Source organism: Paenibacillus sp. tmac-D7, from assembly GCF_006519665.1.
Taxonomy (GTDB): domain Bacteria; phylum Bacillota; class Bacilli; order Paenibacillales; family NBRC-103111; genus Paenibacillus_G; species Paenibacillus_G validus.
Genome location: NZ_VIDW01000020.1, coordinates 1 through 95,608, shown reverse-complemented (window position 1 = coordinate 95,608; position 95,608 = coordinate 1). Strand labels below are relative to the sequence as shown.

Annotated in this window: 92 protein-coding genes; 24 read left to right on the top strand and 68 right to left on the bottom strand. The window is 49.3% G+C overall.

Features of this window, described 5'->3' with window-relative positions; translation table 11 throughout:
- Nucleotides 1-90 precede the first annotated feature (90 nt).
- Entirely contained in the window at nucleotides 91-276 is a 186-nt protein-coding gene (locus FKP33_RS27210) for a hypothetical protein (RefSeq protein WP_181410161.1), read from the top strand.
- A gap of 164 nt (nucleotides 277-440) precedes the next feature.
- Here the strand turns inward: FKP33_RS27210 and FKP33_RS15295 are convergent, their stop codons facing one another.
- The 12 genes from FKP33_RS15295 to rpoD all read right to left on the bottom strand — a co-directional run bounded on the left by FKP33_RS15295 (nucleotide 441) and on the right by rpoD (nucleotide 13,063).
- Nucleotides 441-1,610 (bottom strand): ROK family protein, encoded by a 1,170-nt coding sequence (locus FKP33_RS15295; protein WP_164751714.1) that lies wholly within the window; start codon nucleotides 1,608-1,610, stop codon nucleotides 441-443.
- 255 nt (nucleotides 1,611-1,865) lie between these two features.
- Nucleotides 1,866-3,257 carry a methyl-accepting chemotaxis protein gene (locus FKP33_RS15290; RefSeq protein WP_141335635.1) on the bottom strand — a complete coding sequence of 464 codons (1,392 nt, stop codon included), beginning with the start codon at nucleotides 3,255-3,257 and terminating at the stop codon, nucleotides 1,866-1,868.
- Complete coding sequence (locus FKP33_RS15285) at nucleotides 3,254-4,048, bottom strand: Gfo/Idh/MocA family protein (RefSeq protein ID WP_141335634.1); 795 nt, start codon at nucleotides 4,046-4,048, stop codon at nucleotides 3,254-3,256. Before FKP33_RS15285 ends, FKP33_RS15290 begins: the two co-directional genes overlap by 4 nt.
- 16 nt (nucleotides 4,049-4,064) lie before the next feature.
- Nucleotides 4,065-5,033 (bottom strand): ABC transporter permease, encoded by a 969-nt coding sequence (locus tag FKP33_RS15280; RefSeq protein WP_054796372.1) that lies wholly within the window; start codon nucleotides 5,031-5,033, stop codon nucleotides 4,065-4,067.
- A complete protein-coding gene (locus FKP33_RS15275; protein WP_127604740.1) occupies nucleotides 5,014-6,507 on the bottom strand; it encodes a sugar ABC transporter ATP-binding protein in 1,494 nt (497 codons plus the stop codon). Before FKP33_RS15275 ends, FKP33_RS15280 begins: the two co-directional genes overlap by 20 nt.
- A gap of 85 nt (nucleotides 6,508-6,592) precedes the next feature.
- A complete protein-coding gene (locus tag FKP33_RS15270; RefSeq protein ID WP_054799207.1) occupies nucleotides 6,593-7,756 on the bottom strand; it encodes a levoglucosan dehydrogenase in 1,164 nt (387 codons plus the stop codon).
- Nucleotides 7,757-7,790: 34 nt separating this feature from the next.
- Nucleotides 7,791-8,975, bottom strand: coding sequence for a substrate-binding domain-containing protein (locus FKP33_RS15265; RefSeq protein WP_127604742.1), 1,185 nt, complete (start codon nucleotides 8,973-8,975; stop codon nucleotides 7,791-7,793).
- A gap of 28 nt (nucleotides 8,976-9,003) precedes the next feature.
- Nucleotides 9,004-9,819: a sugar phosphate isomerase/epimerase family protein gene (locus FKP33_RS15260; RefSeq protein ID WP_141335633.1), complete on the bottom strand. Its 816-nt coding sequence runs from the start codon at nucleotides 9,817-9,819 to the stop codon at nucleotides 9,004-9,006.
- Between the two features lie 130 nt (nucleotides 9,820-9,949).
- Nucleotides 9,950-10,981: a Gfo/Idh/MocA family protein gene (locus tag FKP33_RS15255; protein WP_127604746.1), complete on the bottom strand. Its 1,032-nt coding sequence runs from the start codon at nucleotides 10,979-10,981 to the stop codon at nucleotides 9,950-9,952.
- 339 nt (nucleotides 10,982-11,320) lie between these two features.
- Nucleotides 11,321-11,647: a YnfA family protein gene (locus FKP33_RS15250; RefSeq protein WP_054796374.1), complete on the bottom strand. Its 327-nt coding sequence runs from the start codon at nucleotides 11,645-11,647 to the stop codon at nucleotides 11,321-11,323.
- 24 nt (nucleotides 11,648-11,671) lie between these two features.
- Nucleotides 11,672-11,896, bottom strand: coding sequence for a hypothetical protein (locus FKP33_RS15245; protein ID WP_230876074.1), 225 nt, complete (start codon nucleotides 11,894-11,896; stop codon nucleotides 11,672-11,674).
- A 48-nt stretch (nucleotides 11,897-11,944) separates the two neighbouring features.
- A complete protein-coding gene (rpoD, locus tag FKP33_RS15240) occupies nucleotides 11,945-13,063 on the bottom strand; it encodes an RNA polymerase sigma factor RpoD (RefSeq protein ID WP_127604748.1) in 1,119 nt (372 codons plus the stop codon).
- 354 nt (nucleotides 13,064-13,417) lie between these two features.
- On the opposite strand from rpoD, the gene FKP33_RS15235 reads away from it, so the two are divergent.
- Nucleotides 13,418-14,626, top strand: coding sequence for an MFS transporter (locus FKP33_RS15235; RefSeq protein ID WP_127604750.1), 1,209 nt, complete (start codon nucleotides 13,418-13,420; stop codon nucleotides 14,624-14,626).
- 45 nt (nucleotides 14,627-14,671) lie between these two features.
- The gene (locus FKP33_RS15230) at nucleotides 14,672-14,890 is read left to right on the top strand and encodes a hypothetical protein (RefSeq protein WP_141335632.1); all 219 of its coding nucleotides are present in this window, start codon (nucleotides 14,672-14,674) and stop codon (nucleotides 14,888-14,890) included.
- Between the two features lie 45 nt (nucleotides 14,891-14,935).
- Here the strand turns inward: FKP33_RS15230 and FKP33_RS15225 are convergent, their stop codons facing one another.
- The 13 genes from FKP33_RS15225 to FKP33_RS15165 form a co-directional block, all read right to left on the bottom strand.
- Entirely contained in the window at nucleotides 14,936-16,630 is a 1,695-nt protein-coding gene (locus tag FKP33_RS15225; protein ID WP_127604754.1) for a GMC family oxidoreductase, read from the bottom strand.
- On the bottom strand, nucleotides 16,627-17,190 hold the full coding sequence (locus tag FKP33_RS15220) for a gluconate 2-dehydrogenase subunit 3 family protein (protein ID WP_127604756.1): 564 nt from the start codon (nucleotides 17,188-17,190) through the stop codon (nucleotides 16,627-16,629). The genes FKP33_RS15225 and FKP33_RS15220 overlap by 4 nt, the downstream gene beginning before the upstream one ends.
- Before the next feature lie 41 nt (nucleotides 17,191-17,231).
- Nucleotides 17,232-18,056 (bottom strand): phosphoenolpyruvate hydrolase family protein, encoded by an 825-nt coding sequence (locus FKP33_RS15215; protein ID WP_127604758.1) that lies wholly within the window; start codon nucleotides 18,054-18,056, stop codon nucleotides 17,232-17,234.
- The gene (locus tag FKP33_RS15210; RefSeq protein ID WP_127604760.1) at nucleotides 18,049-19,284 is read right to left on the bottom strand and encodes a Tm-1-like ATP-binding domain-containing protein; all 1,236 of its coding nucleotides are present in this window, start codon (nucleotides 19,282-19,284) and stop codon (nucleotides 18,049-18,051) included. Before FKP33_RS15210 ends, FKP33_RS15215 begins: the two co-directional genes overlap by 8 nt.
- A gap of 32 nt (nucleotides 19,285-19,316) precedes the next feature.
- A complete protein-coding gene (locus FKP33_RS15205) occupies nucleotides 19,317-19,742 on the bottom strand; it encodes a cupin domain-containing protein (RefSeq protein ID WP_141335631.1) in 426 nt (141 codons plus the stop codon).
- A gap of 27 nt (nucleotides 19,743-19,769) precedes the next feature.
- Nucleotides 19,770-20,621: a sugar phosphate isomerase/epimerase family protein gene (locus tag FKP33_RS15200; protein WP_127604762.1), complete on the bottom strand. Its 852-nt coding sequence runs from the start codon at nucleotides 20,619-20,621 to the stop codon at nucleotides 19,770-19,772.
- 24 nt (nucleotides 20,622-20,645) lie between these two features.
- On the bottom strand, nucleotides 20,646-21,737 hold the full coding sequence (locus FKP33_RS15195) for a substrate-binding domain-containing protein (protein WP_141335630.1): 1,092 nt from the start codon (nucleotides 21,735-21,737) through the stop codon (nucleotides 20,646-20,648).
- 91 nt (nucleotides 21,738-21,828) lie between these two features.
- Nucleotides 21,829-22,866, bottom strand: a complete 1,038-nt coding sequence (locus tag FKP33_RS15190; RefSeq protein WP_141335629.1) for an ABC transporter permease — start codon at nucleotides 22,864-22,866, stop codon at nucleotides 21,829-21,831.
- Nucleotides 22,863-24,371, bottom strand: coding sequence for a sugar ABC transporter ATP-binding protein (locus FKP33_RS15185; RefSeq protein WP_219996653.1), 1,509 nt, complete (start codon nucleotides 24,369-24,371; stop codon nucleotides 22,863-22,865). Before FKP33_RS15185 ends, FKP33_RS15190 begins: the two co-directional genes overlap by 4 nt.
- A gap of 86 nt (nucleotides 24,372-24,457) precedes the next feature.
- On the bottom strand, nucleotides 24,458-25,669 hold the full coding sequence (locus tag FKP33_RS15180; protein ID WP_230876088.1) for an ROK family protein: 1,212 nt from the start codon (nucleotides 25,667-25,669) through the stop codon (nucleotides 24,458-24,460).
- Between the two features lie 266 nt (nucleotides 25,670-25,935).
- The gene (locus FKP33_RS15175) at nucleotides 25,936-26,958 is read right to left on the bottom strand and encodes a nucleotide sugar dehydrogenase (protein WP_141335628.1); all 1,023 of its coding nucleotides are present in this window, start codon (nucleotides 26,956-26,958) and stop codon (nucleotides 25,936-25,938) included.
- Nucleotides 26,959-26,978: 20 nt separating this feature from the next.
- The gene (locus FKP33_RS15170; protein ID WP_141335627.1) at nucleotides 26,979-27,674 is read right to left on the bottom strand and encodes a DapH/DapD/GlmU-related protein; all 696 of its coding nucleotides are present in this window, start codon (nucleotides 27,672-27,674) and stop codon (nucleotides 26,979-26,981) included.
- A gap of 61 nt (nucleotides 27,675-27,735) precedes the next feature.
- Complete coding sequence (locus FKP33_RS15165) at nucleotides 27,736-28,722, bottom strand: glycosyltransferase (protein ID WP_141335626.1); 987 nt, start codon at nucleotides 28,720-28,722, stop codon at nucleotides 27,736-27,738.
- Between the two features lie 172 nt (nucleotides 28,723-28,894).
- Here FKP33_RS15165 and FKP33_RS15160 point away from each other — a divergent pair, with 172 nt between their 5' ends.
- Nucleotides 28,895-29,908, top strand: coding sequence for a DUF4855 domain-containing protein (locus FKP33_RS15160; RefSeq protein ID WP_141335625.1), 1,014 nt, complete (start codon nucleotides 28,895-28,897; stop codon nucleotides 29,906-29,908).
- 57 nt (nucleotides 29,909-29,965) lie between these two features.
- Here FKP33_RS15160 and FKP33_RS15155 read toward each other — a convergent pair whose 3' ends face one another.
- The 18 genes from FKP33_RS15155 to FKP33_RS15070 form a co-directional block, all read right to left on the bottom strand.
- Entirely contained in the window at nucleotides 29,966-30,265 is a 300-nt protein-coding gene (locus FKP33_RS15155; protein ID WP_155614585.1) for a hypothetical protein, read from the bottom strand.
- A gap of 140 nt (nucleotides 30,266-30,405) precedes the next feature.
- Nucleotides 30,406-31,395, bottom strand: a complete 990-nt coding sequence (locus FKP33_RS15150) for a glycosyltransferase (protein ID WP_127604776.1) — start codon at nucleotides 31,393-31,395, stop codon at nucleotides 30,406-30,408.
- Entirely contained in the window at nucleotides 31,392-32,351 is a 960-nt protein-coding gene (locus FKP33_RS15145; protein ID WP_141335623.1) for an NAD-dependent epimerase/dehydratase family protein, read from the bottom strand. Before FKP33_RS15145 ends, FKP33_RS15150 begins: the two co-directional genes overlap by 4 nt.
- Nucleotides 32,348-33,415 carry a Gfo/Idh/MocA family protein gene (locus tag FKP33_RS15140; RefSeq protein ID WP_141335622.1) on the bottom strand — a complete coding sequence of 356 codons (1,068 nt, stop codon included), beginning with the start codon at nucleotides 33,413-33,415 and terminating at the stop codon, nucleotides 32,348-32,350. The genes FKP33_RS15145 and FKP33_RS15140 overlap by 4 nt, the downstream gene beginning before the upstream one ends.
- A complete protein-coding gene (locus FKP33_RS15135; RefSeq protein ID WP_127604782.1) occupies nucleotides 33,412-34,524 on the bottom strand; it encodes a DegT/DnrJ/EryC1/StrS family aminotransferase in 1,113 nt (370 codons plus the stop codon). Before FKP33_RS15135 ends, FKP33_RS15140 begins: the two co-directional genes overlap by 4 nt.
- The gene (locus FKP33_RS15130) at nucleotides 34,521-35,525 is read right to left on the bottom strand and encodes a CgeB family protein (RefSeq protein WP_127604784.1); all 1,005 of its coding nucleotides are present in this window, start codon (nucleotides 35,523-35,525) and stop codon (nucleotides 34,521-34,523) included. Before FKP33_RS15130 ends, FKP33_RS15135 begins: the two co-directional genes overlap by 4 nt.
- A gap of 93 nt (nucleotides 35,526-35,618) precedes the next feature.
- The gene (locus tag FKP33_RS15125; RefSeq protein ID WP_127604786.1) at nucleotides 35,619-36,209 is read right to left on the bottom strand and encodes a glycosyltransferase family 2 protein; all 591 of its coding nucleotides are present in this window, start codon (nucleotides 36,207-36,209) and stop codon (nucleotides 35,619-35,621) included.
- Entirely contained in the window at nucleotides 36,202-37,308 is a 1,107-nt protein-coding gene (locus FKP33_RS15120; RefSeq protein ID WP_141335621.1) for a glycosyltransferase family 2 protein, read from the bottom strand. The genes FKP33_RS15125 and FKP33_RS15120 overlap by 8 nt, the downstream gene beginning before the upstream one ends.
- Nucleotide 37,309: 1 nt before the next feature.
- Entirely contained in the window at nucleotides 37,310-38,071 is a 762-nt protein-coding gene (locus FKP33_RS15115; RefSeq protein WP_127604790.1) for a glycosyltransferase family 2 protein, read from the bottom strand.
- Between the two features lie 206 nt (nucleotides 38,072-38,277).
- Complete coding sequence (locus FKP33_RS15110) at nucleotides 38,278-39,297, bottom strand: zinc-dependent alcohol dehydrogenase (protein WP_230876075.1); 1,020 nt, start codon at nucleotides 39,295-39,297, stop codon at nucleotides 38,278-38,280.
- Nucleotides 39,298-39,351: 54 nt separating this feature from the next.
- Nucleotides 39,352-41,076, bottom strand: a complete 1,725-nt coding sequence (locus tag FKP33_RS15105; protein ID WP_181410160.1) for a methyl-accepting chemotaxis protein — start codon at nucleotides 41,074-41,076, stop codon at nucleotides 39,352-39,354.
- An 83-nt stretch (nucleotides 41,077-41,159) separates the two neighbouring features.
- Nucleotides 41,160-41,924: an IclR family transcriptional regulator gene (locus FKP33_RS15100; protein ID WP_127604794.1), complete on the bottom strand. Its 765-nt coding sequence runs from the start codon at nucleotides 41,922-41,924 to the stop codon at nucleotides 41,160-41,162.
- Between the two features lie 136 nt (nucleotides 41,925-42,060).
- Nucleotides 42,061-43,305 carry a nickel pincer cofactor-dependent isomerase, group 22 gene (locus FKP33_RS15095; protein WP_141335619.1) on the bottom strand — a complete coding sequence of 415 codons (1,245 nt, stop codon included), beginning with the start codon at nucleotides 43,303-43,305 and terminating at the stop codon, nucleotides 42,061-42,063.
- A complete protein-coding gene (locus FKP33_RS15090) occupies nucleotides 43,302-44,351 on the bottom strand; it encodes a TRAP transporter substrate-binding protein (RefSeq protein ID WP_127604798.1) in 1,050 nt (349 codons plus the stop codon). The genes FKP33_RS15095 and FKP33_RS15090 overlap by 4 nt, the downstream gene beginning before the upstream one ends.
- 37 nt (nucleotides 44,352-44,388) lie before the next feature.
- The gene (locus tag FKP33_RS15085) at nucleotides 44,389-45,417 is read right to left on the bottom strand and encodes a C-terminal binding protein (RefSeq protein WP_141335618.1); all 1,029 of its coding nucleotides are present in this window, start codon (nucleotides 45,415-45,417) and stop codon (nucleotides 44,389-44,391) included.
- A gap of 52 nt (nucleotides 45,418-45,469) precedes the next feature.
- Nucleotides 45,470-46,747 carry a TRAP transporter large permease gene (locus FKP33_RS15080; protein WP_141335617.1) on the bottom strand — a complete coding sequence of 426 codons (1,278 nt, stop codon included), beginning with the start codon at nucleotides 46,745-46,747 and terminating at the stop codon, nucleotides 45,470-45,472.
- Nucleotides 46,744-47,280, bottom strand: a complete 537-nt coding sequence (locus FKP33_RS15075) for a TRAP transporter small permease (RefSeq protein ID WP_141335616.1) — start codon at nucleotides 47,278-47,280, stop codon at nucleotides 46,744-46,746. The genes FKP33_RS15080 and FKP33_RS15075 overlap by 4 nt, the downstream gene beginning before the upstream one ends.
- A gap of 53 nt (nucleotides 47,281-47,333) precedes the next feature.
- Nucleotides 47,334-48,398 (bottom strand): TRAP transporter substrate-binding protein, encoded by a 1,065-nt coding sequence (locus FKP33_RS15070; protein WP_236595806.1) that lies wholly within the window; start codon nucleotides 48,396-48,398, stop codon nucleotides 47,334-47,336.
- A 491-nt stretch (nucleotides 48,399-48,889) separates the two neighbouring features.
- Between FKP33_RS15070 and FKP33_RS15065 the strand changes: the two genes are divergently transcribed.
- The gene (locus FKP33_RS15065) at nucleotides 48,890-49,522 is read left to right on the top strand and encodes a bifunctional 4-hydroxy-2-oxoglutarate aldolase/2-dehydro-3-deoxy-phosphogluconate aldolase (RefSeq protein ID WP_127604804.1); all 633 of its coding nucleotides are present in this window, start codon (nucleotides 48,890-48,892) and stop codon (nucleotides 49,520-49,522) included.
- 104 nt (nucleotides 49,523-49,626) lie between these two features.
- On the opposite strand, the gene FKP33_RS15060 is transcribed toward FKP33_RS15065, so the two are convergent.
- Entirely contained in the window at nucleotides 49,627-53,628 is a 4,002-nt protein-coding gene (locus tag FKP33_RS15060; RefSeq protein WP_181410159.1) for an NEAT domain-containing protein, read from the bottom strand.
- A gap of 447 nt (nucleotides 53,629-54,075) precedes the next feature.
- On the opposite strand from FKP33_RS15060, the gene FKP33_RS15055 reads away from it, so the two are divergent.
- The 4 genes from FKP33_RS15055 to isdG are packed head-to-tail and all read left to right on the top strand — an operon-like array spanning nucleotide 54,076 to nucleotide 57,163.
- Nucleotides 54,076-55,053, top strand: a complete 978-nt coding sequence (locus FKP33_RS15055; RefSeq protein ID WP_141335614.1) for an ABC transporter substrate-binding protein — start codon at nucleotides 54,076-54,078, stop codon at nucleotides 55,051-55,053.
- A gap of 5 nt (nucleotides 55,054-55,058) precedes the next feature.
- Complete coding sequence (locus FKP33_RS15050; RefSeq protein WP_141335613.1) at nucleotides 55,059-56,054, top strand: FecCD family ABC transporter permease; 996 nt, start codon at nucleotides 55,059-55,061, stop codon at nucleotides 56,052-56,054.
- Nucleotides 56,054-56,827, top strand: a complete 774-nt coding sequence (locus tag FKP33_RS15045) for an ABC transporter ATP-binding protein (RefSeq protein ID WP_258313453.1) — start codon at nucleotides 56,054-56,056, stop codon at nucleotides 56,825-56,827. The genes FKP33_RS15050 and FKP33_RS15045 overlap by 1 nt, the downstream gene beginning before the upstream one ends.
- 15 nt (nucleotides 56,828-56,842) lie before the next feature.
- On the top strand, nucleotides 56,843-57,163 hold the full coding sequence (gene isdG, locus FKP33_RS27720) for a heme oxygenase (RefSeq protein ID WP_054796403.1): 321 nt from the start codon (nucleotides 56,843-56,845) through the stop codon (nucleotides 57,161-57,163).
- Nucleotides 57,164-57,237: 74 nt separating this feature from the next.
- Here isdG and FKP33_RS15040 read toward each other — a convergent pair whose 3' ends face one another.
- The 22 genes from FKP33_RS15040 to FKP33_RS14935 form a co-directional block, all read right to left on the bottom strand.
- Nucleotides 57,238-58,209: an ABC transporter ATP-binding protein gene (locus tag FKP33_RS15040; RefSeq protein ID WP_141335612.1), complete on the bottom strand. Its 972-nt coding sequence runs from the start codon at nucleotides 58,207-58,209 to the stop codon at nucleotides 57,238-57,240.
- Entirely contained in the window at nucleotides 58,160-59,191 is a 1,032-nt protein-coding gene (locus tag FKP33_RS15035; RefSeq protein ID WP_127604814.1) for an ABC transporter ATP-binding protein, read from the bottom strand. The genes FKP33_RS15040 and FKP33_RS15035 overlap by 50 nt, the downstream gene beginning before the upstream one ends.
- Nucleotides 59,192-59,204: 13 nt before the next feature.
- Nucleotides 59,205-60,107, bottom strand: a complete 903-nt coding sequence (locus FKP33_RS15030; protein ID WP_141335611.1) for an ABC transporter permease subunit — start codon at nucleotides 60,105-60,107, stop codon at nucleotides 59,205-59,207.
- 12 nt (nucleotides 60,108-60,119) lie between these two features.
- Nucleotides 60,120-61,043 carry a nickel ABC transporter permease gene (nikB, locus tag FKP33_RS15025; protein ID WP_141335610.1) on the bottom strand — a complete coding sequence of 308 codons (924 nt, stop codon included), beginning with the start codon at nucleotides 61,041-61,043 and terminating at the stop codon, nucleotides 60,120-60,122.
- 28 nt (nucleotides 61,044-61,071) lie between these two features.
- Nucleotides 61,072-62,664 carry a glutathione ABC transporter substrate-binding protein gene (locus FKP33_RS15020; protein WP_141335609.1) on the bottom strand — a complete coding sequence of 531 codons (1,593 nt, stop codon included), beginning with the start codon at nucleotides 62,662-62,664 and terminating at the stop codon, nucleotides 61,072-61,074.
- Nucleotides 62,665-62,865: 201 nt separating this feature from the next.
- Nucleotides 62,866-64,104 (bottom strand): diaminopropionate ammonia-lyase, encoded by a 1,239-nt coding sequence (gene dpaL / locus FKP33_RS15015; RefSeq protein ID WP_219996652.1) that lies wholly within the window; start codon nucleotides 64,102-64,104, stop codon nucleotides 62,866-62,868.
- A 45-nt stretch (nucleotides 64,105-64,149) separates the two neighbouring features.
- Complete coding sequence (locus FKP33_RS15010; protein WP_054796405.1) at nucleotides 64,150-64,980, bottom strand: carbon-nitrogen hydrolase family protein; 831 nt, start codon at nucleotides 64,978-64,980, stop codon at nucleotides 64,150-64,152.
- A 41-nt stretch (nucleotides 64,981-65,021) separates the two neighbouring features.
- The gene (locus tag FKP33_RS15005; RefSeq protein WP_141335608.1) at nucleotides 65,022-66,128 is read right to left on the bottom strand and encodes a C45 family autoproteolytic acyltransferase/hydrolase; all 1,107 of its coding nucleotides are present in this window, start codon (nucleotides 66,126-66,128) and stop codon (nucleotides 65,022-65,024) included.
- 25 nt (nucleotides 66,129-66,153) lie between these two features.
- Entirely contained in the window at nucleotides 66,154-66,987 is an 834-nt protein-coding gene (locus FKP33_RS15000) for an alpha/beta hydrolase family protein (RefSeq protein ID WP_155614600.1), read from the bottom strand.
- Between the two features lie 44 nt (nucleotides 66,988-67,031).
- Nucleotides 67,032-67,790 carry a creatininase family protein gene (locus FKP33_RS14995; protein WP_196426893.1) on the bottom strand — a complete coding sequence of 253 codons (759 nt, stop codon included), beginning with the start codon at nucleotides 67,788-67,790 and terminating at the stop codon, nucleotides 67,032-67,034.
- Between the two features lie 11 nt (nucleotides 67,791-67,801).
- Complete coding sequence (locus FKP33_RS14990; RefSeq protein WP_127604824.1) at nucleotides 67,802-68,437, bottom strand: GntR family transcriptional regulator; 636 nt, start codon at nucleotides 68,435-68,437, stop codon at nucleotides 67,802-67,804.
- A gap of 201 nt (nucleotides 68,438-68,638) precedes the next feature.
- On the bottom strand, nucleotides 68,639-70,012 hold the full coding sequence (gene eat, locus FKP33_RS14985) for an ethanolamine permease (protein ID WP_127604826.1): 1,374 nt from the start codon (nucleotides 70,010-70,012) through the stop codon (nucleotides 68,639-68,641).
- A gap of 217 nt (nucleotides 70,013-70,229) precedes the next feature.
- Nucleotides 70,230-71,525, bottom strand: a complete 1,296-nt coding sequence (locus FKP33_RS14980; RefSeq protein ID WP_127604828.1) for an MFS transporter — start codon at nucleotides 71,523-71,525, stop codon at nucleotides 70,230-70,232.
- Between the two features lie 21 nt (nucleotides 71,526-71,546).
- Nucleotides 71,547-72,956 carry a response regulator transcription factor gene (locus FKP33_RS14975; RefSeq protein WP_181410158.1) on the bottom strand — a complete coding sequence of 470 codons (1,410 nt, stop codon included), beginning with the start codon at nucleotides 72,954-72,956 and terminating at the stop codon, nucleotides 71,547-71,549.
- 25 nt (nucleotides 72,957-72,981) lie between these two features.
- A complete protein-coding gene (locus tag FKP33_RS14970; protein ID WP_127604832.1) occupies nucleotides 72,982-74,397 on the bottom strand; it encodes a sensor histidine kinase in 1,416 nt (471 codons plus the stop codon).
- 228 nt (nucleotides 74,398-74,625) lie between these two features.
- Nucleotides 74,626-75,510, bottom strand: a complete 885-nt coding sequence (locus FKP33_RS14965) for a nitrilase-related carbon-nitrogen hydrolase (RefSeq protein ID WP_141335605.1) — start codon at nucleotides 75,508-75,510, stop codon at nucleotides 74,626-74,628.
- A 75-nt stretch (nucleotides 75,511-75,585) separates the two neighbouring features.
- Nucleotides 75,586-76,434, bottom strand: a complete 849-nt coding sequence (locus FKP33_RS14960) for a polysaccharide deacetylase family protein (RefSeq protein WP_127604834.1) — start codon at nucleotides 76,432-76,434, stop codon at nucleotides 75,586-75,588.
- 249 nt (nucleotides 76,435-76,683) lie between these two features.
- Complete coding sequence (locus FKP33_RS14955; RefSeq protein ID WP_155614603.1) at nucleotides 76,684-77,325, bottom strand: GntR family transcriptional regulator; 642 nt, start codon at nucleotides 77,323-77,325, stop codon at nucleotides 76,684-76,686.
- 58 nt (nucleotides 77,326-77,383) lie between these two features.
- Nucleotides 77,384-78,796: an SLC13 family permease gene (locus FKP33_RS14950; protein ID WP_127604838.1), complete on the bottom strand. Its 1,413-nt coding sequence runs from the start codon at nucleotides 78,794-78,796 to the stop codon at nucleotides 77,384-77,386.
- Between the two features lie 74 nt (nucleotides 78,797-78,870).
- Nucleotides 78,871-80,214, bottom strand: a complete 1,344-nt coding sequence (locus FKP33_RS14945; protein ID WP_141335604.1) for an MmgE/PrpD family protein — start codon at nucleotides 80,212-80,214, stop codon at nucleotides 78,871-78,873.
- Between the two features lie 21 nt (nucleotides 80,215-80,235).
- Entirely contained in the window at nucleotides 80,236-80,919 is a 684-nt protein-coding gene (locus FKP33_RS14940) for a GntR family transcriptional regulator (RefSeq protein WP_127604842.1), read from the bottom strand.
- Nucleotides 80,920-80,938: 19 nt separating this feature from the next.
- The gene (locus tag FKP33_RS14935; RefSeq protein WP_127604844.1) at nucleotides 80,939-81,949 is read right to left on the bottom strand and encodes a tripartite tricarboxylate transporter substrate binding protein; all 1,011 of its coding nucleotides are present in this window, start codon (nucleotides 81,947-81,949) and stop codon (nucleotides 80,939-80,941) included.
- A gap of 581 nt (nucleotides 81,950-82,530) precedes the next feature.
- Here FKP33_RS14935 and FKP33_RS14930 point away from each other — a divergent pair.
- On the top strand, nucleotides 82,531-82,992 hold the full coding sequence (locus FKP33_RS14930; protein WP_127604846.1) for a tripartite tricarboxylate transporter TctB family protein: 462 nt from the start codon (nucleotides 82,531-82,533) through the stop codon (nucleotides 82,990-82,992).
- A 21-nt stretch (nucleotides 82,993-83,013) separates the two neighbouring features.
- The gene (locus FKP33_RS14925) at nucleotides 83,014-84,540 is read left to right on the top strand and encodes a tripartite tricarboxylate transporter permease (protein ID WP_127604848.1); all 1,527 of its coding nucleotides are present in this window, start codon (nucleotides 83,014-83,016) and stop codon (nucleotides 84,538-84,540) included.
- Nucleotides 84,541-84,672: 132 nt separating this feature from the next.
- On the opposite strand, the gene FKP33_RS29030 is transcribed toward FKP33_RS14925, so the two are convergent.
- The gene (locus FKP33_RS29030; protein ID WP_483874539.1) at nucleotides 84,673-84,876 is read right to left on the bottom strand and encodes a glycine zipper domain-containing protein; all 204 of its coding nucleotides are present in this window, start codon (nucleotides 84,874-84,876) and stop codon (nucleotides 84,673-84,675) included.
- A gap of 35 nt (nucleotides 84,877-84,911) precedes the next feature.
- Between FKP33_RS29030 and FKP33_RS14915 the strand changes: the two genes are divergently transcribed.
- The 12 genes from FKP33_RS14915 to FKP33_RS14860 all read left to right on the top strand — a co-directional run bounded on the left by FKP33_RS14915 (nucleotide 84,912) and on the right by FKP33_RS14860 (nucleotide 91,696).
- The gene (locus FKP33_RS14915) at nucleotides 84,912-85,238 is read left to right on the top strand and encodes a transposase (protein ID WP_141335602.1); all 327 of its coding nucleotides are present in this window, start codon (nucleotides 84,912-84,914) and stop codon (nucleotides 85,236-85,238) included.
- A gap of 41 nt (nucleotides 85,239-85,279) precedes the next feature.
- Nucleotides 85,280-85,666, top strand: a complete 387-nt coding sequence (locus FKP33_RS14910) for an IS3 family transposase (RefSeq protein ID WP_141335601.1) — start codon at nucleotides 85,280-85,282, stop codon at nucleotides 85,664-85,666.
- Nucleotides 85,667-86,249: 583 nt separating this feature from the next.
- The gene (locus FKP33_RS14905; RefSeq protein ID WP_141335600.1) at nucleotides 86,250-87,395 is read left to right on the top strand and encodes an MBL fold metallo-hydrolase; all 1,146 of its coding nucleotides are present in this window, start codon (nucleotides 86,250-86,252) and stop codon (nucleotides 87,393-87,395) included.
- 236 nt (nucleotides 87,396-87,631) lie between these two features.
- A complete protein-coding gene (locus FKP33_RS14900; RefSeq protein ID WP_141335599.1) occupies nucleotides 87,632-88,411 on the top strand; it encodes a sulfite exporter TauE/SafE family protein in 780 nt (259 codons plus the stop codon).
- A gap of 16 nt (nucleotides 88,412-88,427) precedes the next feature.
- Nucleotides 88,428-88,748, top strand: a complete 321-nt coding sequence (locus FKP33_RS14895) for a rhodanese-like domain-containing protein (RefSeq protein ID WP_141335598.1) — start codon at nucleotides 88,428-88,430, stop codon at nucleotides 88,746-88,748.
- Nucleotides 88,749-88,769: 21 nt separating this feature from the next.
- Nucleotides 88,770-89,345, top strand: a complete 576-nt coding sequence (locus FKP33_RS14890; protein WP_141335597.1) for a sulfurtransferase TusA family protein — start codon at nucleotides 88,770-88,772, stop codon at nucleotides 89,343-89,345.
- 37 nt (nucleotides 89,346-89,382) lie between these two features.
- Nucleotides 89,383-89,781, top strand: a complete 399-nt coding sequence (locus FKP33_RS14885) for a DsrE/DsrF/DrsH-like family protein (protein WP_127609570.1) — start codon at nucleotides 89,383-89,385, stop codon at nucleotides 89,779-89,781.
- Between the two features lie 32 nt (nucleotides 89,782-89,813).
- On the top strand, nucleotides 89,814-90,038 hold the full coding sequence (locus FKP33_RS14880; RefSeq protein ID WP_127609612.1) for a sulfurtransferase TusA family protein: 225 nt from the start codon (nucleotides 89,814-89,816) through the stop codon (nucleotides 90,036-90,038).
- Between the two features lie 72 nt (nucleotides 90,039-90,110).
- Nucleotides 90,111-90,500, top strand: coding sequence for a rhodanese-like domain-containing protein (locus FKP33_RS14875; RefSeq protein ID WP_127609568.1), 390 nt, complete (start codon nucleotides 90,111-90,113; stop codon nucleotides 90,498-90,500).
- 18 nt (nucleotides 90,501-90,518) lie between these two features.
- On the top strand, nucleotides 90,519-90,998 hold the full coding sequence (locus FKP33_RS14870) for a DsrE/DsrF/DrsH-like family protein (protein ID WP_141335596.1): 480 nt from the start codon (nucleotides 90,519-90,521) through the stop codon (nucleotides 90,996-90,998).
- Between the two features lie 55 nt (nucleotides 90,999-91,053).
- Nucleotides 91,054-91,314, top strand: coding sequence for a metal-sensitive transcriptional regulator (locus tag FKP33_RS14865; RefSeq protein ID WP_155615840.1), 261 nt, complete (start codon nucleotides 91,054-91,056; stop codon nucleotides 91,312-91,314).
- A 10-nt stretch (nucleotides 91,315-91,324) separates the two neighbouring features.
- Complete coding sequence (locus tag FKP33_RS14860) at nucleotides 91,325-91,696, top strand: rhodanese-like domain-containing protein (protein WP_127609564.1); 372 nt, start codon at nucleotides 91,325-91,327, stop codon at nucleotides 91,694-91,696.
- A gap of 381 nt (nucleotides 91,697-92,077) precedes the next feature.
- Here FKP33_RS14860 and FKP33_RS14855 read toward each other — a convergent pair whose 3' ends face one another.
- On the bottom strand, nucleotides 92,078-93,829 hold the full coding sequence (locus FKP33_RS14855) for a copper amine oxidase N-terminal domain-containing protein (protein WP_141335595.1): 1,752 nt from the start codon (nucleotides 93,827-93,829) through the stop codon (nucleotides 92,078-92,080).
- A 437-nt stretch (nucleotides 93,830-94,266) separates the two neighbouring features.
- Between FKP33_RS14855 and FKP33_RS14850 the strand changes: the two genes are divergently transcribed.
- The gene (locus tag FKP33_RS14850) at nucleotides 94,267-95,421 is read left to right on the top strand and encodes a sulfite reductase subunit alpha (RefSeq protein ID WP_141335594.1); all 1,155 of its coding nucleotides are present in this window, start codon (nucleotides 94,267-94,269) and stop codon (nucleotides 95,419-95,421) included.
- The last annotated feature ends 187 nt before the right edge of the window (nucleotides 95,422-95,608 follow it).

The window sequence follows — 95,608 nt, the reverse complement described above, 5'->3', positions numbered from 1 at the left end:
TGTTTGTTTCAACGGCCGAATCGTAATGTACCACATCCGATTCGATTTGGCAACTGCGTTTTGTTCTTCCATTCAAGGGGTATATCCGCCATGCTTAGAAGCTTTCAACTCGGGCTGCATCCGCTGCTCTATCAAACAGCCGGAATCGTAATGTACCACATCCGATTCGATTTGGCAACTGCGTTTTTGTTCTTCCATTCAAGGGGGATATCCGCCATGCTCAGAAGCTTTCAACTCAGGTTGCATCCGCTGCTCTATCAACAGCCGGAATCGTAATGTACCACATTTTGATATGGGTTTGCAAGTCCAAAATCATTCCTTGCCTTACGGCAGCCACAACGAAAAAGCCCCGAGGACTCCCCACTCAGGCCCGCTCACAGGACAAGTGGAGTCTCCAAGGCTATTCATTGCAAATAACGAAGGATCCCGTGGTTTAACGGTTATTGAAGCTTGGCTTTCGGTTCAAAAAACGTATGCGCATTGTCATCCGTAGAATTGATGATCAATTGATCTATGGTCATAAAAGCTCCGCCAATCAATCCGGCCTTTCGTCCAAGAATCGATTTATTAATGATTAAATTACGGGTTGCGAGCGGCAGGGATCTCTGATAAATCCCTTGTCTTATAGCTGCCAATACAATATCGCCAAATTCGGATACGCCGCCGCCAATCGAGATTAATGAAGGATTGGAATAATTAACGAGAGATGCGAGGACTCGCCCTATTAAAGCACCGCTATCGCGAATTAACTCCACCGATAAGGAATCCAGTCTTTGAATGCCCAGGCCTATGTCTTTAAGCGTTAGCCCTCCTTTTTCCTCTACGATATCAAGCAAGAAATCGCTTCTCCCGGCCAATGCCAGCTCCTTCGCCTTCGAGGCAATCGCCTTCCCGCCTGCAACCGCCTCTAGACAGCCTGTATTGCCACACCAACAGTTGACATCCGCACCGACATCAAAATGGCCGATATCCCCGGCGCTGCCGCTGGAGCCGCGATACAGTTTGCCGTCGTAGATGATCCCTGCGCCGATACCCGTCCCGATTTTAATATAAATTAAATTGTCTATTTCGAAGTTTAATCCCTTGGCATGTTCCCCTAAGGCCATAATGTTTACATCGTTATCGACATAACAGGGGCAATCAAAATATTGAGACCAGAACTCCCGGATCGGATAGCGGTCCCATCCCGGCATAATCGGCGGTGAAATCGGCAGGCCGGAAGCAAATTCGACGGGGCCGGGAATTCCGATGCCGATCCCTAATACCGTGCTCTTACTGATATGATGTTCGAGCATCAATTGTTCTACCATTTTATAAATATACGTTAATACGGTCTCCGGACCTTCGCTCAGGTTAACCGGCGAACGATCATAACATAAAATATTACAGTCAAAATCCGTTAGTGCCACTTGGACACTGGACGTTCCTAATTCGACCGAAATGATATAACCGACGTCTTTATTTAACGTATACAGCCTCGGCTTTCTGCCGCCGCTTGAATTTCCTATATTGGAAACTTGTATTAAATTTTCTTTGAGCAAACGTTCGATATGGTCTGATACAGCGGATAAGGATAGCCCGGATACGGCTGCTACATCCGTTTTGGCCATCGGATCCTTAGCTCTTCTTATGATCTGGAGAACATTTGCAGTCATGGAAAGCAACGTTATTTCACCACTTTCATATTTCTAAATACAAAACAACACTTGCAGGTTGTAACAAGCGTTGGTTTGGACGGTTGTATCCTAATCTAATATAAAGGCCCTCCATCTAATAGTAAATCATTTTCTATTTCCATACTTAAACACGAGGGGCTATCCCGGAAGTCTGTTTAAACTTTTAGGATAGCCCCGTCAGCATGCATCCTATTCACTTATTTTGAACTTGGATAAGGTTTCCTTCAGCGCATCCGACAACTGCTTGAGCTGCGTCGACAGCCCAACAAGCTCACGGCTGATTTTCAACTGCTCGCTGCTCTGAGAGGCAACCTCTTCGGACACGGCGGACGCTTGCTGGGATACCGCGCTAACGTTGCCGATCGATTCGCCAAGGGCGGTTTGCGATTCCTTCAATTGCTGAATCAATAACGTGCTGTCGCCTAATTTGCTGATGACATGCTCCATCGAATCGTGCACGCTCTGAAATATCGCATTCGCTTCCTTGACGGCATTCACTTGAGCGGAATAAATCTGCCGCGATTCCAAGAACGAGGAGACCGTTCCTGTAATCTCCTCCTGAATCGCATGGATGATCCCGGAGACGACCTGGATCGATTCCCTCGATTGGCTGGCAAGGCTTCGCATTTCTTGGGCAACCACCATAAATCCTTTACCTGCTGCGCCGACCCTGCTGGCTTCAATGGCTGCGTTCAATGACAAAATATTGGTTTGGTTATTGATTTGCTCCATCACCTGGATGATTTTTTCGATGGATCCGGTACTTTCTTGCAGCCGTCCCATTTTGTCGGCCATTGTACGCAAAGTATCTTCGGCTGTGTAAGTATCCGTCATGAGGTTGCTCATATGATGAATGCCTTCATTACTTATCAGCATGACTTCAGATGCGGATGCCGAAATTTCCGAATTGCTCTCCGCCACCGACAACAGCTGCAGCTGGGTGTTTTGCGTGATTTCATTGCTGCGCATCGCTTCCTCGGCCAGTGTTCCGGCTCCTGAGGCGATACTTTCCGTAGCCATCGCAATCTCTTTGGCGGAAGTCGAAGTTTTGTCCGATCCGGAGACGATCTCATTGGCCGTATGAAGAACTTTGCCTGCAAGAACGCTTGTATCGCTAATAAGCGATGTGATTTTCTCAATCATTTCGTTGAAGCTGTTTCCCAACTGGCCGATCTCGTCTTTACTTCTGTGATCCGACTTTACGGTTAAATTCCCTTTTGCTCCTGTTTGCATTAAATCGCGAATTTGGATTAACGGTCTGCCGACTCTTCTTACAATTAAATAACCGATGACAACAGCCAGCAGAGCGGCCGAGATTGCGCACAGGACGGTGATACGGAAAATATAATTAGCTTCGGCGTACAAAAACTGCTTCGGAATAAAGCCGATTAAGGACCAGTTCGTCACATCGGACACCTTGTAAACGACTAAAGCTTCCATCCCGTTTGCCTTAATGCTGAATTGCCCCTCCGCTTCGTCCAGCTTAAGCGAAGCAACCTGATCGGTAAACGACGGGTCTGTGCTTGCTACGACTTGACCGGAAGACTCCCGAATCAACACATTGCCCGATTCCAGCTTCAATTTCCTGCCGATACTTGGGAAACGGTAAATACGCCCCTCGATCCGTTGTCGAATTTGACCAATACCGAGCAGTAATCTTCGGTTTTGATTTCAACGGGCTCTGTCTCTTTCTGTTCGCTTGCTTGAAACGTCTGCTGCCCCTTTAACGGTTTATAGCGTATAGGGTAAACGATCGATGTATCAGCCAGAACCTCCGTAATTCTCGCCCCTGTCACGTATTGTGCAAGGTCGAACAAATGGGAGCCGATATCGCCGATGACACGCGTGCGTCCGCCATACTCGGGTTCTATGCGCCAGTTATAATCGGTTTGGTACAACAACCAGTCTTGTAAATAATGGCCTCGGACAATTCGGATATTGCCCAAATCATGTTCCCTTACCATACCGCGCAGATGCTGAACCATAGGGAATTGCCGGTAGTTAAAGTTGATTCCGGTTACGAGATCTTTCCCTTTGGCCAAATGGTACAATTCTTTCGCTTCTTCGCTCGTCAACGTTAATGGCTTCTCGGAGAGCAGGTGTTTCCCGTGCAATAAGATCTGCTTACTGGTCTCATAATGCAGGTAATTAGGCGTACAATTATGAATCACATCGATATCCTTATCCTGCAGCAGGTCCATATAGTTCCCGTAAGCTTTAGGAACGTTCAGCGATCTGGCAGCTTCTTCAGCCTTCTCTTGGCCATTCTGTGCGACTGCAACCACATCGACAAAGCCAAGCCGCCTTATCGCTTCAATATGGGCTTGCCCGATAAACCCCGCTCCCAATATCGCCGCTCGTAGGTTTCCCATAGCAAATCCCTTCCCATCACTTGGCGACAGCTTTTCGCCCGAACGCCACCGCGAGTATGATGATGAGTCCTTTCACGATCATTTGCTGGCTGACATCCAATCCCATAATAATCAATCCGTTATTAATCGTTCCGATCATCAGCGATCCGATGACGGTCCCGATGACCGTACCGACACCTCCGAACAAACTGGTGCCTCCCAAAATAACGGCAGCGATAACGGACAATTCATCTCCCTCGCCGAAGGTGTACCGTCCGGAGTGCATCCGTCCCGCATACAGCATCCCGGCAAGCCCAGCCATCACGCCGGAGCCGATCAATACATACAATTTCGTTTTCGTTACGTTAACACCGGAAAATCTCGCGGCGCTTTGATTGCCCCCGGTTGCCAGCGTCCTTCGCCCAAATGCGGTTTTCCGCAGAACAACGTGCCCGAGCACTACCGCTATGACCGTCCAGAATAATAAGACCGGAATACCGCCGACATCGCCGGAGCCGAAAATATAAACAAACGTTTTGTCAATAATCGGAACCGGCGCCGTATTGGTCACCCACATCGCCAATCCCTTCGTCACGCCCATCATGCCTAGAGTCACGAGGAAGGAAGGGATGATGACCTTCGTCACCAGCAATCCGTTAATGAGCCCGATCAGGAAGCCTGTGCCCAAACCGGCAACGATCGCTCCGATCATGCCGAAGCCCGCTTCCAGCGCCATGGCCGACGTTAGAGAGGAAAGCGCCGCGATGGAACCGACGGACAAATCGATTTCAGCTGTACTGATGACGAAGGTCATCGCCACGCCCATAATCGAAATGATCGCGGTTTGGCGCACAATGTTTAAAATATTGTTCGTTGTCAAAAATCCTTCATCGCTCAAAGTCACAGAGAAATAAATTAATACGCCGATGAAGGCCAAATAAACGATATATTGTCTCCAATTAAACTGCCTAAGCAATGAAACTCCACTAGAAGCCTTGGATTGCATGCTGCAAATCCTCCTCTGATTTGATGTCCTCACGCATAAATTCCTTAACTACTTTCCCGTCATGAAAGACGAGTATTCGGTCGCTGACAGCCAGAAGCTCTGTCATTTCCGAGGAAATAAGCAAGATGCTCTTTCCTTCATCGGCCAAATCGCGTACCATATCGATAATCTCGACTTTAGCCCGGATATCGATCCCGATGGTCGGTTCATCTAACATAATGATATCGGGCGAATTGGCCAGCCATTTGGCAAACACGATTTTTTGCTGGTTACCGCCGGATAATAACCGCGATGTTTTGTTAATGGAGTCTGTTTTAATGTTCAGTTTTTTGACCCATTCCTCGGAAATTTCATTTCCTTTTTTGTCATTGACAAGGACGTTGGTAATCTTCGAGAGGGACGGCAGCAGAATGTTATCTTTCACTTGAAGATCCAGGATCAATCCCTGAACTCTTCGGTCCTCAGGCACCAATGCAAGTCCGCTGCGGATAGCGTCTTGCGGCGACCGGATTACGGTTTTCTGGCCTTTTATATAGATGTCTCCGCCGGTCACCGGATCGATCCCAAACAACGCCCGCATCGTTTCGGTTCGTCCGCTTCCCATTAAACCCGCGATCCCCAAAACTTCCCCGTGCTTCAATTTGAAATTGACACCGTTCACCCGGTTGTTTGTTTGCAAATTATCCACTTGAAGAATAACGGTTTCGTTAGACTTGCCTTTTCGTTCTTTCCATTCGAATTTTTCCAAGTTTTTACCGGCGATGTGCTGAATCACGCTGTCCATATCCAATTGGCTTGTTTCCGCCGTGATGATGTGACGTCCGTCACCCATGATCGTAATTCGGTCGCAAATTTGAAAAATTTCATCCATGCGGTGCGAAATATAAATAATCGAAATTCCTTTTTGCTTCAATCGTCCGATAAATTCAAACAGCACTTCCGTTTCCCGCTTCGTTAATGAGGATGTGGGCTCATCCATAATCAATATTTTCGTTTCTTTCGACAGCGCTTTCGCAATTTCGGTCATTTGCCAATACCCGACTCCCAAGTCGGCTACGACGTCATTCGGTTTAATATCGACATCCAGCTCTTCGAGCAGCTGCTTGGTCAGTTTCACGCATTTTTTATCGTCGATGAACCCCATCGCTGTTTTCGGTTCCCGGCTCAAAAATATATTTTGGGCTACCGTTAATGTAGGAATCAGACTGAACTCTTGAAAAATCATCGATACGCCATTCTTTTCCGCATCGGTCGGCGTCTTGATCTGCACTTCAGAACCGTTTATATAAATTTGTCCGGCATCCAGTTCATAAACGCCCGTCAAAATTTTCATCAAAGTCGATTTACCCGCACCGTTGCCGCCCATCAGGGCATGAACTTCTCCCTTTTTTAATTCGAAATGGACGTTATCGAGAACTTTGATTCCGTTAAATGATTTGGAGATATCTCGCATTTCCAAAAATGGCGTTTCCATAAGAAGTCCCCTTTGCAAGGATTCTAACGGGACGGCACTCCGCCCCGTTAGAAAATCACTTTATTCGCATTCGCAGTTCTTGATCTTAGATCGTTTTAACCCATTTTTCGCTGTTGGCAGACTCAATAATCGCATCGGAAATGACAGCAATTCGATAGCCGTCGTAGAAATTCGGTGAAACGTCCGTATCGTTCACAATAGCCGAAATAAAATCATGCGCTTCGATAATTTTGGTTTCGGTGTAGCCAATGCCTAGTGCGGGAATCGGCCACAACGCTTCGCCGTACGGATGATTAGGCCCGGTATAAATCGTTCTAAAGCCGCGTCTGTCGCTCGGATCGTTAGAGAAGCAAACCTGCAGCTCGTCACGACGCTCATAGTTGAAATAAATGGAACCCGTTTCGCCGTGAATCTCGAAGGTCAAGAAGTTGTTGCGTCCCCATGCGTTGCGCGTAGCTTCTATGCTGCCCACGGCGCCGTTCTCAAAACGAAGCAAGGTGCTCACTTCATCGTCAACGTCTACCGCTTCTTTCTTCACGTCGCCGCTTGCCTTCACCGTTCCCAATTTATCTACAGAACCGGATTGAATCGGACGCTCTTTAATGAAGGTACTCGCCACACCCATAACCTCAGTAATTTCGCCAACCAAGTAACGGGCAAAGTCAATAACGTGCGTGCCGATATCGCCCAGCGCTCCGGAGCCGGCAATATCCTTCCGGAATCTCCAGGAGAGCGGCGAGGCCGGATCCGCCGACCAATCCTGCAGATAGGTTCCGCGGAAATTGAGGACTTTCCCGATAGCGCCTTCTTCGATATACTTCTTGGCCAATGCCACGGCAGGAGTACGACGATAGTTGAAAGCGACCATATGCTTAACGCCGGCTTCAGTGACCGCATCCAGCATCCGTTTCGATTCTTCTCCAGTTCTGGCAAGCGGTTTTTCGCAGATGATATGTTTGCCGGCTTTGGCAGCCGCAATCGCAATCTCCGCATGAGAGTTGTTCGGGGTAACGATATCGATAATGTCAATCTCCGGATCCTCGACAACACGTCTCCAATCCGAAGAGTAGGATTCAAATCCGTAACGATCTGCTGCTGCTTTCGCTAATTCGTCGTTGATATCCACGACCGTCTTACGTTGAGGAAGAGCCGGAGCCGGCCAGAAAAACATAGGCATTCCCGCATAAGCCAACGAGTGCGCCTTCCCCATGAAACCTCCGCCGATCATAGCTACATTTAATTTACGCATTGTTTTCTCTCCTCTTTATATAAGAATGATTTCATTATTTCTTAGCAGCGTTTTGAATGGTGTTCGGAGCGTCAACTTGATATACCGTTTTCCAGGAATCCAGGATATTTTCTTTCGTTACTTGAAGCGCAGGCACCGCTACATATGGAGGCGTTTCTTTGCCAAGCAGCGCATAAGCGGCCAGAATAGCTTCCGCGACACCTTGGTCGTAAGGCAGCTGCGCGCCGAGACCTTTAATCATCCCGCCTTGGGCAATATCGAGCGCGACATTCGTGCCCAGGTCAATCGTCGTAATAGCCAGATCGTTTCTACCGGCTGAACGGGCAGCGGCAAGCGCTCCTTCTGCAGGCACATCCCATACTACGAAGATCCCTTTAAGATTCGGATGCTTCGTCAACATAGCGGAAGCAACTTTCTCGCCGTCGTTCGGTCCTGCAATACCGCCGCGCTCCACGATCTTGATGTTCGGATAATTCTCTTTGATTGTTTTTTCAAATGCATCCGTTCTTTGTTTCGTTACAAAGAAGTCCGCATCGTGGAAAATAACGCCGATATCCCCTTGCTCCCCAATCGCCTTCGCCATCACATGAGCCGCTTCTACGCCATTGCCGTAGTTATCGGCGGATACGACGCTGACATAATCTTTACCGTGCTCCAAGCCGTTCGGTTTATTATCCATGAATACCAATTTCACGCCCTCAGCAGCGGCTTTTTTATAAGCAGCGGCCGTAGATACAGGATCTACCGGGATACTGACAATGATATTCGGCTTTTTGGACAAGATCGTTTCAATGTCGGATACTTGTTTCTCCGATTTGAAGTTAGCATCTGTCGTTGCGATCACTTCGATACCCATTTTGGCAAAGGTTTCTTTCAGTCCTTTAATTTGTGCAGTCGACCAGTCGTTACCGGCATAGTGCATAGCAAGTGCAGCTTTATAATTTCCTTGCTTGATTTTGGCCAATTCTTCAGGAGTCAACTGCAGCGTTTTGGCGGATACAGCGTTCTCACCGTTAGGACCTTTACTTAAAATTTCTTTGTTCGGAAGGCTTTGGTTAATTGTCAGCGGACCCGTTTGCTCATTGGCCGGCGCAGCGGCAGGCGTCTCTGCTTTTCCCGAGGCTTCGCCGGCGTTTCCATTGCCGCCAGTTCCACAACCCGCTAATACTAAGCTGAATGCCAAGGTCAGTACCGATAATGTGGAAAGCGCTTTCTTCATGATGAAATGACCCCCTTCAACTTTTTGCTTAATTTATATTTAATTGATCCTGAATAAACTTCTTGCTGATTTGGGCACCCTTTAAAGGATCCTCATAGCTATCCAGCTCGACCGTGATCCAACCGCTGTAGTTGTTCTTGCGTAAAGCGGTTACCATTTCAGCAAAGTTCTGATGACCTTCTCCTAACGGCAAGAAAGCGCCGTTCGCATAATCTTTGAAATGGATATAGAGGATCCGATCCATATATTTCTTCACCGTAGCCACAGGGTCGCCGCCGCCCGCTTCGATATGCGCCGTGTCCGGACACAGATTAATGGAAGTAAGCTCCATAATTCGATCCAGTTGATCCGGTCCTTGCACAATCGTACCGAGATGCGGATGATAGCTTGGAATCAAATTGTATTTGACCGCAATAGCCGCGGCACGATCCAGCGATTGCGCCAGTTCCGTATAATCGGAATCCAAAATTCCCGCAGCGCGAATAGCTCCGCCTCCGATAACAAGATGCTGCGCGCCGCATTGGGATGCGAATTCGGCAACCTTCTCGATTTTGTGAAACTCATCGTCCTGGATATCCTTATAAATAAAATTGGCTCCGGTGTAAACGCCGATTAAGGTTAAGTCATAGCGCTTAAGCAAGTCCGTAAACGCCTCGGGCCGGTCTGCATACTGCATCAAATTCCCGTCAAAAAGTTCAATCCCTTTGTATCCTGCCGCAGCGATATCTTGAATCGCTTGCTCGGTAGACCCATTCGCTAAATAATAAAGATCCTTCACTGAGGTTACGCCGGCCGGATGCCCAACGACTCCGCCCCATGTATTCGTCTGGTAACCCAACTTCATATCGAGGCCTCCTTATATTCAGATGTAAATTAATCGCTTACATATCGTTCAAATTAACTATATTCCAATACCTTTTAACTGTCAATGTTAAAAGTAAGTCTAAAAACATTTTATTTCTAGTTGAAAAAACTTAGATTGTTGCAATCAACGAAATATTTTTCTTTTCATTCGCAGCATGTATGCCTGCCAGTACGATTTCAAGCGCCTTGTAGCCATCGATTCCTGTAACCGAATGTCCCTGTCCGCTCAAAATCCCTTCCACGAAGTGATCGATGATGCCTGAATCGGTTTGTCCGCCGGCTTCGTTCGTCTGCATTTTATCCATTTCATACAACTCACGATGCTTGTTCAGATGCTCGACAATCAAGCCGAACTTGTCATCCGTACCTATTTTCAAAGTTCCCTTCTCACAATAAATGATCGTGGAGTTATTTTCATTAGGATAATAGGTCCAGCTCGCTGTCAATGTCCCGATTGCACCTTTGTGCGTTTTGATCGTAATCACCGCATGATCGTCGACATTCGTATTTTTATGCAAGGTTCCATACATGGCGCTGACTTCACTGACTTCATCGTTCAACAGCCAACGAATCAGATCCGCTTTATGAACTCCTAAGTCTCCCAGCACACCGGCGAAGGCTTCATCCTGGTTAAAAAACCAGCTTTTGCTGCCATCCACGCTCCAGTTTTCCGGACCCGAATGACCGAAGGTCGTCTGAAAGCTTAATACCTTCCCCAATTTTCCTTCATCCAGTATTTCTTTCGCTTTGAGATGTACCGGCATAAAACGCTGGCTGTGGCCAATCATTAATTTAACGCCCTTCTCAGAAGCAGCGTCCACCATACTCTTCGCCTCTTCCAAGCTGGTAGCCATCGGCTTTTCACAAAGTACATGCTTCCCTGCATGAATCGCATCCAGCGTAATGGACGCATGAAGAAAGTTGGGAGCACATACCGATACAGCCTCAATCTCTTCGCATGCCAATAACTCCTGATGCGTTTGGAACGCAAATTTCGCTCCGAAGGTTTGAGCTACTTCTTTAGCTCGTTCCAGGTTAAAATCACAAACGGCTACGATTTCTACATCGCTTCTTTTGCTGTACTCCGGCAAATGACGTCTTTGCGCAATTGCCCCGCAGCCGATCACACCAACTTTTAGCATATATTCACCCTTTTCTTTTTATTTTGTAAACTATACTTAAAACTATATTTGATATACTTTTAACTGTCAATATTAAAAGTATGTTTTTATAAAGGAAATCCAGGTTCTACAAGCGGGAAAATTCACCGTTTATTCATAATTTGCAAACGAAAAACCTCCAGAACCAAGTGACCCTGGTTCTGGAGGTTACCCTTTCCTCCGATATTGCAGCTTACAAGCCCGGCTCCAACGGCGGCAGCCGGGGAGCGGTCCACGCTAATCAGGCGCAAAGCTCCGATTTCGGTGCGGCGGGCCCTGCCGGGATTTCTCCCTCCTGCCGCCATGGTTCTGCCTCGACATTCAGTTTCTGGGTGCCCACAACATGATGCACACACCCGCAACGCAAACGGCCGCTCCAATCCAGTCGTAATGATCCGGCGCCTTCTTATCTACGACCCAGCCCCACAAGACGGCGAGAACAACAAACACCCCGCCGTAGGCTGCATACACCCGGCCAAAGCTCGGAAACATCTGCAGAGTGGGGATAACGCCGTAGGCAATTAACACAAGGCTTCCCACTACTCCGTACCAAACAGGCTTGGACTCTCTTAGCCACAGCCAAACCAGATAGCCCCCGCCGATCTCCGCAACCCCGGCTATGACGAACAACAGAATGGCAACAAACATCCGGGCCATCTCCTTCTGGATATTTTATTTTGAGATGTCGCGCCACTCCACGATAAACTCGCCTTCGTAATCGCCCCCCTCAAACTTGCTGACTTCCTCGAGAGCATTCCCGCATTCGCAGGATATTTGGTCTGCACCGTAATTGTCTGTACCAAAAACAATTTGTTCGTTGCGGTAGTAACGCCGCCCGGGCGTTACCTTATACTCTTCGCCGCATTGCAGGCAACGAATGATGAATCCCGATTCCATACCGCCACCATCCTTCATGTATATTTTATTCCCGTACCTGTTCCAGTCTTATTCCAGAAAATCTTTCAGAAGCTTGCTGCGGCTCGGGTGTCTCAACTTGCGCAGCGCTTTCGCTTCGATCTGGCGAATACGCTCTCGGGTAACGCCGAACACTTGGCCCACTTCCTCAAGCGTACGCGTGCGTCCGTCAGCGAGTCCGAAACGAAGGCGCAGTACGTTCTCCTCGCGCTCCGTGAGTGTATCCAATACGTCCGACAACTGCTCTTTCAGCAGCTCGTAAGCTGCGGCGTCAGCCGGCAGCAGCGCTTCCTGATCCTCGATAAAATCGCTCAAGCTGGAATCGTTCTCTTCTCCGATCGGTGTTTCGAGCGAAACCGGCTCCTGCGCGATTTTAATAATTTCCCGTACTTTTTCCGTCGTCAGGTCCATCTCCTTCGCAACTTCTTCCGGCGAAGGCTCCCGCCCGAGGTCTTGCAGCAGCTGCCTGGAGATGCGGATAAACTTGTTGATGGTCTCAACCATATGCACCGGGATGCGGATGGTCCGGGCCTGATCGGCGATAGCGCGGGTAATCGCCTGACGAATCCACCAGGTCGCATACGTGCTGAATTTGTACCCCTTCGAATAATCGAACTTCTCGACCGCCTTCATGAGTCCCATATTGCCTTCCTGAATTAAATCGAGAAACATCATGCCTCGTCCGACATAGCGTCTGGCAATGCTGACGACAAGACGCAGGTTCGCCTCGGCCAATCTCCGTTTCGCTTCTTCATCGCCCTGTTCGATCCTTTTCGCTAAGCCGACCTCATCCTCTGCCGAAAGGAGCCCCACGCGTCCGATTTCTTTCAAATACATGCGTACAGGGTCATTGGTTTTAAGGCCCGGCGGCAGCGACAGGTCATCGTCAGCCTGCATCTCGTCATGCTCCTGAACGTTAGACCTTACAGAGAGCCCGTCATCCGTATCGTTGCCGATCTGAATACCAAGCTCAAAAAGCTGCTCGAAAAACTCGTCAATTTGTTCCGGTTCCTGATCAAATGGGGCGAGCTTTTCCATAATGGCTTTATAAGTTAATGAAGAATGTTGTTGGCCCTGAAGGATTAACTGCTCCTTCACCTGTTCAAGCGTAAGTTCTGTCTCTGATCCAGCACGGTGATCGTTCTCCATCGTCCAACGGCCCCCTCCCAAGTAAGTCATCTTTATATGTATCACACTCTTGATTAAATTGTCAACGAGCAACTTATTAATATATCACAAATTATTTATTTTGTCAATATCTTTTTTCCTTGGCGGCGTGCGGGCCCTGCCATGCTTCACTGATAAATAGTTGTCATGCATATAATTGTTATGATAATATTATACATGCGATATAAAAGGAGTGAACGTATGCGAAACGACGAATCGCCAGGTTTCATCATTAGCGCATAGGCAGAAAACTAATCCAAGGCCTGACCCTGCGGTTTCAAGCTTATTACGCCGGCGCCGGCGTTTGAACAAAACAAGGAAAGAAGCGAACAAGACATGCAGAAACAAGCGTTATGGAACCTCAATTTTTTAGCAATCTGCTTCAGCAGTTTTTTTATTTTTATGACCTTCTACGTGTATGCAGTTACGCTCCCGACGTTCGTCCTTGAGAGCTTGGGCGGGGGACAACAAGAAATAGGTCTTGTCACTACGGTTTTTGTTATAGCTGCGGTTATTTTCCGGCCTTTAACGGGGAAATGGCTGGATGAATGGGATCGGAAGAAGCTGCTCTTTCTTTCACTCGTCCTCTATACCGTTTGCTGCATCCTTTATTTGTCGGTAAGCAGTATGAGCATGCTGCTGCTGCTGCGCATCGTGCATGGCGTCGGGTTCGGCATAGCCGCAACGGCCTTTTCCGCCATTGCGGTGGATACGGTACCCGCAGAGCGCAAAGGAGAAGGCATCGGATATTTCGGGCTATTTATGAGCCTGGCTATGGTCGTCGGGCCGTTCCTCGGCATAACCGTAATGTCAAGCTATGACTTTACCGTACTCTTCGGACTATGCATAGCGGCCTCCGTGCTCTCGTTCGTATGCGGCATGATGACCCGTATTCCCGAGCGCGTCACGGTCAAACTTGCGGGGATCCCCTGGAGCTGGAACCGGTTCATCGAACGCCGGGCCATTCCCATTTCAATCGCCGCAAGCGTATTGGCTTTTTCCTACGGGGCAATTTCCACCTTTATTTCCGTCTACGCCAAGGAACTCGGATTACCGCAGTACGCCAGCTATTTCTTTATGGTATTTGCGGCCATCATCTTAATTTCCCGACCGTTTACCGGCAAGCTGTTCGATCGATTGGGCGCGCATGTATTGGTTTATCCGGGGCTTGTTTTGTTCGTCGGCGGCATGATCGGGTTAAGTCAAGCGCATTCCGCTTTCATCTTTTTGCTCACCGCCGGCATCATCGGCCTAGGCTTCGGCGCGCTGCTCCCAAGTTTTCAGACCATTGCCATCCAATCTTCGCCGGCTCACCGCAGCGGACTCGCCACGGGTACATACTTTGTCTTCTTCGATACGGGATATGCCTCCGGCTCTTATATTTTGGGGGTTATCGCCGCCCATACGAACTATCGCACCATGTATCTTATAGGCGGTTTGATCGTCGCGCTAACGATCGTCATCTATTACGGGCTGCATCATAAACCGCAGATGCGTTCACGCGAAAGAAACGACATCGCGTTCTTCCAAAGCGAAAAACCTTGATCGCTCAAGGTTTTTCGCTGTTTTATATGGGTTACTTGGCCGCCGATGCCTTTCCTTGCAGAGCTTTGGTGCAAACCAAACGGGGAATGGGATGAGAACGCGCTGTTCAAGGAATCGATCCGGAACGGGGTTATTTTCGCCCCCGGTACGACGCTCGGTTCCAGCCGAAACTTTATGAGGTTTACTTACAGCCGTACGGAAGCCGGCAGCATACGCGAGGGCATACGCCGATTTGCCGAAGCCTTGAGGCGATTCAAGCGCTAAAAGGTCCCGTGTTTGATAAACACGAAACCTCCGCTTTGCCTGCTATTATATACGGTTTAGCAATCGATCCGCCGTCATATAAGCCAAGGCCATGATCGTTTCCGTCGGATTATAGGAAGGAAAGGTCGGGAACTGTCCCCCTCCTATGGCATACAGTCCTTCGCATTCATGCACTTCTCCGAACGGACTGACAACCGATGAATTCGGGTCCCAACCCATCCGGTGGGTGCCGACGTCATGAACGGACACATGGTAAGCGGGAGCAGGCGAATCCTCCCACCATTCGCTCATCCCCATTTCCTGCGCGATTTGCCGCTTGATTTTCATGAAATATTCGACGGTCTTCTTATCGTACTCCGTCCAATCATGCGTGATTCTTAACGCCGGTTGGCCAAATTGATCCTTCACGACCGGATCAAGATCACAATAAAATCGGCGGGAAGGCAGCGTGGAATGCTGCGAATACATCCTGAAGAGCTTTCTGTAATTTTCACTCATCCAATCCTTGAAGCCCTTTCCCCATCTCGGAACGTGCGGAGGAAGGCCGTGGGCGGTTTCAAGCGGCTGCATATCGCCGGTCCAAGTATTGATCGGAGACCCCCAAAGAACCCCTTCCTCATTATCGGGAATCAATTCCGACGTAAAATCGTCAATTACGGAGCCCCCCTGCAGCGATCCCATGAACGGATTCGTCCAGTACGGCAAAATGCCGGTGAACCAACCGAAATTGTGCAGCATCAAATGCTTGCCGACCTGCCCGTTCTTATTGATCCCGGATGCCAGAAGCAGTCTTGCGTTCTCGAGAGCGTAACAGCCGAGAATCACAATGTCGGCCTCGAGCTCCATCGCTTTTCCTTCCGAGTCGAAGTAAGAGACGCCTTTGACCCGGCCGGTTGAATCGCGATTCACGCGGAAAACCCGGACAAAGGGGTGTATCTCCAGATTTCCGGTTTCCTCGGCGGCGGATTTAATGATTTCATGGGTCGATATTTTGGCTCCAACGTGACAAGGGTAACCATGGCAAAACCCGCAATTGGTACAGGCCGATCTGCCTTTATAATCAACCGTAGCTATGGCCGTCGGCGTCGGGAACGGATGATAGCCCAGACGTTGGGCCGCATCGGCAAATAAATGATCGGTTGATCCGCGCTGCATCGGAGGCATAGGATACCCCCGGGTGCGAGACGCTTCAAACGGGTTCCCGCCCGGCAGGCGCTCCCCATTCATATGCCCTGCGCATCCGGATACCCCGATCTCCCACTCCACACGGTCATAATAAGGCTCCAGCTCTTGATAGCTTAAGGGCCAATCGACCAAGGTCGTATCTTCCGGGAGCGCCGCTTCCGAGAAGCGTTCAATAACCGTGCTTCGCATACTGAAATCTTTCTCGCGGAACCGGAACGCAGCCCCGCCCCAACTGATCGTTCCTCCTCCCGTTCCGATAGACGGCGGAATCTGAAAGGGATCGCCCAGGCCAAGCTTATTCGATGCCCAGGGCAAAATAACAGCCGCTTTGCCTTCATTCGGCCTCCAGGTTAGCGGATCCTTTCCCATATGCGGCACAATGGCGCTCCGCCGGTAATACCGGATTTCATCAAACTTGGATTGAAAATCGGATTCCTTGTAAAAGGCCCCTTTTTCAAGTCCGACCACCTTAAGTCCCGCGCGGGCAAGCTCTGTCGCTACAATGCCTCCCGATGCGCCCAAGCCGACTACGATAGCGTCAATTCGTCCAGTCATGGCTTCACCCCGCTTACAGCCGATCGGTTCGCTTCCTGACGAAGGTCGGCAAGAGTCAGCACTTTCATTTGTTTGGCGTCATAGCCTAACTGCATCTGCTCGGCCGTATACCCCCACTGGGCGCCGGGAAATCCGACCAGCTTCCAGCCGACCGCATCCCGGTTCCCGCCGTAGAGAGGATCGCCGAACGTTCCCTCCAGCGTATGCTCATACACAACCGCGAAAAATTGCGCCAGACTGTCCGGCTCCTCATCGGTAAGCGAGCCCTCGATTTCATGAAGCATCCCGTCCTGCTGTTCTTCGGTAAGCTCGACAAACGGAGCTCCATACCGCTCTTGGCACAAACGGTCGAAAGCTGTAATTCCTTGTCGATAAAAGGTTTGGAGGTGGCTAAAATAGCCACCCAGCGCCCGATCGATGTAAATAACGGCTCCGGCTTCCCGTGCGCCCGGACTTAACGGATCGCTTGGAATGATACGGGCGGTAATAGCCTCGATTGTGCCGGCTTCCTCGTCATTAAAAAACATATACGTCTGAACGTTTTCCCCGCTCGCCGTCATTGCCGATTCTCCTCCCTGTATGTCGACTGGTATGTAACGCACTAGCCAAGAGGCAAAGCTTTAAACCGCCGTGTGTTCTCCGTTATCGCGATCTCAACCGGCAGCCGTTCCATGCTTGAGGCTCCGAAAAAACCGTCGATCCCTCTGGTCCGCTCCAGCACGTAGCGAACGTCGTCCGGCTCTGCCAGGGGGCCGCCGTGGCAGATGACCAGCACGTCCGGATTCGCCTCTTTGGCAGCGTCGTGCATAGCTTGAATGGCACGGATGGAATCGTCCAGGGTCATCGTGCTTTTCGCTCCAATTGATCCTTTGAGCGTCGTACCTACATGGGCCACGATGACATCGGCGCCGGCTTCTGCCATGGCACGGGCTTCATTCGGATTGAACACATAGGGGGTGGTCAGAAGGTCCAGCTCATGGGCAATTCTAATCATATCGACTTCACGGTCATACCCCATTCCCGTTTCCTCCATATTTTGCCGCAGCTGTCCTTCATAGAGCCCTACGGTAGGGAAATTTTGCACGCCTTTAAATCCGATTCTTTTCAATTCCTCAAGAAAAATAGGCATCTGTCTGAAAGGGTCGGTGCCGCATACGCCTGCAAGCACAGGGATGTTCTTCACAACCGGTATAACTTCGCCCGCCATCTCCACAACAATCTGGTTGGCATCGCCATAAGGCATCAAGCCGGCAATGGACCCGCGTCCCGCCATTCTGAATCGGCCGGAATTGTAAATAATGATCAGGTCGGCTCCGCCCGCTTCCGCACATTTGGCGGAAATTCCTGTTCCCGCGCCAGCGCCGATAATCGGCAGCCCTTGGGCCACCTGATTGCGTAATCGTTGTACAATTTCTTTTCTACTCATGACGAAGCACCTCGCTATATTTGATATATGCATCTAGCTTTTCGGCCATGGCCTGGGCAAAAACCGGATCGTTGATGTCCGTGTCCATGATCACCACCTCAATATGGGGAGCGAGCACTTGCCGCAGGTTATCAACCAATGCCCGGTCCGCTTGAGGGTCGTAAAATACTTCCCCTTGTTTGGCAATCGAAGAGATGCCCTTGAGCGGAATAAAGACACTCACCGGACCGGTTGCCATGTTTAACTTGCGGCCTATGATTTTCCCTAATTCCGCACACTCGTCAGCGGTAGTTCGCATCAGCGTAACGTTCGGGTTGTGTCTATAAAGCGTCCTTCCCTGGAAGCGGGCCGGAACGGTATCGGGCGTCCCGAAATTAACCATATCGAGCGCGCCGAGCGACACGACCTGAGGAATGCCGAGGCGGCCTGCCGTTTCAAGCCTGTCCGCTCCTGCCGACAGCATACCGCCGACCCATTCGTCCGCAAGCTCTGTAGTCGTCAAATCAAGTGACGCACGGATGAAGCCGTCCTTCATGAGTCCCTCCATGGCGCGCCCTCCCGAGCCGTTGGCATGAAACACCAGCACTTCATAACCGCGTGCTTCCAGCCAATCGCGCGCTTGCAGCACGCAGGGCGATGTAACCCCGAACATGGAAACGGACACCAGAGGCCTTGCTTGTTGGTGCGGCTTATAGGCGGCGCTCGCCCGGGCCATTCCGGAGATGGCGGCAGCCGCATTGGCAAGTATTTTCTCCGAGATGGAATTAATCCCGGCGATGTCCACAACGGAATACATCATCGTAATATCCGACTGGCCCACATACGAACGAATATCGCCGGACGCGATCGTGGATACCATCAGCTTGGGAACGCCGACCGGCAGTGCGCGCATCGCATGAGTAGCTATTGAAGATCCCCCCGAGCCCCCCAACGCCAGCACGCCGTGCAGCCGTCCTTCTTGATACAGTTTGCGAACCAACTCCGCCGCCCCGGCCGCCATCCGCTCCATAGCGAATCCCCGGTCGTTTCGCTCAATAAGAACGCCGATATCGGTTCCGGCTGCCCGGGCCACGTCTTCCCTGGTCAGGTGCGGCGAAATCCGGGGACTGCCCAGGACGCCGACATCGATAACGATCACTTCGCAGCCTGCAGACCGAATACGATCCCTCACAAATTCATATTCATTGCCCTTCGTATCCAAAGTTCCTATAAGAACTACCGTTTCCATCGCCAGAACCTCCGTCGGCATTTTGTCTCCCTTTAACGCTTGGGCTGCTGAACGGGGGGAACCGATCTGAAGTCGGGAAGCTGCCGCAATTCCTTCTCCGAGCCCGGGGGCGAATACACCACGAATACTTTCATCGGCTCTTTACCCGTATTAACGGTATAATGGTACCTGCTTTCGGGAACATAGATGGTGCTCCCTGGAGCGACCGTATAAACGATGGGATTGCCGCTTGCATCTTCCACCATCTGTTCCCCTTCGCCGGAGATGACATAGATAAGCTCCTCCGCGCCCGGATGGTTGTGACGGTCGTGCCCCTGTCCCGGCTGCATCTCGACGATACCGGCGCTAAATCCGGCCGATCCGGTCACTTCGGGCGTGCATGTCATCACGATGCGGCCCCAGTCAAACAGCATCGTCTCAACTTCATGCGTCTCGATAACGAAATGTTTACCGCTCATCCAGAAAGCCTCCTCTCGAATTTGCTCTTATTTTTTCCCTTCCGCTTGATCGATTAACGGCTTGAGGTATTCGTAGGCTTGGCGGGCTACAAGATCCGGCTCCACATCCCGGCGGTCAAATCCGATTTCCATCGCCAGATAACCGTCGTAGCCGATATCCTTAAGCGCGTTAATGACGGAGACGAAATCCCCTTTGCCTTGTCCCGGCGCAAGCCGGTCATTATCCGAAATATGGATGTGGTGAAGATGTTCGCCCATTCGGTAAATGTAATCTGAGGACACCTCTTTACGGTAAAGAGCGTGGAACGTATCGAACATCACCTTGACGTTCGGTTCGTTAACCTCTTCCATCAAATTCAGGGCATCGTCGCACCGGTCCACAATGTTGCTGTCATGCGAGGTAGGCTCGATGACAAGCGTTACCCCGTAATCCGCAGCCGTCTTGGAAATTTCCTTCAATGCCTCGGCGCTCCAAGCCCACGCTTGTTTAAGGCTTGTGCCGAAAACTTGCCAGCCGGGAATGTACAGCACCGTTTTGCCTCCCCAATAGGCGCACAATTCGATGACGTCTTTATAATGCTCGATTGTGTGGCGTCTCTCTTCCGGGATCGGCGAAGCGACATTATGGCCGGGACCGCCGCTAAGGCCGGGCAGCATGCTGGATACTTCCATTCCGTAATGCTCCAGCACCTTCTTGATATGCTCGCGCCTCTCCTTGGTCGTCGTGGGCGGGTAAGCATGGGGACTGGCTGCGCCGATCTCAATCCCTTCGTAACCGATTTTGGAAAGGCGCTTGATCACCTCTTCCAGCGGATAAGCGGGCAGCCAAACCGGGAAACTCGCATAGGGCCAAGTGTTAAAGGACAATTTCATCGTCATGATCGAAGACCTCCCAAAGTTATTTTAATAAGTGGTGCCGTTATACTTCGCTACGTTCTCTTTGGTCACAACCGGGGATTCCAGTTTAATGAATTCAGGCATCGGTTCGCCGACCAAAGCCTTGGCAGCCGCAATCACGTTCATCGGCGCAATGACCGGATAAACGGCCGTACCCGCGATTTCTCCATCCGAGATGGCATCGAATGTCGTTTGCATACCATCGATGCTGATCAATTTAATTTCGTTCTGTCTGCCGGCCGCCTTAATCGCCTGTAAGGCGCCCATGGTCATCATGTCGGCGTGGGTATATACGGCGTCGATTTGCCCCTTGGGAAACCGCTGCAGCAGATCTTCCATCACTTTCAGTCCCTGTGCCTGGTCATAGTTGGCATGCTGACTGGCGATGACTTTAATGTCCGGAGAGCCGGCGATGGCATCGGTGAACCCTTTGTGCCGATCGATGGTAGGCGATGCCGAAGGGCTTCCCTGCAGTTCAACAATGTTGCCCTTTCCATTCAACAGGGTAACAAGAGATTGGCCCGCATTCATCCCCAAATCCAAATCATTGGCTTTGATCGTCGTCAGCACTTTGGTGTTAACGGTACGATCGACGGAGATCACCTTGATGCCCGCTTTCACAGCCCGTTCAACGGCAGGAACAAGCGCATCTTTCTCGACCGCGTTAATGATTAAAACCTGCACGCCCTTGGAAATAAAATCATCCACGATACTCGTTTGAACGCTCGGATCGTTTTGTCCGTCGCCTACCAGCAGCTCCATGTTCGGAAAATATTTCTTGGCCGCTTCTTCCGTTCTGCTCTTCAAAGCCGCGCCGTAAGGAAAAGTCAAAGAAGCGACTGCAAAACCAACTTTACCTTTAATGGAATCGGGGGAAGCCTTCAGCGTTAATGCCTCCTGACACTCCTTGCCGCAATAGAGCCCATAGTCGATTGGAACGGGCGCAGCGGAAGTCCCGGCTTTGGCCGCTCCTTCCGTTGACGAAGCCGATTCTTTGCTGCCGGTGCCATTGTTGTTGCTGCTGCCGCTGCCGCATGCCGTCATGAACAGCAATAACGCGGAAAGTGCTGCCGAAGTCATGATTCTCATGAGATTCATTGTTTTTCAATCCTCCTTTTTTTTGCTTTCAACAACCTTCCTGCTCCACGAACGACGATACGATCCCCCCTTTATGTAATCAAAGCCCTTATTAAAGACCCGACCACTGCTGTTTGATCCGCTGCTTCAAGCCCTGGGTTGTAAACAATACGGCGACTACAATAATGACCCCTTTCGCTATTTGCTGATTGAAAGGAGAGACGCCCAGCAGATTCAGAAGATTCGCAACCATGGCTAATAAAAGAACCCCGGCAACCGTGCCTGCGACACTCCCGCGCCCGCCCATTAAACTGGTGCCGCCGATGACAACGGCAGCTATGCTGTCCAGCATAATGAAGCTGCCCGCTGTCGGATGGCCGACATACAGCCTGGCGGTCGTCATTAATCCGGCGAGCGCTGCCGACAAACCGCTAACCGCATAAACTGCAAGCAGGATCCGGGTCGTTCTCACGCCGGAAAGACGCGCCGCCTCCAAGCTTCCGCCAATCCCGTAGACAAATCTGCCGAATGGCAAATAACGCAGAACGATTCCGGCGAGTACCGCGCTTAGTATAAAAAGCAGAACCGGCCCGGGTATGCCCGCTATTTTGCCGTTGCCAAGCAGCTCGATCATGGCGCTGTTAGCCTTGAAGTCGATAGGCGTTCCTTTGGTCAGAAGCAGCGCAACGCCATTGCCTGCCGCCATCGTCGCAAGCGTCATAATGAACGGTTGAATGCCTAGAAACGTGGCCCCGATTCCGTTAATCAGGCCACCGCATACGCCGATGATCAGCGCGATCAGGATGGCTCCCGTTACGGGAATCCCTTGCTTGATCATCGTGGCGAATGTAACCCCGACGACAGCGAGAATGGCGCCTACGGAAAGATCGATACCGCCCGTCAGGATGACAAAGGTCATGCCGACAGCCACTACGCCGGTTATGGAAGCCTGACGCGCCACATTGATCATGTTCTGCAAGTTATAAAATTCCGGCGCCAGGATGGCGGTGAGAATAAACATGACGATAAAAAGAAGGAGAGTCACCTGATAATTTTGCATCACTTGGAAGACCATCTTACCGCTGCCTGCATGGCTCTTGGGTACAACTGCGCTTTCATGATTCACCTGATGATTCGTTTCGCTTTTCACTGTGTCATCCCTCCTACGGCATATTTCATAATCGTTTCCTCGGAAGCGGACTGTCGATCCAATTCTCCGGCGATCTGTCCTTTATGCATGACAAGAACGCGATGGCTATTTTCTAAAATTTCAGGCAGCTCGGACGATATTAAAATCACACCCATGCCCTGCTCGCAAAGCTCCCGGACGACTTTATATATTTGTGCCTTGCTCCCGATATCTATCCCTCTGGTCGGCTCATCCAGGAGGAGAATGCCGATGCCTGTTTCCAGCCACTTGGCCAGAACGATCTTCTGCTGGTTGCCGCCGGATAAACTCCCGACGAGAATCCCCAATCCCGGCAATTTGATCTGCAGCGATTCCACATAGCGGTTGGCAACGATTCGTTCTTTGCGGCGGTGTATCCATTTCGGCTTTGAACAGGCCATGAACATATTTTGCAGCGCGGAAAGATTTTTGAACAATCCCTGGCTCCCGCGGTCTTCGGGAACCAGGCCAATCCCGTTATCGACCGCTATTCTCGGGGAGGCGATTTTGATCTCGCGCCCGCGAACGAATATTTTGCCGGCGTCTATCGGATCTGCTCCGAATATCGCTCTGGCCAGCTCGGTTCGGCCTGCCCCTCTTAGACCTGCAATTCCTAGAACCTCCCCTTCGTAAAGGGAGAAATGGATATCCTTAAGGACCCCTCTTCGGGACAGCCCTTCGACCCGCAGCAGCTCCCGACTTTTCTCATGGCCCGACCTGCCCGCGGGGGCACTGCTGATATGACGTCCCACCATCTTCCCGACCAAATCGTCGGGATTCGTCTCTTCCATGCTGCCTGCGTCGATCTGCTGCCCGTCTTTCAAGACTAAATACCGGTCCGCCAAGCCGAATATTTCATTCAATCTGTGGGAGATGAAGATGACGCAGACGCCGCGCTCCTTCAGCATCCGCACAATGTGAAGCAGCCTATCCACATCTTCTCCGCCCAGGACGGCAGTCGGTTCGTCCAAGATCATAACACGCGCATTCCGGTAAAGCGCTTTGGCGATTTCAAGCATTTGCTTCTCGGCTATACTAAGCGCGGAGACCGGCTTCTCAACCGGCAAATGCACGCCGAACTCGCTAAGGAACCGCTGCGCTTCCTCTTGCAGCGCTCTCCAATTGATGAAGCCTTTCGTCTGGTGATAACTGGTAAAGAATAGGTTTTCGGTAACGGAAAGATGAGGAAATAAATTAAGCTCTTGATACACGGTTACAATCTCGTTTTTCTCGGCATCGAGAGGGGTATGAAATTCCACTTGCCGGCCGCTCATGAATATTTCGCCGGTATCGGCTTTAATGGCGCCGGAGAGAATTTTGATTAACGTCGATTTACCGGCCCCATTCTCTCCGACGAGAGCCAGGATTTCGCCGGAATTCATCTTCAAATTGACGTTATGTAACACTTTAACGCCGGAGTAACTCTTTGAAATATTTCGCATTTCCAAGAACGGGGTTCCTTGAACATCATCGACCTGTTTATTCACCACAAGACACCACCCTTTATTTTCCACAATGTCTGTATCATGGGATGTAATCGGTTACAATTGATTGAATGTGTGTAATCCAATGTTCACTTGTAAGTAAAGGTCAGTTCTCTGTTAACAAACGGCATATGCATAATTTCATTGAACGTTAATACTGCTGCTCCTACAATGCCTGCTTGCTCCCCTAATAAAGAATGCTGAATGGACAGGTTGCGAGTCGTTAACGGCAAGGACCGCTGATAAACCGCCTGCCTGATCGAGGCTAACAGCACATCGCCTACCTGCGATACCCCGCCGCCGATCAACACCAGGGCCGGATTAAAAAAATTAACCAAACTCGCCAGCACATTCCCGATAGCCGTGCCGCCTTCCCGCATAAGCTCTACGGCAACCGGGTCCGATTCTTCCACCGCCTTCCTGACATCCGCCAAGGTTAGCTTTTTCTTCTCGGCAAGGATCGCAGCTAATAATTCACTTTGACCGTCCCGCGCCATCTGCTCGGCTCTTGCGGCGATGGCCCTCCCCCCGGCAAGCGCTTCCAAACATCCCCGGTTTCCGCAATAGCAAAGAAAGTCATGGCCGATATTGATATGTCCGACATTCCCTGCACACTCCGTGGAGCCTCGATAAATGTGCCCGTTACAGATGATGCCGGCTCCAATGCCGTTGCCAATCTTCAAGAAGATTAAATTATCGACCTTGCTGTCCTGCTCAAGCATTTGCTCCCCGAGAGCCATCGTATGTACATTGTTGTCTACGTATAAGGGACATTCAAAGTGCTGCGCCCAAAATTCGCGGATCGGATACCGATCCCATCCGGGCATAATGGATAGCGATGCCGGCAGGCCCCGACTGTACTCAACCGGACCCGGCAAACCCATTCCAATTCCTTTGACCTGGGATCGTTCAATCCCTTTGTTCCGGAGCAAGGCAAGAACCAAATCTTTGATTTGCTCAAGCACCGCCGCCGGTCCTGCGGCAACATCGATATCGTTAGACGATTCGGATATCAGAATATTGCAGTTCAGGTCTGTTATGCCGACTCCCGCATGCGTGGATTCCAGATCGATAGCCGCGATATAGCCCGCTTCAGCGTTAAAGGATAGAAGCTGCGGCTTGCGTCCGCCTGTGGAGGGGCCTCTGTCTGATTCCAGCGCCAAATGATTTCGAAGCAAGATTTCGGTATGTTCCGTGATGGTTGCCAGGCTATAGTTGGTTAGCCGGACAAGTTCCGCTTTGGATACCGGCTTCCGGCTGCGTCGAATCGCCTGAAGCACTTCAAGAGTTACCCGAGGCATATTCACGTTGCGACCACTCCTTAAAGTCGACTTTGGTTGAAGATTTGTTTATTTTATTGGTTATTTCTAAAATATATCGATAACTTTTTACAGTCAATATAAAAAAGTCCCTCATTTTCACATAAAAGATGCTCAAAAAAAAGACCCGCCAACAGGGCGGGTGGGTTTGCGCCATTAGCGGCTTCATCCGGGAGCATCGTTATTTCCCCGCACCCATGCGGTACACATGATGCTTATCCTGCACACCGGCCGTAGCGTTTCGGGTATCAAACACAAGCGTCGTTAATATCTTTTTTATAAGCGACGCCATAAAGAAGAATGCTGGCATGCTCCGGTGCGGACTGCTTGGCAAGTATAGCCTTCACACGGTTCATGATGTAGGACGGGATGGAGCGGTTGATTTCATCGGATAGCTGGATGAACTTGCTTTCGGTACCGAACTTCTGGGCCTTCCACTGTAAATACAACGGATCTACCGGAATACAATGTCCGCCGATTCCCGGACCGGGATAATAAGCGGTAAATCCGAACGGCTTCGTTTGGGCCGCCTCGATTACTTCCCATACATCGATGTTCATCTTATCGCAAATTGCCGCTATTTCGTTCATGAAGCTGATGTTGATTAGACGGTGGGAATTTTCCAAGAGCTTCGTAAGCTCCGCTACATCCGGAGAAGAGACTCTCACAACCTTATCAAAGACGCTGCTATACAGGGCTTGGGCACTTTCTACACAGGTAGCGGTTAGTCCACTTACTATTTTTGGTATTTGCTCCACTTTATAGTCTTTGTTTCCGGGATCGATTCGTTCCGGCGAGTAACCGATGTGGAAGTCGATGCCGGCTGTCAAGCCGCTTTCCTTCTCCAGCAAGGGCTGCAGAACTTCCCGCGTCGTTCCCGGATACGTGGAGCTCTCCAGAATGACCATCTGGCCTTTGTGCAAAAACTTGCCGATTTCTACAACGGCCTTCTCTAATATCGTAAGATCGGGGGAATGGGAAGCGTTAAGAGGTGTGGGGACACAAATAATAATCGCATCGGCCTCTGCGACTTTCTCATAACGATCGGTAGGATGATACCGCTCTGTCGCCAGGCTCCATCGCAATTCTTCGTCTTGGACATCAGGCAAGTAGCTGACACCCTGGCGCAGCCCTTCAATTTTTTTCGGGTCCACATCAACGCCATAAACGGTATGACCTTTATTTACAAACAGAAGGGCCAACGGAAGCCCTACATATCCTTGACCGATTACTGCTATTTTTTGAAACGGACGATCTATGCTGCTGGGCACGAAACTACCTCCTTGTTAAATTATTTTATAGGTCTGCCGGGATTACCGACGTAGGTTTGCCCGGATGGAACATCCTTGGTAATGACCGCTCCCGCACCTACTATGGCCTCTTCGCCGATTGTGATACCCGGTAGTAACGTGGCGTTATTTCCGATTCTCGCCCGTTGTTTAATAATGGGGCCCTGGTGATGATAGTTGCCCCGTCCCATATATTTATCATTGGCGGTCGAGCAGCAGGGACCGATAAACACATCATCCTCAATAATCATGTCGCTTGTAATGTAAGATGAGGTTTGGACGGTGACACGTTTCCCTATCGTCGTCTTCGGTTCGACAATGACATTTCGACCAATAATGCTGCTCTCCCCAACCGTAACGCGTTCTCGAATACTGGCCATATCCCCGACAAGAACATCGTTCTCCAAGGCTACCCCGGCATAGATAACGACTCCGCAGCCGATTTTCACATCATCGCCAATGAGAAGCGGAGGCAGGTCTGCAGCCGGCTTCAGCGCCATTTTTTTGTTGGACGCTGGGCCCTTTCCGAGTACGGACAAATCGCCGATTTGAACGCCGCTGCCGATTTGCGTACCGCTTTTAATGACCACATGGTTTCCGATCGTTACATCGTCCCCTATCGTGACATCCGGTTCGATGACAACATGAAGGCCGGTCGTTACGTTTTTCCCATAACTAATTTGCTGTCCTTGATCCATGGATATTGTCTCCTTTTCAATCCTCATCTGGATGCGCATGCCGGACAATTTCCAACGGCGCTTACTGGATTTTCGAATAAATCTCAAGCAGCTTGGGGATTACATGTTCTACGCTGTGATACTTCTCGACATAAGCCCGGCTTGCTTTTCCGATACTATGGCGAAGTTCAGGGTTATGAAGAAGATGAAGGAGCACATCGCGAATCGTGTCGGGATTGGCTACCACGATCGGCAGATCCGGAGGAAATTTGCTTTTGACATCTTCCCTTACGTAAGCTACAACCACTTTTCCCATGGCCATCGCTTCGACGCTAAGCATGCCGTAGGTGCCGCATAAAATTTGATCCACGATAATATCGGCGTTCAAATACGACTTCATCGCTTGCTGGTGGCTCATGTTTTCTACGGCAAAGTAGGTGAAGTTATGGGTTAGCTTCAGTTCCCCTACCGCCTTCTCAATATAGTACGATCCTTTAAATTCCCTATTCGTAGGAGCGTGAATAATAACCGGATTGAGATTACCCGGCGATGGATAAATATAAGGAAATTTCTGGTAGTCGCAAACGAGAGGAAGCACATGAACATGTTCGTAATAATCCGTGACATACGGATATATCTCGTAGTCCTGCACAATCGCGTGTTTCATATATTTACTTAAAAATGTCAGGTTCTCGTGTATCGTTTCATCCGTCGCATAGCTGGGGGGAATGGGATAAGGATTCATCATTAAGGCGCCCTTGACCGTCCGGACGTCATTCCCCCAATGATGCATCACCATTTTCTTCCCTCTCTCGTGAATAAGCGGCACATCATAGTTATTGGCGACAAAGGTGTTGCCGTTATGAAAATGAAACAAATCTACATAGTTCACCAGCGGGTCTATCAGTTTAATTAATTCATAGGCATCCGTATTGATCACGCTGCCGATATAATTCAAGTAGGATTGGAACCAATTGTATCCGTTTGCCTTATACCCAGCTTGCCTTAAGCCGCTTACCAACGCCCTCATCTGCCCCGCTATCTCTGTCGGCGCATGAACAATGATCATATGTTGCCTCCTTCACGAAGTTATGGATAATTAATCAATACTAGAATTTATTCAAGTCTAACAATAATCGCCTGTACTCTCGTAAAAAATGGTTTGTTGTGTAGGTCATCAACATTTTTAGAAACATACTATTTAATATCAATACAAACCTTATAAAATTAGGAGTGAAAAGATGGTTCCAACATCCTCAAGCGGATACTTATCGCCGAGCGCTTACGACTTACGCAATCAGGTATGCATGATTCCATGCGGAGATTTCTTAAACGGCACCCCGCTCAAATGGAGTGACGAGCAGCTGAAGTACTACACAGGTTATATACTAAACGGACAACCGATCGACAGCATGTTCAAAGGGTTTATTTTCAATGGATACCAGGCCCGGGAAAGTCATTCCATCCATCCGTTGTTTATCGGCTTTGCCGAGCCTTCGGACATGACGGATTGGCTGAGCTGGATTGATGCTTTGTTTGCCCCTGAAGCAAATTTGCATGCCCTGCATCGTTTATCCGGAAACGACAAAATGGATGTTTGGATTTCTTTTCCTTATCCCCATCCCTTCCAGAGAAGCTTCGGCGTCGTTCAAGGGCGTAATCTTGATTTCGAGTCGGACATCAACCGTCTAACCGCTATCCAATGGTGGCTGGATCAGCTGCTGAACCGTTGGCGGGAACATTCTCATCTTCATGATAAGCTGGAATTAAGAGGATTTTTATGGCAAAGGGAAGTGATTGACGGCGATGATGAAATGCTTGTGAAATGGATTAACGCTGCCATCCATGCGAAGAAGCTTCTTAGTATGTGGCTGCCCAATTATGGCTCCGGCGGCGTTATCGATTGGCAGGTATTGGGGTTCCACGTGACAGCCCTGCACTCCAACTATAGTGGAAATTCCAGCTTTGATGCCGGTTGGATAAACAATGCTTGCTTATTTGCCCAATATTTCAAAACAGGCATCCAGGTGACCTGGGGCAAAGGCTTGATGTATAACGATACGCATCATCTCGATTACTTTAATCGGGGCTTGGAAGATCAAAACAGCTATATGAACGAATCGTTCCTTGTGTATCAATTTCAGAATCAGACGCTGGAATCGATCTATAGGAATGATCTCGCAGGTTATATCCAGCTCTATTTGTTTGTTAAAGGTCTATATCAGAAAATCAATTACCCCGGCATTAGCTACTGATTTTCTCGCATCGCAAAGAGCCGCCATCCGGCGGCTCTTTTGCATGCTGATCTCGTATTAAACTGTTTTTACGATGAGGTAGGGCGGGTGTTCTTCGGACAACAATACCGGATCAAGGCTGTGTACACGCACATATATCCCATGGTTTTCCAAGCTGTGACTGCGCCAAGGATGAGCAAGATGTTCCAGCGCAAAGCTGCCTTCCTTCGTTTCGGAACAAAAATAACCTTTGCTTCTTGCTTGCGTATAGACAGGACGGACATGCGTAACCGATTGCTCATCCCACGCTGCGACGATTTCGTGCAAATCGAGACGCACCTCCGAGCTCACCTCAGGTAAAGGGACGTACAAAATCATCGAGGTGACTTCCATATCCGAGGGGATTCCCGCTATATTAAAGGAAACGTACATCTCGTTGTCCTGGACAAATAAGCGATTAGGAATAAAAAACATGGATTTCTCTAGGGAGTCCACTGTTAATCCTCCATTTCCCTCCATTAAGAAGGCAGGTTATCATAAATCTGCTCCAGCCTATCGACCACAACTTCCTTGGCATGATATTTTTCTGCATACTCCCGCCCTTGCAAGCCCCTCTCCACTCGAAGCGCGGGGTTCTCGAGAAATGACTGAATAGCTGTGAGCACATTATCCGGGTTCGCATTCATAATCGGCAGCTGAGAAGGAAACTGAGCGACGATATCGTTCCGAATATAGGCAATAACCGGTTTCCCCAGCGCCATCGCTTCAACGCTAAGCAAGCCGTAGGAGCCGCAGCGAATCTGGTCGACGATCAGGTCGGCCTCCCGGTAAAGCCGAATCGCCTCTTCATGATTCAAGTGCTGAATACGCCGATATTCAAAGCTGTACGATTTCTGCAGTTCCTGAATCGCCGCTTCGATGGCCATCGTCCCCTTGAATTCGGGGTTTGTCGGCGCATGAAGAATGAGCGGCCTCTTGACATCGTTCTTAGGGTAAAACGGAACGATTGGCGTAAGATCGATGGAGATCGGCACGACATGAACTTTCTTATAATAAGGCTGGGCATAGGCGTAAACCTCATAATCTTGTACGATCGCTTCGTCCACATACCGGCTGATTTGGGTCAATCGGTGGTGTATCACTTCATTTGCCGGAGAATCGCCCGTATACACATACGGATTATGAACTCGTGCCCTATCATGAAATCGGATGTCGTTTCCCCAATGATGCATGATCATTTTTTTGCCTTTATGCTTAATGATTTCGAGATCCTGATAATCGGGAAGAAGACTGGTCGCGTAATGGAAATGAAACTGATCAAAGAAATTTACGATGTGCTTATGCGTCTTTTGAATTTCATCCGGGTTCGTATTCACGAGATGATCCTTGTAGCCCAAATAGGAATGAAAGATGTTGTAGCCTGCAGCCAAATGTCCTCTTTTTTTTTGCTCTCCGCTCAGAATCCCCATTTGCCCGGCAATCTCAATCGTTCCGTGAAAGATTTTCATTCGGAACGGTTCCCCCTTTTTATCCACTCTTTTGTCTTTCGCAGACCCTCGGCCAATCCGGTCTTAGGCACCCAGCCTAAGGTACGGCGCAGATAATCGGCATCCAGACAGCGACGGTAAACGACATCCACGGCCCGCTTCGGATGATAGACCAGCTGCGGGGAGGACAAGCCGCTTATGTCCGATATGATTTCGGCCAACCGGTTCACGCTCGTCTCCTCTCCCGTTCCGACATTAAACACCCTTCCTATAGCGCCTGTATGAAGCCCTGCAGTCAGAAGCGCATCAATGGCATCATCGGCGTACGTGTAATCCCGCGTTTGCGTACCGTCGCCATAGATCATGAAGGGCTGACCCTGAGCGGCCGCCTCGAAAAATTTGGCCACCACCCCGCAGTAAGGGTTCGTCGTTAATTGACCGGGCCCGTAGACGTTAGACAACCGGAGAACCAATATGGGCATTTGATACATATGGTGAAAAACTTGACAATAATGCTCCATGGAAAATTTGCTGGCTGCATAAGGAACCGACGTCTGGTAACAGCTCTCGGGTGTTGGAAGAACGTCGGCATTCCCGTAAACCGATGCTGTCGACGTATACACGAAACGCTGCAAGTGCGGGCAGGCTTCCTTCGCTTTTTTCAACAGCAAGTATCCTCCATATAAATTGACGTGCAAATCGTCGTCCATATTTTGCGCGGACTTGACCAAATTCCTGCAAGCCAAGTGATAAATATGAGTGGTTCGGGGCAATACCCGCTCCAACAGCTGTTCATCCACATAGGAAGCTTCAATGAACGTCAGCCGTTCCGAGACGGGAAGGTTCTCCCGCCTGCTCGTTGAACAGTCGTCAATCACCGTCACGCTTTGCGAAATCGGAAGCAGCTTGCGCAGAAGCTGAGATCCGATAAAGCCTGCTCCTCCTGTCACGAGCACATGACCAAAGGTATTTTTCATTGCCATCCCTCCTCATTCGCCATCATCCCTGTAGAAAATGAGGTTAAGGGTACCTGTACGGCTTGTTGCGTTCGAACGGAATCGTACAACGCAAATATGAGCTCGAGCGCCTTCTTCCCTTCGGAGGCATGAATGACCATGGCGTTTGCGTTTCCTTCCTCGGCTTGAATAAACTGTTCGTACATGAGAAGGTGCTCATCCGAATCGTTGCTCCCGGCTGGAGCTTCGAGCGTTGGATCGTCAAACGACCATTTGCGTATCTCGTTGAGCCCGATTCCTCCGATACATACCGTTCCTTTATTTCCGAAGAGCGTGATGCTGTTGTCATAATTGCTCGGGTAAGTCAAGGTGTTCGCTTCAATGATGCCGATTGCGCCATTGTTAAATTTAACGATTCCGGCAGCAACGTCCTCCGTTTGCTTGGGCAATGGACCGCGGAGCATACTGCCAAACACCTGGTTGTAATCCCCCATGAACCACTGCATCAGATCGACGAGGTGGATGCCCTGGTTGAGCAGCATGCCGCCGTCTTGATCCCATGTTCCTCTCCACGGGGCCGCTTCGTAATAGGCCTGCGATCTTTGCAGCCTCATGGAGATAACGCCCAGATAAAGAGTGCCCATAGCCCCGGCATCTATGAGCTGCTTCAACCGCTTCATGATCGGCTTATACCTCAATTGGTGGCACATGTGCACACAAACCTGATGCAGCTCCGCATGCTTCACGATCTCATCCGCATCGCGAAGGGAAAGGGCCATCGGCTTCTCAAGAATGACGTGCTTTCCCTTCGCAATCGCCGCTTTGGCCAATTCGGCGTGCAGCGCGGAAGGAGTGGCGATGATGACCGTTTGAACGCTTGCATCCTGCAGCAGTTCGGCAAGGTCCTGATATTTGGCTACCTCCGATTTCGAACCCGAAAGCTTCCTATACTCCTGTTCAATTTCATCCATGCGTTCCACCCGAACGTCGCAAAGGGCTGCCAGTCGGGCGCGATCGCATTTGGCAAGCGAAGCGATATGCCTGTCGGATATTCGTCCACAGCCGATTATACCAAACCCCATCATGGCTTTAATTCTCCTTTTAAGCCGATTAATACGTCGATTACCTGGTCTTGCTCGCTCTCTAAAAGGAAGGGGCTCATCGGCAAAGCGAGCAGCTGCTCCGACAATCGTTCCGATACGGGATATGCACCGGGTCCGTAATGGAGAGACGCATAGGCTTCTTGAAGGTGAAGCGGACGCGGGTAATAAACGCCGCTCTGTATATCCTTGCGAGTCAGCGCTTCCTGCAGTTGATCCCGGTGTTCGGACTGTATGCAAAATAAATGGTAGATGTGCGACCGGTCCTGCGGTTCCGGGCCTACGCGCAAATACGGAAGATCCTTGAACGCTTCCCGGTAACGGACTGCCAGACGCATCCGTTCCTTATTCCACGAATCGATCTTCGATAAAGCAAGCTGGACGATGGCGGCATGAAGCTCATCCAACCGGCTGTTATAGCCGATCTCGCTATGATAATATTTTTTATTGCTGCCATGCTGACGGAGCCGGCGGATTCGCTGCGCTACCTCTTTATCAGAAGTCGTAATCAGGCCCCCGTCGCCGATCGTACCCAAGTTTTTGGTTGGAAAGAAGGAAAAACATGCCGCGTGACCGATGCTGCCCACGCGTCTTCCCTTATATTCGGCTCCGAACGCTTGACATGCGTCTTCGATCACCACTAATCCGCGCTTGTTCGCGATGCTCATCATTTCGTCCATATCTGCAGGCTGTCCGAATAAGTGAACGGGAATAATGGCCTTAGTTGCCGGCGTTATTTTTTCTTCGATACGGGCCGGATCAATGTTATAAGTTTGCGGATCAATATCGGCGAACACGGGGGTAGCGCCGACACGGGAAACGGCCTCTGCCGAAGCGAAGAACGTAAAGGGAGTCGTGATGACCTCGTCACCGGGCCCGATCCCGTAAGCATCCAGCGTAAGTACCAGAGCGTCCGTCCCGTTAGCAACGCCGATCGCGTCAGACACTTCCAAATAAGCGGAGATATCGCTCTCCAGACGTTGAACGTTCGGGCCGAGAATAAATTTACCCGAATCGATGGTATCGGCCATCGCTTGCAAGATGTCCTGCTTCATGGACTGAAATTGACGCACCAGCGGAACTAATTCAATCATCGACGAACTCTCCTTTTTTCCATTAAAGATTCATGAATCGCGGGCCAAACGTTCTCCATCCGATGAGCAAACGTATGGTTAGCCATGACTTTCTCACGCGCCTGCTTGCCAATGAGCATCCGTTCTTCCGGACGACTCAAATAATAGCGCACAAGCTCTACGGTTTCTTCCTCGCCGGAACTGAGAACGAGTTCTTTCTTATCCTCAAACAGACTCTCCAATTCTTCCGTTCGGCTGGCTATCATAAAGGCGCCGGTGCCTAAAATTTCAAATGTGCGCTGCGTGACTTGATCTTGGGCGTTCTGAACACCGAGCATAATTTTGCTTTTGTGATAAATGTCCGCCGTGTCCTTGTACGGCAAAAAACCATGATAACGATGAAGCGGTACGGAAGCGCCGAATTCCTTTTCTTGAAATTCCCTGCTCTCCAACCAGTTGTTTCCCCAAACGTTGATCTCCACTTCGGTCGGAATAAGCGGAAATAATAATTGCTTCAGACTATCGTATCGGAAGGTTCGGGTTTCCAAATGTGTCGTGCCGACAAAAGAGACATCGTATACTTCTTCGGCGCTTTCCGGTTTAGGAGGAAACAAGCGCGGATTAAGAGCAAAATTGAAATATTCCGAGCCCATTCCCAGCTCGCGGTATTTGGGTACGCATTCCGGATGAATGGTCCAGACGATGTCCGGCTTGATGCGTTGAACAAACGGCAGCGATATGGCGTCGAAATGGATTTTGTCTTCCGTCGCCCAATAAATGTGCAGCAGTCCGTATTTTTCACACAAAGCCGGTATGACGTTCAGGGCAGGATTGAATACCGGTTTGTCGATGCCTACGGTAATTAACAGATCCGGCTTATAATAATCAATTCCCGCTTCAATCTCTCTCATATCCCACGAAGATTGGTAATATACTTGATGGCCCATTTGGCATAACGTATCTGCCAAGCTGTTGATATAGCAGGAGAGATGATTCAAAAAAAATATTTTGTATATCCTCAAATATGCTTCCCTCCTTACGCACGACTGCTTTCTTTGCAAGGTATGGGATTTCGTATGAAAAGGAAACGGCACACGCCGTTTCCTTTTTTTTTCTCATGGCGTATGTGCAGCAACCCGTTCGATGGTGGAATCCGGATTTAATTTCACCTTTCCGGCAATCATCAATTGATACCCGGCTTGGCTTGCGCGGGAACAATAATCATGAAACACACGATCGGCAAACAACTGCGGGGTCTGAAGGAAGCCAATTTTGTTGAGCAAGTCCCGCTTGAACAAGATGCAACGCTCCAACACATCCTCATCCGCGACATGCTTGTTTTGATGGATTTGGATTGGGGTCAACGAAGGGCGGACGATACCGATATCGTCCTGACTGTTCAAACCTTGAAGCATACCGGACAACCACTTGCGTGAAGCCAGGACATCGTGTTTCAACAGAAGCAGATTCTCTCCGGTTGACAATCTTAAACCAAGGTTGCAGGCATCGGAAACGGCATGCTTCCACGGCAATGAAACAAAAGTTATACGCTCCTTGCGGCAATATTCGTCCGTACCATCATTCGATCCATTGTCAATGACGATGATTTCATACGGAATGTCCGTATGGTTGCGAATGGAGGCGATGCATTTTCCGAGAAGCTCCTTCGCCATATGGACGGGAATGATTATACTTGTTTTAGACACTTTCGTCGACTCCTTCCTCGATGAGGTGACGTTGTCGCATGGAGTCGGGAAAGTGCAGCCGCGGACCGAAATTACCCATTAGCTCATGAAGGGCTTCCAGATGGTCCCCGAGTATGAGATGCTCAACGCGGTTTCCTAACCCGACATTTTGTTTACGGAGCCGGTTGCGGGTAATCACATCGACCGTAACCGGCGAACGGACAACGGACAGTCCTAAACGAACGGCCCTCTCCTGCGCAACAGGAGGGACAGCCAGTACGCTGGTTCCCAGCTTTTCGATCGCACGTCGTGAAAGCGCATGGGGGACGGCGGTTAGCGAATCCGCATGCAAATCCCGCCTTCCCAAACATATATTTAAAAACTGTTTGATATTAGAGACGGAATCCCTTCGTTCGAATGTCGGCAGCAGGGACGAAATCGGGTTCAGAACGACGTCCGCCCCCTTTTCAATCTCATAAATAAACGGCAGCAGCAGATCCACCCGAATCGTCATGTCCCCGTCCAAAAACAATATCATCTCGGAATGTGACATTCTGGCTCCGACCGCTCTCCCTACATCGTAACCAAGCGCCGAATCGAAATGAACGACCGTTGCCTGGACGGGATGATTGCGGGCAACCTCGTAGCTATTGTCCGTAGACCCGTTAACAACTACAATTATTTCTTCAAACGGAAGACGCCTAAGCTCATTTAATTGAGCTTGCAACGTAGCAGCCTCATTCTTTACCGTAAGTACGCAACAGACCGACTTGGTTGTCGGAAGCAACAGATCCGAACTTATATCGATATTTGCCGTTTCGCAAAAACCGCGAATGAACCGTCTGCACGCGAGAGGGTAGCTTAACTGGGGCACGCGTCTGAATGCATACTTCCCAAACCATTTGGCCCAGCGCACATTGATTCTGCGCTCCCATTGAATGTTCTCCGGCGGTTCCCCGTCGGTCGATTTAGGCCAGAACCATCCGACCGAACGGCATCCTGCCGCATAAGCCCCTTTGTCCCAAGCTTTTTTTTTCCGGGAGTTTACGCTCTTTTCCGCAACGGGTTTGCGTAAGGGCCGCTTTTTTTTTACAGCTGCTTTTTTCGGTATGATCTTCATGCTAATCTCTCACCCTTTCCCGCTGCCTTCCGAGATCCGAACGGTTAGCACGAGAATCGCTTTGACTAAACAGCCAATGAATGGCTTCAAGATGATCCCCCACAATGAGCTGCGAGAGTGGATCAGGGGATTTCCTTCGTTTAGGATTGACCTTCCCGACATCTACAAAGCATGCCTGCGCGACATGAAGTCCGCTTGTCAGGGCTATCGCTTGAGCTTTGGGAGGGATGGCTAAATTGTCGCAGCCAATGACACGCAGCGCTTTTCGGCTAATGGCGTGCGGGATCGTTGTCATGGACGAAGCGCCCAGTTCGGATGACGAAAGCAAAGCGTTTAACACCCGCTTCGATAAAACGACATTATGCACATTTTTCGTATTCACACGGCCTTGGTATTTGTTTAAAGCGACGTCAGCCCCATTCTCTACCGCTTGGACAAACGGAGTGAGCAGATCGGTAGAAATCACGATATCGCCATCCAGGAATAGGATAATATCGCCCCTGGCCTCCTTGGCTCCCAAGCTTCGCCCGACATCGTGTCCAAGCGCCGCCGAATAGCGGATCACCTTAGCCCCCATCTGTGCGGCAATTTCCGCCGTTCTGTCCGTTGCTCCGTTGACAACAACGATGACCTCCGATTCAGGATGAACACTCCTGGCCTCCTCTATGACATAGGCAATCGTTGTCGACTCGTTCCTGGCTGGAATGACGACGGACAATTTCGGCTTCGCAACAGGGTCCCGCGGATTGAATTCATTTGTCATTCGGACACCTCAACTGGTCATAGTCTAATATGCTTTATATTATGGCAGTAACGAGGAGTTGAGACGGCTAGTGTACGTATTGTTTGGACAATTGTGGAAAAAGCGCATTTTTTTGCTTCCACTCCGGTAATTAATGGGCTTGTATAAAAAAAAAGAGCCCCGCGAATAGGGCCCGGCCATACCTGTTTAGATCTCTTTCATCCTACTTAAGGTTGAATTAATACTTTCAACGATTGATCCGGATTTTCCATGTACTCGAATCCCTGTGCAACTTGATCCAGCTTAAGCTCATGTGAAATCATCGGCGAGATATCAAGCATTCCTTTCGCCATGAATTGAATCGCCGTTTCAAAATCCCCCGTGCTGTAGCATCGAGTTGTCGTCAAGGAAATTTCTTTAAAGTGCATGCTGGCCAAATCTACAGCCGGAGGCTGCTTGAACAAGCTGACCACGACGACCTGACCTTGAATTCTGACGGCTTCCACCATCAGGCTCACGGTAGCGGGTGTTCCGGCAACTTCAAATACGATGTCCGCCCCTACTCCTTGGGTAATCGTCCGGATTTCTTCCCCAACATTCGCGGTCTTGGCATCCAACGCTACAAATCCAAGCTCCTTCGCCTTGGACAGCCGATAAGGACTAATGTCCGACACGATAATTTCGCGGGCGCCCGCCAGCTTCGCCACCATGCCGATCATCAGACCAATGGGGCCGCCTCCCAAAATAACAACCCGGTCGCCAACTTTCATGTTGGAACGGCGCACCGAATGAACAGCTACAGCCAGTGGCTCCGTCAACGCGGCATGCGCATCCGACAAGCTTTCCGGAATGCGGTGCAGTCTGTTTAATGGAACGACAACATATTCGGCAAACCCGCCGTGGCCGTCAATGCCGATAAGCCGCAGCGTTTTGCATACATGGGTTTGGCCTGCCAAGCAAGCTTCGCAAGTCCCGCAGCTAAGCGTCGGCTCGATCACGACCCGCTCACCCGGAACAAAAGCGCTGTCGCCCGCAATTTCGACGATTTCACCGCAAAATTCATGTCCCATCGCTAACGGGGCCTTTGCTCTTGGATGTCTGCCGGCATAAATCATCATATCGGTTCCGCATATTCCGGCATAAGCTACTTTGATCAACGCTTCCCCTTGCTTGGGTGACGGTTTTTCCAATTCGCCTACCTGAACGTTTTTTGCGCCGAGAAAGAGTCCTGCTTTCATTGTCGCCATCACTAAACCTCCAAATTAAAATGTCGTCCTAGACTCCGCTCCGGCGAATTTCCTTCATCCTTGGGGAGAGACGGTAAAGCGGCTTGTTGCCTTATTCAATTCCTCGGATATGGCCAATATCGACTCGATGGAAACAATCACTTCGTTCATCGATTTCACCTGTTCCCCCGATGTGTTCGCATAGCTTTCCGTCGAATCGGATACCTCCACCGAGAAATTTTCGATTCTTCGCATCGATTGATCGATTTGATAGCTCCCGGCAGCCAATTCTTCGATGTTGGCCGACACCTCTTGAATGGAGCTGTTCATTTTATACACCCAATCGCGAATGTTTTGGAAAGCCAGACTAACGTTCTCCACCTTCTCCTGGCCGTCCAAAATCTCAGCCGCCCAAATTTGGATGGAATTCACGACAGTCAACGTGCCTGCCTGCATTTTGCCGATGTCCATTCGCACACGATCGGCCGCGCTCCTGCTGTTCTCGGCAAGCTTCCTCACTTCACTGGCAACCACAGCAAAGCCGAGACCCGCTTCACCCGCCCGAGCCGCTTCAATCGACGCGTTGAGAGCGAGCAGATTGGTTTCTTCCGCAATCTCCATGATCGTCGTGATCACCTGGTTGATATCCTTCGACAGCTGAGCCAAATTCCGAACGGACTCGGTCGATTGCATTACTTGCTGTTGAAGTCCGTTCATCTTATCGATCGCGTCGCGAACGGCGACATCCCCTTGGGCGGACACCGTTTCCATATCGAGTGCACGGCGGTTCATTTGGTCGACGTCGCCGGCCATTTGCTGCAAGCCCATGGACATTTCTTTCACAATGGCTGCGTCGCCCGAAACCATCTCGGATTGGTGCTTGAACCGTTCGGTAGAATGCTGCAGCCCTTGAAGAATAAACTGGGAAGAATTCCCGGTCAGAATCGCCGATTGTTTGATCTTGTCCGACACGTCGGATAAGGTTGAGACCGAGTTTTGGGCCTGATTAATAATAGAAGCTATGCTCTGTCTCATCTGTTCGGAGGCTAGTGCCAATTGGCCGAGCTCATCCTTGCGCTGAATGGAAATAGGCGCTGACAGATCGCCGGATCCCATCAGCTGGAACTTGCGAAGAAGTTCCTTGATCGGATTCACCATAGAAGACGTAATGATATAGCCCAGCGCGATGGAAATAAGAAAGGAGCCTGCGATAAATCCGATGGAAATAGCCGTAACTTTCTTATACATGGCAGAGGAGCTTAAATAAGACTGCTCCGCTTCCTCTTTATTCAGCTCGATAAAGTTGTGAAACGTTTGATCGATGCCTTCGACCTTATTCAGCATTTCCTTCTCGTAAATAAGCTGAGCACTGGCCTTCTGGTTTTGATCCGCCAATTCGGTCACTTTGTTGCCCTTCTCGGAGTAATTGACCCATAAGCCTTTGAACAGTTCAAGCTCCTTGACGTATTCCTCGGGCAAAGGCCGCAAAGCCATATTTTCCAGTAAAAGATCGATATGCTTCTGGTTTTCCATCATCTTTTCTTTTGACTTTATGCGTTCGTCCAAATTGGCAGTTAGCAAATAGTTGCCAAGATGCGTATTGATTCTATGAAAAGAACTGGAAATTTCTCCCAAATCCTTAATCGTGATCAGCTTGTTTTCATAAATATCCACAAGATTATTGTTGATTTTATGGCTATTCGTCAGTCCCAATACACCCGTAGCCAGTAAAATGATCAACACAAGCGCAAAACAAACCATAAATTTCAAAGAAATTTTAAGATGATGAAACCAGCTCAATAGGATTCTCCTTTCCATACATGGGGTTAAGCTGTTATTGGATAAACAAAGGGGAGCTCTTTAGGAGTCCCCCCGCATGTCCATTAGTTTAAGATGCCATACCCCATTCGTTCCGATATTTCCTGGCCTACCTGAACCAGCAGGGGAATCAGTTGTTCGAAAGCCTTGTCATCCACACGAGCGATCGTAGTCGTGATGCTAATCGCGGCAGCGACCTCGCCCGCATAATTATAGATGGGGACTCCTGCGCTGCGCACACCCGGCTCATATTCCTGATTATCCACCGCATAGCCTTGACGGCGAATTTCATCCAACTCCGCCATTAACCGTTCCTTCGTTGTGATCGTATTCACCGTTTTCTCGTAGAAGTCATAGCCGTCCAACAGCTTGGCCAGCTCTTCCTTAGACTTGAAAGCCAGGAACACTTTGCCTACGGAAGTGGCGTGCAGCGGGATGCGGCGGCCGATCCGGGAGGAGAGAATCATCGCCTGTTCTCCCTCTACCTTGTCAATGTATACCCCTTCTTTGCCATCCAGGATAACCAAATGCGTCGTTTGGCCTGTCCGTTCGGATAAATGAACCAAAAAACGTTTGGCCACCGTCCGAATGTCTAAACGACTGATGACAAAATTACCTCGTTCAAACAGCTTCATCCCGAGCCTGTATTTGCCATTCTCAGGATTTTGCTCGATATAACGATACAGCTGAAGCGTCTTTAACAGGGAATGCACCGTGCTTTTGCTAAGCCCCATTCGTTCGCTGATTTCTGTAATTTTCAATTCCGTTTCGTTCTCATCAAATAAATCCAGGATGCGCAGAGCGCGTTCTATCGACTGAATAATAGGCATGAATTTTTTCCCTCATTAGGATTTTCGTGTCAATTAAATATTAGCATAGTTGAAATAAAAAATCCTAGCGTACACGATAACAAATTGCCAATGATAAATGCCATATAGGGACTCTCAAAGAACAAGAACGATGCGGTTAGAAAAGACCTTCCGGTTCTCCTGCGATCTCAATCGCTTCTTGCCCTCTGGCCTCTTCCAGCAAACTTTCGGAAATCCAAATTTCCTTCAGCTCAAGCGTGTTGTGAATCCGGACCACACGGGCTTTCGTCATGTCAAAAGTATTGCAGGTTTTAATCGCGGCCTTGACGGCAAGACTCTCCGTATCGAAGATCATCGGCACTTTAACGGGGGCTACCACCGTGCTTGTCAGCGCATTGGCATAGCCTTTTTCCCACACGATAGAATCAAACGCCTTGCGGGTGGTCATGTCCGCCATCCCCAATCCGTTCGCGTTGCCATGCGTTCTCTCCGTCAGGCCGAGAACTACGATTCTTGTCGCTTCCAGACCGCCGCTGGCATAGGGAGTAGCGTAACGCCCCGTAATATTCGGATCCATGCCGTCACCGGAAATGTCCTTCCCGATTTCGTCGACAATGAGAACATCCAGGGGGTTAAACATGATTCTGGGCATGAGCGATTTGGCTTCAAGCAGCAATTTCGGCTCTTCCTCCCACAGCGCTTCAGCCGGTACAGCGACAATCCGCGCGGGACGATCATAAGCATTCTCTATCGATCCCAGTCCGAAAATAAGCGGCGTCTTCTCGATGACCATCTGGGCCATTTCCTGCACATGCTTGGCCATATATTTAAAACTGTAGGCATGAGCCGCTTCGGCACCCTTTTGTTTGCCCAGCCCGATCGTGATCATCTTCATCAGGCCGCTTTCTACAGGTCCCCGAAAAGCGGTATGCGGTTTGATCCGGTTGATGACAATAATTTTGTCGGCCTCGTACGCATGCTTGTCAATATAAACGGGAAGTCCGTTGTCCAGCTTCCCCAATTCGACAACCTCCATGCTGGAAACGATCGGGGCCCCAACATAAGACTCCGTTACGCCAAGCTCTTCCAGCACTTCGGTCTGTCCCTCGGCCGTAGCGCCGCCATGACTCCCCATCGCCGGTACGATAAACGGGTTTCCTCCAACCGATTTAACGGCTGACACCACTTCCCGCGTAAGAATCGGAAGATCTGCGACGCCCCGACTGCCGACGGCGATGGCTACCCGGTCCCCGGAGCTGATTCTTGACAACACGTCCCTCGATGCCAATGCTTCCCGAACTGCTGCCGGAACGTCCGGCAGCTCGGGTGCGTGAAAATGCTGTTTAACTTTCACCATTTTGGGAAGCGGGATGTCGCTTAGAAGCTCTTCAATGATGCTCATTTGTTGCGGGCCTTTTGAACGCCATCGTACATTTCCTTCACAACGTCCTCGCCGAATTCCTTGGCAAATTTATCAACGACCGGCTTCACGATTTGTTGAATTTTCTCTTTTTCCGCAGGAGAAATGTCATTCACTTGCATACCTTTCGCTTTAAGCGATTCTAACGACTTTTTGTTTTGTTCAATGTTGAGCGCTCTTTGGTATTTACCCGCTTCAGCTGCGGCATCCTTCAACATTTTTTGGTCTTCAGGCGTCAGCTGATCCCAAATCTTCTTACTCATTAAGAAAACAAACGGCGTATACACGTGATTCGTCAAGCTTAAGTATTTTTGTACTTCGTAAAATTTGCTGGATTCAATGGCTGCAATCGGATTTTCCTGCCCGTCAACCGTCCTGCTCTCCAGACCGGTAAACACCTCGGAGAACGGCATCGGCACCGGATTCGCGCCTAATGCGCCAAACACTTCCAAATGCACTTTATTTTGCAGCGTGCGGATCTTTAACCCCTTGAAGTCTTCTACCGTTGCAACAGGCCGCTTGCTGTTCGTCAAGTTCCGGTAGCCGTTCTCCCAGTAACCGAGTCCGATGAGTCCGTGCTGAGGCAGCTTATCCAACAGCTTTTGTCCGAATGGAGAATCCAGTACGGCATAGGCTTCCTGCTCGTTGTTGAAAACGAATGGGAAATCGAAAATCCCGAACTCTTTCACCATGTTGCTGATCGGCGACGTGGAAGGCATTGTAAGCTCTTGCGTTCCCGCTTTTAAGGCTTCCATCATTTTCATATCGTCACCAAGCTGGGACGAGAAGTAGTTTTGTACTTTGATTCTGCCGCCGCTGTTTTTCTCGACGATTTCCGCAAATTTAATAAGACCTTGCGCCTGAGAATGATCTTCGTTGAATCCGATACCCGACTTGAGTATGCGCACTTTTCCTTCCGGCTGCTTGCCGGCGGCCTGGCCGTCTTGTCCTGATGCGCCGCAAGCGGTAGCCAGCAGCAAGCTTGGAATTGTTAGAGCGATCATACTGCGTTTAATCCATTGTTTCATTGATAACCCCGCCTTTATTTATTAGTTATATGAATACCTAGACTAGCTTTGCATATCTCGCTTCAGGTTGGCTGGCCTCCAGCTTACCTTGTTCCTTCACCTTATGATTCACCAAATATTTCGGATATTCGCCGAACACCAGGACGTCCGCTACGCCCATCGCCGCTTTCGCCCGTAATTCGGCCGCCGATTCTTCGGAATACCAGGCCACGTGCGGTGTCAGAATCACTTGCTCCATCCGGAGAAGCGGGTTATCGGAAGCGATCGGCTCCTCTTCGACGACATCCAAAGCGGCTCCTGCAATTTGCCCTTTCTCCAGCGCGGCAATTAATGCCTGCTCGTCAATAACCGGACCGCGGGAGGTATTGATCACGACCGCGTCTTTCTTCATAAGCGCAAACTGCTTTTCCCCGAGAAGTCCTTTCGTATCCGCAGTTAATGGAGCGTGAACCGAGATAAAGTCCGATTGCTCGCAAAGAGCATCCAGCGATACCAGCTCCACCCCTTTCTGTTTGGCGACATCGGCCGGGAAGAACGGGTCATAGGCGATAACCCGAAGATGGAGAGGCTTGACCTTCTCGGCCAGCGCTTGCGGAATTCGGCCGAATCCGACCAACCCGATCGTTCTTTCACGCAGGCGGTAAATCGGCTGCGTTAATTTGAAATCCCATACGCCGTTTTTCACATGATGATCCGCCGCTGTTATTTTTCTCGCCCAGCTTAACAGCAAAGCGAGCGCATGATCCGATACTTCATCCATACAATAATCCGGAACATTGGCTACACAAATGCCCTTTTCCGTCGCAGCGTCCAAATCAACGGTATTCACACCGACGCCATAGCGTGTAATGACCTTGCAATTTTGAAGGGATTCAATGACTCTGCGCGTAATCGGAGCATATTGATTGATCAACGCATCGGCATCCTGGCAAACCCGAATCAGATCCTCTTCCGTTCTGCACTGAGCCGGAACGAGTTCAATCTCTTCATAGGCTTGAAATACTTTTTCTTCAAACCGCAAATCTGCATACTCCCAATCCGTTACGACTACTTTAAACTTACGCATTCTGTCTGTTTCCTCCTGAAAAAATATTGTTTATGTCGCACCCTGAAGCTTTTTAGGTGAACCAGCCAAGCGGGATGAGCACAAGATCCGGGAACAACGACAAGATCAGCAAGAGCAGCGTTTCCACTACCAGGAAAGGCCAGACGCCCTTCATGATTTGCTCCATGCTCAGCTTGCCGACACCGGCTACAACGTTCAACACCGTTCCTACAGGCGGCGTCAATAGACCGACACAGTTATTCAGAATAAAGATCAATCCGAAGAAGATCGGGTCGATACCCGCCATCTCAATAATCGGCATGAGCACCGGCGTTAAAATCAGGATCGTCGGCGTCAAGTCCATCGCCGTTCCGACAAGCAGCACAAGCAAGTTAATAGCCAGGATCAACAGCACTTTGTTTTCAATCAACGGCCCAAGCACGTCGGCGAGCTCGGCCGGGATGTTCGCTACCGTAATTAACCATGCAGAGACCATCGCTGCGGCGGCAAGGAACATGACGACACTTGTCGTTTTGGAAGCGGCCACCAGCAAGTGGTATACTTTTTTCAAGTTTATTTCTCTGTATATAAAGAGTCCTACGATCAAAGAATAGACAGCAGACACAACCGCAGCTTCCGTCGGTGTGAATATTCCGCCGCGAAGACCGCCGATAATGAGCACCGGCAGGAAGAGCGCCCAAGAGGCCGCCAGGAAAGCTTGCATAATTTCTTTAAACGATTTCTTCGGCTGAACTTTGAAATTCCCTTTACGGGTAATGGACCACCAGGAAATGGTCAATACAACGGCAATCAATAAACCGGGAATAATTCCCGCCATAAACAGCTTCGTAATCGATACTCCTGCAGTTACGCCGAAGATAATCATCGGAATACTCGGCGGAAGGATCGGCGCGATGATACTGCTGGCAGCAATCAAGCCGCCGGATTGAGCGCGGTCGTACCCTGCGGCCACCATCATCGGGATCAAAATCGCGCCAAGCGCTGCAGCATCGGCGACAGCGGAACCGGACAACCCGGCAAATATGACGCTCGCCAAGATCGCGACATACCCGAGTCCACCTTTAACGTGTCCAAACAAAGCCATAGCGAAATTAATAATCCGCTTGGATATGCCGCCGGCATTCATCAATTCGCCGGCCAGGATAAAGAACGGAACGGCCATTAACGGAAAGTTATCTGCGCCGTTAACCAAGTTTTGCGCCACAATTTGGTTGTTAAACATATCCAGATGGAGCATTAGCGCCACGCCGCTGGCGAGAAGCGCGAACGCGATAGGCATACCCAATGCCATAGCGCCTAAAAGAACTCCCAAGAAAATAACAATAGTCACTTCACGGCACCTCCTTGATCCGAATGGCCATCAGCTTCACCAATCAGCTCTTCGGAATCCAGTACCTGAGTCAACTCATCGATATCCGCCTTGCCAAAAAAGAGCTGGTACAACTTGCCTAAAATAATTAAAGCCATACAAAAACTCATCACGAGCCCTGTTCCATAGATGAGCGATTGCGGAACCCCCGTTGCCGGAGATTTGTTATCCATATTCAACATCGTCATGTCCCAGCTTCCAAAGAAAATGATCCATAAGATGTACAAGATGATTCCGTTGCTCACAACGTAAACGATCTTTTTCCCCGTTTTGGATAACCGCTTAACCAACATATCGACACCCAGATGCTGATTGTCTTTCAATGTGCTGATCGCACCGATCAATATGAGCCAAATGAACAAGAAGCGGGCCATTTCCTCGGACCATGTAATCCCCGAGTTAAAGGCATAACGTAAAACGACGTTCCCAAAGACCAAAATTGACATAATAGCGAGAAAAGCGGCGGTCAATCCATTAATCAAACGAATAAACATGCTGACTTCAAACCCTCCTTAACCTGGTAAAAGGGGCATAAAAGCCCCAGGTTTTATAAACCTTTAGCTTCGGCTTGAATTTTCTCGATGATTTCCTTGCCCCATGGATACTTTTTATAGAACTGCTCATACATCGGTTGAACCGATTTTTTCATTTCATCGCGGAATTTGTCATCCGGAGTCGTGAATTTGATTTTATGCTCCTGGAGGAATTTTTTATCCGTTTCATAGCTTTCCTCCATCAGCTTCCACTCATGCTCCGCAGAGGCCGTAGCCGCTTCCTGAACCACCTTCTGCTGTTCAGGTGTCAGCTTTTGGAAAAACTTGTTGCTGATGATGTACATGTTCGGGCTGAAAATATGCTGGGATTCCAGCACATCGGTTTGAACCTCGTAATACCCTGAAGCGCGTAAGCTGGCAAGCGGATTGTCCTGTCCATCCACAACCTTCTGCTCCAAGGCCGTGAACACTTCGGAAAGCGGCAGCGGCGTTACGTTCATCCCGAGTGATTTGCCAAGATCGAGGAAGACTTGAGCGTTCGGCATTCTCATGCGCAGACCTTTGAAATCGCTCATCTGGTTAATAGGACGATTGCTGGAGAACATTCTGAAGCCATTTGCACTCCAGGCCAAAGCCTTAACGCCGTGCTTTTGTTCAAGGTCGACCGTCAGTTCTTTGCCGATCGGTCCTTGGAATACCTTTTGAGCGTGCGCGAAGCTTTCGATTAAGAATGGCAGCTCGCCTACTTGAAGCTTCTCAATCTCTGTTTGCATGATCAAGCCGGGAATCCCCATCTCGATGGAGCCGTTGCGGATGCCGTCATAAAACTCTTTCTCTGCCCCCAGCTTGTTATTCTCGTAAATTTCTACCTTGAGCGATCCGCCTGAATTTTTCTCAACCAGCGGCTTGAATTTCTCCCGAAGCGCAACGTTCTGCGGATGGTCAGGAGCGAAATAATTGGCCACTTTGATTGTAATCGCTTTCGCGGCGGCCGGCTTGGCTGACTCCCCGTTTCCTTCGTTCTGGCCTGAAGCGTTTCCATTTCCGCACCCTGAAACGAATAAAGAAGCGACAAGCGTCATTCCAACTGCAACTTTCAAACGGTTACTGATTTTCATTCCAACGCCCCCTTAAATATTTAAATGATGTTCATCGTGGATGTTTCATTTTGATATTTTCCAAAATGAACAATAATATTGAAAGCGATTTCATTGAAGACACATGTCAAGAGATTTGATATCAAGCCGTAGTTCTACATTATAGAACTCTGTTCCGACAATACCGCGGCAGTTCAGTTTTGCCCCGCCCCCTGCTTCGTCATTCCATTTGTTCTATATTATAGAACATAGTTCTGAATATTAGAAAGTCGAATGGGAGTGTGCCAAATTTTAATCATGTAAACGTTCTACATTATAGAACCACGTTCACGAATTTTGTCGATTACTTTTTTGATAGTACTATATGTTTAAAATGCTGTCAATTAAATATTTAATAGATTTTGATTTCCGGCTTCCGGCGCGGTACGCACGGTCTCACTCATGCAATCCTGGTTTGCAATACAAAAAAAACATGGCATAATACAGCTATATCCTAAGACGAGGTGTATGAGATGAATCGAGAACAAGGGCTTGCCTTGATTGAGCAAACACGTATTATCGCCATTATCCGGGGTGTTGAGGAAACGCATATGGACCGTTTGGCTGACGCCCTGTACGACGGCGGCATTAAGGCCATGGAAGTGACTTTGAATACGCCTGGCGCACTGGACATCATCCCCCGACTGCAGGATCGTGTAGGAGAGCGCATGTATATCGGTGCAGGAACGGTCATCGATCTGGACGACGCCAAGAAGGCGATTGCCGCCGGAGCTGCGTATCTGGTTACGCCGAATACGGACGAGGACGTCATCAGGTATGGCGTGGAGCAAGGCGTGCCGGTATTTCCGGGGGCCATGACACCGTCGGAGATCGTGAAAGCATGGAAAGCGGGAGCGACGGCCGTTAAAATATTCCCCGGCGCGAGCCTTGGGATCGGCTATTTGAAAGAGCTCCAGGGACCGCTGAGCCACATCCCGATGGTAGCTGTCGGGGGAGTCAACGAGGAAAATATCAGGCAGTTCCTCGATGCCGGATGTTACGGCTTTGGGATTGGCGGCTCGCTCGTCAACCTGAAGGAAATTCACAGCGGCAATTACAGCTGGGTCACCGACAAAGCGAAGCGGTTAATCGAACGAATGGGATAATAAAGGCTCCCTCAGCTAACAGGCGGAGGGAGTTTTTCAATCACGGAGATACCGGTCATCCGGCATCTCCGTCATCATGCGATTATCGGTTGTACAGTGGGATATTACTTGACATGGTTCAGCATGGCCAGAATGAGGGTGACCGCTTCCGCGCGGGTTGCGCTCTCATTCGGTGCAAAGAGGTTAGGGGTTCTTCCGCTGATCATCCCAAGCTGGAACGCCGCAGCCACGTGCGATTGCGCCCATTGCGGAATTTGATCGGCATCCTCAAAGGTCAGCTGCGTATTCGGATCTAACGGAAGTCCCAACGCCCGGACGATCATGACCGCCAGCTCGGCACGGCTGATCGAGCGGTCCGCCCGGAAGGTTCCGTCTTCATAGCCGCTGATCACATTCGCGCCCGCCACTTGCGCCAAGCTCGGTCTGACCCATTCCGGGATGCTGTCGAGATCGGCAAAGGGCAGTTCCGGATCTTTCGCAGCTTCTTCCCATTTGAGCGCCCGATTGATCATGACCGTAAACTCGGCGCGGCTCACTTGACCGTCCGGACGGAAGGAGCCGTCCTCATAGCCGTTCACGATGCCGAGACCGACGGCCCGTTCAATCAAAGCTTTCGCCCAATGGTTCTCCAGATCGTTCAGGCTTGCCTGCCCGGGCTTCGAGGCCGAAGCATCGCCGTCTTTCGGGGCATTGCCATTCTGTGCCCGGACGTACGGCTTAATGCTGTTCGCATCAAACAAGATTTCTACATGGTAATCGCCGTTATATTGATTCGGGATGGCCATTTGGATTTGCGCGTTGACCTTCGTTTTTGCGTCCTTGATTTCCAATTGGACCGTTCTTGTATTTTCTTGCTCATTCGTCCCGATAACCTCCGCGTCCACCAGAGCATCGTCCTTCTCGATCTTGAACCCGGGCATTTCTTTGCTGCGTTTCAAGGTGAAGGCAGCATAGCTTTTCCCGTCTTTCACCGTCAACTTGGCCGGATGCAGCACATACTCGTCAACTACCGATTTCTGGTCCTTCCCGTGCACGTTCATGACGAAATCCAACGCGTATTCGCCGTTTGTCAGCGCCTCTGCCAGCGGTTTAGCCTCCAGTTGAGTTGCACCTGCGCCGGCGGCAGCAGCCTTCAGGCTCGATTTGTCGAAGGTGATGTAAACCTCATAATGATGATCATAATTAAATTCAGGCCAATCAATGCTAACCCATGCTTTGGTCTTGGCCGTCAGGTCGGCTACCTTGAATTGAACGACCCTCGTGTTTGCTTTTTCATCCGTGCTCACTACGGTCGAGTCAGACAGGCTGCCGTCTTGCTCGACTTTGAAATCGGTAATCTGCTTGCTTTGCTTTAACGTAAAGGCGGCGTACATCACACCGTTCGTCACGGTTAACGTTCCGGGCGTGACAACGTAATCCTGCATGACCGACGTTTGCTCGGGTTTTTCGAACTTCACTATTCTATAATTGATGCTGTAAGTACCGTCTGCGAGCCCGTGAATGTTCGACGTAGCCGGCGGATTTGAGACTCCGCCGCCACCCGGACCTGTCCCCGGGTTTGTTCCAGTTCCCGGATTCGTGGCGACAGGCGTCACTTGGCTGAAGGCGATTTGGAACGAGCGCGTTTCCGTTCCTTCTCCCTGCTGGACTTCAAGGTTGACGATATAGGCGGCAGTCAAATCCTCGAGCTCGAATTGAACCTCCTGGGAGCCATTTACGGCTGCCAACACCTTCACCGCGCCCGGTTGTTTAGCCACCGTTTTCGGCAAAATATCTTCGGTTCCGCCACTCGCGAGCACCTTCTGTAATTTCCTGATCTGTACGCCGGATTTCGTCTTGAACGACACCACTTTCTTGCCGTTCTGCACCTTCAACTTGCCGGAATCCTCAAGGTACGTATTCGCCGGCGTTCCCGATTGATCGCCGGAGGTTACGACAATGTTAAACGTATAGTCTGCGCCTTCAACAGGCTGAGTCAGCACGCTGCCCGCATCGAATTTCAAGCGAATGCTGTGCATCATGTTATAAGGCGCGCCGTTATACGTTGTGCTGATTTGAACTGCCGCTTTCAATTGGGCCGTTAAATCGGCTATTTCGAACTGTACGACCCTTGTGTCATTCGCCGCATTGGTGCTTACAATGGTCGTATCGGTCAATACACCGTTTTGCTCCACTTGAAATTGCGGGATGACAGAGCTTTCTTTTACGGTGAAAGACACTTTCTTTTTCCCCTGCTGCACCGTTAATTTGCCCGGCTTGAGGAAGTAATTTTCCATGCTGGATAACTGTTCCTTGGTGGCATGCAGCGCCGAGAATGGAATCATGTATTCGCCGTCGGCCAAATCGTTCGGATTTGCCGGTAAAGGATTGCTTGCATGAACGGCTGCCTGGAACTTCGCCAATGCCTGCTGCAGAGCCGCCGCCGTGTTATCCACCTGCTCTTGGCTCAACGCCGGATTTTCCGCCGACTTCTTAGCCGCTTGGATGGCGGTCAGCAGTTCGCTCTTGGAGCCGGCCGGATACTGGCCTTTGTAGCTTCCCTCCACGGCTGCATGATATTTCGCTTGAGCGTCGGCAATTAAAGCATTCAGCGCCGTTTTGCTGCCGATATTAAACTTCAGGCGGATGGTATGGTCCATCTCGTACGGAGTGCCGTTCGGCATCGTAGTCGAGATGTGCACCTGAGCGTTAAGCAACGCGGTCAAGTCGGTGACTTCGAATTCAACCGTTCTAGTATTTGCCGCCGGGTCCGTGCTTACAACCTGCGTTTCAACGAAAGTTCCGTTCTTCTCTACTTTCAGGCTCGTAACGGTCGTGCTGTCTTTCACGGTAAAAGACACTTTCTTCTTATCTTGCTGTACAATCAATTTGCCCGGTTTAAGCAAATAGTTATCCATGGAAGAAGGCTGATCTTTCGTCGCGTGCAGCGCCGTAAACTGAAGAGGGTATTCGGAGGAAACGGCGCCGAATCCCAGTTCAATTTCATACTCGTGGTCGTAAATGCCTATTGGCGCAGGAAGCACCCAATACACCTTAACCCAGCCGTTCAGTCTTGCCGACAAATCGTCCACTTCGAATTGGACGACTCTTGTGTTGGTTGCCGCATCGCTGCTTAACGTGGTCGTTTCAACCAAAGCCCCGTTCTTCTCCGTCTTGAACGAGAGCGTCTCGGCACTTTGCTTCAGGGTGAACGAAACATACTTTTTCCCGTTCTGCACCTGCAGCTTCCCGCTGTTTCGATCGACATAATCATACATGACCGAAGGTTCATTCGTGCCCTTCTTGTAAATCGTAAACCCGAGCGTATACTCCCCGTCCTGCAGCGAGCCGGATCCCGGATTGCTTACAATGACCGATGCTTCAAACGCCGCCAGCGCTGCTTGCAGGGAGGCGGCCTCCTGATCCAGCTTATCCTGAGATTGCTCCTCGGTGCTGTTGGCTAAGCTCTTGGCTTTATTAATCGCCGTCTTCAGCGTATTTTTCGAACCATACGGATACTGCCCGTCCAAAGTCCCTTCAACAGCCGAATCATGCACATTCTGAGCGACGGTTACTAATGCCTTTAGCGGTTCTTTATCGCCGGCGGGCAATACGCTTACCGTAGTCGAGGCATCGTTCAGCTCCAGCTTGTTTCCTTGTCCGTTTGTAATGGAGATATCGCTCACTGAAACAGAGGCGGCCTGCGTAAGTGTTTTAGGCTTAAACAGAAACACAGCGAAATTTCTCGCGCCCTGATTAAAAGCGAGACCGGCCTTGCCTTCTTTAAGGCTGGTGTAAACTTTAATCTTGCCCGGTGACAGCTCCGTCAGCACAGGCTCATTGAAGGTATTGTACGGAGCCAAGACCTGTGTTAATTCCAATTGACCGGGATCAAAAGTTACCGTTGCTTCATGCTCGTATACTTGCTGATAGACGGTGTCTGTCACACCGCTGATGTTAATCGTCGCTCTAAAGGAATTCCCCAAGTAGACGGTTTGAGCAACGGTGTTGGTGTTTAATTTCGCTTCAGGACCTGCTTCTGCTCCGGCTACCGGAATTTGCAGGGCAGCCAGCAGCACGAACAGCATGAGCAGAATTGAAATATTTTTCTTGAGTAGCCTGTTCAAAGTCATTACTCTCCTTGTTCACAATGAAGTATGGGAATGTCTCACGTCATGCTTTGCAATTCCAGATAAAATTCAGATAATGATTATCATTCTCAATAAAAAACTAAAAAAAAGCAAACCCTTGTTTATCTTCCAGCTAAAACGCCGCTAAATAAGCCATATCGTTCCGGCTTCCCTCCGATAAACAAAAATTTACCAACTGTGTCCCGCCTACGAGATGATCTTATATTAGCCGCTTTCATTTTGTCAATCACTTTATGGCCATCTATTTCCTGTATAAACTTTAAAAATTACAGGCAAATTCAGCACGGTCGGGTCTGATAATTGCCAGAATAAGTTTTTAATTGGATAAAAATTTCTAAATAATAGTTGACAATGATAATCATTTTCAACTATCTTTTTATTATACTGTGTATTCCCCCTACATCGTCAGACAGGAGGCCTTTCATGAAATATAAATGGGTTGCCTTTATGGCACTTTCTCTCTCGGTAATTATAGGCTGCGGGCAAACCGCAACCCCCGATTCCGCCCGGCCTGTAACGGGGGCAAACGCGGCCTCCGAAACCGCTCCCAAATCTGCTGCCGTATCCGTCCAGGATTTTGCAGGCCGTACGGTAAGCTTTCAGGCTGTCCCCCAACAAATTGTCGCGCTAAGCAGCGGAGAGATGGATATTGTATACGCGCTTGGCGGCCAGCTGGTCGGCAGACCGACCACTTCGGCGCCTCTTGCAGTAAAGGAAGCCGAGAAGGTCCAACAAATCGGGACGACGCACGGCATCGATTTGGAAAAAATCGCATTAGTCAGCCCTGATCTTGTCCTTGGCAATCATCCGATGAACACGAAGGATATTCCGAGTATTGAAAGTATCGGAGCGAAGATGGTGCTCACTTCGGCCAATTCGGTCGAGGACATCAAAAAACAAATAGCGCTGATCGGCCAATTGCTGCAAAAGGACGATAAAGCCCGGGAGCTGATTGGGAGCATCGATAAGAAGCTGACAGAGCTCCAGCATAATCGCGCTGCCGAAAAACCGAGAGTTCTCCTCGTGTATGGAGCTCCGGGGACGTATATGGCCGCCTTGAACAATTCGTTGAGCGGCGACATGCTCGTCATGGCGGGAGGAGAAAACATTGCCGCCGACTACCCGAAGCTGGAGAACTATCCGCAATACGCCCAATTAAACACGGAAAAAATCATACAGTCCGATCCGCAGCTCATCCTGCTGATGAGCCACGGAAACCCGGAGACCGTGAAGGAAGGATTCGTGAAAGAAATGCAGCAGAACGCGGCTTGGACCAGCTTGGACGCCGTGAAGCAAAACCGCATCGAAGTGCTGCCGTCCGATCTGTTCGGCACAAATCCCGGCACGAGAGTCATTGAAGCGCTCGATTTGCTGCAAAAGCTGCTTCAATCCGCGAAGTGACGGTCATGAAGGCAGATCGGCGCAACATGCGAAGAAAAGGGCTCGTCATACTGGCCCCTCTTCTGCTGCTTCTGGCTACTTTTTATGGCCTGTCCTACGGATCAGTCCCGATATCGCTCCAGGAAATTTGGGCGGTCTTCACAACCGACAGCCAACCTTTGCACGAAAAAATCATCTATAACCTAAGATTCCCCAGGGTTCTGATCGGATTGTTGGTCGGCGCCTGTCTAGCCGCTTCCGGCGCTCTGCTTCAAGGCGTGATGAAAAACCCGTTGGCCGATCCGGGCGTTATCGGAGTGTCAGCCGGCGGGGGTCTCGCGGCCATTATTTCGATGATCGTTTTTCCGCAATACAGCTATCTGCTACCGGCGGTGGCATTTCTCGGTTCTCTGGCAACATCCATCGTCATCTACCTGCTGGCTTGGGATAAGGGGGCGTCCCCGCTTAAAATCGTTTTGGCGGGAGTCGCCATCAATGCTCTGCTAGGCGCCGGAACCAACGGATTCATGGTCGTCTTCAGCGATCGCGTGCAGGCCGTCTTGCCTTGGCTTGCCGGCGGGCTCAGCGGAAAAAGCTGGCACCATCTTTCCTTCATGGCCCCTTACGCTATTGCTGGCCTTGCCGCATGCATATTTGCGATAAAACCGTCCAATCTCATGCTATTAGGAGATGATTCGGCTCAATTGCTGGGCCAACGGGTTGAGGCGCAGCGGCTTTTTATTATTTTATTGTCGTCCTTATTGGCCGGTACGGCCGTCAGCGTCGGGGGGTTAATCGGCTTTGTCGGATTAGTCGTTCCGCACGCGATCCGTATTCTTGTCGGGGACGACTACCGTTACTTGCTTCCGCTTTCCGTCATCGGGGGAGCGAGTCTTGTCGTGCTTGCCGATACGATCGCCCGCTCGTGGTTTGATCCGATCGAGCTTCCCGTCGGCATTCTGCTGGCCGCCTTAGGCGCACCGTTCTTTCTATACTTGCTGAAGAAACGGAGAATCGCATGATGACAGCTATCCAAACCGAGCATCTTCACTATCAATCCGGCGCTTTTCAACTGCGTGACATTACGGTTTCGTTTCCGCGAGAGCAAATGACGGCGATCGTCGGTCCGAACGGATCGGGCAAATCCACGCTGCTGAAAGTGATTACCCGGCTGCTTCATGCCGATCAAGGAGAACTGTATGTAGACAACAGGAAGGCTGCGGAATTCACAACGATCCAATATGCCAGAACGTTGTCCATGCTGACTCAATCCAGGCATTCGCTGCCCGATTTGACCGTCCGGGAGCTGGTCTCCTACGGCCGCTCCCCGTACAAGCGGATCTTCGACCGGATGACATCCAACGATGAACATATTGTAGATTGGGCGATGGAGGTTACCGGCACCCGGAGATACGAGCAGCGGATGTTCCATACTTTATCGGGAGGTGAACAGCAAAAAGCGCGCATTGCCATGGCTTTAGCGCAAAAAACGAACATCGTTCTGCTAGATGAACCCACCACGTTTCTCGATATTGCGCATCAGTTGGATGTCATGGAAATGCTGCGGAAGATTCATCAGGAGCATAAGCTCACCATCGTCATGGTGCTGCACGATCTTCAGCAGGCGGTCCATTACTGCCATTATTTGATCGCCATGAAGAATGGCCGGATCCAGACAACAGGTAAGCCTAAGGACGTACTCAGTCCGGAATTTTTGAAGGATGTTTATCAAATCGAAGCAAAGGTCAAATTCGAAGATGAATATCCGATTATTATCCCCATTCGAAAACAATAAAAAGGAGCGGTACACATGGTCATCGTGACGAACAAATCGCAAATCACCAAAGGAAACGCGCATAAGTTAATCGAACGGTTCGATAAGGTAGGCAAAGTGGAATACATGGATGGCTTTCTGGGTCTGGAGGTGCTGCTGACCGAGAATACGCCCGAATACGATGAGGTCACTGTAAGCACACGTTGGAATCAGAAGGAGGATTTTCAGGCCTGGACGCGAAGCGAAGCGTTCCGGGAAGCCCATTCCCATCGTGGAGGCATGCCGGAATATATTATTTCCAATCAGATCTCGTTCTACGACGTAAAGATCGTCAGAGAGCCTATCAAGGCAAGTTAATGATCCGTGAACCGGCCTCATGTCTCAAGTCACGAGACGAGAGGCCGGTTTAGTCCGTTGAATGAAGCATGGGCTTACGGGTACAAGTGGCAGGCGGCCTGATGCTCGTGCCCTAGCGGGAGCATGCCCGGCCTTTCGGTTCTGCACACGTCCATGACCTTCGGGCAGCGGGGGGCAAACACGCATCCTTTCGGCGGATTCGCCGGGGAAGGCACGTCTCCCTGCAAAATGATCCTTTCCCGCTTCCTTTGCGGATTCGCTGACGGAACCGCGGACAGCAAAGCCTGCGTGTACGGGTGGCGCGGATTTTTAAACAAATCGTCCGTTTTGCCGAGCTCGACCATGCGTCCCAAGTACATCACCCCTACCCGATCGCTGAGATGGCGAACGACCGAGAGATCGTGGGAAATAAATATATAGGTCAGATGAAGGGCTTTCTGCAAATCCTGCATCAGGTTCAAAACCTGGGACTGCACGGAAACGTCGAGCGCGGATACCGGCTCGTCGGCTACGATCAGCTCGGGCTTTAAACTGAGGGCGCGGGCAATGCAGATGCGCTGCCTTTGCCCACCGCTGAACTCATGGGGATAGCGGCTTGCATGGGAGGCGTTCAGCCCGACCAATTCCAGAATCTCCGCTACTTTCTGCTCCTTTTCCCTGGCATGGATCAAATGATGAACGAGAAGCGGCTCGCTGATCAGATCGCCTACCGTCATCCGCGGATTCAGCGAAGCGTACGGGTCCTGAAAGACCATTTGGATATCTCTTCGCAGCTTTCTCATACGTTCTCCGCTCAATCCCGTAATCTCGGTGTTGTTATAATAAATTTGGCCCTCCGTCGCCTCCAGCAGCTTGAGAATCAAACGCCCCGTTGTCGATTTTCCGCAGCCGGACTCCCCGACAATACCCAGCGTTTCCCCTTTGCGCACGGAGAAAGACACATCATCCACCGCTTTAACATACCCCGTCACTCTATTCAGCAGCCCGCCCCGAATTTCAAAGTACTTTTTCAGGTTCTTGACTTCCAACAACACAGTTTGACTCATTACAGGCACCTCCTCCGTCATACAGCCAGCAGCGGCAGCTGTGTCCATCCTTCATCTGTATCAATTCCGGATTATGCGTGAAGCATTGCTCCATCGCATGCTTGCACCTTGGCGCAAACCGGCACCCTTGAGGCATATTCGCAAGCGCAGGCACTTGACCTGGAATTGAATTCAGCCGTTCGAGCTTGCGATCCAGCTGCGGAATCGATTCGAGGAGGCCTATCGTATACGGATGCTTCGGCTCCTGGAATAAGCTGCCTACATCGGCTTCCTCCACCACCTGGCCGGCATACATCACGAGCACACGGTCGCACATTTCCGCGACAACCCCAAGATCATGCGTGATAAGCAAAATCGATGTCCCGGTTTGTTCCCTCATCTGTCGCATCAAATCAAGTATTTGCGCTTGTATCGTGACATCCAGCGCCGTCGTAGGCTCATCCGCAATTAACAGCTTGGGCTGGCAGGCAAGCGCCATCGCGATCATCACCCGCTGTCGCATCCCGCCCGATAATTGGTACGGATAGGACTTCGCAATCGCTTCAGGTCGAGGAATGCCCACCTTCCCTAATATTTCCACCGTTAACGCCCGCGCCTCCCGTTTGCTTACGTCACGATGCAGCAGAATCACTTCGTCGATCTGCTTGCCGATCGTAAAGATCGGGTTTAACGATGTCATCGGCTCTTGAAAGATGATGGAGATCTCGTTCCCTCGCAGATCCCTCATCTGACGATCGGTCAGCTCTAAAATTTCGGAATCTTCGAAACGGATATTCCCTTCAATCCTGCAAGCCGGTTGACCGGGCAGCAAACGCATAATCGACATGGAGGTCACCGATTTCCCGCACCCGGACTCGCCCACCAGTCCGACGGTTTCGCCTTCCTTCACGGAAAACGAAACACCCGAGACCGCCGTAACCTGTGCATCCCGGGAACGAAACCGGATTTGTAAATTGTCCACTTCCAGCAGCTTTTTAGCCATCCTGACCGCCTCCTTATTCCGTAATCTTTCGGTCCAGCGCATCCCGCACCGAATCGCCGAGCACATTGAACGCCAGACAGGTGACGAGAATAGCCAGCCCCGGGAAGATCGCGACGTGAGGTGCCGATGTCATACTCCCGCGTCCGGAGCTGAGCATCGCGCCCCATTCGGGGGTCGGCGGCTGCGCCCCCATACCGAGAAAGGACAACGAGGCCGCAATCAGAATCGCCGAGCCGATACGCATGGTCAAGTAAACCAGGACGACGGACAGCGTACCCGGAAAAATATGCTTCCATATAATCGCGCTGTCTTTAACACCAATCGCCCGCGCCGCTTCGATATACGTCATGCTTTTGAGAGACAGCGTATTGCCCCGAACAATGCGGATAAAGATCGGAACGGTGAAAATAGCTACGGCCACGACGACATTGGCAAGTCCCGGTCCCAAAATCGCAATAATGGCGATGGCCAGCAGAATCCCCGGAAAAGCAAACAGCACGTCGCAAACGCGCATAACCATGGAGTCGTATCTGCCTCCGTAATACCCGGCGGTAAGACCAAAAAATGTTCCTATTGAAGCACCGATGAGAACCGACAGCAATCCCACCGATAAGGAAATGCGCGTTCCGGATACGATCCGGCTGAATATATCCCGGCCGAATTCGTCGGTACCGGCCCAATGCTTCAAGGATGGCGCTTCCAAAACTGCGTTGTAGTCGGGAGCTGCGGGATCGTAGCTGACGAGCTGAGGCCCGATCAGCGAGATGACGAACAACAGGAGTACAATCAGAAGAGCGGCCACCCCGATCTTCTGTCTTTGGAAATTGCGGACAAACCGGCGAAAGGGGGACTCCGCAGGGGCTGCCTTTTGCGTTAACGTGTCGGTTATACCGGTAGATGCAGCAGTCTTCGACATAGTCTCTCCCTCCTATCGAACGAGTCGAATTTGCGGGTTCAAAGTGGCATAAAGAATATCGACGAACAAATTAATGAGCATAAACTCCAAGGCAAAAAGCAGCAGCTCCGCCTGGATGACGGGGTAATCGCGGAAATTGACGGCATCGATCAACAGCCGCCCCATCCCCGGCCAGGAGAACACCGCTTCGACGACCACGGAACCGCCAAGCAAAAAACCGAACTGAAGTCCGGTCATCGTGACAACCGGTATCAGTCCATTGCGCAGCGCGTGCGACCAGACGACCACAGCTTCTCTCGCCCCTTTGGCCCTCGCCGTCCTGACGTAATCCTCCCTCAAGCTTTCAAGCAGACTTGTGCGGGTGAATCGTGCAATGACGGCTGCGACCCCGGAGCCCAGCGTGATGGCCGGCAAAATCACATGCTGAAACGATCCGCTTCCTCCTGAAGGCAGCCAGCCGAGCTGAACGGCGAAAAGCTCGACAAGCAAAATCCCCAGCCAAAACGAAGGCATCGAGATTCCCGTGATCGCCGCTATCATCGCTAACCGATCCTGCCATTTGCCCCTGTGTGTGGCCGCGATGACCCCAAACAACAATCCTGCGCATATCGCCCACACCATGCTGTACATGGTCAGCGCGAGCGTTGCCGAGAAACGTTCGACAATCATGGTGTGGACGGGCTCTTGCGTCCGGAAGGAAACGCCGAAGTTTCCTTGTAAAGCGTTGATAAAGAAGTTAGCGAATTGTACGTAAAGCGGCTGATCCAGACCGAGCTTCGCGCGGGTGTTCTCCACATCCTGCACCGATGCGTCCGGACCCGCAACAATGCGGGCCGGATCACCGGGAATGAGATGAATGAAGAAAAAGATGACGATCGAGACGATCAGCAGGATCGGAAGCATCGCAGCCAAACGTCTGCATATATAGATAAGCATGACCACTCCTCCTCATTCGGCATCTGCACTATTTGAATTCAACACGCTTCAAATCAAGCGAGCCGTCAGGAAGGACAAAGGCATTATTCAAGTTGCTTCTTTTACCTGAAATAATGTCGGTCACGTAGAGGAAACCCCATGGAGCTTCTTCTACAACTAACTTTTGCACATTCGCGTACGCTTCAAGACGTTCTTTGTCGGTCGTTAAGCGCAGCCCGTTTTCGATTAATTTTTCCGCCTCTTCGTTCACATAAAATCCCGTATTGTAGCCGGCCGGCGGGAACTGGGCCTTGGTCAGCAGCGGACGGATACCCCAATCGGCTTCGCCTGTGGACGGAGACCAGCTGCCCATGTACGTCTGCATTTTGCTCTCTTCCGGCTTCACGTACAACTGGTTGAGCAAGGTGCCCTTCTCCATCTGCTGAATGTTGACTTTTACCCCGACTTCTTTCCATTGCTGTTGAATAAATTCCGCGGCTTTCACCGTTTCGCTGGCATTCACAACCCATAAGGTTGTCTCAAATCCGTTAGGAAAACCGGCTTCGCTCAGAAGACTCTTTGCTTTCTCGCGATTGTAATCGTACATTTGCTGTTTCTGGAAGCCCCATACATTCGGCGCGATGATGGATTCCGCCGGTGTCCCAAACCCTTTGTACACCACTTTGATCAGCGTATTTTTATCAATCGCATAGTTCAAGGCTTGACGCACCTTTTTATTGTCGAACGGTTTCTTCGTCATATTAAACACGACATAGAACTCAAGTATGGAAGGCGCTTTGTTCACGACAATATTGTTGTCGTTCTTCACGCTGTCCACTTGGTCGGCAGACAACGGATAAACGAATTGAACTTCGCCGGTTTTCAGCATGGACGTACGGGACGAAGCTTCGGTTACCGGCTTGAACACAATTTTATCCACTTTCGCGGTGTTCGCTTTATCCCAGTATCCGTCGAATTTCTTGATCGTCACATGATCGGCGTCCTTCCATTCGACGAATTGGTAAGGGCCTGTGCCTACGGGCTTGCGCTGCACTTCCTTGTTATTCTCCTTAATCGATTTCGGAGAAATCATCATCGAGGCGGGATGGGCGAACGTTTGGGTAATAGCCGCGAACGGCTGATTCAGAACGAATTTGACCGTGTAAGGATCGATCACTTCCACTTTCTCCACGACCTGGAACAGCGAGGCGCGTTTCAGCTTGTTATCCGGATTTTTAATCCGGTCCAGGTTGGCTTTGACCGCTTCCGCGTTGAACTCTTCCCCGTCGTGAAACTTAACGCCTTTTCTTAATTTAAAGGTTGCCGATTTGGCATCGCTGCCCAGTTCCGGTAAAGACTCTGCGAGGACCGGCACAACCTTCATATCTTTATCGAAGCCGAGAAGTCCTTCGTACATGGATTTCATAATCGAGTGCGACAAGGTATCCTGAGCGTCATGCGGATCCATGGTCGTCGGATTGGCCGCCTGAGCGACAACAAGCTCGGTAGGCTTACTGGCGGCTGCTTTGCTGTCGGCGCCCGCATCCTTCTGCGTCTGAGCCGGCTTCGAACAGCCTGCCCCCACAAGGCTAACGACCAGCATGCAAGTTAAAACAACGATCCAGCCCTTTTTTGCTTGCATAAGTGTACACGCTCCTTTTTAATAATACCGCCTAATCTTTCGCTTGCAGCATTCCCTGAACGGCAGACCGTGCCGCTATACTTGCCTCGCCTTCCTGTAAGGCCGGAGGTAAAACAAAGGCGCCTTCCAGCCTTTGTCTTTATCCGGCTCGCACAGGCCGGTTACCGGCACGGCCTGAGACGGATCTGCCGTCATCCTCCGCTACCGCTGCGGCATCGGATACTTGCCGTCCCATACAATCTGCCTGTACAGAACCGGATCCGTATCCCCTTCCGTATTGATGAACAGCACGACCGAGTCCTGATCCAGCTTCAGCTTGCTTCGGATCCCGCTAAATTCCGGTTCCGACATCAGCAAGGATAATAAACCTATACCGACCGCTCCGCTTTCCCCGCTGATCACGCGTTGATCGCCCTCCAGCGGACTGGCCAACATCCGCATGCCGCGGGCGGCCACATAATCCGGGCAGCTGACATAGGCGTCCGCGAAGTCCCGCAGTATGCTCCACGCTATCGGATTCGGCTCTCCGCAGGCCAAGCCCGCCATGATCGTCTCCAAGCTGCCGTACACCTGGTGAGGCTCCCTGTCCCCGACCGACGCGGAGTGGAAGATGCAAGCGGCGTTGTCCGGCTCTACGATGAGGGTCACCGGATGTTTCCCTTCGTATAAATTAGCCCAGTAACCAAGCAGCGCCCCGGCCATTCCGCCTACGCCCGCTTGCAGAACGATATGAGTCGGTTCAGGCATTTCCATATGGCGGATCTGCTCCCCGACCTCCCCGAGTATCGTCGTATACCCCTGCATAATCCATTGGGGGATGCGAGTATACCCGTCCCAGGCGGTATCCTGAACGATTTCCCAACCGTATTCCGCAGCCTTCTCCTTGGCCAATTGCACCGTATCGTCGTAGTTGAATTCGGTCACAATGGCTTGAGCGCCCGTCTCCCGGATGGCTTCCACTCTTCTGGCGGCCGATCCCTTCGGCAAATAGACGACCGCCTGTTGCCCGAATTGCCGGGCCACCCAAGCTACGGCGCGTCCGTGGTTTCCGTCGGTAGCCGTCGTAAAGGTAAGATCCCCGAGCTTATGCCTGACTTCCGCCGATTTCAAATAGTCGAACGTCGTGTCTTCGATGAAAATCCCTAATTTCCCGCAAATGACGTTTCCGAGCGCATAGGTGACGCCTAAACCCTTGAAAGCGTTCAACCCGAGCCGGTAAGACTCGTCTTTCACCGCAATGCCGGCAACTCCCACAGCTTCGGCCAAGCGGTTTAAAGCGATTAGCGGGGTAACGGCGTAACCGCTCATTGATTTTTGGAAATTAAGCGCTTTCACACTTTCGTTAACGGAAAGCCAAAGTGGAAGCTCGTTCGCATCCGGATTTCTGGCATCGTTACAAATAAACTTTATCCCTGATGGCTTGACAAGTTCATGCCGCAATCGGTTCCGCCTCCCGCATCCTGTTATCCTGAATTTTCCCGCAAACTAAGAAAGATGCAGCGAATACACTTCGGGCCGGCGGTTTTTCAAGGAAGGAACCTGCTTGCGGATTTGCTGGACGTAATCGAGGTCGATTTCCGCTACCGTCACCATCTCCGCGTCGGCCGCCGTTGCAATAACCGTCCCCCACGGATCGACGATCATGGAGCGGCCGTAGCTTTGGTACGACGGCTTTTTACCGATTTGTCCGGGGGCGATGACATAGGCCTGGTTCTCAATAGCACGGGCGCGCAGCAAGGTCTCCCAATGATCGCGGCCGGTATACAGCGTAAATTCCGCAGGCAGCATCAGGATTTCCGCACCTTTCAACGACTGCAGACGGAAAAGCTCCGGGAACCGGATATCGTAGCAGATCGCAAGGCCGATCTTGGCGAAGTCCGTATCGCAGACCACGACCTCTCTGCCGAAATCTTTGGTTTGCGATTCCAGATAGGAAGGTCCGCTCTCAATCTCGACGTCGAACAAATGGATTTTGCGGTATTTTCCTACCAATTCCCCCTGCGGATTGAACAGTACCGTCGCATTATAGAATTTGACTTCGCCCCTTACCTTTTCCAACATGCTTCCGCCATGGAGCCAGATGTTCAGTTCCTTGGACAGCCTGCTCAAAAACTGTACCGTCTCGCCGTCCGGAATATATTCCGCGTTGGCTTCTTCCTGCTCTTCCGTTCCGACAAAATTGAAATATTCCGGCAGGGCGACATATTGCGCTCCCTGTCCCGCCGCTTCGCGAATGAGCCGTTCGGCCTTCTGAAGGTTGGATGCCTTATCGTGCTGGCTGTCCATTTGTACCGTCGCAACTTTAATTTTTCTCATGGTAAGCTTCCTTTCCGAAATGAAGTAATAAGTGCCGTTGTTTAATTTGAGAACGCATACATTTTGTAGTTGTATTGATGCGGGGGACCGACGGCGATCCATAATCTGCCTTCGCCCGGTTCGGCAATGACCGATGCGACGGTCATGTTATCCGTACCGTCATCTTCCGGCATCGCGCTCAGCGTATGCGGGTAGGTTTGACGATCGCGCAAAATATCCTGCATGACGTCTGCGTTGAGCTCCCCTTTTCTGCCGACCAGCAGCTCTTTCATCCGGGATTGGCGAATGCGCGAGTTGACCAGCTGGTGTCCGCTCAATCGCTCTTCCTTCTGCAAATCGCTCCCAATAAAATGGTTGGAATGAACCAGAATTCCATCGTCCGGCAACAGTAACGCATCCGTAGTCGGAATCGTCTCCAGGTCCGCCGCATGACCGAATCGATCCATCATGATCAGATTTCTCGACGACGCCCGATGCAGGCTGCGCACGGCTTGGATCGCTTCCTCGACCGTCGAGGTGCAGGTCAGCGCATAGCGTGACAGCATGTAACGCGGAAATCCGAAGCGCCATCCGTCGCAAGTGAGGAAGTTGGCAAATACCCCGAGGCCCAAGTTGTTAATCCCGATATACGAAACTTGACCGGCCGGTGCAAACATTAAGCAAGCGGGCTGGTCATCCGGCACAAATTCGACCACCACGCCAATTTCGGAATAAAAATGCGGAAGGTCTGCATTTTGCCCGATCAAGGGGATGCCGTTGGATGTAGCCTGAGATGAGACGGCGAAGGTCGTGCATTCATTGTTGGGTTGAAAATTGCGGTAGATCTCGGCCCGCAGCTGCAGCAAATAGGCTTCAGCCAGCATAATATTCGCGCCTTCGGCAATCCCCTGTATCTCTTCATCAAAATACGGCGCATAACGCTGCACATAAGTCCGATAATGCATAACCGCTTCCATTAAGGCTTCCTGGGTCGGAACTTCAACCCACGTTTTTAACCTTTCCTGTGCCAATTCGAGGTGGCGTTCGATCAGACCGGCACATGCCTCGCCGTATTGCTGACCGATCTGCCGGTGGCTGCCCCGAAAGCGATAGTAGGGAAAAGTCCTGGACGATCTGGCCCCGGATGATTCCTGGTCAGGCGAAACCATACGTTGTTCCTCCTTCAATTTTTCGTCAGCGCGAATGGTGGGTCAAAATGTTTGAAAAAAAACGTTTTACGGGAGACAGCAGTTTAAACCCTTCATGACGAACTCCGGGGACTTCATCGTATTGAACCGATAATCCTTCCCGCTCGTAATTGTCCCGCAAAGCTCTGATGCGTTCCAGACGGGTTAAGCCGGCGGCATCGATCCCATCCATCCAGAGCGGCTCATCCTTGTTATTAATTTCCCAGGTTTCGACATCTTCGCTGCCAATAATTAATTGAACCGGTACGTTCCGCATATCTTCAAGCTGTACGGGAACGCCATAGTACTGCTCGAAATTGCCGGTACCTACATGCCAAGGTCTGGATGTATCCAAGTAGGTGATGTACCCGGGAGCGCCGATAGACACACCCAGCAAACGGTTTGCATGAAGATAAAAGAATCGATGGGCGAACTGGCCGCCTCCGGAAAAGCCGTGAAGCAGGAAGCGGTCGGCGTTGATCCCGTATTTACCCGCTACTTCATCGACCATAGACAGCAAAGCAAGATCAAAACGGATGCCCGCAAAATGCACGTACTTGTAGGAATCCAGCTCCCCCGGCTCGGTAATTCCGGCGGGAAACAAGGGAGCGAGAATGATCGTATTTGTTTCTTCCGCAAAATCTGCGAATAAATCTCTGTAATGTTGAGCGGTTCGACCCGTACCGTGAACGATTACGGCTAGACGGTATGCGGCATGATGGGGTTGGCCGTAATTTGCAGGAATGTAGGTGCAGTAAGAGAATCTCTTGTCATACTGGCAGGCATGCATCGTCGACGCGCCGTAGTCATAGTGCGAAAGCTTTCTCGGAGAGTGGTTCAAGCTATCTACCTCCTGAAGTCCCGTGTCGGGAATTCGTGATGAGATTAACGAATGACTGCGGCTTCAGCCGGATACCAGCTTTCTTGAAGGAACTGGACAATGCGGTCCACGGAACGGTTGACGAGCGCCTCGCCCTTCTCTTTCGTTCCTATGGTAGCGTTTCCAATAGTGCCCGAATTCGTAAAGGCCGAGAATGGAGGGTATGTAATGACGTCGGGAAATAAGTCGTTAAACTTTGGAGGTTCGTTTACCCACTGGCTCACATCGACCAGATCGGGATATAAATGCATCATAACCGACGTTCCCGCTTCGCTGGCGTGAGCGTGTGCCAGCTCGCCGGATTCGATAATGCCGTCGCAGTGCGCCTTAATAAATCTCCAATAGTCGATTTGTGCACAGCGGATGCCGGGCGTTCGCTGAAATTCAAATGCGATTTGATTAATAATAGGCACATTGCCCAAATGCGTGTTGACAAACAAGAAATCTTTAAAGCCCCATTTCTCAAGGCTGCGCAATGTATCCCATAAATATTGCTTGAAGCTTTCCGAGCTGATCGTTATCGTGCCCGGAAAGTCTTCCAGTTCGGAAGACTCCCCTGCTTCCAGCACTGGTCCGATCATCGCATTTACCCGCTCGGCAACGAGACCGGCAATTTTGTTCGCGACTAACGTATCCGTTCCAAGCGGTAAATGCGGTCCGTATACTTCAAACGCCCCTGAAGGAATGATGACCAGATCGGTCGTTTTTTTCCGCTCGACAAACGTTTTCCAGCTCATCTCTTTCATATAATTGACCTGTTTCATTAGGTTCCTCCTCATGAAATGAACGTAATTTTCCCGTTTTGCAAATGCGCCTCAAGCTCGGCAACAGCAAGCTCGCTGTCTTTGGCTTTAATCGCTTCGACAATCCGGATATGCTCTTCGATCAAACGCGTGATCGATTCCGGATAGGCCCTGCGCCAACGGTTAACGTCAAAATACAGTCTTTCGCGAATGCTGCCCATCATTTGCATAAACAAACTGTTATTTCCGATTTCCAGCAAATATTGATGGAAATCCACGTCTTGCCGAATAAACGAGGCCACGTCTTTCTCTTCATTGCTCCGTTTCTGTTGTTCGATAATTTGCTCGAGATGCGAGATTTCATCTGAAGTGATCGAATGTATCGTTTTGCGCAGCGAATAGATCTCGATGGCACTTCGCATATCAAACAGATCGTTGGTTTCTTTCACGGACATCTCTTGGATAACAATCCCCTGATTCGAAATGATCTTAACCAAGCCTTCGTGCTGAAGCTTGTGCAGCGCCTCGCGAATCGGCGTTCGGCTCATTTGCAGTTCTTCGACCAGTTGATTTTCAGAGGTGGAGTTGCTGTCCAGGAAATCTCCCCTCATAATTTTTTCTTTAATTTTTATATAGGCAGTATCCTTAAGCAAAACTCGTTTTTTCATAATCAACCACACCCTCGATTACATACGACTTGTATACAATGGCAGTATAAGCCGTTATGATGCATGAGTCAAGACCTCCTTTGTCGAATGGTTCTGATCTTGTTACATGGTGTGCTTTTTTGTGCAGCATGGTTTGCGATTTTCATATACAAGTTGTATACAACCACATTATATTCGCTCCATGTTCCGTTCGTCAATCCCTTATTTCACGGAAGCGTTCTCCCCCACCAGCAGCTTATTCGACAGCAGCCCCCTATGTTTACGCGCTCTCCACCCGTAGTAGATAAAGGCGACTGCAAACATGACCAGCAGCACGGCCCAGAGCGGGATATCCGATCCGAACATCGGCAGCGACAGCTTCATCACACTGTAACGGATAACGCAAAACAAAAACACGAGCCCCAGCAGTAAGGCGATCCCGGGTACAAAAGGAAACGACACTTTGTAAGGACGGTCCAAATGCGGATGCTTCCTGCGCAAAATAAACAGCGAAATCATACATAAGCAATACATCAAAACAGCGCCGAATACAGATAAAATAATTAAGGCATCGGAATAGGTAGCCGAGGCTGCGCAGACGATTCCAATCACCCCGGGGATGATTAAGGCCCATACCGGCACGCCGTTACCATTTAATCGGGTCATGAAGGCCGGAAAATAACCCGCTCTCGCCAGCGCATAGGTTTGCCGGGAATACCCTATGATGATGCCGTTTAAGCTGGCAACCAAGCCTAACAGGCCAATGATAGCAACTACTTTGACAACGAGCGCGCCTTCCCCGTAAACCCCGGAGAGCGCTTGGGGCAGCGGATGATCGGCCGGGTTTCCAATCCCCCCGCCTAATCCTGCGGTTACGATCAGCGTAAGAATCGTTGCGACCGCTAACGTTAATATACTCGATATTAATCCCTTCGGAATGTTTTTTTGCGGATTTTGCATTTCCTCCGATGCCATGGCTCCCCCTTCAACGGCAAGAAAAAACCATATGGCAAAGGGAATCGCCGCCATAATGCCGGTTCCTCCGCCGATAAAAGAGCTTTCGTTAAAAAGGTTCGCCGTTTCCACATGCGGAATGCCGGCCGCGTAGAACACGGCGAGTCCTATCAGAGCGGCAATGGTCGCTACAAGCTCGATCACGGCTACACCTTTAATGTCTTGCAAATTAATAACAATGAAAAGAATAAAGATGCCTATCGTGGCGTACATCGGATTGACGGCCGGAATAAGAAAATGAAGATACGCACCTGTCGATACGGCAATCGCCGGCGGCGCAAAGACGAAATCCAGCAAACAGGCAATGCCGGTTATATAGCCGCCTAACGGGCCCATAGCTTGACGGGCATAGGCTGAAGGGCCTCCGGCATCCGGAATCGAGGTAGCCAATTCGGAATAGCTTAGCGTGAAACAAGTAAAGAACACGGTTACGAGGAGCGAGGCGATCACTAAGCCCATAATCCCTCCTTCCTTGAAGCCGTAGTTCCAACCGAAATATTGCCCGGCGATGACCATCCCAACCGTAATCGCCCACAAATGAATCGGCTTCAACGTTTTTGCCAATTGCTTACTGGATTGCAAGTTAGGTTCCCACTCCTTCTGCTGCAGGTTGTTCAAATAACAACCGTTATTTTCAAAAGCCTTGTCATGTCGTTCCCGCTTCTATCGGCAAGCCTCCTTCATGAATGAGTATGTTATGCTTGTATACGTGATTTAATACTAGTTGTATACAAGTAAATTATAGAGGATTGCTCCTCTTCCGTCAATATGAAATATGCTGTAGATAAGCATTCATGATTCAGGATATATAGTCCTCCAGCTCGCGTGAAGTAGGAATTTCCCTCATGATCCAGAGCGGAATCAAAGCTAACGGCAGCAGAATGATTCCGGCAATGGCAATCGCGCTGTTGTAGCCGTTGACTTCGATAATGCGCGGTGCAAAGTAGCTGACGACCCCCCACCCGAGCCAGCAGGAAGCCGAGTTGATCGAAGAGCCTGTACCCCGGGCCCTTGTAGGAAAGGCCTCCGTGAAAATTCTCGGGATGACTCCCCAGATCCCGGCGCCAAAGAAACTCCACAATAAGTAGGCCGGTAGAAAGGTGCTGTAGGTTTCGGCATAGAAAGTCATCCATACGGTGAGCGGGATGGATAAAATAATGAAGAGCGTGTTCACATACCGGATTCCGATAATTCCGCTGAGCCATCCGCAGCAAATAAAGCCCAATATGCTGATCAGGCTGCCAGCTCCAACGGCCCATGTCGCCTCGTACCAGCTCAGTTGATAGGCATGGCTCATCCAATAGGGAGCAAACCAGATCAACAAACCGTAAGCAATCACCACAAAATTCATATAGATCCATATAAAAATCGTATTTTTTAACAGCTCCCCCTTGGTCAACTGCAAATACGTGAATTTGATGGCTTCTTCCTTATTTATTTTGAAATCGGTCGGAATGATTTCATATTGCCTGGAGTCCGTTCCGAGCGTTTTGGTTGTTTGCCTGAACTTGAACAGATCCATGGATCTTCCCGGCTCCTTGATGTACATGCGAATAATGATGATCAGGAAGGCAGGGATAGCCGCAATGAAGAAGGCGCTGCGCCACCCAAGCGAAGGAACGATGTATAACGAAAGCAGGATGGACACTGCCGTGCCCGCAGGCCAGCCGGCCGCCATAAAGCCGACGATCCAACCGCGGTTTTTGGCGGATACGGACTCAATCAATATGGTCGCTCCCACGGCATACTCGGCGAATGCGCTTCCGGTAGCCAAAATTCGAAACAGGCTCAACGATTCGAAATTCCAGGATAAGCCGGTTAAGAACGTTCCTATCGTCATCAGCAATAAAATCCATTGAAAGACGATTTTTCTTCCTAAATAATCCATGAGCGGGCCGACAATTAGGTTGAACAAGATCGCAATGAGGAATCCCCCGGCTACAATGATGCCGAAATCCGACAAGGAAAAATCGAACTCATCCATAATCTCCGGCGCAACAAAGAAAAATAAAGAGGCGTCCATCGCGGAGATGCTCCATCCCAAGAATGCGATGACCGTCACAAAAGAACTGTAGGCACGAGAGTTATGTTTCATCTTGACCTCCAATCATTTGTCTCACCTATGGATTTCTCTATATTGAATAGGCGTCAATGACAGTTCCTTCTTGAACACCTTAATAAAGTATTTCACATCGTTAAATCCGACCGCCCTGCTGATTTCGATCAGATTCAGCTTCGTTCGGGCAAGCAGCGTCTGGGCTTCTTTGATTCTTTTCTTCGCGATGTAGGAGGTGAAATTGATTCCTGTTTCGTTCTTGAACAACAGGCTGAGGTAAGAGGGGGATAATTCCAAATATTCCGCCACCATGTCCAGCGACAGCGACGAATTGCCGTAATGCTGTTCGACGAAAATTTTCGCCTGCAGCGCATAATCCTTAGATTGCTTGTCCCATCTATTCAGGATAAATTCGATTAACGGATTGAAGAAGGTCGCTTTCCACCGGTACAAATCCCCCCAAGCGCTGACGGTCTTCCATTCAAGCAGCCACGAAACGTTGTCGTTCAACTCGTTATACACCCTGAAATACTTGGAGATTTCAACATAAAGCTGAAACAAGATGAACAAATGCGCTTCCAAGGTCTGGTCACGGTCCAATAATTCGTTCAACTGCTGCGTAAATAACTTCTTCTCTCCCTTCTTCAAAGCGGAAAGCAGTCTACTCTCGTCTTCGACGGTTAAATAGGCAGGAGATGGCTTCCGGTTTTCTTCCCCGCTCCCATATTTCATATCCTGGATCGCTTCTTTGTATGCCTTCTCTACGGAAAGATCGTCACTTGTGTGCACCTGGCTCATTCCGCAAGCGTAACGGTCACGCAAATTCGTAACGGTTGTCCTAGCCAGCTTAGTCAATCCCTCAGGTGTATCCCCAAATACCACATAGACGATTTGTCTTCCCATCCTGAGCGAAAAGCTGTAGCCGCTTTGTTTCATCTCGGCTTCCGGAATTTCGGTCAGGGAGAAAATAAAGCAATAATATTTTTTCGGAAAAACGATTTCGTCATCCGCAGGCTTCTCTTGGTGGGTGATGCGTTCGTACATATAGTTTTTCAAACGGATCGAGCTGACGTTTTCCTGCTCCCGCTTCTCTTTATGAATTTGGGAGACGACGCTTTCGATCGTCGATTTCAGCTCTTCCGGATCGATCGGCTTCAATATGAAATTGGAGACCCCGTATTTAATCGCTTTTTTCGCATATTCGAAATCGTTGTAGCCGGAGATAATAATCACTTTCGAATCGAAGGCGACATCCCCGGAAAGACGCTCGATCATCGAGAGACCGTCCATGACCGGCATTTTGATGTCCGTAATAATGATATCCGGTTTATTCAGCTTCATGAGGTCCAGGGCCATTTCGCCGTTCTTGGCATGGCCGATCAATTGAATGTCATATTGATGCCAAGGGAGCATTTTCTCAATGCCTTTGCTGATCCATGGTTCATCTTCGACTGTTAACAATTGCAGCACATGAATCACTTCCTTCATCGTATCGTCAAGATTGGTTTACCGGTATCTTGATCCGCACACTTAATCCACGGGGGCTGATGTTCTCGTACTGAAGGCCGTATGCTTCTCCATATGCAATTTTCAGACGATAATTTACATTATAAACCCCGATGCTGTCAGAGACTCTGGCATCGTCCGCATGTTCCGGCTTGGAATCATACGCCCTTAAGGCCTCGTTCATGCTCTGAATCTTGTCTTCAGGCATGCCTGTGCCGTTATCGTTGACACGGATCAAGATATGATCCTGCTCAAGCGTGCCTTCGATCCGGATCATCCCCTTATCCGTTACATGATTGAAAGCATGCGTGAAGCAGTTCTCCACAATGGGTTGAAGAATAAATTTGATCGTCCGATGCTCCAGAATTTGAGGGTCAATCCGCTGTTCGCATTCGATCCAGCCGTCAAAACGAATCAGCTGGACCTTCAAGTAATGATCTACGTGATCCAGTTCTTCCTTCAGAAGCACATCCTCCGCATCCTGAACCGTATTGTAACGAAACATCTTGGATAAGGAACGGGAAATCTGGGCGATTAGCGGCACCTCATGAATGATCGCAAGCGAATTGATCGTTTCCAGCGTGTTGTGAAGAAAATGAGGATTAATTTGAGATTGCAGCGCCTTGAATTTCGATTGGTTGGTCGCCATTTTCAATTGGAATTGAAGATTGATCTGCTCTTGCAATTTAAGCATAATCTTCTGAAAGCTGATGCCGATCTCCCAAATTTCGTCCTTGATGATGACAACCTGATCCGATGTGTTCTTGAATTCCCCATCATCAATCGCATTGATTTGTTTTCTCAAAGAACGAATCGGTGCGGCAACGTGTAAGGAAATGAGGACAATCGAAAACACACTGAACACCGTAGACAATAGGATCAGATACGTCATCCACTTTTTGAGGTAGGCGTTATTTTCATAAATAGCCGCCACTTCCGTTATACTGATCGAACGAAGCCCTGTAACCGGATTTTTTTGATAGATCACAAGCATTTTCCGTTTATTTTCTTTGATTGTGAAATTGCCGCTTTCGGGTGCCCTGGCGTTAACTTCACTTTCAATGGAGGAGGAACCGTTAATCCGGTCATTCGAAGTGTACAGAATCTGTCCGTTAGCGTTCATAATGAGCAAATCGCTGGGTACGTTAAAATGAAGCCCTCCGGCAAGATCTTGCACCAGACCGTCTTGGACGCTGAATAGCTTCTCCGTATCAGAGCCCCATTTTTCATAAATAACCGTCATGGAATGATCGAGCTGCTGAATCATTCTGGTCTGCGCGTCCACGGCGTTGTCGTAATACTTGATTGTCCAAAATTGATAAATGAGCAGTTCCAGCATAATTAAGGGGAAAATCGTCAAGAGGGAGTATAAGATCATATATTTGTATTTAATGCTAAAGTACAAAGAAGTTCACCCCATCTTGTCGTCCTGCGCCCGCCGAAATTAAGCGCTTTCTCGAAGGAACGGGAACATGCTTATCTGCAGCACACACGTAAAATTATACACCCCCCTATCATCAGATTCAAATCGGTTCGAACAAGTTCAACAGCCAGCGTCTTTACATAAAAAAATCCCTGATTGGCTCGAGAAGCAGCAATGCTCCTCGGGCAATCGGGATTCAACTCTACTCTTTTATTTCCGGTTATAGGATTTGTAAGGCTCGTATCGGGTATATACGTTCTCTCTCCGGGTACGGTCAACGAAGGTCGTTGCAGCCCCGGTCTTTCGGTTTACGTACAATTCGTCAAGGTCTACAACACCGGTGACGACCATGTTTACATTCGTTTCCGCTTCAGCGACAACGCCGTCAGGCGACCATGCCGTATCGCACGGGCTTAAGATCGATGCCCGGCCGAACCCGTTCGGTAGCGGCGACCCGGGTTCGCCTACGGTAGGGCAGTGAACGAAATAGACTTGGTTCTCAATGCAGCGGGCTTGGGCGCAATGGCGAACGCGCCAGAACCCGTATTCCGTGAACGTGTAGGACGGACAAAAAATAATTTCGGCTCCGTTGATGCTGTGAATTCGCGAAATTTCCGGAATTTCCGCCTCATAGCACACGGCAAGCGCAATCTTGGCCGGACCGATGTCGTACACCTGCAATTCGTCGCCCTCCGAGGTTTGCCAATTCGCTTCCGCCGGGAAAATATGTGTTTTCTTATGCTCGACATACGTGCCGTCAGGCTTGAAAATGTAGGCGATATTGTAATACTTGTCGCCTCTGCGCTCCAGGTGCGAGCCGGCGATGATCACCTGTTGTCTGTCTTTCGCCAGTCTACCGAACAAATGTTTGTAATCCTCCGTGTACTGGTCGATCTTCACCAGATCGGCTGCGGAATAGGCATCGCTGCCTTCAAAGCTGGTCAGCAGACCGACTGTGAACAATTCCGGGAAAATGACATAGTCCGACTGCGGCGGAACCTGATCCATCAGTTCAGTCACCTGCTGCTTAAAAGCATCAAAGCTCGGGGCGCGTTCAACACGGAATTGGCAGGCGGATATCGTTACTTTTCTCATCGTTATTCCTCCATGACATTACATTCTTTTGAGAAAAGTCCCCCGTATATGTGGAGGACTTGGCGCATCGTTTTTTTATTCTTCGTAATAGTTGTCGTAGATTTCTCCGAGGGTCGCGAACCAGGCACCGCGTGATTCCATATATTGAATCAATTTCTCCAGCATTTGAATCGTGTGAGCCCGGCCGATCGTTTGCGGATGCGTCGTCAGCACATAGCAGGCGCCTTCTTCCTGATCGCAAGCATAATCGTATATGGAGGCCCAACGGTCAAATATGTCTTGCGTAGGCCTTTGCCCTTCTTGTCCGCCTGTCAGGTACTCCATTTGAGGGAAATCGTCGAGGTACCAGGACACGGGGATTTCCAGCACTTTGCTCTCCGCTTGAAACACATTGGCTTTATCCGCGTTCACTTCAACCGTTCTCGGCCAGTAGGGATGCAGATCGTTACCCATCAGGCTGCTGTCATATTTAAACCCGTATTTCTCCAGAATCCCCAGCGTATTCGGACTGAAATCCCAATAAGGGGACCGGTAGCCGCGCGGTTTGACGCCTATTCTGGCAAGCGATTCAAGACCCATCTGCATCACTTTTTCTTCTTCCTCATAGCTAAGCGGCGTCGGATTCTCATGTACATAACCGTGATGAGCCACTTCATGGCCACGCGCGACCACTTCTTTGCAAATGTCGGTGAACGTATCCACGGTGTGGCCCGGAATGCACCAGGTCGTTTTGATTCCATATTTATCAAACAGTTTAAGCAATCTTGGAGCGCCCACTTCGGCTCCGAATTCGCCGCGGGACATATAGGCCGGAGATGTGCGATTGAAAGAACCGATCCAGATCGATTGTGCATCAAAGTCACAGCCGATGTTTACCGCGACTTTTTTTCCTTTGGGAAGTCTTACTTTTCCGTTTCTTTGCATAGCGTGTTCCTCCTCAATCGATTTAGGTTGTTTGGCTTGCCGCCTGCTTGCCAGGCAACCGCTTCGGGGTTTCCGACCTGACACGGATTGTTTTGGTTACGCTCTCATTTTAGCTCGGGATTAGGGTTCTGAATATTCCAACTATTTTAGCAGGGTGTAAATTTATTTGATTTCAAACTTTTTGTATACAAAAAAAAGAAGCCGTTGACGAACTAACCGGCTTCTTTCGTAACTTTATCCATGTTACTGTTAAAATTTCGCCAAGATCGTTTTATAGGCATTTCTGATGTGAAAGCTTGCCACCGTCTCCGCGAGCTCCGGGTCACCGCTTTCAATGGCCTTCACGATCATCCAATGCTCCTTCAAGTTCTCCTTCGGTCTGCCGCTGCTCGACAAAGAAGTCGACATGAGCAAACGGAGATGTATTTGCAAGGTTTGCATCATGTTCTCTAAATAGATGTTTTTCGTACCTGAGGCTATAGCCAAGTGGAATTGCGTGTTAATCTTGGAAAGTGTATAAATATCCTCTTGTTGTACGGCTTGCTCCGCTTCCTTGAGTAAATTCGTCAATGCGGCAAGAACCTCTTCATTCCGGTTTTCAGCCAGGATTCTGGCGCCAAGCCCTTCCAGGACCTCACGGATCTGATAGAGCTGCTTCAATTGATCGCCGGATATGGAAGTGACGGTCACGCCCTTGTGGGGCTCCGATTTCACCAAGCCCAGATTTTCCAACTGGCGAAACGCTTCACGGATGGGGGTTCGGCTTACGCCAAGCTTGATCGATAACGTCCGTTCCGATAAGGTTTGTCCCGGGCGAATTTCGCCAAGATGTATGGCGTTATAAATGTAATCGAAAACCTGCTCTCTTTTGATATCTTTTTCTGATGACAAGTTGAACACACCCACCTTTTTTGACACACTTCTCCTTCCCTATTATACGATAACGGCGTTATTTGTAAATGTGAAGGCCGACATGCGGCCAGTAATAGAATGCGGCAACAATCGTCACGACCATAATCAGCAGCGTGAATATGCTGCCTGAGACCAGCATATCCCTGCTGGTGTAATACCCCATAGAGAAAGTCGTCAGGCTGCCTGTCGATTGGGTCGGAAAGATGAAAGCGATGCTGCTCGAAACCAAACAGATCATCCCGAGCCATACCGGATTGTAGGGCGTACTTATCGCGAAAGATAAGGCCATGGGCATCAAGGAGGCGACCATTGCCGTGTAGTTCGTAAATCCGAACCTGATCGTCACAAAAATCAGTGTCATGGCTACAACCAGGGACAGCACGGACAGGTTGTCTAAATAAATCATGGACCAGGATGAAATCCATGCGACAAAACCGCTTGTCTCAAGCGAATTGGCCAACGTAAACCCTGCCGCAAACAAAAAAGGAATTTGCCAGTCGACTTTATGGACGACGTCCTTCCATTGAATTAACCGGAACCCCGGCAAAAACAATAAAATCATCACCAAGACGGCGGACAAGGAAATTGATAAATGATGGAGGTCCCGCGTCGCCCATAAAAGAATCAGCAATACATACAGAAATACCATCTGGTACTCTTGCTTGGAAAAAGCCCCCAGCTTTTTCTTCTGCTGTTGGAAGTATTCCCTGCCTTCTGCGACAACCGATACTTTGGCGGGAAACAGCACTAACAATAAAACCCATAATAACGCCAACACGATCATCACAATCGGAAGCATCACGATAAACCAGTGCAGGTAGCTCCAGCGGAAGCCAAGCATGGATTCAAATAAACCCGCTGCGTAAATCGATCCGCTTGCCCCCGTAAGCAGTGCAATCGTGCTGAAATAGGGGACAAAGGTTATGGCCAGCATAATGGCCGTGCTCACATTGCGGCCGCCCTGCTTCTCCATAACATGAATCGTTTCCGAAGCGATCGGAAGCAACAGCGCCAATCGGCCTACTGCGTTAGGAATGAAGAAGGTGAGCAGGAACGCTACGATAAATAAGCACAATAAGGTCCATTTCACATGGCCGCCTGCCAAGCTTAAAATCGAATACGTCAGCCTTTTGTCCAAAGATAATTTCTCTACAGCCGCTCCCATAATCAGCATGGAGATGATCAACCAAATCGTTTCGTTGCCCAGCTCGCTCGCCGCTTCTTCAAAGCTAAAAATGCCAAAAACAGCGGTTAACGCCACAGCAAGAAAACTTGTGATCGGTGCGGGGATCACCTGCGTACCCCACAGAACAATCGAAAATATCAAGATTCCTAGAGCGACCCACCCTTTGTCTCCCATAGCTTCCGGAATAGGCAGCATCGGGGCCCCTATAAGAAAAATAAATGAACAGAGCAGTAACACATTCTTCTTATTCAATACTATACCCATCGGGATCTGCCTACTTTCCAAAAAACTGTAAAAAGGAAGAGAAGCCTTGTTATCCAAGGCTTCAACTAGTCAACCTAAACGGTGGCTGTTTGGGGCGTGCAATAAGGTATCACTTCATTGATATTGGCTACGGAATCCAAATCGTAAAGCTTGGCAATGATGGCTTCCGTACTGTCGCTTCCTAAAATTCCTTTCACTACTTTTCTGAACTTATTGCAAAGAGCCTCATCCGTCATCGGGTTCTCAATGCTGCCCGTAGCATGCTCGACTTTGTACTCATAGACTTTACCGTCTACCGTCGTCAGTTTGGCTACAGCCTCGTCTTCCTCGAACGACTCGTTAACTACCGGCTTGATTTTAGTTCTGAACGCCAGCGTCTTAGGGTCCAAAACCTTGGCGTCCTGGTACTGCTCCTCGCTCGCATCCCCCTCAAGGAAAGCCATTGCTCCCGTATGGAAAATACTAAACTTGCCTTCCAATCCGGTTTTCGGTTCAGGCTTAGCCGTAAGCTCGAGCACATAAGGATTGACTGTAATTTCAATTTCCTTCACCTGGGACGGATCGCTCACCTGCTTGCCGAGTGCAATGCACGCATCGATGGCCGGGTGCAGCACAATACCGCAAGCGTATGGCTTAAATGCGTTTTTCAAGGTTTCCCATTGAGTTCCCCAGTTGATATTTACCTGCTCCAGATCATGCTCAGGAGCCGTAACGTTGGCAAAGCCTCGCTTGGCTTCCAGCACTTGCTTCGAGCTGGTAAAGCCTTTTTGAGCCAGAAGTGCGGCTAACAGTCCGTTCTCAGCTGCTTTACCCGGATGGAAAGGCTTGGTCATTGTGCCGAACATTTCGCGCAAACCAAATGCTTGTGTCCCTGCCAGACCCAGGGCGTTCAGCATTTGCTCTTCATCCAACTCCAGCAAAATACCGGCGGCGACCGCCGCTCCAAAAACACCGGCCGTACTTGTAATATGCCAGCCCAAATCGTAGTGGCTCGGGCATACGGCGTTGCTGATTCGCAATTCAGCTTCAACCCCAAGGATAAAGGCGCGCAGCACTTGTTTGCCCGAAAGGTTGAACTTCTCCGCTAAAGCAAAGCATACCGGAGCTACAGGTCCGCTCGGGTGATGGATCGTATCCAGATGCGTGTCATCATAGTCAAAAATATGCGAGCTCATTCCGTTGATCAGCGTGGATAACAGCAGGTCCGCCTTTTCCCTTCTTCCAAGAATCGAAACCTGTTCACTGGATTGAAGATCGTTCTTCAAGCTGATCAGCATTTCAACCGAAGGATGGTAGGCAGCTCCAATCGCAACGCCCATCCAATTGAGGATGCTTTTTTTGGCATGCAGGATGACTTCCTGAGGAATGTCCTCGTACTTCGTATTTAAGCAATTGTTAACCAGGTTTCTAGTAATCATAGCGAATCTCTCCTCTTTATCCTATTTCGTCTTTTTTACAATAGTTGAACGCTCTTTGATGGTGTTCATTTCTTTTATGGCGTTGGCATAAGCGGTTCGAATATGAAATTTGGCGGTAACTTCAGCCAGCTGCGGGTCCCCGCTCTCAATCGCATCCAAGATCGACCAATGCTCCCTGAGGTTTTCATAGGGTCTGCCGCTTTGCGAAAGAGAGTGCGACATCACGATATTGATATGGGACTGCAAATTCTGCAGGGTGTTAATCAAGTAAACGTTCTCGGCCCCGAGAGCGATTTCCATATGAAATTGAGCATTGATTTTGGACAGAAGGCCGATGTTCCCTTCAGCGGCGAACTTCTCCGCCTGCTCCAGCAATATTCTCAAATTTCGTAATACTTCGTTGTTCTGATTCTGAGCCAACAATCTGGCGCTAAGTCCTTCCAGAACCTCACGGATCTCATAAAGCTGTTTCACCTTTTGCTCTGAGAAAGAAATCACTCGTACTCCCCGATGAGGCTCGTACTGGATTAAGCCTTCTTTCTCCAGCCTCCGAAAAGCTTCGCGGATGGGGGTTCGGCTCACGCCCAGCCTTCCCGCCAGTTCCCGTTCGGTGAGAATTTGTTCTAAGTGGAAGTCGCCCCTCTTGATGGCTGCAAATATATATTCAAACACCCAGTCTCCCTTGGTAGCCAGTTCTTCTTCCACTTACAGTCCTGCCCCTCTATTATTGCAATTTCTCTAACCAGGTTTTGGTTAAAGTATCTTGTTTTTTAACATATTCGGTGAATTGACTATGATCCATCGTCCCATCCACCATTTGCGCATTTTTCATGTACGTTTTAAATTCTTCTGTCGCCATCGCTTTGGCGAAGGCGTCATTAATCTTGAGAAGCACTTCTTCCGGAACGCCAGCAGGTGCGAAGATCCCTCTGAACTGGGCCCAGGAAGTATCCACGTCATATCCGGCCTCTTTATAGGTTGGAACGTCCGGGAATTCAGGGAGCCGCTTCTCTGCCATGACCCCTAATACTCTCAATTTGCCGCTTCTGACATATTCGGAAACCTGCCCGGGATTTGAATTGGCCACATCGATGTGTTTACCCAGCAGTACGGTAACCGCTTCACCCGTACTTTCATAAGCTACCCAGCTGGCTTTGACACCGGCCTTCTCGGCAAAGATGTTCCAGGCGATATTGTGACCTGAGCCGATCGAGCCGTAACCTCCGACATTGAGCTTCTTTTGCTTCATGGCTTCAACAAGATCGTTCAATGTTTTGTAAGGGCTGTCTGCATGAACCACGATCACGTAAGGATCGATTTGAACCCCTGCCACGTACGAGAACGATTCCAATTTAAATTGTTTTTTCAAGTTGCTGTTCCACATACCGATTTGGGTAGGCGTTAACGCTCCAAGCGTATATCCGTCCGGCTTGGCTTTAGCCAGGTCGGCCAATTGTTCGGCCCCGCTGCCGGCTGGTTTATTTTCGATCAACACTTGTTGACCTAGAAATTTCTCCGCCGATTTAGCCAATTCGCGAGCCATAGCGTCTGTAGGACCGCCCGCTTTCGTATGAACCAAAATCGTGATCGGCTTCGTAGGGAAGTTAACCGCTTGTTTACTGCTTTGTTTATCGCCTTGGACTTGCTTCGTCGCTGCCGATGAGCCACAGCCTGTCAACAGTGTCGCACCAAGTAAAGAAACCAAAGCAAGGGAAACGGCTTTTTTACTGATCATTTCGTTTCACTCCTTCTCATGTATTTGTATACCACCTGAGGCCAATTATGGGGCGATTAATCGCTTACAGTCAAGTTAATAATTCGTCATTTTATCAACTAAATACAAATATTACTCTTAATATCTAACTGTATCTTTAATTCTTGTGTATATTCATTTTTTTGAAAAAAATCGCATAACGGTATACCAACTTGTTTTTGACATTAGATGTAGCCTGTGCGGGAATCCCCCCGTGATCCTCTTCCGCTTTCCAATACACAGCCAACTGGTATACCTAATTCGCCAGATTGAGACTATTTAAATTTTATCGAAATCAGTAGTAATTTAAAGATATTTAGAGTTAAATGCTAATTTTCAAGTAAATTTGATTCATTTATTGTTTGACTCATCTCAACCGAGTGACCCATAATTAGCGTTGTTTGGTATACCGCCTATTCAAAAACACTCCATACGTGAGGAGGATTACCCTAAACATCTGTGAGTTTATTTTCTTGGAAGCGTTTTAATCAGATTTTTCCAAAATAATGAAAGCGGATTCTTCTATTGTTTTTAACTTGATATAACAGGAGGCTCGAGACAGAGTGAGTAAAACATTTGACCGATATGCAAGTCTCGCTTTTCTGGTGTTGGGTACCGGATTTGTACACCAGAGCCTGAATATGGCCTCGAACACCGAGGATAGCCCCGTAGGACCGAATACATTGCCGTTGGGACTTGGCTCGATTCTTATCCTATTAAGCTTACGCTTGCTATACGAAACCTTTAAGGTAAAACATGCCGATGAGCCAAAGATATCCTTGGATTACAAACGTTTTGCGATTATTTTAATTGCAGCCATTTTATATGCCTTCTTGCTTGAAACGCTCGGTTATGTGATCTGTACGTTTATTTTTCTGCTGGTTGGCTTCCAAACGATGTCGAAAGGCAAATGGATACCTTCTCTTGTCATAGCTTTGGCTTTCTCATTTGGGGTTTATTATTTGTATGTGGACTTGATGAACGGTTCTTTGCCCGGGCTTCCCGAATGGTTAGGCTTCGAGTAATTTCAAACGAGGGGTAATGAAATGGACACTTTACAATTTTTGATGCATGGTTTTGCCATCGCGTTACAATGGCATAATATTCTGTTTGCCTTTGCCGGCGTTCTTATTGGTACGATGGTCGGCGTTCTTCCAGGCATCGGTCCGATTAGCGGGGTAGCCCTGCTGATTCCGGTGACCGCTTCGTTGACCGGGGGACTGAGACCCGAAGAAGCGGCGGCCAGCTCCATTATCTTATTGGCAGGCGTTTACTATGGGGCGATGTACGGGGGTTCAACGACTTCGATTCTGCTCAATACGCCAGGTGAATCCTCATCCGTAGCAACTGTGCTCGACGGATATCCTATGGCCAAGCAAGGAAGAGCGGGAGCCGCTTTGTCGATTTCGGCGATCGGATCTTTTGTAGCCGGGATCATTTCACTCATTGGTTTGGTCATCCTGGCTGAGCCGCTCTCTAATCTTGCCTTAAAGCTCGGGCCTGCCGAGCATTTTTCCTTAATGATTCTAGGGCTATCCGCTCTTAGCGGTCTGGCCGGCAAATCCGTCACGAAGGCGCTGATCATGACGACCTTGGGACTATTGCTCGCTACGATCGGAATGGATACGATATCCGGCGTAGCCCGGTTCACGTTCGACCTGCCTGAGCTTTTTCAAGGGTTCGAATTCTTGACGGTTGCCGTGGGCGTGTTCGCCCTAGGGGAAGTATTCAAAACGATCCTGGAGAGAGAAAGCAACAATGGCGAAATTGCCAGAATCAACCGGATTTTTCCGACCAAGCAGGATTTGAAGGATAGCGTAGGCCCCATCCTCCGCGGTTCGTTCTTAGGCTTCTTTAAAGGCATCGTGCCTGGATCAGGCGCCACCTTAGCTTCGTTTCTTTCCTATCTTTTAGAGAAAAAGATCAGCAAGAACCCGGAAAAGTTCGGTAAAGGCGCCATCGAAGGCGTAGCCGGACCCGAATCGGCTAATAACGCGGCTTCCGGCGGTGCGATGATTCCCTTACTAACATTAGGGATTCCGGGTACGGGAACTACGGCGGTTCTGATGGGCGCGCTTATTATGTATAACGTTCAGCCGGGTCCGTTATTATTCTCCGAGCATCCGACGATCGCTTGGGGACTCATTGCCAGTATGTTTATCGGCAACTTGATGCTACTAATTTTGAATATGCCGCTCGTTAAGGTGTTCGCCAAGATTATTGAAACGCCGCCCAAATATTTGATCCCGATGATTGTGGCTATTTCGTTCTTTGGCGTATACGCGGTTCAGCTTGCGACGTTCGATCTGTTCGTCTTGATCGGTTTCGGGATATTCGGCTATTTCATGACCAAACAAGACTACCCGATGGCCCCTCTCGTTCTTGGTCTGGTCTTGGGGCCGATGATTGAAAATAATTTGCGCAGAGCTCTGACCATCTCCAATGGCGATTACAGCGTGTTTGTAACAAGACCTGCATCCTTGATTTTCCTTCTCATCGCCCTTCTTTGGGTGGCCGTTCCGGTTATCTTGAAGATGAAGGGTAAAAAAGTAATCGTGAATGAAGCTGCATAACCTAGCTGGGACGGTTCCCCAAGGTCTGAGACCTTGGGGAGACCGTCCCTTTTGTTATAAAGCAAAGCTTGCCTGTTATACAGCGCACGCTAACAGCGCGTTTGCGCGCGCGTCGTGCAGGTGCCAAAACGGTTAGTGAGGCAAGCAAGTGGGAAAATATTCTACGTTACTTCTTCTTTTTTCCATAGACGCCCCAATTCCTGCTCCTATCGCAATCCCAACTCCCATGCCTAGAGCAAGGTTATCCAAAAGCAACCCGAACGCTGATCCCAATGCGACTCCTAAAGCAATCTCTAAAGCCCCGAAATTACCTTTGAGTCTATTCTTCTTATCCACTACAATATGAATTAACAAAAGTGGAGGGATCAAAGATGCAGCGCAAGAGTTACAGCATAGAATTTAAACAGCAGCTCATCCAAGAAGCCTTAGAAGCAGGCAACGCAAGCCAAGTTGCAAGACGACATGGAATCGACGGGAAAATGCTATCCCGCTGGATTCGTCAATCGAAGCAGACAGGCTGGAAAAACGCATCACCAGAATCCAAAAAAGTTGCAGCCTACACCCCATCACCCAAAGAGTTTCAAGCGTTAGAGCATGAAAACGACAAATTGAAAAAGCTGTTGGGCGAGAAGGATTTGGAGATTGCGATTCTTCGTGATCTCGTAAAAAAGGTGAACCCCGCCTATCGGACAAAATAGAGATCGCCGACAAGTGGATTGCGCGGGGGTATAAAGCTGCAATGGTGCTGCGAATCGTCGGCGTCAGTGAAGCGACGTACTATTACCGGAAGAAGCATTTCAAGCAAGAGCGAGTGTATAACGGCGGAAGACCAATTCCCGGCTTTTCCTTGGATCATAAGCAGCATCCCGTCAGCGATGAGCAGATCAAGGAATGGCTGATGGAACTTATTTCCGGGGAAGAAGCCACATACGGTTATCGTAAACTAACCCTATGTCTGAAACGACAGTATGGGCTGATCATTAATAAGAAAAAAGTATACCGACTGTGTCAGGAACTGGGCATCCTGCAGCCACAACGCCGGAAGCGAATCCAATATCCCCGAAAGCTGGCGAACAATCGTGAGATCCGCGCTTCGAATCAGCTTTGGGAGATGGACGTCAAATAAGGCTGCATTGCAGCACAGCAGCGTTTCTTATTCTTGCTCAGCCTGATTGACGTCTACGACCGATCGATTATCGACTACCACATGGGCCTCTCTTGCGAAGGGAAGCATGCCGCGCAGATCCTGCAGAGGGCACTATGGAAACGACGCTTGGGGAGAATATTCGAATGGTCAAACGAATGGTCCAATGGGGCTCTTCTTTATAGCCACATCGAGGACAGGAGTATATATAACCTTGCACGTCGCTATAAGTTGTAAAATTATACTGACATTCAGGACACTTATTTGAAAACATCTTTTTTATCCATAGCAGCATATTAAATCGCCTTTTTCCAACTAGTTTACTTTGTTTTAATTATACTGCTTTTTTGGTATTTGGTATAGTGGCTCGCTATGTAGTTAAAACCAACGCATAGATTTTTATTTGGGAACATATTGACATTATAAAAACAAAAGATTATCATGTACACATACCCCTACGGGTATATATTTTTTAACTATTATATACCCATTGGGGTATGAAGAGGGGATTTTAAAGTCGGGTTAAAGGGAAAAACAAAAACAGTACATTAGGAGGAAACGAACCATGGGAGCACGAACACTGCAGGCCATGACGGCAAAAGAAGTAACTCAAATGTTGCTGAACAATGAGGAGCTTTTTATTTTAGATGTGCGTAACACGGATGATTTTGATAACTGGAAAATTGAAGGTGATAAAATCGAAGTCGTGAATGTTCCTTATTTCGATTTACTTGACGGGGTTGATCCTGCACTGGATAAAATTCCTGATGGAAAGAAGATTTTGGTCGTTTGCGCAAAAGAGGGTTCTTCCAAATTTGTAGGAGAGCAAATCGTTGAAGCAGGCAGAAATAATGTTTATTACCTAGAAGGCGGAATGAAGTCGTGGAGTGAGTATCTTGAGCCGATTAAAGTCGGGGATCTGAAAGACGGGGGGGAGCTGTATCAATTTGTGCGGATCGGCAAAGGCTGCTTGTCTTATATGGTCATCTCCGGCGGAGAAGCGGCGACTGTAGATACACTGCGCATGACAAACGTATTTGAGCAGTTCGCTAAAGATAAAGGCGCGGTCATTAAGCACACGATCGATACTCACTTACATGCCGACCACATCTCCGGCGGTAAATTGCTGGCGGACAAGACGAATGCGAAATATTGGTTGCCGCCTAAGGATGCAACAGAAGTTGTATTCGAGTACACGCCATTGGAAGACGATAACGCGATTACCGTCGGAAATACGCAAATCAAAATTCAACCGATTTATTCTCCAGGCCACACAATCGGCAGTACGTCGCTAATCGTTGATGATCAGTATTTGTTAAGTGGAGACATCTTGTTTGTACAATCCATCGGACGCCCTGACCTTGCAGGCAAAGCGGAAGATTGGGTCGGAGATTTGCGAACGAGCTTGTATAAAACATACAAGAGCCTGTCTGAGGACTTAATTGTATTGCCGGCACATTTCGGCCAGCATACAGAGCTTGGAGAAGGCGGTAAAGTTGCTGCGCGTTTAGGTGATCTGTATACCTCCAATCCGGGACTGAATATTGAAAGCGAAGAAGTGTTTCGTTCTGCGGTGACGGATAACTTACCGCCGCATCCCAATTCTTATCAGGAAATCCGGCAAACGAATATGGGTAGAGTGAAGCCTACGGAAGAGGAGCAGCGCGAAATGGAGATGGGACCAAATCGCTGTGCTATTCATGATAAATAAGACTATGATCTACGGGTGGAAAGCCCCTTCATAGTGTTCAGTAATCGCACTCTGAATATGCACCATTGACAACCCACTATTATTTTATTATCATCTGTATATACCTATACGGGTATTGGTTTATTTCGACCATCGAGTGTTGAGAGGAGAACAAATTTTTTTTGAGCAAAAATATACCCCCTATAGTATATAACGGCGGTACTCAATACAACTAATACGGGTGTAAGGGGGAAGCTATGGAATTAGATATTGGATGGCTTCTTATCCTATTTGGCGTCGGTTTTACAGGTTCCTTCATATCTGGGATGGTCGGCATCGGAGGCTCCATTATCAAATATCCGATGCTGCTGTATATACCTCCGATGATGGGATTTGTAGCTTTTACCGCTCAGGAAGTGTCCGCGGTAAGCGCGATTCAAGTGTTTTTTGCTACACTCGCGGGTATGTTCGCATATCGCAAAGGCAGTTTGATCAATAAAAAACTGGTTCTTTACATGGGAGTACCCATCGTAATTGGCAGCTTTATCGGGGGGTCTAAATTTCTCCCGGATTCCGCAATTAATCTGACGTACGCGGTGATGGCCTTGATCGCAGCGGTCATGATGTTCCTCCCGAAAAGAGGCGTCGAGCGTGAAGATTATTCCGGCATTACCTTTAATAAGGTCATCGCATCCGTGACTGCGGCGATTGTCGGGGTATTATCAGGTATCGTAGGAGCCGCAGGCGCTTTTATTACCGTCCCGATTATGCTCGTCATTTTAAAAATTCCGACGCGGGTTGCCATTGCATCATCACTTGCGATTACCTTTATTTCTTCAATCGGTTCTACAGTCGGAAAAATGATGGGTGGACATATGCTTCTCATCCCATCCATTGTGATGGTTGTGGCCAGCATCCTGGGATCGCCGGTTGGAGCCAAAGTTGGCAAGAGAATGAACGTGAAAGTGCTGCAATGGATACTTGCCACTCTTGTTACAGCTACGGTGATTAAAATTTGGTACGACATTTTGGCATAAAGAGGAGGACTCGTTCATGGCAGGAAAATACTCGAAAGACATGCTTCCAAGCGAGGTGAAGGAGCGGCTCGCCAAGGGAGAAACGCTGAGCATCCTGGACGTACGTGAGCTGGATGAATGGGAATCCGGTCATATTCCGGGAGCAAAGCACATTCCTTTGGGATCTTTAAGTGAGCGGCATAAGGAACTCGATCCGAAGCAAGAGACGATTGTCGTATGTCGAAGCGGAAACCGAAGCGGGCTCGCATGCGAGCATCTTGAAGCCTTAGGCTACAAAATGGTGAATATGCCGGGCGGAATGAATCAATGGGACGGAGAAATGAAGTACGGGAAATAAGAAATTTAGGAGGTAACGGATATGGCGGCAGTAATTCAAACGAATCGAGTGTTAGAGTGTGAAGGATTAGCGTGCCCATTGCCTGTAGTAAAAACCAAAAAAACGATTGAGGACATGAATTCCGGCGAAGTCGTTGAAGTGCGCGCCACAGATAAAGGATCTGTTGCCGACCTTCGAAGCTGGGCAAAGCGGACGGGGCACCAGTATTTAGGTTTGCGGGAAGAGTCTGGCGTGTTCCGCCATTTTATTCGAAAATCGTCGGAGAATGAGACGAAACCAGAAGTGAAGTATCCCCACACCGTAAGCAATGAAGAACTCAGCAAAAAATTAGAATCAGGGGAAAAAATAAAGGTGCTGGATGTGCGTGAACCTGCGGAATATGTGTTTCAGCGAATCCCAGGGGCCATTTCCGTACCGCTCGGCGAACTTGAGCAAAAAATTGCCGGCCTGAATCCGGACGAAGAATACTATGTCGTATGCAGAACGGGAACCCGGAGCGACATGGCGTGTCAAACGCTGGCCGAACGAGGCTTCTCAAAGGTGAAGAATGTAGTTCCCGGCATGTCGGGCTGGGATGGTCGCACCGAGCAAGATTAACGATATGAAAAACATTAACCTTTAGGAGGAAAATAACATGGCAAACAAGAGAGTGGCGATTATCGCATCATCTGCAGGACTCGAAACCGCATATAAGGTGTTGAACATCGCAACGGCGGCAGCGGCTTTGGATGCGGAAGTGGGTATCTTCTTCACCTTTGAAGGACTATCCATCATTCATAAAGACTCGGAGAAAATGCTGCAATTGAAACCGGAAAACGCGGGCTTAGCCGAAGGTTTCCAAAAAGCAAACGTGCCATCGGTAGCTCAATTGCTTGAAATAGCGAAGGATTCCGGAGTACGCATGATCGCCTGCCAAATGACGGTTGATGTGATGGGACTGGACAAAGAACACTTTATTGATGGAATTGAGCTCGGCGGAGCGGCAGCATATCTTGATTTCGCCTTCGACGCACAAGTTACATTGAATTTCTAAAAAAATTTAAATATCAGGGGAGAGGTTATATGATGGCGGATATTGTTATTGATGCGAAAGGGCTTGCTTGCCCAATGCCGATTGTGAAGGCAAAAAAAGGGATTGACTCGATTCAATCCGGACAAGTGATGGAACTTCAAACAACAGATAAAGGTTCTATGAATGATTTTCAAGCTTGGGTAAACCAAACGAAACATGAATTAATTGAAGCAAAAGAAGAAAATGGAGTATTTACGTTCTTGGTGAAAAAGGGTTAAAGGTTACGCTGGAGTACGGGGCGGTGGCGCCGGCCACCGCTTAACCTTTTCAGGAAAAAGGAGAGACCCGTTATGTTTATCTGGATGATCATTCTTGCTGCTATATTTCTATCTCAACTTCGAAATCAGTGGCCTGTGAAAGGTCTTCAGTATATAAGCGCAATAGAACTACGTAAAATGAAAAATTCAACTACGTTAAAAATCATTGACGTGCGTGACGCTTCCGATTTTTATGAAGATCATTGCACGGATGCGATTAACATTTATGTCGGGAGATTGCCGTTCGTCTGGAGCAATCATATTCGTGAAGGAGATACGATCGTCCTGCTCGGCACGGACCATAGATCAATTAATAAATCCGCTAGAATTTTGAATAAGAAAGCGGGTATTAAGAGCATTTATGCTGCTTTCTATCAGAATATAAATGATCCGAAAATTAACAAAAGAATAATATGCAGTTAAAAGAAAGGTTGAGCTTTCATGGCAGAGAGAGAAAAATCAACGATTGTATTATTTAGCGGGGAGTTGGACAAAGCGATAGCGGCGTTTATTATTGCGAATGGAGCCGCGGCATATGATCATGATGTGACGATTTTCTTTACATTTTGGGGTTTAAATACGCTTCGTAAAGAAGAGCTGGTACCGGTCAAGAAAGGGTTTTTGGAGAAGATGTTCGGCGGTATGATGCCGCGCGGCGCAAATAAGCTAGGTCTATCCAGGATGAACTTTGCAGGAATGGGTCCTAAGATGATCAAGCATGTCATGAAGAAGCATAACGCCTTGACTTTACCGCAGCTTATCGAGTTGGCACAGGAGCAAGGAGTTAAGCTTGTTGCATGTACAATGACAATGGACTTGCTAGGTTTACAGAAGGAAGAGTTAATCGACGATATCGAGTATGCAGGTGTTGCAGCTTATCTGGGGGATGCAGCCGAAGCTAAAGTGAATTTATTTATTTAATAGCAGCCCCCAGGTCTGGGTATCATCTACCTGTACACGTAAAGGGGGAATAACAATGGTTTATGATGATGATATAAAACGGCGTTTACGCAGGGTCGAGGGACAAATTCGCGGTGTTCTGAACATGATAGAAGCAGGAAAGGACTGTAAAGAAGTCGTCAGTCAACTTTCAGCTGTACGCAGTGCGGTAGATAAAGCGATGGCGATTATTGTCGCCGTTAATCTTGAACAATGTATCCGGGAAGAAAATGAAGCAGGAAACGATACAAAGAAAGTTGTTCATGAGGCTGTCGAGTTACTAATTAAAAGCAGGTAGGTGATGACGTATGGATTACGCTCTCTATGTACTGTTAGCCGTATTCGTTGTATGGATGTTTTACAAGCAATTCACCCCTGTAAAAGGTTTGCGGAATTTACAGCTCCGGGAATTTAAGGAGGAGTACAAGGGTAATAAATTGATCGACGTAAGAGAGAGCCGTGAATACACTAGAGGGTATATCCCAGGAGCCGTAAATATACCTCTGAGTCAGCTGAAACAAAGGCTCGGGGAGATTCCCAAAGATAAACCAGTCTATTTGTATTGCCAAAGCGGTATGCGGAGTAAACAGGCTGGCAAAATACTCAGCAATAACGGCTACGGTCAAATCGCCCATCTAACGGGCGGCATCATGGCCTGGGATGGTCCAACGAAAAAGTAAAGTAATGGTTTCTGCTAAAGGAGAGGAAAGCTAAGTAAAATTCCTTACTGGAGGCTTTCGATGGTTCACTATACGGTGGAAACGAAACTTAACGTTCATGATGCGGTAAACACGTTGGAAAAGGTTCTGAAATCAGAACAGTTCGGGGTCCTTTGGCAGTTTGATATTCGAACGTATCTGAATGAACTGATGACAGTAAACCTAAAACAAATGTGTAATCGGATAATAAACAAAATCATTAATAATTTAGAAAAGGTTTTTTTCAGCAATTATGAACTTTTATGATTGATGGCAGTATCCGGAATGAGGGATGAAGCTAAAATAAAATAGGCAGCTTCGATGGTTCACTTTTACGGACCAGGGGAGCTGCCTTACTTTCCGTTAGTCGATCTGAAGCTTGTAGAGCATGGTCGTATCCTGCTCATTGGAGCTGCGGCTATCGGATTGATACCAAATGATGCTGTCTCCGCTAACCAACGGATCGATATGGCCCGGTGACGGTACGCCTTGCAGGGCTGACGGCCGGTAAAGCTGCTTGCCAGACCCATCGACTACGGCATAGAAGAGACCTTCGTTGTTCCCGGATTCCTTCCACAGCAGGACGAATTTATCGTCGTTAAGCTTGACCAGATGCGTCTCCTCGATGTCGACCCCGGAATCGACGGCATGATCGGTCAGCCAGACGACGTTGACTTCCTTGGCATCCTTGGCCCCCTTCGGGACAACGCCAAGATACACATTCTTCGTCTTGGAGGCGCCGTACTGCTCCGTAAGGGAGACGCTGGAGCCTGCTACCAGATAGTTGTCTTTGGCTACCTCAAGACCGCCCACATGCGCACCTGTGTAGTTATCGCCGATCTTTCCGGGGAACTTGAGGATGTCAAGTTCAGAGACAATGCGATCCCGCTGCTCGACTTGGAGCACGACCGAGCGCGGATAGGCGTCCCCATGGTCGGCATATATGATCTTGTCGCCATCGAAGCGAACATAAGCCGCAAACGAGTGGCTTACGTGATTCCGCGGCCATTCAGCACCTTTGTACAGCAGAGTCATGCTCTTCATATCAGCCAAGAACGTAATGTTCGATTGGTGGCGGAGCCCGTCCTTCGGTGTCAGGTAACGCTGCCGTGTGGAGTAAACAGCCAGCTTCCCGTTATGACTATCCATCGTCACATTGCCTGCATGGAACGGATCGGTGACATACACATCGCTGATGTCTATTTGGCCGGCTTTCGTCCAAGAATCGTCGTATTTTACAATGAAATAGACGGTCTTCGTTGGCGATTCTTCCATATTTGGCTGTCCGTACACGACATAGTAGCAGCCGTCTTCCCCAAGATGAATGCCGCCTAATAGGGGCAGCTCTTTGGAAATCATCTTCTCTTCAATCTTATCGAAGGCCGGTGTAAATTCCTGCACGCGAAGTCCTTTGTCCCCCATGTCCTCGACCAGCACCACGCGATTCTTCTTATGGAGTAAGAACCTCTTGGCCGTAGAAAAATAATTTCCGTATTTATAGTCGTCAGTTCCGAGTGTCTTCGTCTGGACCGCTTGTGCGGTGACCTCAGCTTGAAGAGGCTTGTAAATCATAATGGCTTTGTTCTTCGGTTGCCACACCACCGCACTTCCCAGCTGCTCGGAAACGAAGCGTGTCGGAATGAGAACCCGTCCGTCCTTCATACGAGCGGGTACATCTAGCTCCACGGTTCGCCCGTTCACCGATGCATCGGGACGGTCAACCTGCAGCACAATCGTCTTCCCTTGCAGCTTTACCGTCACAGTACGGCTGTCACCGTCCCACGCAATGTCCGCACCTAGCGCTTCCAGCAGCGCTCTCATCGGAATGAGGGAGAAGCCGTTCTCCGTCTGTACTGGAACATCGGTTGCGAGAAATTGATTGTTCACACAAGCGAAGATCGTCTCTTTTGGGTCAGGCATATTGGAGTAGTCGAATTTCGTATACGTGCCGTCTTGATTCAGAGCACCGCTGGGGCGCGGCTTCCTTGCTTTTGAAATCTCGGTCTGGCAGTTGTCGGCGGCGGCTGCCGACGCAGAACTGCCCGGATATACGGTAAGCGGCAGCATTGCGATGCACAGCATCGCAGTAAAAATTTTGTAAATAGTCTTGATCACGGGAACCCTCCTGTTTCATGGTTTTTCATATAGTACCGTATACCCATGTCATTCGACAGGTAATGTCGTTTCCCTTCTGTGAGCTCGACATGAATTTCAGCTCGTCTATTATGGAAGCGATAGGGGGGAATCTTTGTTTAGGAAATGACGAAGGAAGGCGTTTCGTAGCTGCTGGTTCCTTAACAATGATCGACTTGAGTATGTAAATACACTAACGGAGAGCTGAGGGAATAAAAAATTGGAAGAGCTTAATGAAATTCGAATATGGTAAAATGAACAGAGATAAGATATCATTTAAAAGAAATACTAAAATAGTTTTGGGTACATTGGTCGATTAACTTAATAAATGTCAATAATAAAAAATGTACTAGAAAAACATTTCTGATTTTCTCTTCTTGTGCTATCCTACATAATAAACAACTTTTTGAGGTGAATTTATGCAATCTTCTACTGTAGTGCCAACAACATATTCAAGAACAAATCCATTTCAAGCGAAAGTTCTCAAAAATGTAAATTTAAATGGAGCAGGTTCTAATAAAGAAACGAGGCATCTCGAGCTATCGTTAAAAGGATCTGACCTCTCATATGTCCCAGGTGATTGCCTTGGTATTATCCCTGAGAATGATCCGGAACTAGTGGCTTCCCTTCTTGAGGAAATGAAATGGGATGCAGAACTGTCTGTTTCAGTTAATAAGCAAGGGGATACACTTCCCTTAAAAGAAGCGTTAGCAAGACACTTTGAAATTACGTTATTGACGAAAAAAATTATCCAGCAGGCAGCGGAATTATCAGAAAATGAAGAGCTACAAAAGCTGGTATCCGATGAAAATCTAAATCAACTGAAAGAATATATCGACGGACGTGATTTGCTCGATTTGTTACGAGATTTTGGTCCATGGAAAGCTTCTGCCCAAGAGATTGTCTCTTTATTAAGAAAAATGCCGCCACGGCTATATTCAATTGCTAGCAGCATTACCGCTAATCCTGAGGAAGTGCATCTAACCATCGGTGCTGTGCGCTACACAGCTCACGGACGGAAGCGCAAAGGAGTTTGTTCTGTTTTATGTGCTGAACGTCTTCAAGAGGGAGATACGCTTCCAGTATTTATTCAACAAAACAAACACTTTAATCTACCAGAGTCCCCAGATAAAGATATTATTATGGTTGGTCCTGGGACAGGTATTGCACCATTCCGTTCGTTTATCCAGGAACGTGCAGTGAATGCAGCATCAGGTAGATCATGGCTATTTTTTGGAGATCAGCATTCAGCATCGGATTTCCTGTATCAAAACGAGCTGAAAAAATATCAAAAAGATGGGGTATTGACAAGATTAGAGGTTGCGTTCTCCCGTGATTCGGCGGAAAAAGTATATGTACAGCATAAAATGCTTGAAAACAGTAAGGAATTGTTTGAGTGGCTAAATAATGGAGCATACTTCTACGTTTGTGGAGATAAGCAATATATGGCGAAAGACGTCCACAATGCTCTAATTAGCGTTATTGAAAAAGAAGGTTCGATGACCCGTGAAGCAGCCGAAGCGTATTTAAATGATATGCAAGAGCAAGGGCGTTACCAACGTGATGTGTATTAAAATGAATATTAGTGAGCAGCACTAAAAAAGAGTGACTTTATTTCGCAATTAGCGGTCATAAAGAAACAGGCCATCCTTCTTTAAACTGTACCCCTTGTAAAGGACATTTTAAAAAAGCCTAGGCTGATTGAAGAAGATGATCTCTGTATTGAACAGGGGTCATCTTTTTTAAATTCCATTGGTATCA

Excerpts from the sequence above, each read along its gene's own strand:
- FKP33_RS27210 (WP_181410161.1), top strand. The coding sequence starts at position 91 with ATGCTTAGAAGCTTTCAACTCGGGCTGCATCCGCTGCTCTATCAAACA.
- FKP33_RS15295 (WP_164751714.1), bottom strand. The coding sequence starts at position 1,610 with ATGGCCAAAACGGATGTAGCAGCCGTATCCGGGCTATCCTTATCCGCT.
- FKP33_RS15285 (WP_141335634.1), bottom strand. The coding sequence starts at position 4,048 with ATGGGAAACCTACGAGCGGCGATATTGGGAGCGGGGTTTATCGGGCAA.
- FKP33_RS15280 (WP_054796372.1), bottom strand. The coding sequence starts at position 5,033 with ATGCAATCCAAGGCTTCTAGTGGAGTTTCATTGCTTAGGCAGTTTAAT.
- FKP33_RS15275 (WP_127604740.1), bottom strand. The coding sequence starts at position 6,507 with ATGGAAACGCCATTTTTGGAAATGCGAGATATCTCCAAATCATTTAAC.
- FKP33_RS15270 (WP_054799207.1), bottom strand. The coding sequence starts at position 7,756 with ATGCGTAAATTAAATGTAGCTATGATCGGCGGAGGTTTCATGGGGAAG.
- FKP33_RS15265 (WP_127604742.1), bottom strand. The coding sequence starts at position 8,975 with ATGAAGAAAGCGCTTTCCACATTATCGGTACTGACCTTGGCATTCAGC.
- FKP33_RS15260 (WP_141335633.1), bottom strand. The coding sequence starts at position 9,819 with ATGAAGTTGGGTTACCAGACGAATACATGGGGCGGAGTCGTTGGGCAT.
- FKP33_RS15255 (WP_127604746.1), bottom strand. The coding sequence starts at position 10,981 with ATGCTAAAAGTTGGTGTGATCGGCTGCGGGGCAATTGCGCAAAGACGT.
- FKP33_RS15250 (WP_054796374.1), bottom strand. The coding sequence starts at position 11,647 with ATGTTTGTTGCCATTCTGTTGTTCGTCATAGCCGGGGTTGCGGAGATC.
- FKP33_RS15245 (WP_230876074.1), bottom strand. The coding sequence starts at position 11,896 with ATGGAATCGGGATTCATCATTCGTTGCCTGCAATGCGGCGAAGAGTAT.
- rpoD (WP_127604748.1), bottom strand. The coding sequence starts at position 13,063 with ATGGAGAACGATCACCGTGCTGGATCAGAGACAGAACTTACGCTTGAA.
- FKP33_RS15235 (WP_127604750.1), top strand. The coding sequence starts at position 13,418 with ATGCAGAAACAAGCGTTATGGAACCTCAATTTTTTAGCAATCTGCTTC.
- FKP33_RS15230 (WP_141335632.1), top strand. The coding sequence starts at position 14,672 with ATGCCTTTCCTTGCAGAGCTTTGGTGCAAACCAAACGGGGAATGGGAT.
- FKP33_RS15225 (WP_127604754.1), bottom strand. The coding sequence starts at position 16,630 with ATGACTGGACGAATTGACGCTATCGTAGTCGGCTTGGGCGCATCGGGA.
- FKP33_RS15220 (WP_127604756.1), bottom strand. The coding sequence starts at position 17,190 with ATGACGGCGAGCGGGGAAAACGTTCAGACGTATATGTTTTTTAATGAC.
- FKP33_RS15215 (WP_127604758.1), bottom strand. The coding sequence starts at position 18,056 with ATGAGTAGAAAAGAAATTGTACAACGATTACGCAATCAGGTGGCCCAA.
- FKP33_RS15210 (WP_127604760.1), bottom strand. The coding sequence starts at position 19,284 with ATGGAAACGGTAGTTCTTATAGGAACTTTGGATACGAAGGGCAATGAA.
- FKP33_RS15205 (WP_141335631.1), bottom strand. The coding sequence starts at position 19,742 with ATGAGCGGTAAACATTTCGTTATCGAGACGCATGAAGTTGAGACGATG.
- FKP33_RS15200 (WP_127604762.1), bottom strand. The coding sequence starts at position 20,621 with ATGACGATGAAATTGTCCTTTAACACTTGGCCCTATGCGAGTTTCCCG.
- FKP33_RS15195 (WP_141335630.1), bottom strand. The coding sequence starts at position 21,737 with ATGAATCTCATGAGAATCATGACTTCGGCAGCACTTTCCGCGTTATTG.
- FKP33_RS15180 (WP_230876088.1), bottom strand. The coding sequence starts at position 25,669 with ATGCCTCGGGTAACTCTTGAAGTGCTTCAGGCGATTCGACGCAGCCGG.
- FKP33_RS15170 (WP_141335627.1), bottom strand. The coding sequence starts at position 27,674 with ATGGATCAAGGACAGCAAATTAGTTATGGGAAAAACGTAACGACCGGC.
- FKP33_RS15165 (WP_141335626.1), bottom strand. The coding sequence starts at position 28,722 with ATGATCATTGTTCATGCGCCGACAGAGATAGCGGGGCAGATGAGGGCG.
- FKP33_RS15160 (WP_141335625.1), top strand. The coding sequence starts at position 28,895 with ATGGTTCCAACATCCTCAAGCGGATACTTATCGCCGAGCGCTTACGAC.
- FKP33_RS15155 (WP_155614585.1), bottom strand. The coding sequence starts at position 30,265 with ATGATTTTGTACGTCCCTTTACCTGAGGTGAGCTCGGAGGTGCGTCTC.
- FKP33_RS15150 (WP_127604776.1), bottom strand. The coding sequence starts at position 31,395 with ATGAAAATCTTTCACGGAACGATTGAGATTGCCGGGCAAATGGGGATT.
- FKP33_RS15145 (WP_141335623.1), bottom strand. The coding sequence starts at position 32,351 with ATGAAAAATACCTTTGGTCATGTGCTCGTGACAGGAGGAGCAGGCTTT.
- FKP33_RS15140 (WP_141335622.1), bottom strand. The coding sequence starts at position 33,415 with ATGATGGGGTTTGGTATAATCGGCTGTGGACGAATATCCGACAGGCAT.
- FKP33_RS15135 (WP_127604782.1), bottom strand. The coding sequence starts at position 34,524 with ATGATTGAATTAGTTCCGCTGGTGCGTCAATTTCAGTCCATGAAGCAG.
- FKP33_RS15120 (WP_141335621.1), bottom strand. The coding sequence starts at position 37,308 with ATGAAGATCATACCGAAAAAAGCAGCTGTAAAAAAAAAGCGGCCCTTA.
- FKP33_RS15115 (WP_127604790.1), bottom strand. The coding sequence starts at position 38,071 with ATGACAAATGAATTCAATCCGCGGGACCCTGTTGCGAAGCCGAAATTG.
- FKP33_RS15110 (WP_230876075.1), bottom strand. The coding sequence starts at position 39,297 with ATGGCGACAATGAAAGCAGGACTCTTTCTCGGCGCAAAAAACGTTCAG.
- FKP33_RS15100 (WP_127604794.1), bottom strand. The coding sequence starts at position 41,924 with ATGCCTATTATTCAGTCGATAGAACGCGCTCTGCGCATCCTGGATTTA.
- FKP33_RS15095 (WP_141335619.1), bottom strand. The coding sequence starts at position 43,305 with ATGAGCATCATTGAAGAGCTTCTAAGCGACATCCCGCTTCCCAAAATG.
- FKP33_RS15090 (WP_127604798.1), bottom strand. The coding sequence starts at position 44,351 with ATGAAACAATGGATTAAACGCAGTATGATCGCTCTAACAATTCCAAGC.
- FKP33_RS15085 (WP_141335618.1), bottom strand. The coding sequence starts at position 45,417 with ATGCGTAAGTTTAAAGTAGTCGTAACGGATTGGGAGTATGCAGATTTG.
- FKP33_RS15075 (WP_141335616.1), bottom strand. The coding sequence starts at position 47,280 with ATGTTTATTCGTTTGATTAATGGATTGACCGCCGCTTTTCTCGCTATT.
- FKP33_RS15070 (WP_236595806.1), bottom strand. The coding sequence starts at position 48,398 with ATGAAAATCAGTAACCGTTTGAAAGTTGCAGTTGGAATGACGCTTGTC.
- FKP33_RS15065 (WP_127604804.1), top strand. The coding sequence starts at position 48,890 with ATGAATCGAGAACAAGGGCTTGCCTTGATTGAGCAAACACGTATTATC.
- FKP33_RS15055 (WP_141335614.1), top strand. The coding sequence starts at position 54,076 with ATGAAATATAAATGGGTTGCCTTTATGGCACTTTCTCTCTCGGTAATT.
- FKP33_RS15050 (WP_141335613.1), top strand. The coding sequence starts at position 55,059 with ATGAAGGCAGATCGGCGCAACATGCGAAGAAAAGGGCTCGTCATACTG.
- FKP33_RS15045 (WP_258313453.1), top strand. The coding sequence starts at position 56,054 with ATGACAGCTATCCAAACCGAGCATCTTCACTATCAATCCGGCGCTTTT.
- isdG (WP_054796403.1), top strand. The coding sequence starts at position 56,843 with ATGGTCATCGTGACGAACAAATCGCAAATCACCAAAGGAAACGCGCAT.
- FKP33_RS15040 (WP_141335612.1), bottom strand. The coding sequence starts at position 58,209 with ATGAGTCAAACTGTGTTGTTGGAAGTCAAGAACCTGAAAAAGTACTTT.
- FKP33_RS15035 (WP_127604814.1), bottom strand. The coding sequence starts at position 59,191 with ATGGCTAAAAAGCTGCTGGAAGTGGACAATTTACAAATCCGGTTTCGT.
- FKP33_RS15030 (WP_141335611.1), bottom strand. The coding sequence starts at position 60,107 with ATGTCGAAGACTGCTGCATCTACCGGTATAACCGACACGTTAACGCAA.
- nikB (WP_141335610.1), bottom strand. The coding sequence starts at position 61,043 with ATGCTTATCTATATATGCAGACGTTTGGCTGCGATGCTTCCGATCCTG.
- FKP33_RS15020 (WP_141335609.1), bottom strand. The coding sequence starts at position 62,664 with ATGCAAGCAAAAAAGGGCTGGATCGTTGTTTTAACTTGCATGCTGGTC.
- FKP33_RS15010 (WP_054796405.1), bottom strand. The coding sequence starts at position 64,980 with ATGAGAAAAATTAAAGTTGCGACGGTACAAATGGACAGCCAGCACGAT.
- FKP33_RS15005 (WP_141335608.1), bottom strand. The coding sequence starts at position 66,128 with ATGGTTTCGCCTGACCAGGAATCATCCGGGGCCAGATCGTCCAGGACT.
- FKP33_RS14995 (WP_196426893.1), bottom strand. The coding sequence starts at position 67,790 with ATGAAACAGGTCAATTATATGAAAGAGATGAGCTGGAAAACGTTTGTC.
- FKP33_RS14990 (WP_127604824.1), bottom strand. The coding sequence starts at position 68,437 with ATGAAAAAACGAGTTTTGCTTAAGGATACTGCCTATATAAAAATTAAA.
- FKP33_RS14980 (WP_127604828.1), bottom strand. The coding sequence starts at position 71,525 with ATGAAACATAACTCTCGTGCCTACAGTTCTTTTGTGACGGTCATCGCA.
- FKP33_RS14965 (WP_141335605.1), bottom strand. The coding sequence starts at position 75,510 with ATGAGAAAAGTAACGATATCCGCCTGCCAATTCCGTGTTGAACGCGCC.
- FKP33_RS14960 (WP_127604834.1), bottom strand. The coding sequence starts at position 76,434 with ATGCAAAGAAACGGAAAAGTAAGACTTCCCAAAGGAAAAAAAGTCGCG.
- FKP33_RS14950 (WP_127604838.1), bottom strand. The coding sequence starts at position 78,796 with ATGGGTATAGTATTGAATAAGAAGAATGTGTTACTGCTCTGTTCATTT.
- FKP33_RS14945 (WP_141335604.1), bottom strand. The coding sequence starts at position 80,214 with ATGATTACTAGAAACCTGGTTAACAATTGCTTAAATACGAAGTACGAG.
- FKP33_RS14935 (WP_127604844.1), bottom strand. The coding sequence starts at position 81,949 with ATGATCAGTAAAAAAGCCGTTTCCCTTGCTTTGGTTTCTTTACTTGGT.
- FKP33_RS14925 (WP_127604848.1), top strand. The coding sequence starts at position 83,014 with ATGGACACTTTACAATTTTTGATGCATGGTTTTGCCATCGCGTTACAA.
- FKP33_RS14915 (WP_141335602.1), top strand. The coding sequence starts at position 84,912 with ATGCAGCGCAAGAGTTACAGCATAGAATTTAAACAGCAGCTCATCCAA.
- FKP33_RS14910 (WP_141335601.1), top strand. The coding sequence starts at position 85,280 with ATGGTGCTGCGAATCGTCGGCGTCAGTGAAGCGACGTACTATTACCGG.
- FKP33_RS14905 (WP_141335600.1), top strand. The coding sequence starts at position 86,250 with ATGGGAGCACGAACACTGCAGGCCATGACGGCAAAAGAAGTAACTCAA.
- FKP33_RS14900 (WP_141335599.1), top strand. The coding sequence starts at position 87,632 with ATGGAATTAGATATTGGATGGCTTCTTATCCTATTTGGCGTCGGTTTT.
- FKP33_RS14895 (WP_141335598.1), top strand. The coding sequence starts at position 88,428 with ATGGCAGGAAAATACTCGAAAGACATGCTTCCAAGCGAGGTGAAGGAG.
- FKP33_RS14890 (WP_141335597.1), top strand. The coding sequence starts at position 88,770 with ATGGCGGCAGTAATTCAAACGAATCGAGTGTTAGAGTGTGAAGGATTA.
- FKP33_RS14885 (WP_127609570.1), top strand. The coding sequence starts at position 89,383 with ATGGCAAACAAGAGAGTGGCGATTATCGCATCATCTGCAGGACTCGAA.
- FKP33_RS14880 (WP_127609612.1), top strand. The coding sequence starts at position 89,814 with ATGGCGGATATTGTTATTGATGCGAAAGGGCTTGCTTGCCCAATGCCG.
- FKP33_RS14875 (WP_127609568.1), top strand. The coding sequence starts at position 90,111 with ATGTTTATCTGGATGATCATTCTTGCTGCTATATTTCTATCTCAACTT.
- FKP33_RS14870 (WP_141335596.1), top strand. The coding sequence starts at position 90,519 with ATGGCAGAGAGAGAAAAATCAACGATTGTATTATTTAGCGGGGAGTTG.
- FKP33_RS14865 (WP_155615840.1), top strand. The coding sequence starts at position 91,054 with ATGGTTTATGATGATGATATAAAACGGCGTTTACGCAGGGTCGAGGGA.
- FKP33_RS14860 (WP_127609564.1), top strand. The coding sequence starts at position 91,325 with ATGGATTACGCTCTCTATGTACTGTTAGCCGTATTCGTTGTATGGATG.
- FKP33_RS14850 (WP_141335594.1), top strand. The coding sequence starts at position 94,267 with ATGCAATCTTCTACTGTAGTGCCAACAACATATTCAAGAACAAATCCA.